Source organism: Halomonas huangheensis, from assembly GCF_001431725.1.
GTDB classification, from domain to species: Bacteria; Pseudomonadota; Gammaproteobacteria; order Pseudomonadales; family Halomonadaceae; genus Halomonas; species Halomonas huangheensis.
Map to the genome: position 1 here is coordinate 3972228 of NZ_CP013106.1, position 115343 is coordinate 4087570.

Sequence of the window (115343 nt, forward strand, 5' to 3'; positions counted from 1 at the left end):
ATTAGTGAGCACTTCCTTCATTCGACGATCACCAGGCATCACACCAACGCCAACAATGCCCCAGTCGAGCGCCTGTCCCGACTCCATCAGCGCATCGATGTACATCGCCTGGTGTGCACGGTGAAAACCACCGACACCGAAATGCACGATGCCTGCTGTCACCCGCTGACGGTCGTAAGTGGGGCACGAGACTCGTGGATCGAGCTGCGCCAGATTGCTGTCATTGAGTCGAGTCATGCTTATGGCCTCCCTCAGGATAAGGCGGCACCGCCAGCCAGTACGCTGACCACTCAGCGCACAGTCGACCAGAGGGTCCTGGGTGGAAAATGAATCTCGGTGGTATCCGCTACTGCCAGTGCAGATCCGCCGCAATGGAATCTCGTTTGATCAGCTCGGCATTGAGCATGTCCTTGTCGCAGGTACGCGAGATGGCCCCGGCCTGATCCTGCCCCATGGCAAGCCAGCGCTGGATCAGGCGCTGTTCGAGCACGTCGTCCTCCACTTCGAGGAACAGCGTGAAATCGAAATAGTCACGCAGGCTGGACCATGGCGCTTCGTCGAGCAGTAGATAATTGCCCTCGATGATCAGGATGCGGTGGGACGGGCGAATCACCTTGCCTCCGGCACGCGCCAGATCAAGAGGGCGATCGAATACCGGTATCGCGACATCCCTGTCGGCGGGGCGCAGACGCGCGAGGTCGTGCAATAGCCCATCGACATCGAAGGTCTCGGGCGCGCCCTTTATCGGCAGCAGGCCACGGGGTTCGAGTACCGCATTATCGAAGTGGTAGCCATCCATCGGCACAACCTCGGCGACACCCTCACAACAGCCATTGAGGGCACGGGCCAACCAGGCGGAACGGAACGACTTTCCCGCGCCTGGCGGCCCTGCCAGTGCGACCATATAGCGGCGACGTCCTGCGGACTGCTCCAGCAGCTGCTCGGCCATGGCTTCAATCGATGGGTTCATTGTTTCCTCCCGCTGACGAGGGGTAATACGGGGAGCCAACCCCAGCCACTCAACTCATCCAGTTGCCACCGTCCACGTTCAATGTCTGAGCCACCACGTATTCACTGTCGCTACTGGCGAGAAACACAGCGGCTCCGGCGTAGTCCTCCGGGCGCCCCATTCGTCCGATCGGCACCGCCTCTCCGACCAGGCGTTTCTTCTCGCCCAACGGGCGCTTTTCATAGCGGGCAAAGAGTGCATCGACTTCGGCCCACATCGGCGTATCCACCACGCCAGGCGCCATGCCATTGACGCGTATGCCCTGCTTGATCAGGTCCAGCGCACAGGACTGTGTCAGGCTGATCACTGCCGCCTTGGTGGCGCAATAGGTACTGACCAGAGGTTCGCCGCGGCGCCCGGCTTGAGACGCCATGTTGATGATGCGCCCTCCCCGCTGCTGCTCGATCATCGAGCTCGCCACCGCCTGCAGGGTAAAGAACAGCCCCTTTACGTTGACGGCGAACTGGCGATCGAAGCTGGCTTCACTCACCTCCAGCACCGGCGCCATATCGAATACCGCCGCGTTATTGACGAGGATGTCGATGCCACCGAAGTGCCCTTCCACCGCGGTGATCATTGCCGCGATGGACTCTCGGCTGCACACGTCGAGCCGCACCCCCATGACCGACTCACCATCTCCCAGTGCCGCCAGGCCTTCGTCGATGGCGGTGGTGTCAATATCAGCGATCACCACTCGCGCGCCTTCGCGAAGATAAGCTTCGGCAATGGCCAGCCCAATACCTCGGGCTCCACCAGTAATGACCGCGACCTGGTCCTGCAGCTTGCCTACCGTGCGTTGAGTGCTCACAGATCTGCTTCCTGCTGTTGTTCCATGACGGTTGATTTATAACGACTGCTTTATGACGCTTGTTTTATGATGACTGTTTTATGACGACTGTCGCTGCCAGGTCTTCACCAACTCCGGTAATTCACGCATATCAGCCATCACCTGCCAGACCCCCAGAGTCTGCAAGCGTGCCGACTGATCGGGAAGTACATGACTGGCGCCGGTAAAGCCGATTACCGTCATTCCCGCTGCCAGCGCCGCGGTCGCTCCTGAAATCGAATCCTCGACCACCAGGCAGTCCTCGGGCGCAACCCCCAGAGTTCGGGCTGCGAGCAGATAGATGGCCGGATCCGGCTTGGGCTGGGACACCTGCTCAGCACAGAATATCTGGATATCATCTCCCAGCACGCGCTTGAGCCCGGTGCGTTCCAGGGAACCTGCGACCCGTTGGCGGCGACTGTTCGAGACCACTGCCCGAGGCAGATCGATGGCCGCAATCGCCTCACTCACCTGAGGCACCGGCTGTAGCTCCCGGGCAAGACGCGCCTCGATCTCATCATCGAGCAGCACCAGGGCATTATCCGGCAACTCGTGCCGACTGCGGGCTGCAAGGCTGGCGAGGATTGCCTCGGTGGTACGCCCCAGGGCGTCGTTCAGCGCCCCTTCAACATCTACATCCGGCAGCCATTGGCCGAGGCGCTCAGCGAGGGTGTTTTCAGCAATAACCTCACTGTCGACCAACACGCCATCGCAATCGAAGATCAGCGTCTGCATGACAACTCCTTAGACATCAACCTCATGGGACGCACGGTTGTCCTGACGTGTCAGGGAAGCCAGCGGATGACGTTCCAGGCTCTCCAGCGCCGAGCCATCAGCAGTGAACAGGTGAGCGCGGCCTGGCTCGAAGCCGAAGCGCACCTCGTCACCCACACGGTGGGCAACATCGCCATCGACCATCAGCGTGATCAGCTCGTCACCCATCTCTACATACAGCGATGTCTGGCCACCGAGCCGCTCGATCACGGTTACGCATGCAGTCAATGGACCGGTGTCGGTCAGTTGCAGGTGTTCAGGGCGAACGCCGATCTCAAGACTCTGGGCCTCGACAACCTCCTCACCCCGCACCGGCACACGCACACTGCCGCCACCCGGCAGCTTCACCGAAACGCCTTCCGCACTGGTGGACTCAACGCTCACCGGCAGGAAGTTCATCTTCGGTGAGCCGATGAAACCGGCCACGAAACGATTACAAGGATGGTGATACAGCTCCATGGGCGAGCCGACCTGCTCGACGATGCCACCCTGCAGGACGACGATCTTGTCGGCCATGGTCATGGCCTCGATCTGATCGTGGGTGACGTAGATCATCGTCGCCTGTAACTCCTCGTGCAGACGCGCCAGCTCGATACGCATCTGCACCCGCAGCGCGGCATCGAGGTTGGACAGCGGCTCATCGAACAGGAAGATGCTCGGATTACGCACGATGGCTCGGCCGATAGCGACACGCTGGCGCTGGCCACCGGAAAGCGCCTTGGGCTTGCGCTTGAGCAACGGCTCGAGCTGCAGGATCGTCGCCGCCTCATCTACCTTGCGCTTGCGCTCGGACGCCGAGACGCCCGCCAGCTTGAGGCTGAAGCCCATGTTGTCTTCGACGGTCATGTGCGGATAGAGCGCATAGCTCTGAAAGACCATCGCCAGGCCACGCTCGGCGGGCCCCAGATCATTGATGCGAGCGCCGTCGATCAGCAGGTCACCGGAGCTGGTGCTCTCGAGACCGGCGATCATCCGCAACAGCGTGGACTTGCCACAGCCGGAAGGTCCGACGAAGACCACGAATTCGCGATCCTTGACCTCGAGGTCGACGCCCCTGATGACGTGAGTCTCACCGAAGCTCTTGGTGACCTGATTGAGTTGCAATGTAGCCATGTGAGAATCCTCTTATTTCACCGCGCCGAAGGTCAGGCCGCGGACCATCTGCTTCTGGGTCAACCAGCCAAAGATCAGGATCGGGGCGATCGCCATGGTCGACGCCGCCGACAGCTTGGCCCAGAACAGGCCTTCGGGGCTCGAGAACGAGGCGATGTAGGCGGTCAGCGGCGCCGCCTGGGAAGTGGTCAGGTTGAGACTCCAGAAGGCCTCGTTCCAGCTCAGGATCACCGACAGCAGACCCGTCGAAGCGATCCCCGGCAGGGTCAGCGGCAACAGCAGATACCAGATTTCCTGCAAGGTACCGGCACCATCCATGCGTCCCGCCTCGAGAATGTCTCTGGGCAGATCCTTGAAGAAGGTGTAGAGCATCCACACCACAATCGGTAGATTCATCAGCGTATAGACGATGGTCAGGCCGGTACGGGTATCGAGCAGACCGAAGTCGCGGAACAGCAGATAGATCGGCACCAGTACGCCAACCGAAGGCAGCATCTTGGTCGACAGCATCCACAGCAGCGTACCCCTGGTACGTTTGGTCGGCAGGAAGGCCATGGCATAGGCCGAGGGGATGGCGATCAACAGCGCCAGCAATGTCGAGCCGAAAGACACCACCACACTGTTCCAGGCGAACTTCGAGTAGTCCGCGCGGCTCTGCACCTCGACATAACTTTCCAGGGTCGGCGTGAAGATCAGGCTCGGATCGGCAATCGCCTCGGCCTCGGTCTTGAAGCCGGTCACGATCATCCACAGGATCGGGAAGAAGATGATTAGTGCCACGCCCCAGCCCAGAATTGCCATGCCAATCCGGCGGCGGCGTTGAGCCCGTGCGGCCGAGTGGTTTCCGCTGGGTGGCGGCGCGACAGTGGCGGTCGTTGCCGTCGTGGTAGAGATAGTCGTCATGAAAGTCTCCTTCACAACTCAGGTCCGGCGACGGACCTAGCTGTCGAGATTCTTCGCCACCATCCGTACCAGGAAGATGGCCACGATATTGGCGAGAATGATGGCAATCACGCCACCCGCGGAGGCAGTGCCAACATCAAAATCGAGCAATGCACGGATATAGATCAGGTAAGCCAGATTGGTCGTCGCCAGCCCCGGTCCGCCGGATGTGGTGACGAATATCTCGGCAAAGATCGTCAGCAGGAAGATCATCTCGATCATGATCACCACGCTGATCGCCCGCTTGAGGTGCGGCAACGTGATATAGAAGAAGACCGCGACGGGCCCGGCACCATCCATGCGCGCGGCTTCGACCTGATCCTCATCCAGCGACTGCATGGCGGTGAGCAGAATCAGCAGCGCAAAGGGAAGCCACTGCCAGGAAACGATGATGATGATCGAGGTCAGCGGCAGACTCGAGAACCAGTCAACTACCGGCAATCCAAGCGAGCTGGACAGCCAGGCCAATACGCCATTGGCCGGATGCATCATCATGTTCTTCCATACCAGCGCACTGACGGTTGGCATGACGAAGAACGGCGAGATGGCCAATACACGGGCAATGCCGCGGCCCATGAAATCCTGTTGGAAGAGCACGGCCAGCAGCGTGCCGCCAACGACGGTGATCACCAGCACCCAGCCGACCAGCAACAGGGTGGTGCCCATCGCCGACCATAGCGCCGGATCAGTCACCAGGTATTCATAGTTTTCCAGCCCGGCAAAACCGGTCATGCCGGGCATCAGCAGATTGTAGCGCTGGAACGAGAACCACACGGTCATCGCCAGCGGCACGATCATCCACAGCAACAGTAGCGTGACGGCCGGTGCCTGAAGCGAGAGGGTACGCAGCCCTCCGACAGTGCGGCCGGAAGCTCGAGTCCTGTTCATGACGGACCTCACTCGGAAGTGGCAGCGTCAGACCAGCGGGCTGACGCCTTGATGAGGTGCGGCCGGCAGTGCCGGCCGCAGGCAGGGGTTATTTTGGATAACCAGCACGTTTCATGGTGCGTTCGGTAGCATTCTGAGCAGCCGACAGCGCCTGCTCGACACTGGTATCACCGGACAGCGCCGAGGCCACCATCTGGCCCACCTGAGTGCCCACCGCCTGGAACTCCGGAATGCCGACAAACTGCACACCCACGTAGGGGTTCGGTTCCAGTGACGAATCCAGCGGATCGGCAGCGTTGATCGCGTCGACAACAAACCCAGCGAAGGGTGCAGCCTGCTGATAGTTTTCGTTGTCGTAGGTCGACTGACGAGTTCCCGGCGGCACACTGGTCCAGCCCTGCGTCTCACCTACCAGATTGACGTAGTCCTGCGATGTCGCCCAGGTGATGAAGGTACGTGCCGCGTCCGGAGAGTTGGATGATGCCGGAATCGCCAGCGACCAGGCCCACAGCCAATGCGACCCCTTGGGTGTTTCGGCGACCGGCGCCGGCGCAAAACCCAGGCGATCGGCTACCTTGGATTCATCCGGGTTGAACAGCTTTCCCGCCGCAGAAGTGGCATCGACCCACATTGCGCAGTTGCCGCGCGAGAACAGCGCCAGGTTCTCATTGAAGCCGTTGGACGTGGCGCCTGCCGGTCCATAGTTGTTGAGCAGGTCAACATAGAAGGAAATCGCGTTCTGCCATGCCTCGCTGTTGATCTCCGGGTTCCAGTCCATGTCGAACCAGCGGCCACCGAAGGTATTCACCAGCGTCGAGACAAATGCCATGTTCTCGCCCCACCCCGGCTTACCGCGCAGGCAGATGCCCGACACATTGTTCTCGGGGTCGTGAAGCGTCTCCGCCCAATCGTGGACCTGCTGCCAGGTTGGCTGCTCCGGCATCTCGATACCGGCCTGTTCGAACAGGTCGGTGCGGTAGTACAGCATCGAGCTCTCGGCGTAGAACGGCAGGGCATTCAGCACACCGTCATGGCTCAAGCCATCACGCACCGGCTTGAGCAGATCACTCTCCTGATAGTCCTCAGGCAAGTTATCCAGCGGTACCAGCCAGCCACGTTCAGCCCAGATCGGCACTTCGTAACTACCGATGGTCATGACATCGAACTGCCCGCCCTGGGTAGCAATGTCAGTGGTCATGCGCTGGCGCAGAACGTTTTCTTCCAGCACCACCCAGTCGAGGGTGATATCGGGGTGAGCCTTCTCGAATTCCTCGGTAAGGCTCTGCATGATGACCATGTCGTTATTGTTGACCGTCGCCACGGTAATGGTCTCGGCCTGAGCAGCACCGGCCGTCATCGCAACGGCGCCAATCAACAGCGCCAGTGGTTTACGAAGCTGTGGTTTACGAAGCTGTGGTCTACAAAACATGGGACCGAGCGTGTTGGTTGAGCTCAAGGGGGGAAGGTGATGCATGACGCACTCCTGTTATCGAACCCTGTCTCTGCGGGCTTGTTGTTGTCACTGGCGTAGGCAGGTATCGCGGCCATTCCGTCATTATGGTCGAGACCCAGCGAGAACCTGTCTCAGCATTTTGATCAATCACATCAACGTCTGATCAAATGATCGGACACAGACCCAAAAAAAGCAAAGACAATCCGTTTAGACTTTAGGGGAAGAGAATAGAAGGAAGAGAAAAGAGGGAAGAGAAAAGAAAGAACAGAAGCAGAATCTCCAGCAACGAGCAGCCCGGTGCTGCCCCCACAACTACCAACAAACATCCGGAGGGCGGGGATTCTTCCTTCTTCCTTCTTCCTTCTTATATCTTCCCAACCACATACCGCGCTGCATGTTCGTCGGTGATCAACGCATTCAGCCATCCGCCACGCAGTGCGGCCAGAATCGCGGGGCCCTTTTCCCGTCCTCCAGCCAATGCGATCACTGACTGGTCGCGGAACATGGTCAAGGGCAAGCTGGTCACGCGACGGGTAATCGAACAGTCAATCACCTCGCCGGACTCACTCAACGGCCAGCCCAGCAACTCGCCCACCGCGTCGAACGACAACAACTCGGTCAGTTCGTCGGCACTGATGAAATGGTCCTGGAACAACGTTGCCTGAGGGTCGATACGACCGACGCCGATAAAGGCGGCGCAGGCCTGGCAGGCCACCGCGCCGATGGCGCGGAACAGGGGTTGCCCGGCCAACGCTTCCTTTTCTTCGACACTGGCCGCCACTACCGGTGTGGGCAGCAGGAAACGCTCTCCACCGGTCTTGTCCGCGGCAACCATCACCCCATCGTAACGGTTGGCGGAACCATCGCGAGCGACATTGCCGACCAGTGAGACGAAACGATGTTGGGGGCGGTCGATACGACTCAGTGCCTCCACCGTCGCCCGCACCGAGCGACCGGTCCCCAGAGACAATGTCTGGGGATCACTGCGTTCAATCAGACGCGAGAGGCGTTCCGCTCCAGCCACGGCAAGATAAGGTGTGGTATCGCCAGCATCAGCGGCAGCGGGTACCACGTCACAGTAATCAAGGCCGAAGCGCTCGCGAATCGCTTGAGACAAGGCGCTGCAATAGCCGATCGGATGATCGATATGGACCTTGACCAGCCCTTCCTGACGCGCCAGCGCCAGCAAGCGCTGAACGCCCGGGCGCGAGACGCCAAGCTGCGCGGCGATATCATCCTGGGTACAACCGCCCACATAGGAGAGCCAGGCGGCCCGGGCCGCTTGATCCAGCTTGACCTCGAACTTGTCCACGCGACGCGTATCTCCCTTGGCACTGAAAACGACAGCCTGAAAACGACGGTCTGAAAACGTCATCATCGCAAGGCCAACCGGGATGCACAATGCTGCAATCGAGCGAACGTCAGCCATGCGACACATACAAGAGACATACAAGAGACATACCGCGAGACGCCAGCATAAGCCGAAAATTGCCGATTGCCCCGGTACAAGCATCCAGCGCTATATTGCGTATAACAAAGCCAATATCAAAAGGAATAAAACAGACGGTAAGCAGGGAATGAGAACGACAACAGAACTGTTTTTCTACTGCACCTTTTCTTCTTGCACTACACCCTTCAGTCCCTGAGTCAGGCACAAAGGAGAGCTATTCTCGGGGTCATGAATTCCCCCCGAGACCTCCGAACGAGTCACTCGCGTCCCTTTTCTCCCGAGCGATCAGCCTCCTCCAGGCAGCCATACCTCCACCGAGAGGCCGCCGAGGGATGACTCTCGCAGTTCCAGCCGACCGCCATACAGCGACACCAGGTCGCCGACAATCGCCAGGCCAAGTCCACTGCCTGGTCGTTGCTCATCGAGGCGCACACCTCGCTCCAGTACCGCGCCGCGCTGCTCCTCGCTCATGCCCGGACCATCATCCTCGAGGTGCATGCAGACACCGCCATCCGTCAGCCGAAAGCTCAGTACTACTCGGGAACGCGCCCAATCGAGAGCATTCTCGAGCAGGTTACCGGTCAGCTCCTGCAGATCCTGAGGATCGACACGCAACTTCAGATCGGCAGGAATCTCGCGTTCAAGGCTGACACCACGACGCCCCGCCAGCCGTTCCAGCCCGGAAACCACCGGTTCGATAACCTTGAGAATCTCGATACGTGCAGCCAAGGCAGCGCTCCCTGCGGCGCTGGCCCGAGCCAGGTGGTGGCGAACGGCAGCATCGATACGCGCCACCTCATCACGGACCTGACGGCGTTCGACTTCCGGCAGGCGCTCGGATTGCGCCTGCAGCACACTGACCGGAGTCTTGAGCGCATGTGCCAGATTGCCCGCCGCCGAGCGGCCACGCTCAATCAGACGCCGATCATGATCGAGTACCTCGTTCATGGTCTCCGCCAGCTCTGCCAACTCGCCGGGCAACTCGGTATCGAGACGCTCATGCTGCCCGGACTTGACCGAACGCAAGTCAGAATGCAGCGCACGCAGCGGCGCCAGGCCCCAGCGAATCTGCAAGGCCAGTCCTGCCAACAGCAGTACACTCAGCGCTACCAGTGACAGCCACAACAACCATTCGAAGCGTGCTACCTCGGCATTCAACTCCCGGCGACTCACGGCCAGAGTGACATGCACAGGATCAGAATGATTCGGCAGACGCAATGCCTGATCAACCACTCTCAGAGACTGGTCGCGCGGCCCTTCAATGGTTCCCCAGTTGGGGCCGGGCGTTGTCGGAAAGGGAAGACGCTGGTCCCATAGCGAACGAGATACATGGGTCAGCGTATTGCCATCACTGATCTGCCAATACCAGCCGGAGAAAACGCGCTCGAAGCGCGAGTCACCGAGACGATCCCGGATACGGAGTTCGCCGGACAACGGATCCTGCTCGAGGGAAGTCAACAGCACCTTGTGCATCGACATCAGACGTTCATCGAAGGAAGCTGACGTCGATTCGCGAAAGCTGTACGACAAGCCGAGACCGACAATCGGGACAATCACCAGCACCAGTATGATCGAAGCAACGATCAGTCGACGCGCTAGAGTTCCGCGTCGTGGATCAGCGACCGTCATGTGCCTCGCTCGATTCGTCCTCAGGGATCACTAGCCTATACCCCTGACCACGCAAGGTCACAATGCGCTCGCCACCGAGTTTGCGACGCAAACGACTGATCTGCACATCGATAACGTTGGAGTCTGGTTCATGGTCACGGTCATAGACATGCTCGGAGAGTTCGGTGCGGCTGACCACTCGCTCCTGTGCATGCATCAGATAGGCCAACAGCCGCGACTCCTGAGCCGTCAAGGTCACAGGTCTACCGGCAAGCGACACGCTACCGGTGTGGGTATCAAAACTGAGATCGCCAGCATTGAGCACTGGATGGGCATGGCCGTGACTGCGTCGCACCAACGCACGCAGACGAAACAGCACCTCCGCGGTTTCGAACGGCTTGGTCACGTAATCATCGGCACCGGCGGAAAACCCCGCAGCCTTGTCCGACCAGCGTTCACGCGCAGTCAACACCAGTACCGGTAAGGCAATGCCGTCATCACGCCACTGGGAAAGCCAGCGAGTTCCATCACCATCGGGTAAACCCAGGTCGAGAATTACCGCATCGTACTGCTCTGTGCGCAGCAGAAAATCTCCATCACCACCCGTGAATGCCGCCTCTACCAGCAATCCAGCATCGCGAAGCGATATTGCCAATGCTTCGCTGAGCGCCTGGTCATCTTCGATCAGCAGGATCTTCAATTCACCAACTCCGCGCCTGTTATTGTCAGTGTCCCGAGGCGACCAAATCCGATAACCCCTGCAGGACTCACAGCCCTTCGAGACCATCAGCCCTTACTGGTCATCAGCTCGAGGACGTTCCATGTCACTTATACCCACGCCATCGATACCGATCAGATCTCCGCTGACCGCATCGAATTCAAATTCAACCACCTGGCCCTGAGGACCAATCATCTCGATCTCGTAGATGACTTCGCCGTCATCACGCTCGAGCTCTACTTCCAGTACCTGGCCAATATAGCGTTCATCCAACCAATCGAGCAGGGTCGGCAGAGCCACCAGCTTGCCATCTTCAACTTCACGGTGAAGATCGCTCCAGTCGTCGTTATCCGCCTTGGCGGGCGCAATTCCCAGCGCTTGGGTGAACACGGTTTGCGCGAACACAAACGCATCGGAAGCAACCGGCGTCGTCAGCCGGGCCCCCGCCCAGAGAGTGGCCGCCACGCAGACAGCCAGAGTCGTTCGAGTCAAGTATCTCATCATGGGGCAAAGTCTGCTCAAGTCGACATGAATAAAAGATGAACACCGCTGTCAGCTTGCTGCAAGACAAACGTTGAGACCATGGCATCCATCAAGCGTGCCTCACGCCGAGACACGCCAGTTCACAGCAAGTCCAGTCAGCTTCTGCAACGCATCATCACTGACTGGCCCGTGTTCGGAAAGGAGTCTCACATGATCAAGCCGCTTTCCATCAGTCTTGCGACCTTCGCCCTCGCCGGCAGCCTCGCGACCTCCGCGATGGCCGATGAAGGGGCCAACCGTGAGGATATCGACAGCCTGCTGCGCAGTGCTGGCGAATATGGCTTCAGCCAGTTTGAAGAATTCAGTGTCGACGATGACGATCAGTTCGAAATTGAAGGATGGCGTGACGATGGCTGGCAATTGGATGTCGACATGGCCACCAGCGACGGCAGCATCCTGCGCGAGCAACAGCGCCGCAGCGAAACACCTGACTGGAGCCTGAGCGCCGACGACATTGACCGGGCCCTCGACAGTGCCCAGCAAGCCGGTATTGAACACATTGCCTCCCTTGATGTCGATCCCATGGGGCGCATCGAGGTTGAAGGCTATGACGATCGCTTCCGCGAACTGGAAGTGCGCCTGAACCGCGAGACCTTCGAAGTCCTGGGAGTAGAACATGATGACTGATCAATCACATTTCCGTCCTGGCGCTGAATACCGTGACAACGCCGCCTGGCGGATTGCCAGCCTCTGGCAGCAGAAAGCGCGCCAAGCACGCCCTGCTGGCCAACTGAGTGGTATCAAGCTGGTACTGGCATGGGTCATCGGCTGTACCATGCTGATCGTGGCGACCCTTCTGGGGCTGACCTTCAGCCTGATCGGACTGCTGATGCTGCCACTGGTACGCCGGCGCATGAAGAAGCGCATGGAGCAGGCCCGAGCGCAACACGCCGAAGATATCGGCCCTGTTCATCAGAAATACAGCCAGACCCAATCTGACGATATTCTGGAAGGTCAGTACGAAATCAAGCGCTGATATAACGAGCATTAGCCAGACACAGCGAAGCCGGGGAAACCCGGCTTCGCTGTGTCTGGGCTACGAACCACGGGCAACGAGCTATCCAGCACCACCTTGCGGTTCAAAGACAAGAGCCCGGGGTTCGGGGTGACTTACTTCTTATTTCTTACCTCTTGAAACTCGTAGCTCGTTGCTCGCCGCTGCGCGCTTTATGAATCAAAAATGAATACCTCTGTCAGCTTTCTGTCAGTTGAAGTCTGCCAAACTGATCCTACTCGCCAAACAGACCAGGGATTGGCGTGACTCTCAACTGAAGCAACGAAGGAAGGCTTACCATGAAAAAGACTCTGACTCTTGGCCTCGCGACTCTGACTTTGACCAGCGCCATGGCAGCTATGGCCGATGGCGGTGCCAGCCGCGCCGAAATCGACGAGATGCTGAAAAAGGCGCAGGAATATGGTTTCTCCAACTTCGACGAGTTCAGTGTCGATGATGGCAATGAATTTGAGGTAGAGGGCTGGAATGCTGATGGCTCACGCCTCGACGTTGACCTGTCCATGTCTGATGGCAGCGTACTGCGTGAGCAACAGCGCCAGAGCGAGATTCCCGACTGGAGCCTGAGCGGTGATGAAGTCACTCAGGCACTGGATGCCGCCCAGAAGGCTGGTGTAGAGCACCTCGCCGGACTCGATGTTGATCGTATGGGAAGCATCGAGATCGAAGGTTACGACGCTCAGTTCCAGGAGCTTGAGCTTCGCATGAACCGCGAGACCTTCGAAGTCCTCAACGTCCAGCACGACGACTGATCCAGTCTCCGCCATGCGAGTGGCTCCAACCACTAAGCCAAAGCAAGCAGACGCTAAGCCAAAGCAAACAGAAATGCCGCCTTCCGGGCGGCATTTCTGTTTCTGAATTCGGGCTCCAACCATGGGGCAGACAGTGGAGAAGTGCTGTCATTGCGCCCCACCCTCTCGACAATGTGAGTCCTTATTAACCCCACACCTCCCGTCACTCCACAATTGAAAACCAATCTTCACATCATGTTGCAAAAGTGTGACTAGATTAAGTCAAGGTTCCCTCCAGCCGGAGGGAGGTGATTCTGTTTGGCAAACGCCGGTTGTCATCAACCTCCCCCATCGAGGAAGGAGCTTGTCTTGATCAATCTGATTCGTAATGTGCGTCAGTTGCTGCAACCCGATGCAGCCGATATTTTCAGTTCAGTATCTGCGTTCAGCAGGGTCCAGGCGACGCCATTCTCTACTCCGGCACCGCTGCAGGTGGCTCCGACCTTTTTCCTTCCTCCGCCACCACCACCACCGCCACTCGAGTCTACGCCGGTGTTTCAGCCTCAAGCTCCTCTGGAGGGACAAGGGCTGGGCGTTTATTCACCGCAATACCTGAATCAAGCCAGCTACCCATTCCTCGATGCCGACACGGCGGACACTCCGTTGGTGATTCCCGTCGACAATGGCGTGGCGGATGAGGGCCTCAGCGCTGAAGAGGCCGAGTCGATTGCCTCGGATATTGCCGGCGGCAAGACCATTGATCAGGTCGCTGCCGAGTATGAAGTCAGCCGCCAGGACGTGATTGATCAATTGGAGACAGATGGTCTGGAGATCGAGACGTCGAGCACTGACGAGGGCCACCAGAACACCACGATCACTGATTCAGAGACCGACGACACCATTGCTGAATACAGCATCACCGAGCAGCAGGATGGCGTGGAGGTGGAAGAGTTCACCAATGCCGATGGTGAAACAACCACCACCGTCACTGATGAGGACGGCCAGCGCACCGAACTTGATGCAGACCAACAAACCACCCGCGAGGGCATCGACGATATCGTCAATGGCATTGCCGATGGCCAGAGTATCGACGAGATCGCCGAAGCCCAGGGCCTGTCTCCCGAGCAGGTGATTGCCCAGATCGAAGCCGCCGGTTACGAGTACTCCAGCGAAGTTGAAGGCCAAGGCCCCTCCTATACCCCAACAACACGCATTACCGCAGAAGACAGCGGTGATCTCGTCGTCAGCCACGAGGTCAATCCCTCCGGCTCTACCACCTCGGTGGTGAACGACACCGATGGCAATGAAACCCATCGTGTCGAGAACCCCGATGGTAGCTCCACTGAAACCGTCACTGAGCCGGATGGTCGTAAGACGATCACTTCCGAGGATGCCGATGGCAAGATCACTACCACGGTAACCTACGAGCAGAATGGAGTGACGGTCGAGGAAGTTACCGGCAACGATGGCGAAACCACGACCATCATCATTGATGACGATGGCACACGCACCGAATTGGATGATGGTCAGGGCACTGCCCGCGAGGACATCGACGATATCGTTGCAGCCGTGGCCAATGGCAAGAGCATCGAGGCGATTGCCGAGCAGAATGGTCTGACTCGAGCCCAGGTGGAGGCTCAGTTGCGGGCTGCCGGCTATGTTGTCGAATCCAGCAGCGGCCAGCAGACCAATGGGCTGGAGCGTTACACCACCGAGATAGTCAGCGTCGATGATCCCGACGAGGTTATCGCAAGTCACAGCTCCGCAGCCGGTATGACGCCGGAAACCTCACTGTCCATCGACAGCAATGGTACCGAAATCCGGACCACCGACTACAACGATGGTCGCAGCCATGAAACCGTTACCCGCAAGGATGGGCGCGAGACTTCGACCAGCGTGGATGCCGAGGGCAACACCACCACCTCCGTCACCGACAACGGCTACACGCTGACGACTCACCCCGATGGCAATCTGACCCTGCAGCGGAATGAAGACGGCACCGAAATCAAGATCGAGGAAGGGACTCCCGAGGCAGCGCTTGCCGACACCCTGATGGAGATCAACCCCGACAGCAGCGATCAGGAAGAAGCACGTGCTGCAGAAGTCGTCCAGGAAGTCATTGAAGGCATGATGGCAGGCGAGCGGATCGAGGACCTGCAGTCGTCCATCGATGACAAGACCGAAGAGTTGAATCAGGCGATAGAGGATTACCAGAAAGAGTACGGGGACGACAGTATTGGTGTGGCGCCCGAGAACAACGTCACTCTGGAAGACCCTTACGGTGATCCACCAGCGGAAGATCCGCCCTCGGGCGGCAGCTGGGTACCGATGAACGGCGTGTGGATGGATTCAGCCGTCGCCAGGGCCACCCTGGAGCTGAACGAGCTGGTCTCCGAGCAGCTCGAGGCGGGATCTGAATTCCGAGCCAGCCAGGCACAATTGGACGTTTATGCTCTGGACTCCAACTACGAAGGCGCCCTTGATCGTGCCCAACAGATTATCGATGAGGCTCTGGCGCCACACGGGCTGGTGTGGGTACGTCCAGAGAAACCGTCCGGGAGCCTCGCCGATGCGCAGCAGCGGCTGGACGATGCTGAAGCCATGGTGGAACAAGCCCGCGGCGCAAGCACAGAGTATGCCGACGCCCAGGACCTGCTTGACGATGCCATTTACGCCAGCAACAACGTGCCAGAAGCCACCAGCATGGGGATCTGTACCGCAGAAGATACCTCGGACGACCTGAAGCTCATGCAGGATCAGTACGAGCGCGAGCAGAGCGAGCGTGATGCAGCGCTGACCAATGTCGACTCGCTGTTCTATGACATGGGTCTACATAACGCCAGGGGCAATAATCTGATGGCCGACTACAGTGTCGGCTTTCATGAACAGCAGTTGGCCGCAGCGGAACCCGGTAGCAAACAGCACTCAGAGCTTACCGATGCTCTCGAGGAAGCTCGCAGTCAACAGCAGGGCAGCAGCAGCCAACTCGATGTCGCTCAAGCCTATTCCGAGTATCACCATACCCGTAGCGATCAGGCTCAGTTGCAATCCGATAGCTATGACATCCGCGATGATCTGCTCGAAGCCTTCAATGAAGACAAGGGATTGAATGAGGAAGGCAAGGAATTCAGCCGGGTAAGTGGTGACTACTTGGGTGAATTCACCGGTGAACAGATCATCGAGGAACGCGAGGATGGCCTTTGGGTCACTACCCACTTCGAGCACGGCACTACGGAAGAGCAACTCGCCCCCGAGGAAATGAGCGAGTTCTGGGAAAAGAACCGCGATCCTGAAGTCACCGCGAACTGGCTTGAACACCTGGACAACCGTCAAGGTGCCCACCAGGAAGTATCGAATGCCAACGCAGCACTGGCCGAAGCCGTCGCCGACGATCTTGGCATCCGTCAGCAGGCCCTTGGCGGAGAGATCAGCGACCTCGAAGCAGAGTTGGAGAACATGCTCGAGGAGGAGGATGACGTCACGACAGCTCCGCCGGAAGGTCTGTTTGCCGATGGCGAAGAGCCCCAGAATATCGGCGACAAGGAGCAACCGCTGCTGGTAACCCAGGAAATGGCCGACACCGTTGCCGAGGACGGGCTACTGGCCGCACTGAGCTCCAGCGATCAGCCGGTGGGGATCAAGATCGATGGCGAGACGCTCTGGGTACCTTCTGACATCGCGGTGACCAGCATTGCCCTGTCGACGGCCAACGCCAATCACCAGGCGCTCGGCGATGCTCGACAGGGCCTGACTGAGGCATCGGACAGACTCTCCCTGGTAGCAGAGCAACCTGCCCAGCGCATGGGCGAGTCCGACATGGACCACCAGGCCCGCCTCGACCTTGGTATGCTCGAGGACAACAGCGAGCAGGCACTGAATGACATCTATCAGCCCATGTTCCAGCAACTGGCTGCACAGGGGTATGACAACAAGTTCACCACTTACAAGAACGATGAACTGGAGCCGATGCTCGATGAGAGGTTCGGGCTGAATCGGAACACTGATGAACGCAGTGAGGCGTTGGACGAGGTACTCGAATCAATACATGACATCGGCGGGGATGACCCACAGATCAACATCGTGCCGATGTTTCATGTCGGCGCGGAAAATGGCATCAGCCAGGTCAACCTGATTGCCGTCCAGGGGGATGACGGCGAGGTGCGCTATGTCGACCTGTCCGGTAAGCACTATGACGACCTCGAGGACTTCCAGAACAACAACGAGTTGTTCCGCGGCGATGGCAAGCTCGTTGCGCCACGCGACCTCGAAATGTCCTCCACAGATGGCAATGTCGCGCTTGAAGTCGCCGATGCCTACAACACGTCGAACTGGGATACCGTGGTTGATCCGCTGGTAGGTATCGGCACCGGCATCGCCACCGTTCTGTCCTTTACTCCCGCTGCGCCGATCGCCGCCCCGTTGGCCTACGCCGGGGGCACCTACCTGGGGGTACGTGCACTCCAGCATCAGATCAACCATGTCAGCCATGGTGGCGACTGGAACGACCTGGAGTCGGGGCTCAATTATCTGTCGATCGCCACCACAATCTTCCCTGCTGTTTCCAGCAGCCTTCGTACCGTCGGTATGTCGGGGCGCACCTTCAATGCGGCGAACTCGAGTGTCCAGGTAACTCGGGGACAGGCCTTCCTGGCCAGTATTGGTGGCGTCAAGCCAGGTTCGAACGTGGCGGAGGCCACGACCACCTTTATGCGTAGCGGAGAGACTCTAAACCGAGTGGCACGAGGCTTCGACTGGGCCGCCATCGCCACCGGCATGCCACTCATGTACCACTCGGCGAAGAGCCTGATCCAGGATGGCAGTCAGATGTCAGGGCTTCAGTTGACGGATGCCATCGTTGGCCTGACCACCGGCTTTGCCGGCACCGGACTTGGGGCGCATGGGCTATGGACGACTCGTCCCGGTCGCAATACAGGCGGCGAAACGACCGGCAGCAACACTCTTCAGTTGCACGATGATAGCGGCAACGTTATCGACGCCAGGATTCTCGGCAATCCCCCCGAGAGTGCCGAGCATGTCTACCTGCAACCCGAGATTGGCCCTCGGCCACGCGGCGATGAAGCGAGCGTTGCCGACAAGACCCATATTCTCCAGCGCGATCCACAGACGGGTGAGACCTATATCACAGCGTGGATACGCGGCCCTTCCGAGGCACCAGGCACGCCACCGGTCCACACACAGACCCGCACACCTCCCGAGGGAATGGCCCAGCTCTATCGTCTTGATGATCTGGAGGCACTCAACCAGGCATCGCAGGAGGGTACTCTGACACCAGGGCTATTCGTGCATATCGTGCGCTCACCAGGCCCTGGACTGGAAAACGGCCAACAGGTCATTACCGGCGGCACCGTACCCAGAAGCGGACGGGTCAGCGATGAAGGCCACATCATATGGCCCTCGACGGGCCCGGGAGAGAGCGTGCGCTTGTCGCTGGAGCAGGGCCGCAACCAGCAACAGCAGCTGCATATCAGCAACGCCTCGGGTGAGTCCACGCCACGCTCGCTGAATATCGGCGAGAATACCCATTTCATTGTGCTTAGCGACCAGCGCGTGAGCGATTTCCGAGCGCAGGTACAGGATGGTGGCGGTCTGCCCTTCGCGCTCTACTCCGGCAATGGTCAATGGACGCTTGCCGCGGGTCAGTCTCCAGACTCGGTGACACCTCAGAACAGTGGCGAGAACACTCCGTCAGCAACAGAAACACAGCCGACCAATGAAGCGATACCTGCGGCTTCACAAGCTACCCCCGACCCAGACCTCTCCGTAACCAACGGCGAGATCACCCTTCACCAGGACGGCGATATTGTTCATCTGAGTGGCCTGGACACGAACCTATCCTCGGTCATCGGGCAATCGAACCGTCGTAGAGGCAGCTCCCTCTACGATCGCAATGCGGATGCCGGCGCGCGTCCTGACACGGTGACCCTACCTCGCGATGTACTGGAGCTGGCACTGTCTCCCGAAGCAGCAGCACGGCTTCCTGATGGAGAGTCCATCGAGGTGGCACTGGTGACGAACCCGGAAGTCCCTACGCAATCCTCGGCTCCTGTCGCGGCAGACAGCTCTCCCTCGGCCCGTCGTCGCAATATGGCAAGACTCCTTGCTGCACTGGGCGTGGGTGGCTCTTTGTATGGTGTCGGTAGCGCTCACGCCTGGACAGGCGATGTTCTGAATCGTGCAGCGTCTCCTGAGTCTCCCGCAATGCTGTTCAATGGCTCGGGGTTCATTGCCCGTGGTGTGCTCAATGCCTTGAAGGCAGGCTTCGATGGCAAGCTCAAGGCCAATGGTGAGTCGTTGGCCAACGGTGAATTGAGCGCCCAACTGCTTAACTGGGAGGCCAGTCGCATCCTTGCCTCGCGCAGAGCGCTGAACCTGAACAACGAGCAGGTTGGCCAGATATCCGGGCTGATCGAGGGGCTATGGGGACGCCATCAACTGCTCGACAGCCTACCGGTCACTCAGGCCAGTGAACAACGAGGCTGGACAGCGGAAGCCAAAAACACAGCGATCAAACAGCAGGTCGACGACTATTACCGCCAGTTGGCCAGCATAACCGGCAAAACGGTTGAAGAGGTCAAGGGCATCAGCCCACTGGACTCACAGAACCCAAAAGGGATTGCCTTCAACAGCTCGATCCTGGCGACACACCTGGTCAATGACATCGTCTCCTGGCAATACCTGCAGCACCAGGCGCACAATGGAGAACTATTCAGCCTTGCTCCTCTTGATCTAGTGGGCAATCTTGGCCTGGCTGGTTTCCTTGCTGCCAATGTTGCTCTTGCCGGTAGCGCCGCCGTCAAGGTCGGAACAGGCCTGGTTCGAGTCAACCTCAACTCGCTACGACTGACGGAAAAACTGACCACGACCAGCACCTTCCTCGGCTCCTACCTCTACGGCATCATGACGCCCCCCTGGGCTGCACTGACACTGCATAGCGCTGCAACAGCGTTTTCCGAAGGTAATTGGCTGACGGGCAGCATCAACATGGCCGCAGTGCCGTTCCAGGTCGGCCTGTCCTACTACGGCATCAAGGGCCTGCGCGATGACGCGATCTCCATGATGCAGACGTGGAAGAACGGCGCTGATCTCGCCGAGAGAAGCTGGCCAATGCGCAGCGCCTTCGCCGCTACCACCATTCCCATGGCGGCACTGACAGGGACCGCTGCCGGTATGCAGTTGGCCGAGGGGAACCTCTTCGCTGCCAGCGTGCTTGGTGGCGGTACCGCCTTGCAGGCCTACTTCATATCACTGGCCGCACGGCTCAACTGGCATGACCCCAAGACACGTCATAACCCACTGCTGATGCCCATGAGCGAACAGGCCAGACAAGTTGATGCACAACGGCTTTGGCAAGGTGTGGGGTGGACGCTGGCTGCTGGCATGTTCCTGCCGGGCCTGCTGGACTTGAAAGCCTGGTGGCAAAACACGGATGACAAGGATGAAAACGAGGATGTCTCTTCGATGGGGGGAAGCGTTGAAGATGCGGGCTCCGATCAGGATGCCACGACACCTCAGCCTGTTGCGTCACTCGACTATATCGCCGGTCACGGCCACCGCATCAACCCGAACCTCGAGAATCACCAGGGGTATTACAGTGTCGAGGTACAGAATGGCCAATCGCTTGGCAGCATTATCCTCAATCATGGTCATCGTAATGTGGCAGAAGTTGTCGCCATGAATATGGAGCATATTGCCGATCCCACTTCACTGCATGCCGGAGACCGTATTTACCTCCCCAGAGAAACCGCTTGAGTGTTGCATGAACCGTCATAAAAGGTAGTTGTCCACATCCCTCGTGACCCCTTCCCTCCGGAGCTTACTGCTTGAAATGCAGGCCATGGGCTCCGGGGCTTCCTGTGTCCATGAATTTTACTGCTCACTCCCGACATTCACGCTACATTCCTGGTATCGGAGCGGTGTATATCATTACATTCTCCGCGAGCCAATTATCTTGAAGATCAATAAAAGTGTCGCCAAAAGACATCAATTAAAGTGTGCTAAAGAATTGCCATGATACAATCATCTCTTTTTATATCAATCAATTAACATACCGTTTAAAACGCTCTCAAAAACTTACCCAAACTCGTCTAGCGCCATTCGTATTTCCTTCTACCTTGAATTGGTGCAGTAACAAGCATCTTCAGTTTTCGAGAATCACAGTGACTTCGAATCTGATGCCTGTTGGCGAGATCAAGGATCGTCTTCGGCCATGCGGATTCTTCCCGACCAGCAAACCCACTCAACAGGGGATTAGCAGAAATGGCGATGTTTTTCTTGAAGCACAGTAAACAGAATCAAGTTGATGGAGCCGGCGATTCAGGTGGTGGCATTGACGTCAACCAGTTGAAGCAGGTCTTTGAAGAAGCTGCGCAGAAGTCCATGGAAGTGAGCAAGGCCAAGACCGAAGGAAACACCGAAGTCGACACCGCCAGATCATCACGTCCCAATAACTGATGGTATCGACATCCAGTGGGTAGCCCAGGGTTATCAACTGGACTTGTCGGTCGCCGGCGTGGGTTGGCGACCTCCTGATCACAACTTCGGGATCCATTCCCCCTAACCGGCTGCCAGCCTTCAACGGCAGCAGCCGGTGGGGGGTCCGTTGGTTAGGTGCATGCCCATGGCTTCTGCATTCTTGACATCGATAAACTCATTGTTCTCCCCAGTGACGGATCTGTACTCGACACTGGAGGTAACTGAAGGTCTCCACCAGGGAGTGACCATCCCGGTGGAGCAGCCAATCTGCCACCTTGGCTCGTCATCTCACGTGGACGTCATGCTGAGTGATACAGGTGTTGCCGAGGAGCATGTCACCCTGCGCTTCCACGCGCGTATGGTCGCCATTGAGGCCACCGGTGGAGATGTTCGCGTAGGCGATAGGGTATTGGCTCAAGGTACCGGCTGGCGAACCACACTGCCGGTCACATTCGACATCGGTGATGCTCGGTTGCACCTGGCGCAGCCCGAGGTGTCTCTTCCACCCATCGTGCGCGGCGTGCAGGACAAGCTCCAGCCCGTATGGCACCAGTTGGGGGAACGAATTCCCGCTGCGCGGGACAAGGCTCGCAGCGCACTGCAGAGCGTCAACGCCCCATTACACAAGACGTTGGCCACCAGCACGGACGTAATCCACCGCGGGCTGGTCAAGCTGCCCCTTCCCGGTCGCTGGCAGGAACGCGTTCAGCGTCTGTCACTACCTCGTCAGACTGACACGCCACGTCTGAAACGAGGCTCTGTGATGACCACTCTGGGTGTCATCACTCTGGCGATCATCGGTATCTATCAGCTCGGCAGTAGCGGCAAGGCCGGAGCCAGCATTACCGCCAGCGCCCTTCACTCCACGGCCCTGTTGCACCCACAGGCCGCAGAAGCTGCGCTGATGCTGGCCGGATCAAGCGCTTCTCCGGCTGAAGCCTTGCGCGAACAATTGCGACAGTCAGGACTTGATGGCCTGGAAGTACAGGATGCAGGTAACCATCTAGTGGTATCCGGTCACTTTGCTGGACAACAACACAGTGACTGGCAATCAGTTCAACGCTGGTTCGATCAGCGCTATGGCAGCCGCCAGGTGTTGATCAGCAATGCCACACCCAGCCTTGAACCTGATCGACCAGCCTTTCGGTTTCAGGCCGTCTGGCTGGGTGAGAACCCTTATGTCATCAACGCCACAGGAGAGCGTCTGTACCCGGGCGCGGCCCTATCGGAAGGCTGGATCCTGGCAGAGATCGCCGACGATGGCCTGACCCTGCGGCGTGGCAATGACGAAATGTCGCTGACGCTGTAACGCATATATCGGACGTGCCCATGACCCGCATGCCAATGGACAACCAGTGCAGCCATGAAAGTCACATCTGACCGCAACATCGACAACTATCGCCTGCTGGATTCGGCAGAAGCGGTAACAGAGGCCAGGCATGGCGAAACGCCCAGCCCCGCCGATGCACCTCGAGCGAAAGCGTTTTCCGCGCCACCGTTCGTCGATGGTTCGTCACCGGAAGCAACGCTTTCGCTGAGAGCCAGGCTGGCGCGCGCCACCGCACCTGTTGCCGGAGACCTGGAGCTCTATTCGGGTGCGCGAGGTATAGAGCTCCTGCAACACGTAGTCGATAGCGTACTGCCCCAGTTGGAGACCGGCAGTGACATCGCTGAACTCGCGGCACAGCTGATCAAGGAGGAGATAGGAATGCGCACCGAATGGGAGGCACGGCGTGTCGAGGAGAGCGAGTCGTGACAGAAGACGACCGTCACGCTGCTTCACTGCTGCATGTCATGGGCCACCTCTACGTAAAAGGTGGCGAGCGCAAGCGTGGCCTGATTCTGCTGTTGCTGGCCGCCCACATGCTGCCGTCCCACTCCGGCATTCTGCACACTCTGGTTCAAGCATTCATTGCAACGGGTGATACCCAGCGAGCGCTGGATGCCATTGACCGGCTCGAGTATCTACAAGGCCCCACGCCAACCCAGGCACTCTTGCAGAGCCGAGCACTATGGCGCGCCGGTCGTGTTGATGATGCTCGCGCATCCTTCCAGAACTATCTGCAGCGGCGGGAGGAAGGATGAGCGGAGTTCTGACCCGGCTCAACGCCATTGCACTGCGCGCGGCACAGCGCAGCGATGTCGTGATTGCCATGTTCATCGTGCTGGCGGTGGTGATGATGGTCATCCCGCTGCCCACCGCCCTGGTCGATACGCTGATCGGCATCAACATCGCACTCAGCCTATTGATTCTGATCGTAGCCTTCTACATCTCACACCCGGTGGACTACTCCTCGCTACCGCCGATCATTCTGCTGGCGACGCTGTTCCGACTGGCGTTATCGATCACCACTACACGCCTGATTCTACTCGAAGGCGATGCCGGGCAGATTGTTTCGGCTTTCGGCAACTTTGTGATCGCTGGTGAAGTGGTGATCGGGCTGGTGGTATTCCTGATCATTACCGTGGCCCAGTTTCTGGTCATCACCAAAGGCGCGGAACGAGTGGCGGAGGTTGCTGCCCGTTTCATTCTCGATGGCATGCCAGGCAAGCAGATGAGCATCGACAACGATGTCCGCAACGGCGACATCGACCAGGCCCAGGCACGTGTCAAACGCCAACGCCTGGAACGTGAGAGCCAGCTCTACGGCTCCATGGATGGTGCGATGAAATTTGTCAAAGGTGACGCCATCGCCGGCCTGGTCATCCTGTGTGTCAATCTCGTCGGGGGGCTGTTGATTGGCATGATCAAGCGCGGCATGTCCTTCGGTGACGCGGTGCATACCTATTCTCTGCTGACCGTTGGCGACGGCCTGATCGCCCAGATTCCTGCGCTGCTTATCGCCGTGGCTGCCGGTACCGTTGTCACTCGTGTCAACTCCGATCAGGCCAGCGACCTGGGCAGCGAAATCGTCTCGCAGCTGGGCAGCAACTCACGCGCCCTGGGGCTGACTGCGACGATCCTGTTCTTTGCCGCGTTCATCCCCGGCTTCGCCACCATCGTGTTTCTGGTACTGGCGGCTGGGCTGGGCCTGGCAGCCTGGTGGGTAAACAAACGCCAACAATCCACTCAAGAGGAAGACGCAGCAGCGGATGGCACTGGCTCAGCAGCTGGTGACGTTGCCGACACCCCTTCCGCGGAGCACACCTCAGCATCCGGCTCAGCGCTGTCAGCTAGCGAGGCGGCTCAACAGCGTATCGTGCTGTCACTATCCCCCGCTTTAGCCGAAGTCCTGTCGTTGGAGTCGCTGCGCGGACTGGTGGATGCCACGCGGCAACGCATTGGTGACGAGTTGGGTATCCAGATACCCAATGTCGGTGTACGCATAAAGAATACCGATACCCAGCATAACCTTGCCGTCGAACTCGACGAGGTTCCGGTGCTGGAAGGTGAAGTTCCCGTGGGCCATGCACGACTCGATGATGACCCGGTGCACCTGGAGTTGATCGAGGTCGAATCGACAAGCTACCCCCCGCTGACCAGCCGTCACCCTGAACACTGGATCGCGGAACAGGATCTGGAGCGCCTCGACGAGGCCGGCATCGCTTACCAGGCGATTCCGCAGGTGCTGTGCGATTGCCTCGAGCGGGTACTGCTGCGCTACGCCGGAGAGTTCGTGGGTATTCAGGAAACTCGCGCCCTGCTCTCACATATGGAGCAGCAATACTCCGAGCTGGTGGGCGAAGCGGTGCGCATCGTTTCCCTACAGAAGATGGCCGATGTATTGCGCCGCCTGGTGGATGAAGGTGTGCCCCTGCGCACTCTGCGCACCATTCTCGAAGCGATGGTCAACTGGGGTGCTCAGGAACAGAGCGTGGTGCGCCTGGCCGAACGGATCCGTACGGCACTGGCCCGGCAGATCTGCCACCGATACGCCCGCGCCGACAGAGTGCTGCCAGCATGGGTAATCACCCGTCAGGTGGAAGAAGCCATTCGCTCGACACTACGCAATGACAGTGCCAATGCCAGAAACACTGGTCTACCGGTTGCTCTGTCCCGTTCGCTGCACAACTGGTTCAAGCAACGCCTGGCAGAACTCGATACGGATGTCATGCCGGTGATCCTTGTCTCGAGTGATGTGCGACCTGCATTGCAACAATGGGTCAATCGCCACCATCTGGACCTGCCGGTCATGTCCTGGCAGGAGGTGGCCAGCGAATTCAACCTGCAGGCTCTGGCACAGGTCAAGCTGACCCCGGAGTCAAGGGATACTGGCTCGACCGAGACCGCTAGCCGGCAATAGTTCATCCATAACAACAACCTCTGCATGGAGCAAATCTGTGACGCAAGCAACATCCATGATGCCACCCACGACGTGCCTGGCACTGTTGAGCAGCACAATGAACCGTCTGTTGACGCCACTGATGCTGCTGCTGGCCTTTGTCGGCCACGCCCACGCACAGTCCGCCCTCGAGCTTGAAACGGGCCAGGGCCGGGTCCTGCGCTTCGGCAATGACGTAGCATCGGTATTTGTGGCCAATCCCGACGTCGCAGATGTCCAGGTCGTGTCGCCGGGGGTGATCTATGTGTTCGGCAAACAACATGGCGACACCAACCTGATTGCGCTGGGCAGTGACGAAAGCACCCAGGCGTCCATGCGCCTGCATGTCAGCGATGGCGACCAGGGTGCCAACCGAGCCTTGCACGATGCCGATGCAGACAGCCCTATCCAACTGCGCATGGCAGGCAACCAACTGGTTGCCGACGGACAGAATCGCAGCATTGAGGGCGCCATCGCTACGCAATCCACACTGGAGCAACATGCTCCCGCCGAAGGTGGCATGCTGAACAATGCCACCTACGCCGATGCCACCCAGGTCAACCTGCGCGTACGTTTCGCCGAAGTGGCGCGTCAAGAGCTGCTGCAGTACGGCGTCAGTTGGAGTGCGCTGATCAACAACGGCTCCTTTTCACTGGGTATCTTTCCCGGCTCCATGGCCAACGCCTCGTTCGGCACCATTGCCAGTGGTGTCGACGGTGTTGATGGCCTACTCCAGGCGCTACAGGAAAATGGCCTGCTGCAGATCCTCGCCGAGCCAAACATCACGGCAATGACGGGAGAGACCGCCAGCTTCCTCGCCGGTGGCGAGATTCCGATCCCGGTTCCGGCAGGTAATGACCTGGTCGGTATCGAGTACAAGCAGTTCGGTGTCTCACTGATGTTCACTCCGGTCCTCTTGCCCAACGGACGCATCTCGTTGGAGGTTCGTCCCGAGGTCAGCAGCCTGACCAACGAGGGCGTCGAGATCGGTGGTACCAGTGTGCCGGGGTTGCAGGTACGGCGCGCCGACACCGTGGTCGAGGTGGGAAGTGGCCAGACCTTCGCCATTGCCGGTCTGTTCCAGCGCAGTGCCACCAACAATCTCGAACGGGTGCCGGTACTGGGCGACCTGCCAATCCTCGGCAATCTATTTCGCTCGCGCCGATTCCAGCGTGAAGAGACCGAGCTGGTCATCCTGATTACACCCTACATCGTGCAACCCACACCCGGACGTGCACTGCGTACACCACTGGATCAAGGCCACGTCAGTAATGGTGCTATCCGTGTCGATGGTCAGGGCGCGCCCGAAGTGGTGCGCAACGATCCCTTCGGCTTTTACCTGCAGTAAGGAGTCCTGATGATGGTCATGACCTATTCATCGCGGATGTTGTACACCCTTCTGCCATTGCTGGTGATGCTGGGAGGATGCAATTCAGCACTGGGGCCAATGTCCTGGCAGAGCGGCTACCGCGCCAGCGGTGTTGCTGCCACAGATACTCGGACCGCTCAGTTGCAGGCAATCGCCCCCAATACCTGTGATCTGCTCAGCGACCAGAGTGGCATCGTGACGTTACCACCCGGCTGCGCCAACGATATCAACCTGCAATACATGGTCGAGCGTCCCCAGGACCTGCTGTACGGACGAGAAATGGGCCCCGCACAGGCACAACCGGTCGCCACCGCTGCACGGGAGCGACTGACTGATCGCGAACAGAGCAGAACACGCTCGGACAGACTCCGTGAGGAAGCTCACGGCATGAGCAGCTATACCACCACAGGGGGCATGTGACCTATGTGCTATCTGTTCATTGCCAGGCCAATCGCCCGCGCCTGCTCGCTGGGTATGCCGATATCGCGGATCTGCTGTGCATGTTCGATCAACGACTGGCGTTGCTCGGAGGTCATGTCCGGAATCTCGGTGCTCTGCGCCAGCGGATCCTCACCGGCCATCACCAATACCAACAGCAGGCCACGGAAATGGCGCTGCTCCGCCAACGGCGAGGTGGTCACCTCTCGCATCAGGGCCACGGCTTTACCGCTCTGGCCCGCCAGCGCTTCCGCCACCGCCAGGTTGGTCTGGACATCAGGGTCGTGTGGCTTCAACTGTGCCGCATGCGAGAAGGCCGCGACCGCCTCGGTTTCCTTGCCCATCAAGGCCTGGGAAGCTCCCAGACGGCTCCAGGCCGCAGGAGTATTGATCTCGGGAGCGACACGCCGGAGGTTGCGTTCGGCGCTTTCCACCTGGCCAAGACGCAATTGGGCAGTGCCCATGCCAAGCAACGCCGACTCATTGTTGATGTCTGCTGCCAGCGCGGCCCGGTATGAATGCAAAGCACCTTCGAAGTCGCCGCCCGCAAGACGAGCATCACCCAGCCGGACCTGGATGTCGACATCACTTCCCGACGTCTCGGCGGCACGTTCGTACATGCTGGCCGCTGTGGCGTAGTCACCATGAGCGGCGATGTCGTCAGCAAGTTCCAGCAACCGGGATTGTTCAGCGCTCCGAGTAGAAGCGCAGGCGGTCAGCAGAATACAGGTCATGAGAATGGGAAGACGTATGACGTATGGCATCGACATCAGGAACTCCTGGCCATGGCTTATGGCATTTCGCTTCGTAATGGAAGTTGTTTTCGGGCAGAAGGCGACTCCGGAATCACGAAACATTGAGTCACTCAATCATGATTCCGTCAATCATATTTTCACAACGAGATGCACTTTTTACACCGCATCATCACAACAATGAAAGGTCAGGATATTTCCAAAACCATGCGATCGATATCCAGAAAAGAGATCAGGGAACCAGCCACGTTAATGCCACTGTTTATCGGTATGGCAGTCATGGTTTTTTCAGTAACAGGTATAGTTTTCTTGATGACAAGTAAAGCCGATGCACAACAGAACGACAGTAGATCGGAATGGATGCAACGTGACTACCACTACATCATTGTCAAGCAGGATGTTCGCGATGTTCTTAATGAATTCGGCAGAAACCTATCGCTCCCTGTCGAGATTTCTCGTGACGTAAGAGGAGAGGTAAGGGGCGAGATACAGGCCGGAAATGCTCGCGAATTTCTCGAGCAGGTATGTGCGGCCAATGACCTGGCGTGGTTCTTTGATGGTGGTGTACTGCACATCACTTCTCGCCGGGAACTGACACAGCGGACCTTCGACCTGTCACGGGTCGATGTTGATCGTCTGATGGAAGATATCGGACAGGCAGGTGCTGGTGAGCCGATGCAGGCAAGGCTGGTAGACGCTGATTCAGCACTACAGGTCTGGGGCGTCGATGCCTGGATCGAGAGTGTAGCGCGGCATGTCGAGCGCTTACGCAACCCGATGCCTGGAGGGCGCGGTGAAGTACAGGTGTTCCGTGGCAGTGTGGCGCCAACCACTGCCGAATGATGGCAATCCGAAGGAGAGCGATATGGCAACCACAGAACCGACCAATGCACCAGGCGTCGATCCGGCTGCATCGGCCAATAACCAACAGCAGCAGGCCTTCGATCAGGCCGCAGAAAATGCACGTGCCATGCAGATCGTGGGACAGGCCGTTGCCTCATTGGCCTCGACACAACTGATGGACTACGCCGGAGACATGCTCAAGGACGAAGGCTGATAACCAGCCTTCGTCAGGCGAGCGTCCTGCCCCCGACAAGCTGATACAGGAGCATTGATGATGATACCCGCGGCAGAAGTCAGCGCAGGTGCCATCCCCGCCTCTCCCAATGGAGGCGGGATGGATCCCCTGTCATCTCAGAATCTGTTCGAACACTTTGCCAGCCAGTCAAGTACGGCGGCACAGACGACTACGCCAGCAGAATTGGGGTCGGACATCTTGAACGCGTTGGAAAATCCCATCGAGCAGGCGCAGAGCTTTTCAGCCCGAATGCACGATCAGCAAACCGCCACGGCAAGCGAAGGAACCACCTCGAGTGACGAAGCAGGGCTAGGCGATATGCAGTTTGATCGTATGCTCGATTCGCTCTCGGCCATGTTCGACCATGCCACGCTGATGAAGCTGATGTCGTCCTGTGCGTCCCAGACGTCCGGTGCTGCCAGAACGCTATTGCGAGGACAGTGAATCTTGGCTTCCATTCCTGTCCTGCAAGGGCCGCTGTCGAAGACACTGAAGCTGCTGCTGGTAATGACCCTGGCACTGCTGCTGCAGGCCTGTGACACAGAGCTGTACACCGGTCTCAGCGAACGCGAGGCCAACCTCATGGTCGCCAGCCTGGCACGCCACGGCATTGCCGCGGAACGCGTGCTCAAGGAAGACGGCATGATGAGTGTCACGGTTGATGAAGACCACTTTGCCGAGGCTGTCGGTCTCCTCGACCAACTGGGGCTGCCGGAACAGAAATTTTCCAATCTCGGCGCCGTCTTCGAGAGCAACAACCTGGTCTCTTCGCCAGTGCAGGAGCGTGCGCAGATGATTCACGCGCTCAGCGAGGAGTTGTCGCACACCGTATCGCAGATCGATGGCGTGCTATCGGCACGCGTCCACGTGGTACTTCCCGACAACGATCTTCTCGAGCGGAACAGCACGCCTTCATCCGCATCCGTCTTCATCCGCTATTCACCGACCCTCGACGTCAACCCTCTGATCCCCAAGGTCAAGACATTGGTGGCCAACGGCATTGCAGGGTTGGCGTACGACAGTGTCTCGGTGGTGCCTGTTGCCGCGCAACCTCTCCAGATCGCAGATGGCTCGGCTCCAGCCACACTGAGCTCATTTCTCGGCATCGCCATGCCGGCGTCGAGTGTTTCGCGAGCGGCCTGGATCTTCGGCCTGTTGATGGTTCTGGTACTCGGCCTCGGCGCGCTGCTGGCCTGGCTGCTGTGGCATCAACGGCGGCGTAGCCCCTATGAGCTGGAGACGCCCCATGAGTCGTGAGGCCACAATGAGCCCTGACTACCGTTTGCAGAACGAGCATGTGCAGAATGATCGCTGGCAGGACTTCATCGCGGCACCGGTTCGCTGTGTCGCGATGAACTGGATTGTCGAGATACTGGACGGCGTCGCCGATGACGAAGCGACCCTCGCCGCAGTGGCATATCACCCACGTTTCCAACAACGTCTCACCGAACGCCTGATGCAGCGCCATGGGCTGACCGCGCCAGCCGCCCTCCCACCCCTGGCGGAGGAGGACCAGGTCATCCTGCAACTTGCGCCCGAGCATGCAGGCGAACTTGTGCATTACTGCGGGATGATCTGCCACGCCACTACCTTCGTCCGAGAGATACGGGCACCACGCGTCGTGGCTCTCAAGCAACACTTCGGTACAGCGGCATTTCTCACTGCACTGGCCCATCACCAGTTGGCGCTACCCTACCCACCGCAGACCGTCGACGATGCCCTCTCCGATACCTTCGCCAACACCCTGCACCAGGAGGGTCTGGCCTGTGTCGCCAGCTGGCTGGCCCAACAATCCGACGAGATGGGTGCCTGGTTGCGTCTCGGCATAGCGGCCGATCCCATGATCGACAGTCAGGAGATTTCTCCTCAGATACGCGAACAGGGCGTGGCCATCGTGCGCTGCGCAGCGACCGCTGTGCTCAACCATCACCGGGAGGCCATGCCATGAACGAGTTACCGACGCGTCCCGGCAAGGTCATTCTCAAGGCTCGCGAGGCTGACGCATGGGTCAGTGGCTACGCCTTTCTGGAGCGCGTAAAGCAGCGCGCCAGCGAGGCCGAACAGGAAGCACGCCATACCCGAGCTGCGGCCTACGCCGATGGCTTCGAGGCCGGGCGGCAGGCCGGTGAGACTCAGGCCACTGAGCTCCTGACCCGAACCACACAACAGGTCGACCGCTACCTGGCCGGAATGGAGCCGTCCATGGCCGAGCTGTGTCTGAAGATGGTACGGCGGATTCTCGGCCAATTCGACGACACCGAGTTGATCGTCCGTTGTGTGCGCCAGGCACTGATCGAATACCGCCATGACATGACGGTAACGGTACGCGTTGCGCCGGAGCGTGTTCCGGACGTCGAGGCTCGGCTGCGCGTGGCGGATCCGGTACCGGATCATCCGACCTATCGTATTGAAGGGGATGCACAGCTCGGCAGTGGTCAATGCCTGCTGGTGAGTCCGGTAGCAGTGGTCGATGTGGGCCTCGAGGCACAATTGCAAGCGCTGCGCGAGGCACTGATACCTCCCGCTGGAGGCAGCGAATGAGTTCCGGCCCCCGCTTCCCCGATCTCGACGCGCTACTGCCCCGTCTCGATCAGCGCACCAACCAGGCTGAGCTGCGACCAGTCCGCGGCCGGGTCAGACGTATTCTCGGCCAACTGGTACACGCCAGTGTCGAGGGTACCGGCATCGGAGAACTGTGTTATCTGCGCGACCCTCTCAGCGGTCGTCGTGTCGCCGCTGAAGTCATCGGTTTCGAGGATGAGGATGCGATCCTTTCGCCGATTGGTGACCTGCGTGGGATGTCGACACGTGCGGAGGTCATCGCCACTGGCGCACCACAGAATGTTGCCGTGGGCGAAGCACTGCTCGGTCGAGTCATTGACCCGATGGGCACCTTTATCGACAACAAGCCATCGCCGATGAAGGACAGCATGAACAGCTACCCGGTGCATGCCGATCCCCCTGCGCCCCTGGCTCGCCAGTTGATCCAGCATCCGCTGAGTCTCGGTATTCGCGCGATCGATGGTTTGCTCACCGTGGCACGCGGCCAGCGTCTGGGCATCTTCGGCGAACCCGGTGTCGGCAAGTCATCATTGCTGTCGGCGATTGTGCGAGGCAGCGAAGCGGACGTTATCGTGCTGGGGCTAGTTGGCGAGCGCGGTCGCGAAGTTCGCGAACTACTGGATGTTCAGCTAGGCGAAGAAGCACGACGGCGTACCGTCTGCGTGGTCGCGACCTCGGATCGGCCAGCCATCGAACGTACGCGTTCGGCGATGGTGGCCACCAGCATCGCCGAGTATTTCCGTGACCAGGGACGCGACGTACTGCTGCTGGTCGACAGCATCACCCGCTTCGCCCGAGCGCAACGCGAGATTGGCCTTGCAGCGGGCGAGCCACCAACACGCCGCGGGTTTCCTCCGTCACTGTTCGCCGCTCTGCCACGGCTGCTCGAGCGTGCAGGCCCGGGGGCGACCGGCAGCATCACTGCGCTGTACACCGTTCTCACCGAGGGCGATGGCACCCTTGATCCGGTCAGCGAAGAAACACGCGCCATTCTCGACGGCCACATCATGCTGAGTGCCGACCTGGCACGCCGCAACCACTTCCCTGCCATTGATGTGTTGGCCAGCCGCAGCCGCTTGATGGAAACCGTGGCCGATCAGGAGCACCGCAAACTGGCGGCGCGCATGCGCGACCACCTGGCCCGATACCAGGACGTAGAACTGCTGTTGCAGGTGGGTGAATACCAGCATGGCCAGGATGCCCGCACCGATGAAGCAGTGGACAAGCACGATGCGCTGGAAGCCTTCCTGCGCCAGACCAGCGGAGAAACCAGCAGCATGCCAGACACTCTGCAACGCATGAACGAGATCCTGTCATGAATGACCAGCAACGACTCGAGAAGCTGATGGAATTGCGCAAGCAGCGGCTACAACGAGCCGAACACGCCCTGCAGGAACAACGTCACCGCTGTCAGCAAAGTGCCGAACAACTCGACATGTTGAACGAGCAACGCAGTGCCCTCCGCCGTGCGTTCGATGACCAGGAGCAGCAGTGGTTCACTGCTGGCTCAGACGGCGGACTGTCGGGGCCAGAGCTCGAAGATATGCGTCAGGCCATGGCTCAGCATCAGCAGGAAGGCATGCGACTCGACGAACAGCAACGGGAACTCGATCAGCAATATCGTCAACAGCAGACTACCCGAGACGAGCGCGCCACGCAGTGGGCGAGTCGAGTCCGCGCTCATCGTGCCCTTGAGCTGCTTGAACAACGCCGCAATCGCAAGCACCAGAATCGACGCGAACTGCTTGCCGAGCTCGAAGCCGAGGATGTCCCGCCGCGAGGGGGGCGCTGATGGCCGTAAGCAAGTTGACTGTTGATCGAGCATCCTACACTGCCCCCAGCCACAGCATGGAACGCCTTGAGGCTCCCCACCTGACGGTGCTGTCGCCACATACGGTACCGGTATTGAACAGCATCAGCCGACCGCGTGCACCGCTGCTGCTGCGACTCGGCGACCATCCCTTGACCTGCCGGCTGCACGGCCCAAAGCGTTCCAGCCCGGAGGCACTGACATTGGGGGTGGTGCTGGGCGATGCTCCGGCATTGCTGCGCCTGGACGACACCACACTCAAGATGCTCACCGCCCCATTGGCGCTGCAACGCGCATTGACGACCGGTAGCACTGATGTCAGCGCGATATGGCTGGAATACGCCCTGCTGGAGTGGCTCGAGCTGCTGGAACGGATGCTGGATGTCCCCATCCACTTGACCGGTATCGCTGCCCCTCCTACCGACTTCCCTATCGCACTATCGATCATGCTCGACGATAGCCAACAGTCCGGTCACCTGTGCGTATCGCTATCACCGGCAGCCGCTGAACTGCTGGCACCATGCCTCGAGCTTCACTGTCCCGTCGCCCCCAGACCCTGCTCGTCGGTGCCATGGCCAGTGCAGTGGATCGGAGGCTACCAGCACCTGGCCCTCGCCGAGGTGCGCGATCTACAACCTGGCGATGTGGTCATGCTCAATCGCCCCGAACACGGCTCGGCAGTTCTGGTGGGAGATCACCTGGTGGCCGCCGTGACGGCGCAACACAACAGTCTGCAACTGCAATCCCGACTTCGTCCCTCTGAACGTTATCGCCCCATGCGAGGAGATTTTCATATGGCCGCGCCAGCCAATGACACCGAGACCCCCACCCAGCCGCCGAGCCCTTCTGGCTCGGATGATACTCGGCTGGATCAGCTACCGGTGCACCTCGTGTGCGAGTTCGGCCGTCTCGAGCTTTCGCTGAGGGAGTTGCAGGAACTCAACCAGGGCAGTGTTCTGCCACTATCACGCCCCCCCGAACAGGCTGTCGACCTGGTCATCAATGGCAAGCTCATGGGCAAGGGACGCCTGGTGGAAATCGGCGATGGACTCGGCGTCCAGATTGAAAGGCTGGCCACTGATGAGTGAGTTTGAACCCAATCTCATCGGGATCATTGTTGTTGTTGCCTCACTCGGCCTGCTACCGCTGGCCGTGGTGACCATGACCTCATTCCTGAAGATTGCTGTGGTGCTGTTCCTGATCCGCAATGCCCTTGGCGTGCAGCAGACACCGCCCAACCTGGTGCTGTATGGCATTGCGCTGGTGTTGACCGTGTACATCACCACACCGTTGATCGGTGACATGGTCTACCAGTTGGAAACCCACAACACCCAGGTAGGGACCATGGAGGACATCAAGGCCACCGGCGAGGTACTGCGTGAACCGCTCAAGGAGTACCTGTCGACCTACGCCAACGAGCGTGAACGCGCCTTCTTCCTCGACGCCACCCAGGATATCTGGTCCCAGCAAGCACGCGACAATGTACAGGATGACGACCTGGTCACGCTGATTCCGGCCTTCGTCACCTCGGAGCTGGCGCGCGCCTTCGAGATCGGCTTCCTGATCTATATCCCCTTTCTTGTCATTGACCTGATCGTTGCCAACGTTCTGATGGCGATGGGCATGGTCATGGTCGCACCGCCGTTGATCTCGGTCCCCTTGAAGATCTTCCTGTTCGTTGCTGTCGATGGCTGGTCACGACTGATGCACGGCCTGATTCTCAGCTATGGAGGATAGCCAGCGATGACCGAGGATATCTTCCAGTCGGTGATGACCGATGCACTATGGACCGTGCTGCTGCTGTCTGCACCGGCATTGTTGACCGCCATTCTGATTGGCTTCGGTATCGGTCTATTGCAGGCTCTGACCCAGATTCAGGACCAGTCGCTGCCGCAGTCAGTCAAGGTCATCACCATCATGCTGGTACTGATCTTTGCCGGTCCCCTGCTGGTCGGTCAGCTCACTGGACTGACCGATCAGATACTGGACAACTTCGCCACCTGGTCACGTTAGTCATGCCCTGGGAAGATCTGATCGACGTCCTCCTCGACCAGCTGTATCCGGTCATGGCCTCGCTGGCGATCTGCATGTCGCGTGCGGTGGGCATGATCCTGATCACTCCGGCCTTCAACCGCCTGGGGTTGACCGGCCTGATTCGCTCGGCAGTGGCGATGACATTGGCCATTCCCATGATGCCAGTGGTCCTCGGCATGCTGCCCGAGCTGGATATGAGCGCTTTCACGCTGGCGGCACTACTGCTCAAGGAGCTGTTGATCGGGGTCCTGATCGGCATGGTGTTCGGTATTCCCTTCTGGGCCGCCGAGGTTGCAGGCGAAGTCGTCGACCTGCAACGAGCCTCGACCATGGGCCAGTTGCTCGACCCCATAGGCAGCACTGAGTCCGGTGTGACCAGTACCCTGCTGGTGGTGATGCTGGTCGCACTGTTCTTTGCCAGCGGCGGCTTCAGCATGTTGCTCGAGGGCTTCTACCGCAGCTATTCGCTGTGGCCGGTGGAGTCGATGGTGCCAACGTTGGAAACCCACACCGCACTGGCAGTGCTCGGCTTTCTCGACCAGATCATGCGTATCGGTGTTCTGATGGTCGCGCCACTGATCATCGCCATGCTGGCCGCGGATCTGATGCTGGCATACCTCGCGCGCATGGCACCAAATCTCAACATGTTCATTCTGTCATTGCCGATCAAGAACCTGTTGTTCACTTTCCTGCTGGTGATCTACATCGTGTTCCTGGTGCCGCAGATGTTCAGTGAGCTGGACGCGCTACCGGGTTACTACCGGCATTTCGAGACACTGGTCGAGTCCACCAGAGAATAACGAGGTTCGCATGGCTCAACAGCCCAGCGAGGAAAAGACCCTACCACCATCAAAGAAGAAACTGCGGGACGCACGCCTCAAGGGTCAGGTCGACAAGAGTAACGACATGGTCTCAGCGGTCGTCATGCTGGGCTGTACGCTGTATCTGGTGGTCAGTGTCGATGGCATGGAAGTCCGTCTGCGAGGACTGATCACGCTTACCACCCAGATGTATACCCAGCCCTTCGACACCCTGTGGCCTCGATTGATGGCCGCAGGCCTGGAAGTGCTGGTGTGGTCGGTGTTGCCGCTGATTCTGATTACCGTGGTGGCCGCCGTACTCACCAATGTTCTCATCATGCGCGGCTTTCTGTTCTCGGTGGATCCGATCAAACCCAAGCTCGAGCACATCAATCCCGCCGAAGGGTTCAAGCGTATCTTCTCAGTGCGCGGCATCATCGAGTTCTTCAAGTCGCTGCTCAAGATCGTAACGCTCGGGGTCGCTTTCGTTGTGGTCTGCCGACTGGGGTTGCAGGCATTGATGGAATCATCTCGCTGCGGCTATGGCTGTCTTGAAGGCATATTTCTGACATTGATGAAGCCACTGGTCATCACGGCATTGGTGGTGTTCATGATCGTTGGCCTGCTGGATGTCCGCACCCAACGCTGGTTATTTCATCGCGACCAGCGCATGACCCGAACCGAACACAAGCGTGAACGCAAGGATATGGAAGGCGACCCGGATATTCGCAAGGAACGCCAGCGTCAGCGCCGAGACATTCAGGCCTATTCATCCCGTACAGGCCTGCAACAGGCATCGATCATGATCGGCGCCGCCGGTGACTGGTTGGTGGGTATTCGCTACGTCAAAGGGGAAACACCGGTACCTACGCTAGTGTGCAAGGCATCCCCGCAGGAATCTGCCGTCTTGATGCAGAATGTCGCTCGTCATGGGTTGCCGGTGATAGAGAACCGCACGCTGGCGCAGAACATCGGCAAGCGCACCGGCAATGGCGAACCTATCCCTGAAGATTGCTTCCAACCCGTGGCGGACCTCCTTGTCGCCCGGGGAATGCTGTAAATGCTGTAATCCGAGAACTGCCGTAATCCCGCGATTATTCACTTGTTCAAGCATATTGAAACCAGTTGCCGAATATTCGATAAACGAATACATTTATTCCACAATAAAAGCACCTTGAAAAATTCAAGGACCCGTTACCAGGAGCCTTTCAAGCGTTATTCTCTATTCCTCCCCCCGAGACATCCCTCTTATCCCCCACAGACATCCCACTCATCCCTTTCACCTTCATTACAAGACGCCGTTTAAAACAACACACTCTGTACAGAGAAACCTTTACAACAACAAAAAGACACTAAACATCAATCATATAACACTGTTCAGAAACCATTAATTCAACATGAATAAAACATTAACCACGATGTAAGGTTGCAGAAAGAAAACCTCTGCTACCGTGCAGGCTGTCGTCATCAATAGTCGAATCCACAAGATATCGGCTGGCGAAGATCATCAAGGTGGAGATCCCAATACGATGACAAGAGTTCTCGTCATTGCTGACGAGAAAATCATTCTCGACGTACTGTTCTCGACATACTGTTCTCGACGTACTGCCGTAAATCACCGCAACCAGATATTCAACCCACCAGGCCGTCGAGGAATGACCGCTTGTTCTCTGTCTGGTCGCCATACAGTGACCCGTACTGTCGACCACCATTTCAGCAAGGATGCATGTAATGAACACACCTGACGAAAATCAGCCCTTGAGCGCTGACGAAGCCCTGATGACTCTGATTCAGGGATTGCAGAGTTTTCGCCGTGATGTCTATCCGCAGCAGCGAGAGCTGTTCAAGCGCCTCGCCAACACCCAGCAGCCGCGCATCATGTTCATCACCTGCGCCGACTCGCGCATCGTGCTGGAGCTGATCACCCAAAGTGAGCCGGGATCGCTGTTCGTCACGCGCAATGTCGGCAACGTGGTGCCGCCCTATGGCCAGATGAACGGTGGCGTGTCCAGCGCCATCGAATACGCAGTACTCGGCCTGGGAGTGCAACACATCATCGTCTGCGGCCATTCCGATTGCGGTGCCATGAAGGCTGTGCTCAACCCCGCCAGCCAGGACAGCATGCCAACCGTAAAAGCCTGGCTACGTCATACGGATGCCGCGCGCAGTGTCGTGGAAAGCCACTGCAGCTGTGGTCCCCATAAAACCCAGGCCCCCCATAAAACCCAGGCCCCCCATGAAACCCAAGGCCCCCATGAAACCCTGAAAGTACTGACGGAAGAGAACGTCGTGGCACAGCTCAACCACCTGCGCACTCACCCTTCCGTCGCCGCACGCCTGGCCACCAGACAGCTCAGTATCCATGGCTGGGTCTATGACATCGAGAGCTGCACCATTCGCACCTATGACGCCAGCGCGCGCCAGTTCGTGCCATTGGATGGCAATAGCCTGCCGGCAGCGAGTCCTCAGTCGCGTCACGAATGCGCCTGATATCCCGTTTCTCCTTGTCTTCTGACCCAATCATTCTGGAGAGAGCCTCATGACTGCTTTCCGCACATTGCCGCGCGATGGACTCGCCTCCGTGGTGGTCTTTCTTGTCGCTCTGCCCCTGTGCATGGGTATTGCCATCGCCTCCGGCATGCCACCAGCAAAAGGGCTGATCACCGGCATCATCGGTGGACTCATCGTCGGTTTCCTGTCCGGCTCGCCGCTGCAGGTCAGCGGTCCAGCCGCCGGCCTGGCGGTGCTGGTGTTCGAGCTGGTCAATACCCACGGTATGGCCGCGCTTGGTCCGGTACTGCTGATGGCTGGTCTGATTCAGTTGCTGGCCGGCATGCTGCGTCTCGGTAGCTGGTTTCGTGTCACGGCACCGGCAGTGGTATCCGGCATGCTGGCAGGTATCGGCATCCTGATCGTGCTATCGCAGATACATGTGATGATCGACGCCAAACCACTGGCCTCCGGCCTCGACAACCTGCTGGCGTTCCCTGGCGCGCTGATGCAGGTGTTCCACTTCAATGATGGCGGCAGTGCATTCGCTGCGGGCCTGATCGGCATCGGTACCATCGCCTGCATGTGGTTGTGGGATCGCTATCGTCCCAAAGCGTTGAGATTCCTTCCCGGGGCACTGATCGGCGTATGCCTCGCGACTCTACTCAGCATGTGGCTGGCATTGCCGATCACTCGCGTCGAGCTGCCGGAGAATCTGGGCACTGCCATCGACTGGATCAGCCCTCAGGCGCTCAGCACTCTCGCAGACCCGCAGTTGCTGGTGGCCGCACTGGCCATGGCCTTCATCGCCAGCGCCGAAACACTGCTGTCTGCCGCTGCCGTGGACCGCATGCACTCGGGCCCTCGTTCGCAGTTCAATCGTGAACTCTCCGCGCAAGGTGTCGGTAACATACTGTGTGGCGCGCTGGGTGCATTACCAATGACCGGCGTCATCGTGCGCAGCTCGGCCAATGTGCAGGCGGGAGCCGTCAGCCGTACGTCAGCCATTCTCCACGGCCTGTGGTTACTGGCGCTGGTGTCTCTGCTGCCGAGCGTGCTGCAGAGCATCCCGATCGCCAGCCTCGGTGGCGTGCTGGTCTACACCGGCTTCAAGCTGGTCAATCCGGCGGCGCTGCGTAATCTGAGGCAGTTCGGGCGTATCCCGATGCTGATCTATATCGCCACTGCGCTGTGTATCGTGATGACCGACCTGCTTACCGGGGTGCTGACCGGCTTTGCGCTGACGCTATTGAAGCTGCTGTGGAGTGCTTCGAAGCTGCGCATCAAGGTAGTGCACACCGAACCCGGTCAGGCCGAGTTGCATCTGCGCGGTGCCGCCACCTTCCTCGGTGTACCACGACTGTCGCAGGAACTCGCCGCGATCGAGCCCAGCACTCAGGTATACATCTGCATGGACCGACTCAGCTACATCGACCATGCCTGCATCGAGTTGCTGGAGGACTGGGGACGTTCGGCCCGCCTCCATGGCGGCGGGCTGGAAATCCGCCGCACAGCGCTGAAGCAACGCGTGGAGGGACGGCGGCGCAGAGCACTGGCAGCCACCGGTTGATGCGTCGTCGCAGGCCACGGCCTGGACATGACAGGCCAGCGTAAAAAGGCAGCGGCCCGGGGACTGATCTCCCGGGCCGCTGTCGTTGGTATCTCTCGATCTGTTCAACCTGTTCGAGCAGCTGGTTAGCCTTTGTCGGCGCTACTGCCGGGCACTCTTCCCGACCCCTCCGGCCGCAAGGCTTGCTGCGTTTCGGCACCATCTTCCGAGCCCGCGCTGCCATGACGATGAGCCAACTCGCTGCGCAGAGCAGTCACTTCCTCACGCAGCGCGATCATTTCATGGTGAAGATCACGCAACATGCGGCGGTTGGCACGATGCAGACGCTCACTTTCATCTTCCTGGTCGACCACGAACAGAGAACCGACATAGGCGGCAAAGCTACCAAACAGGCCAACACCGGCCACCATCAAACAAACGGCCACCAAGCGCCCGAGAGTGGTCACCGGATAATAGTCGCCATAACCTACCGTGGTGACCGTGACAAAGGCCCACCACAGAGCTTCTTCCGCGGTATCGATGGCGCTCTCTGGATTCGGCCCTTCGACCAGCAGGATGACCACCGAGCCGAAAATCACCAACATGATCGTGGCCGACGCCATTGAGGCAAAAATGCCCTTGGCCTTGTTGCGAAACAGCATATCCCAGACGATATGCAGCGACTTGATCGCCCTCAGCATGCGAATGATCTGCACCACCCGAATCAGACGCCCCGCATAGAAATAGCTCACCGGGATGCTGGCCAGCAGATCAATCCACCCCCAGCGCATGAACTGCCACTTGTCCTCAGCAGCGCGGAAACGAATCACGAAGTCGGCAAAGAAGAAGCCACAGACGACGAAATCCAGCTTATGCAGCAGATCAACGACATCGGGCGGCAGCTCATACAGCTCCTGTACCGCCATAGCACCGAGTACATAGATGGACAGAATCAGGATCAGAATCTGGAAGGGAGTGAGACGCTCAGGCTGCATGGGATCCATCTACTGACAATAACTGGAACAAGGTTAATGACCATACGCCAGACTCGGTACAGTGCCTAGTTCCGCCTGCGAGGCATACAACCGGGTTCAAGGCTCCAGCGACTCATAGGGCAGACCAACATAATTCTCGGCAAAGGTCGTCAGCCCCGCTTCGGAGCTGGTCAGATAATCGAGCTCGGCGAGTTGCATCCGTGAGTCGAAGTCTTCGCGGTCATGGAAACGATGCAGCATAGACGTCATCCACCAGGAAAAGCGCTCGGCTTTCCAGACGCGTCGCAGACAAGTCTCCGAATAGCGTGGAATCAGATCGCAGCGCCCCTCGTGATAGACCTTGAGCAGTAGCCGATACAAGGTATTGACGTCACTCGCCGCCAGATTGAGGCCCTTGGCTCCCGTAGGTGGCACGATATGCGCCGCATCACCGACCAGAAACAGGCGGCCATATTGCATCGGCTCAACAACGAAACTGCGCAACGGCGCGATGCTTTTCTCCAATGATGGGCCAGTCAGCAGATTATCCGCGACATCCTGCGGTAAACGACGTTTGAGCTCATCCCAGAATCGCTCATCCGGCCAATCCTCGACGCGCTCTTCCAACCCAACCTGAAGGTAATAGCGACTGCGTGTCGGTGAACGCATGCTGCACAACGCGAAGCCTCGCTCACTGCGCGCGTAGATCAGCTCATCGGATACCGGCGGTGTATCGCTCAGAAGACCCAGCCAACCGAACGGATAGACGCGCTCGAAGACCTTGAGTCGCTCTTCGGGAATCGAGCGACGCGAGATGCCGTGATAGCCATCGCAACCAGCGATGTAATCACAGTCGAGGCGATAATCCTGGCCTTCATGGCGAAAGGTCACATAGGGAGCAGCGCTTTCCAGATCATGGGGCGTGACATCTTCGCTCTGGTAGTAACTCGGCGCTCCCAGCGCCTGGCGAGCTTCCATAAGATCCCGAGTGACTTCCGTCTGTCCATAGACCATGACCGAGCTTCCACCGGTATGGGCCGCCAAGTCGACACGCACACGCCGACCATTGAACGCCAACTCGACACCAGTATGGGCATGCCCCTGTTCGTCCATGCGCTCCGCCACTCCCGCTTCACGCAGCAGGTCCACCATTCCCTGCTCCAGCACTCCAGCGCGGATACGACTCAATACATACTCACCGCTGCGCCGTTCGAGCAGAACATTATCGATGCCGTGACGACTGAGTAGTTGTCCCAACAGCAACCCCGAAGGGCCTGCACCGATAATCGCGACGCCAGTCTTGAGCGTAGTAACGGGCTTGGGTGTGGACATAGTCATTACTTTCCTCGGCAGTGATCCGCTGAAACATTGTTGTGTTATTGTATTTTTCAGCATCACCGTTGCTTCAATAAGGCATTATTTCATCTACAAATTGGACTTTTGACGGATACGCCACCCACTTTGGTCGAATGCCGGAGCCAGGGATGACAACAGACGGGGCGCATTGATGAGCCAGTACAGATTGATGAACCAGCACAGCTTGAGCGCCATTCCAGTATTCTCCCTGTATGGCGAAACCGATCACTGGCCAACTCCCGACTTACTGCACTGCGAGTCGATCGCCGAACGCAGCCGCCTGCATGACTGGCATATTCGTGCCCATCGTCATGCGGATTTGGTGCATTTACTGGTGTTGTACGAAGGAGAGGTAGAGCTGGAGCTGGAAGGGGCAACTCACCATGCCTCGGCTCCGCTGGTCATCGTGGTGCCGCCGCTATGCATCCATGGGTTTCATTTTTCGCCCTGCATCCAGGGCCATATCCTGACGCTGGCCGCACCATTGGTAGAGCAGCTGGCCCAGACCCTGCCCGAGGCCTCACGTATATGGCGCCGCGCCAGCGTGCAGGTGCTACCGGAGGGCGGTGCCAGCCAACGGCTGGTGGAACTGGTAAGACATATCGATGGTGAGTACCGACGCCCGGCAGCCGGCCGCGATGCACTGCTCAGTGCGCTGATACAGGCCTTGACCATCGAGGCATCGCGGCTGGCCATCGGCGACCACGACACGACTTCCGTCACCAACGCCCACCAACGTTCACGCCAGCACTTGAGGCGTCTCGAAATGCTGATCGAAACCAGCTTCCGCCAACAACCAGGTGTAGAGGAACTGGCGACGCAACTCGAACTGAGCAGTGCCCACCTCAATAGCATCTGCCGGCAGCAGGCCGGGGCCAGCGCCCTGAACCTGCTGCATCAACGGCTGGTGCTCGAAGCGAGGCGCGAGCTGACCTATACCAACCTGACCATCGCTCAGATATCCGATGGCCTCGGCTTTTCCGAGCCGGCCTACTTCACTCGCTTCTTCAAGCGCCTGACCGGGTACTCGCCCAGAGACTTTCGCAAGCGGCAGCAGACGCCGGGCTAACCCTCCTGACACCCTCCTCACCCAACCTGGACCAGCAAGAAGGTCGTCAACACCGGGAAGGCCAGCAACAGGACCAGACGCACCAGGTCCGAGACGATAAACGGCGCCACGCCACGGAATATCTCGCCCAGCCCGACGTGGGGAGCCATCGCCTTGATCACGAAGACATTCATGCCGACCGGCGGTGTGATCAGCCCCAACTCCACGGTCAGCACAGTGATAATGCCAAACCACACCGGATCGATTCCCAGCGACTGGATGATCGGAAACACCACCGGTACCGTGATCACCAGCATGGCGATCGAGTCCATGAACATGCCGAGCAGGAAGTACATGGCAAGAATGCACAGTACGACCACGAACGGTGACAGTTCCAGCCCATAGAGCAGGTCACTGATCGAGAACGATATCCGCGATACCGAGATGAAGTAACCGAGCGTCTCAGCACCGACCAGCATGAAGAACACTACCGTCGACAACGCCAGCGTTTCCTGCACCGCTGCCCACAGCTCGCGCCCCCTCATGCCCTTGACCAGCGCATGAATCAGCGTGGCAAAGGCGCCGACACTGGCCCCTTCGGTCGGCGTGAAGACACCGAAGTAGATACCGAGGATCATGATCAGGAACACCGCCAGAAACGGCATCAGTCCACCCAGAGAGGCCAGCTTGTCACGCCATGCTGTCGCCTCCCCGGCCACTGCCAACTCCGGCTTGATGCGCATGACCACGCTGACTGTCAACGCGTAGAGCGCCAGCCCCAGCAATCCGGGAATCAAGCCAGCCATGAACATGTCACCCACCGATTGCTCGGTGAGGATGGCGTAGATCAGCAGTGCAATACTCGGTGGTATCATGATGCCGAGGGTGCCACCCGCAGCCAACGCGCCAGTTGCGAGGCCACGGTGATAGCCGTATCGCTCCATTTCCGGCAACGCCACGCGAGTCATGGTACTGGCGGTCGCCAGCGACGAACCGGAAACCGCCGAAAAGATACCGCAGGAGCCCACCGCCGCGATGGCGAGGCCTCCCTTCCAACCACCACAGATCACCCGTGCCGACTGGAACAGTTTGCCCGCCATGCCGGAATGCGCCGCCAGCACGCCCATCAGGATGAACATCGGCACTGCACTGAAGCTGTAGTTGGTCAGCACCTCGACCGGCACCGACTTGAGCATCGACACCGCCGCTCCCCAGCCGATCACCTGGGAAAAGCCCCCAATACCCACCAGCAGCATGGCCAGCGCCACCGGCACTCTGGCCACCATCAGCACCAGCAGCAAGGCCAGACCGATGGCACCGATCATTTCAGTTGCCATCCGCCGCCTCCTGCGTCTGGTCCTGAGACGTCGGCTGAGCCCAGATCATGCCCAGCAGTGCATGCAGCAGGCTACGCAGCCCCAGCAAGGCGCTGAGCAGCGCCGCAGAGATATAGATCGGGCTCAACGGCAGACGTAGATCCTGAGTGACTTCGCCATGCCCTGCGGCACTGCTGGCCGCACCAGACAGCCCGACACAGAGCACCGCTCCCAACAGGGCAAAACCCAGTAGATAGAAGCCATGCAAACGTGCAGTGAGCGATTCCGGCAGTGAGTGAGTAAAGGCTTCAACCACCACCTGACTTTTCTCGACATTGGCCGCCATCGCCGAGAGCAGTGCAAACAGCATCAAATAACTGACCAGTTCCACACTGCCCACCACACGAATGGATACCACACCGTCCGTGAGCCGGTGCAGGTAGCGTGTGGCAACATCACCAATGGTCACCAACAGCATCGCCAACAGCGCTACACCAGCCACCAGTCGACAGATCAAGGCCAGCCACCGGCTGACCTTCTCGATCACTTCTCGCATGAGGGTTACTCGGTTGCTGCGCAACTATCACGCGCGGCGAGCGCCGCATTGTAGACATCGCGCGCCTGATCGAGACCACGCTCCTCGAGCCCTGCCAGGTACTCGTCGATCCCCTGCTGCAACGGCGCTGACCACTCGGGGTCATTGAGCGGGTCATCGACGACGCGAATGGTATGCCCGGCATCCTCGGCTTCCTGACGCCCCTGTTGATCAATGGAATGGAAGACCTCTCCGGACTGCCCTGCCCAGCGCATACCTGAATTGGCATCGATGGCGGCCTGCTGCTCGGGACTCAGGCTCTCCCAGATACGCTGATTCATGGTGGCGACAAAGATCAGGGAGTAGAACGGCACCTGGGTGTGATATTCGACCAGCTCATTGATGCGGAAACCCTTCATGCCTTCCCAGGGGAAGCTCAGGCCGTCGATCACCCCACGCTGCATCGAGGTATAGATATCCGGCGCCGGCATGCCCACCGGGCTGGCTCCCATGTTCTCGAGAATATCTCCAGCGACGGCGGTCGGGCGGCGAATGCGCAGGCCTTCGAGGTCCGCCGGTGTCTGCACATCGGTATCCACGGTATGGATATAGCCGGGGCCAGTGGTGAACATGAACAACACATGGGTGTCGTCATATTCGCTGTTCAACTGGCCGTCGTCATAGAGCGTCTGCAGGACGCAGGCGCCCTGACGCGCATCATCGGCAACACCGGGTAACTCGACGATCTGCGACAGCGGAAAGCGCCCCGCCGTATAGCCCTGCGCAGTGACGCCGATATCGGCAATGCCATTGACGGTGGCGTCATAGATATCATCGGCCTTGGCCAGGGTACCGGAGGGGAACATCTGAACTCGCAACTCACCACCGGAGTCTTCTTCCACAGCCCTGGCCCATTCCTCGAAGATCTCGGTGTTGATGCCGGAGGCACCCGGCCAGAAGTGTGCCATGCGCAGGGTAGTGGCAGCTTCGGCAGACGTCGCTGCCAGTCCGGCAATAGCTGCCGCCAGCAGGCAACTTGTAAATTGCGTTTTCATCGGGGGAATCCTCCAGCCCTTATCTTTATATGTTGGCGTTATAGCCTGGCGAACCTGTGCAGTGCGCAACACACCATGGGCATCTGAGCGCACCACGCAAACGTTCGCATAGTGAACAGCCGTTCGCATTATCCATCAAAAGGTAACTCACCCCCTGGCGCGGCAAAAAGCGACTTTGGTCCAGGGTGCCACTCCAGGCCCGCAACCTTGCTCCGGATCAGACCGCTGCGAAGACACACGACCAAAGTAGTATCCAATACATGATTTATCTAAAATACCACGACGGCACCCACCTGACGGGTAGAGGTGCTCTCTCGGATACCGACCTCCAACCAGGGAAAGTCATGCCTCGCCCCGCCCTTCTCCTCAGCGCACCGTTGCTGGTGTCCATCGCCCAGCCAGGGTTTGCTCAATCAGAACTTGCCCAATCAGAGTTCGCCCAGTCCACCGAACCAACGTCGACCAGTCAGACCATTGAACTCGAACCGATCACCGTCGAGGCCACCCGCCTGACACGCGAGCTCTACACCACCCCTGCCGCCGTATCGGTCATTGATCAGTCACGTATCGCTCCGGGTCAGCAGCGCGTGCGGATCGACGAGGCCCTGACGACAGTTCCCGGCATGTTCATCAGCAACCGTGACAACTTTGCCCAGGGGGCACGGGTATCGATCCGCGGTTTCGGTTCACGGGCGCCCTTTGGCGTGCGAGGCATCACGCTGGTGGTCGATGGCATTCCCTACACCCTTCCGGATGGCCAGGCACAGTTGGATGCTGTCGATCTCGAGAGTGCTGAACGTATCGAAGTGATTCGCGGCCCAGCCGCGGTGCAATACGGCAATGCCGCAGGTGGTGTGATTGCCGTCACTACCGCCGACGGCCGCGGAGAAGGTGACAGCACCACGCGCCTGCATGCTGGCGTGGGCAGTGATGGCTATCGCAAGCTTTCCGTGCAGAACGGTGGTGAGCATGGCGACTGGTCGCATCACATCAGTGCCGCCAGTTGGGAAATCGACGGCTATCGTGACCACAGTGAAGCGCGCAAGACACAGCTCAATGGCCAGCTTCGCCATCAACTCGATAATGATCGCGCGCTGAGCGCCACGCTCAACCTACTGGATAATCCCAAGGCCGAAGATCCCGGCGGACTGACCCTGGAGCAGGTCAAGGAAGACCGTCGCCAGGGCGCCGACTTCACCGAAGAGTACGATACCGGCCAGAGTGTCGATCAGCAGGTATTTGGGCTGCAATACGAGGATCTCGGCTTCGGCCCCGGCGAACTGTATCTCCGAGGTTTCGTCAGTTGGCGTGACTTCGAGCAGCAGTTGCCTTATCCAGGCGACAGCCTGATCGACTACAAGCGCAACTACTATGGCGGCAGCGCCGAGTATCACCAGCAGACCTCACTCGGCAACATGCCCCTCGACCTCATGTTGGGCGTGGATGCCGCCCGTCAGGAAGATGACCGCCATCGCCATGAAATTGCCTTCAGCGGCGAGAATCTCGGCGAGGTTGCCGATGAAACCCAGACTGGCGAGTCCATTGGTGTCTTCGCTCAGGGGGATCTCGATATGACGGATGCATGGACGCTGTCACTCGGTGCCCGCTACGATCATGTCAGCCTCGAGGTCGAGGATGACTATCTCGATGACGGAAACCAGAGCGGGCAACGCAACTTCGACGAGTTCAATGGCAGCCTGGGGGTCAGCTATCGCTACCTGCCCCGACATCAGCTGTATGCCAATACCGGTACTGCCTTCGAGACACCGACCTTCTCCGAGTTTGCCAACCCTGATGGTACAGGCGGCTTCAACCCGAATATCGAACCACAGAAGGCCTGGAGCCGAGAGCTGGGCGCACGAGGCACCCTCGATTGGGGACTCGACTACGACATTGCACTGTTCTCGATCGATGTCGAAGACGAACTGGTGCCCTACGAAGGCGACAGTGGTCGTACCTTCTATACCAATGCCGGCGATACCTCACGCGATGGCGTGGAGCTTGCACTGGGCTGGCAGCCACTGGATAGCCTACGTTTGGACACCGCGCTGACCCTGGCACGCTACCGCTTCGACCATGTCAGTGGCGACCAGGACCTCGACGATAATCGCCTCCCCGGACTGCCGGAAACCACCTGGGTCAATGAACTCACCTGGTTCGGCGACGGCGAGGGCCTGGCACGTCCCTTCGCCAGCCTCGAAACCCAGTACATCGGTGATATGGTCGGCGACAACGCCAACCAGGTGGACGTCGACAGCTACTGGCTGGTCAACCTGCGCGCCGGCAACGGCTGGCGGATGGGCGGCGATACCGTATTGGCAGGCTACGTGGGAATCCGCAACCTGTTCGACGAAGAGTACTACTCAAACGTACGCATCAACGCCAACAACGACCGCTACTTCGAACCTGCTCCGGACCGCGCGGTCTATGCTGGCGTGGAGCTTGAGTTTTAAGCAAGTATCGAGATATATCTCAACAGACACGAGAACGGCGCCCACCTGGGGCGCCGTTCTCGTACTGCGGTACTGTCTTGCGGAAAGACGATCAGAAGCGGTAGGTCACCTGGGCACCGAAGCCATTGGCGGAGTTGTCGTAGTCCGCCTCATAGGTACCGCGAGTTGGATCTTGTTCAGACAGCTCAGCGCTGGACTCATCCAGGTAGGTGTATGCCACATCTACGGTCAGGTTCTCGACTGGCGTCCAGCCGGCACCCACGGAGTAGATCATGCGATCGCCGGAGGGGACGCGTACGGTACGATCCTCATCACGAATCGGTGATTGGTCGTAGGCAACACCACCGCGGAACACCCACTGCTCATTCATCTGATAGCTGGCACCAAGCGCATACTGCCAGCTGTCCTTGTAGTTCTGGACTTCGTTGATTTCACGAACATCATTCTCGACGTTCAGTTCCTCGAAGCTGCCCCACTTGACCAGCGTGACACCACCCATCAGAGTCCACTGGTCATTGAGTTCATGGGTCACACCCAGATCCCAGCTGGCTGGCAGGCTGATGCCCAGGCTGGCATCCGACTTGGCTGAAGCAGCCCCCACAGGAACGATCGGGCCCAGTACAGGATGGTTGACGGGGTCGCCCTGGCCGCGAACATTCTCGAAACTGGCATCACCCTCAAGGTCATAATCCACCTCGGAGTGATAGGCCAGACCGATGGTGGTGTGCTGCCATGGCTTGTACATCATGCCCCAGGTAAAGCCCCAGGCTTCATCATCGCCCTCGACAACAACTCGACCATCACCTTCTGACCCCGTCGGAGTGAAGGCGCCGGTGGAGTCGTAATATCCCACCGGACCACCGGGCGTACGCGAGCCCAACTTGCCATCGATTCGGTTGTAAGTCACACCGAAACCGGCAGAGAACTGTTCACTGAATTTTACCGAGATGGTCGGCTGTACAGTGGCGACCTTGACCTCACTATAGTCACCGAAATAACGGCCCTGGAAATCGCTCTCGTAGTCAGTGATCAGACCAAAGGGAGCATAGACTCCCAGGCCAAAATGGAGATTGGGATTGATCGGCTGAACAAAGTAGGCAAAGGGAATCGCCTTGTTCGGCACCATGTCACCATCATTGCTTCCGGTCGCGCTACCGGACACATTGTCGATGTCGGTTTCGGGCATAAGATAGGTGACACCACCTGTCACCTGGGCTCGATCAAGGAACGACATGCCCGCCGGGTTGCCATAGACAATAGAAGCATCATTGACAGTAGAGGCACGGCCTGCAAAGGAGGTACCCTGGGCACTGACACTCTGCTCATTCAGCTGAAAAGCACCTGCCATGGCGTGACCTGAAACGGTTGCAGTGGCAACAGCAACTGCGAGTGTCAACGGTTTTAAGTTGTTATGCATCATGTCGGCATCCTGTGTCGGCAAGCTAGTCAGTATTTATGTTCAGGCAACCCTTCTGCATCGAAAACACACCAGCATCTATGCGGACCAGTACATGGTTTTCATGCTCCAAGGCTTGACCGCAGTGTTTGCGATAGCCTTGAAAAGTTCAAGGCCAAACGTTTGTTTGAATAAGAAATATACTCATACTTTGGTCATATAAAATTTTAACGCCTATTATTTCAACAAGTTAAAAACCCTCTTTAGAGCATGCCCGAGTTCATATAACGCCCTTGACCCTTGGGTAACACAAAGGTTTTACACTAACTCCTGTCCAGACTTCCTGAAATCCTGATACGTACTGTTCTGACACATGGCTTTGCCACCGTTTGCCTCTGGGCAGCGGGGCATACCAGGAGCGAATATGAAAGTCAGCGAGCTGGCCCGAGCGGCCCGGGTTACCGCGGAAACGGTGCGCCACTACACCCGTGAGGGACTGCTGTTACCGACCCGCGACCCCGAAAACGGTTACCACATCTATGCCACAGGAGATCTCGAACGCCTGTGCTTCATTCAGCGCGCCCGTCACCTCGGCTTCAGCCTCAACGAAATCGGCGAGATCCTTGAGCACGCCGACCACGGTGACTCGCCTTGCCCACTGGTCCGCGACCTGATTGCTGCTCGTCTACCACAGATTCGCCAGCGGATTCGCGAGCTCGAAGCCCTGGCCTCACGGATGGAACAAGCCATGGAGACCTGGCAGGAAATGCCCGATGGCGTTCCCAACGGTCATAGCCTGTGCCGCCTGATCGAGAGTGTTCCGTTACCATCGAACGAGACAAGGGAGGAAGCGTGAACGCACCTCAGTCCCTGACTAGATACATCCCGTCAATGAGCTGCCAGGGTTGTGTCAAACGCATGCGTGAAGCGATCCAGAGTCATGACAGCGATGCTCGGGTCGAGGGCGAGCCACAGACCCATCATCTGTACGTGGAGTCGCGTCTGGCCGGCGAGAAACTGGATGAGATCCTCTCCTCAGCCGGATACCCCAGCGAGGCCGAGCCTTCCGCCACGTCTGACTGCCCGCTACCCGATCAGGGCGACGATGGAACTGAACCGTCAGCCGATGGGCTTGAGCGTACAGATGCTGCAGACGAGACTCCTCGGAGCGAAGCATCGCCGGCAGAAGCGGAACCGAGCCAGCGCCTGGCCATCCAGGGTATGACCTGCGCCAGTTGCGTTGCCAGTGTCGAGAAGGCCTTGAATCAGGTACCCGGCGTCACCCGCGCCGAGGTCAACTTCGCCTCAAATACTGCACGAGTGCACGGCAAGGCAGATGGCGCTGCGCTGGTCGCTGCGGTAGATGCCATCGGTTACGGTGCGGAGCCGATTGTCGATCTGCGTGAAGCCGAACGGCGTCGCGCCGAGTCCAGTCGCCACGAATATCAGCGCAAGCTGAAAGGCAGCCTGACAGCGCTGGCACTGGCGATCCCGTTGATGGTCATGATGTTCATTCACCATCCTGAGCCGGTGGGTGTCGCGCGCCTCGGTTGGGGGCTGGTGGGACTCGCGACTCTTGCGGTTCTGGCCTTCCCGGGGCGTCACTTCTTCGTCAATGCATGGAAGGCCGGGCGCCATCGTCAGGCCAACATGGATACCCTGATCGCCATCGGTACCGGTAGTGCCTGGCTGTACTCCATGGTGGTGGTGCTTGCCGCCCCCTGGTTACCCGAGGCGGCCCGCGGCTTGTACTTCGAAGCGGCGGCAATGATTGTCGGTCTCGTGTTGCTGGGTAATGCACTGGAACTACGTGCCCGGGGCCGTACCTCGGATGCACTGCACCGCCTGCTCGACCTGCAGAGCAGCACTGCCCGCGTAGTGCGCGATGACCGCGAGCAGGATATACCGATCGACGAGGTCCAGACTGACGAGCTGATCCGTGTTCGGCCTGGTGAGCGCCTGCCGGTCGATGGGGAGGTCGTCGAGGGCAAGAGTTATATCGACGAGTCGATGCTGACCGGCGAGCCACTCGCCGTATCACGCGGACCGGGTGATGATGTCAGCGCCGGCACCGTCAACGGACGTGGCTCACTGCTGTACCGTGCCACACGGGTTGGCGCCGATACCCGGCTGGGCCGGATTACCGAGCAGGTCGCCAATGCCCAGGGCTCGAAGCCGCCGATCGGCAATATGGCCGACCGCATCTCTGCGGTGTTTGTCCCCAGCGTGATGATCATTGCCGTGCTGACTGCTCTGGCATGGTTCCACTTCGGGCCAGAGCCTCGCGTGATCCATATGCTGGTCACGGCGACGACCGTGCTGATCATCGCCTGTCCCTGTGCGCTCGGTCTGGCGACACCGCTATCGACCATGATTGGTGTCGGCAAGGCCGCCGAGCATGGGGTCTTGATTCGCTCCGGAGATGCACTGCAGACCGCCAGCCGTCTGACCACGTTGGTGGTCGACAAGACCGGCACGGTGACCGAAGGCAAGCCGCGTGTCACTGATCAGCGGCTGTTTGGTGACGACTCGGCGTCCCTGCTGAGTCTGGTACATGCTCTTGAGGGCCGTTCCGAGCACCCCCTGGCGATCGCACTGACCCAGCATATCGAAGAACAGTTGGGCGATGCGCTGGCTCAAGCCACCATCGCGGACTTCACCAGTGTCACCGGGCGTGGCGTACGTGCTCAGGATGACCAGGGCCGAGAGTTGGCACTGGGCAATGCTCAGTTGGTGAATGATGTAGGTGCCAGTCTGGACGCTCTGGGTGATGAACGAGATAGCTGGATCAATCAGGCACGTACCGTGGTCTACTTCACCATCGACAGCCAGCTGACAGCGAGCTTTGCCATCGAGGACCCGCTGCGACATGACAGCATCGATGCGATTGCCAGGCTGCGCCGGGATGGACTCAAGGTGGTGATGTTGACCGGTGACAATACGACCACAGCCAATGCCATCGCCAGCCAGGTAGGCATCGATGAGGTGCGTGCCGAATTGACTCCGGATGACAAGCACGCCGAGATCGAACGTCTGCAGCGCCAGGGCGAAGTGGTCGGCATGGTCGGCGATGGCATAAATGATGCTCCCGCCCTCGCCCAGGCCGATGTCGGCTTCGCCATCGGGCAAGGAACCGATGTTGCCATCGAAAGCGCTGGGATCACGCTGATGCGCTCATCGCTTCACGGCATCGTCGACGCTATCGAGATCAGCCGTGCGACCCTCGGCAATATCAAGCAGAATCTGTGGGGCGCGCTGGGTTACAACACGCTGTGTATTCCCATCGCTGCCGGCGTACTTTACCCACTGACTGGCACGCTGCTGTCGCCGATGATCGCCGGTGCCGCCATGTCACTGTCGTCGATCACGGTGGTCAGTAATGCCAACCGCCTGCGCCTGTTCAAGGTTTCGCAGCCATCGACACAGGAAGCCTCGACACCAGCATCAGAGACACAGACCTCAACGACGCGGACCTCAACGACACGGACCTCAACAACACAGGAGGAACGGACATGAGTATTCTGGTGACAGTGGTCGGTCTCGGTCTGATCGGTTTGATCATCTGGTGGTTCTGGCTGGGCTGACCTCAAGTTCTGCCGGTGACGCTCCCGGGTCTATGCTCCCAGGTCTATGCTCTCGGGTCTACGCTACAGGTATGCTGAAGCTATGCTTAAGGAAAGTCATTGCCGGGAGCCTCAGATGCCGCATCTCAACGCCGTCCTCGAAACCGCACTTTATGTGCGCGACATGACCAGAGCCCGGGCCTTTTTCGAGGAAGTACTGGAGCTGAGGCCCTCTACTGCGGACCATCGGATGACCGCCTACGCGGTAGGCCCGAGCGTCCTGCTGCTGTTCATGGAGGGGGGAACCACGGAAACCGTGCAGCTTCCTGATAATCGCGGCAGCATTCCACCGCATGATGGAAATGGCCCTGTGCATATGGCGTTTGCCATCGCTCCGGAAGACCTCGAGCCATGGGAGCGCCGCCTGAATGCCCACGGCGTGAAGATCGAGGGTCGCACTCATTGGCCAAGAGGCGGAGAAAGCCTTTATCTGCGGGACCCGGATGACCATCTACTGGAGTTGGCGACGCCTGGAATCTGGCCCAATTACTGACGGCGCAACTCACCCGGAAGCGACAGCGACATCAGAAACAACAATGGGCAGCGTTATGCTGCCCATTGTGCGTCGATCCATCGCGGTCAGGAGACTTCGATCAACCCTTGACCTTGCGGTAGATGAACAACAGTACCAGAGCACCCACCACCGCAGTCACAATACTGCCGATGCTGATCTCGGAGACCGGTCCACCGATTCCCACGAGACTCCCCAGGAAACCGCCGACAAAAGCACCGGCGATACCAATCAGGGTAGTGATGATAAAACCACCCGGATCTCTACCCGGCATGATCCACTTGGCCAGGATACCCGCGATAAGACCCAGAATAATCCACGAAAAAATGCCCATAACTCCTCCTTGTTCAGGTACTGAATATCAGCTCACAACCTTTCCCGTACCACATTAGCACATCATACTGACGTTGCTCTGTCAGTAAACGGTGGCCCAGTAGGTAGGAAAGGACACTTGTAACTTGTGACCATGGTCCATCAGTGCATTCACAGGGGGTGCGCATGCTCGATCATCAACTGCAGGGATTCACGGCCGCGGAAGCGATTGCGATTGAGCTTGTAGGCGCAGTGCACCATGTCACCTTCACTGAACGGTGGCACATCGCCGGGCTTGATGGCACGAAACCAGATCGCTTTCCAGCTCTGACGCTGCAATGAAAGCTCCATCATCAGGTGGCTGCCATCGCCAACCGGGCGGACACGCTCGATCAGGAACTGACCGGCAAACAACGGGGCATCGAATTCACGCCCGTAGGGGCCCAGGGCGTCGATTTCATCGAGGGTAGCCAGTTGCAGCTGATGGCCCTGGAGCTCGCCATCGGTGAACAATCGGGGCACCAGCTCCATGCCCCGTAGCTGCTCGCTGACCGCCTGGATCAGTGCCGTTCGGAACTCATCCAGACGCTCGTGGGGCACACCAACACCCGCGGCACCGCGGTGGCCGCCAAAACGCGGCAATGACTCAGGAGCCAACTCATAAGCGCGCTGCAATGCTTCGCGCAGATGGAGCGCTTCGATGGAACGCCCGGACCCCGTCAGCATCCCCGCCTCGGCGGCGGGGGTGAGCACTACCGTCGGGCGACCATAGGACTGCACCAACCGCGATGCGACGATTCCCTGAACGCCGGGGTGGCCATCTTCGAGATAAACGATGATGATCGGCTCATCTGCCGCCAGGGCAGTACTGGCCAGTGCACGCGCCTGTTCTGCCATGTCCGCTTCGATGGCCTTGCGCGACTGATTATCGTCATCCAACACCTGAAGGTGGCGCTGGGCAACGCCATCGTCGGTGGCCAGCATGAAATGCAGTGCCGCATAGGGATCATCCAGACGTGAACGAGCGTTGATACGTGGCCCCATCTGAAAGCCGAGCGTCTCCGCGTTGAAAGGCACGCTATCTTCGCCGAGGCGTTCAGCCATGGCCCGCCAGCAGGGCTCATTCATGCGATTGATCAGGTTCAAGCCATGACGCACTACCGCGCGGTTGATGGCGCTGGCCCCCAGCGATACACAATCAGCGACGGTGCCCAACGCAACATAGGACAGCCAGGCCGACAGTTTGGGTACCGAGCTCGGCAGTATGCCCATCTCCACCAGTGTGCTGCGTGTCAACGACATCAGCAGCCATGCCACCATACAGCCAGCGATGGTAGCGTCAGGATAGTCACAGTCACTGCGAGTCGGGTTTACCGTGGCATACGCCGATGGCGGTGGTCCTTCTATCGGCAAGGCATGGTGGTCACTGACCACGACATCGATGCCCGCCTCACGCAAGCGGGCAATTCGCAGCTCATCAGACGAGCCACAGTCAGCCGTAATCACCAGGCTGGGTCGTGGTGACAACTTCAAGGTACGCTCAACCAGCGGCAGACTGATGCCGTAACCATCGTGAATACGATGGCCGATCAGACTATGCAGCCGTTGCTCCGGAACACCGAACAATTCATTCAGGGTGCGACGGATCACGACGTGGGAGGTGATGCCATCCACATCGTAGTCGGTGAGAATGCCGATATGCTCACCTTCGGCCACCGCCTGGGCGATACGCTCGGCAGCTCGTGGCCCATCGGCCAGCAGGCCAGGATGCGCCAGATGCTTGAGCGCTGGATCAATCAGTGGCTCGACTTCACCCTCGTACTGCGCCAGACGACCCGCCAGAATCCGCGCCTGCAACTCCGACAGCCCTGCTGCTACGCCACGTTGGTAGAGCAGCTCGTTAACTTCACGAGCAAGGATCAGCGGGGATAACGCCTGGGACATGGGGTTCACACTAGAGGAAAGAAGGAAGACATAAGAATCAAGGTGCAAGAAGGAAGAAGGAAGAAGGAAGACATGAGAATCAAGGTGCAGGAAAGAAACGGTCAGCATTTCTTACCTCTTCCCTCTTTCTTTCCCCCTCCTCTCCTTCGTGCGGCCTGGCCGCGCGCGGGTCAGGTTACCGGCAGCATCACATGGGCCTGATAGCCTTCGCGTTGGGTCAGGCGCTCATACCATGCGTGAAGGTGGGGTAGCTCCGGGCGTTCGATATCCATGTTGAACCAGGCGTAGGCATAGCAGCCCACGGGAATATCGCCTATACCGAACTCGTCTCCGGACAGCCACGGTTGTTGCGACAGCACTCGGTCGACCACCGCCAGTTTCTCGCCGGTAATCTTCAAGCCTCGAGCCATGGCCGCGTGATCGCGAGTTTCCTCGGTCATGCGCACCTTGTTCCAGAACAGTTCTCGGAACGGGAACGACAGGGTCGAGAGCGCCCAGTCCATCCACATATCACAACGCGCGATGCTCGCAGGGTTCTGGGTAGCCAAGCTGCCGGGAGCCTTGCTGGCGACCAGATAACGCACGATGGCATTGGATTCCCATACCATCAGTTCGCCATCTTCCAACACCGGGATCAGCGCATTGGGGTTGCGAGCACGAAACTCGTCGTTGTCGAGACCACCGAAGGGACCGCCCATGTCCACGCGCTCGAGAGCAATGCCAAGCTCCTGGGCACACCACATGACCTTCTTGACGTTGACCGAGTTGCTACGACCCAATAGACGCATCGAATATTCCCCTCAGAACAGGTTGTCACCAAACAGAAAGTCAGCGGTCCGACGGCTACCGCCGTTCAACAGACAAGCAACGCCGCCGTGACCAGTGCCACGGCGGCGCCAGGGCCTCAGCCGCGACGATGACTGGCAACGAAGTCCTGAACCGCTTCCAGCTCCGCTGGCAGGACGCTATAGCGTTCTTCACGCTCCAGCAGATCGTCCATGTGCGGTGGCAATGGCACGCCAGGGAAGCCCGCTTTAACCACCGCCTCGGCGAACTTGGCCGGGTGCGCAGTCGCCAGCGTAATCACTGGTGTGCTCGCATCGATACGCTCACGCTCCGCGGCACGATAACCGGTCGCGGTATGCGGATCGAGGATCTCATGGGTGCGATGGTGCGCCTCGCGGATCACCTCGAGGATGGTGGCATCGTCGACGCTGTGGCTGGCAAACCTGGCGCGCAGACGTTCCAGCGGTGCATCCGCCAGTGCAGCGGGCTGCTGTTGGAAGCGCGTCAGCAGATCAGACACCGCCTGACCGTCACGTTCATAGGCTTCGAACAGCAGGCGCTCGAAGTTGGACGACACCACGATATCCATCGACGGTGCCAGAGTTGCCAGCAGCTCGCGCTTCGAGAAGTCGTTGTCCGCCAGGGTACGATGCAGGATGTCGTTGGCGTTGGTGGCAATGATGAACTGCTTGACCGGCAACCCCATGCGATAAGCCACATAGCCGGCAAAGACATTGCCGAAGTTGGCCGACGGCACGCAGAAGCTGACCTCACGCTGGGGAGCGCCCACCGCCACGGCAGAAGCCACGTAGTAGACCACCTGAGCCATGATCCGCGCCCAGTTGATCGAGTTGACCGCGACCAGACGTGTACCGTTGAGGAAGTCCTGGTTGGCGAAGCTGGCCTTGACCATCGCCTGGGCGTCATCGAAGTTGCCCTCGATGGCGATATTGAACACGTTGTCGGCCAGCACCGTGGTCATCTGACGACGCTGTACTTCCGACACCCGGTTGTGCGGGTGCAGGATAAAGATATCGAGGTTATCGCAATGACGGCAGCCTTCGATGGCGGCAGACCCGGTGTCGCCGGAGGTCGCGCCCATGATCACCGCACGCTCGCCACGCTTCTTGAGGAAGTGATCGAGAATGCGTCCCAGCAGCTGCAGTGCGACATCCTTGAAGGCCAGGGTCGGGCCATGGAACAGCTCGAGCAGGAAATGGTTGGCATCGAGCTGGTTGAGCGGCACCACGGCGTCATGGCTGAAAGTCGCGTAGGCATCGCGTACCAGGCCACGGAAGGTGTCGTCGTCGATCTCGCCGCCGACGAAGGGCTTCATGACCCGAAAGGCGATTTCCGCATAGGAGAGCCCGGCCATATCGGCCAGCTCCTGCGTCGACAGCTCGGGAAAGGATTCCGGCACATACAGGCCACCATCGGCGGCCATACCGGTCAGAACCACATCCTCGAAGGACAGTGCGGGCGCCTGCCCGCGAGTGCTGATATAGCGCATCGGTTTATTCCTCATCGAGGCTTTCGACGCGGATACGGGTCACCGAACCTGCAATATCCGCCAGCGATTCGATACGACGGATCGCCTCGTTCATGTTGCGTTCCAAGGTGCGATGCGTCATCAGGATGATCGGCACCAGCTCACCTTCGGTGGCTTCCTTCTGGATCAGCGCCTCGATGGAGATGCCTTCCTCGGAAAGGATGGTCGCCACGCGTGCCAGCACACCGGGACGATCCACGGCCAGCAGACGCAGATAGTATGCGGTGGTGATATCTTCCATCGGCATGATCGGCAGCGAGACGCCGTTTTCCTTGATGCCGCCAAAGGCCAGATAAGGCGTGCGATAACGGTGCTCGGTGGAGATATCGCGTGCCACGTCGAGCAGATCAGCCACCACCGCCGAAGCGGTCGGCTCGGCACCGGCACCGGCGCCGTAGTAAAGCGTCGGGCCGACGGCATCGCCGAGCACGGCAATGGCGTTCTTGACGCCATGGACGCTGGCCAGCAGACGCTCCTTGGGAATCAGCGTCGGGTGTACACGCAGCTCCAGGCCGCTGTCGGTGCGCTTGGAGATGCCGAGGTGCTTGATGATGTAGCCGAGGTTGTCGGCCTGCTCAACGTCTTCAGCCGTGACCCGCGAGATGCCTTCGGTATAGGCTTTTTCGAACTGCAGCGGCACGCCATAGGCGATCGAGGCGAGGATCGTCAGCTTATGCGCGGCATCGATGCCTTCGACGTCGAAGGTCGGATCGGCTTCGGCATAACCCAGCGCCTGGGCTTCAGCCAGCACATCCTCGAACGCACGGCCTTCATCACGCATATGCGTCAGGATGTAGTTGCCAGTGCCGTTGATGATACCGGCGACCCAACTGATACGATTGGCGCCAAGGCCCTCACGCAACGACTTGATGACCGGAATGCCTCCAGCGACAGCCGCTTCGAAGGCCACGATCACGCCCTTGCTGTGCGCCGCCCTGAAAATCTCGTTACCGTGCACGGCAATCAGCGCCTTGTTGGCCGTCACGACATGCTTGCCGTTCTCGATCGCCGTCATCACCAGGTCACGCGCCAGGTCGTAACCGCCGATCAATTCCACCACCACGTCGACATCAGGATTGGACGCCACCTCGAAGACATCGGTAGTAGTGCGAATACCGGTGAGATCACAGGCTGGATTGAGGCTGCGATGAGCAACCTGCTCAATCACGATAGGACGACCAGCACGCCGCGTAATATCGTCGGCGTTGCGCGTTAGAACGTTGAAGGTTCCACCGCCCACGGTGCCCAGGCCACAGATTCCCACTCTCACCGGTTTCAATGTCTTTCTCCCTCACAAAGCATGTGTGTCTCAGCGATTGTTGCAGGGCCTCTCCGTGGAGGCCCTGATCTTTAATGGCTACGCCCTCTGGGGACGCAGCTGGGTTGGGCGTCTGCCCCAGCTCAGTTATCTAGACCAGGCTCAGCTATCGAGGTCGAGCATGGCGGCCAGTCGATCCGCGGTCACATACCCAGGTACCATGGTACCGTCAGGCAATACGATCGCCGGTGTTCCCTGCACGCCCAATGCCCGACCCAATTGATACTGTTCAGCTACCGGATTGTCGCAGCTTGCGGCGCTCTCTGGTAGCTCATCGTGCTTGGCATCGGTCAGCGCCTCGGTGCGATTGGCGGCGCACCAGACCTGCTCGAGACGACGAGCGCCTTCACTCGACATGCCGCCACGCGGGAAGGCCAGGTAATTCACCTGGATGCCCATCTCATTGAGCTCGGGAACTTCTTCGTGGAGCTTGCGGCAATAGCCACAGGTAGTGTCGGTGAATACCGTAATCACCGCCTTAGGCTCATCGGTCCCACGGTACACGATCTGCTCATCGGCGGGTATCGCCGCAATGCGTTCAGCACGTTGTGCACTGCGGTTTTGCTCACTCAGGTTGACCAGACCGTCGGCGCTGTTCTCGAACATGTCACCAATCACGAAATACTTGCCCTCGGCATTGGTGTAGAACGTTTCGCCGGTATCGAGATGGACTTCATAGATACCTTGCATGGGCGTTTCCAACACCTGCTGCACCGGCATCTTCTGGCCGTTGACTTCGATCTCGTTGAGCGCTTCAGGCGTATCCGCCATCACCATGCTGGAAGCCAGCAAGCCAGTGGTCAGAATCAGTGCCGCCATGACAGATAGAGTACGGGTCATTTTCAACCTCGAGGATGATGGTCAGCATGCAGGGCTTCCAGACGCGCCTGCGCTACATGGGTATAAATCTGGGTTGTCGACAGGTCCGAGTGTCCCAGCAACAGCTGTACGACCCTCAAGTTGGCACCATGATTCAATAAGTGGGTGGCAAAAGCGTGGCGTAGAGTATGCGGCGACAACGGCCGCTCGATACCGGCGACCCTGGCATGAAGCTTGATCCGATGCCAGAAGGTCTGGCGTGTCATGCTGGCATCGGCACGCCCGGGAAACAATGCCGGACGCGTGATATCGGACATCAAGGCACCGCGTCCTTCGCGCATATAGCGCTGCAGCCACCAGTTGGCCTCTTCTCCCAGAGGTATCAGGCGCTCCTTGCCGCCCTTGCCACGGACCCGCACCACGCCTTGACGAAGATTGACCGCATCGCTGGTCAGCCCCACCAGCTCGCTGACACGCAAACCGGCACCATAGAGCACTTCAAGCATCGCGCGATCACGCAAACCCAGCGGAGTATCCAGATCAGGGGCCGCCAGCAGTCGCTCTACCTCTTCTTCCTCAAGAGTATTCGGCAACGAGGGGCGAACTCTCGGCAGACGAACACCTGCCAGAGGGTCATGCTCGATTTGCCCCTCGGCCAGTGCCCAGCGATAGAAACGCCGCAGGCTGGCCAATAGACGTGCGTTGCTGCGTAATTGATAGCCCGCAGTTCGACGCTCATCCAGCCACACCGGCAACAGCGACTCTCCTGGACTCAACAGTTTGCCGCCATCCTCTGACAAGCGCGCGGCCCAGGCCTGGAGATCATGTCGGTAGGCGGACAACGTATGATCACTGGCCCCCTGCTCGAGCCATAGTACGTCGAGGAAGGTGTTGATCAGCTCACTGGCCGCAGTGTTCTCGCTGCTGTGCTGCTCACTCATTCAAGCCCTTCCGTGACACATTCATGCCTTTCGACAGTCCCTGATACCACAACACCCCGTCCCGCGGATGCGGTGACGGGGTGTCGGACCGGCAAGGCCTGATTCGATCGCGAACCAGGCTCTCGCCCATACTGGCAGGCTTGCGCCTTAGGCCAGCTTTTCCTTGATGCGCGCAGACTTACCGCTACGCTCACGGAGGTAGTACAGTTTGGCCTGACGCACGTCACCGCGACGCTTGACGCTGAGGGAGTCAACCAGCGGGCTGTAGGTCTGGAAAGTACGCTCAACACCAACACCGTGAGAAATCTTGCGCACGGTGAAAGCGGAGTTCAGGCCGCGATTACGCTTACCGATGACAACGCCTTCGAAGGCCTGCAGACGCTCACGGCTACCTTCCTTGACCTTGACCTGGACGACGATGGTGTCGCCCGGTGCAAAATCAGGTATCTGCTTGCTCATCTGCTCGGCTTCGAGTGCCTGGATCACCTTGTTCTTGCTACTCATGTCATCAAACTCCTGAAAATGTTGTGATTCGCCAATCAGTCGTGGGCGTCGGCGAATCGTGATCCCGGCACTCGCAGCACGAGCACGCGGGCCTGTTGATGACGCAGGTCCGGTCCCGGGTCGAACGATCTATTGATCGTCGGAAGCCACCGGTACGTCCTGCACCTCCGCCTTGTCGGCGTATTCGTCGATGAACTCGTCCAACAGCGTCTGCTGATCAGGCGTCAGTGACCGCCCGTCCAGCAGGTCCGGCCGCCGCAACCAGGTACGTCCCAGCGATTGTTTCATCCGCCAGCGGCGAATCTCGCCGTGGTGGCCGCTGAGCAGGACATCCGGAACACGACGTCCGTTGATTTCCTCGGGACGTGTGTAATGCGGACAATCCAGCAAACCGTCGTTGAAGGAGTCCTCGACGGCGGAATCCTGGTGGCCCAATACTCCGGGAACCAACCGTGCCGCCGTGTCGATCAGCACCATGGCCGGCAGCTCACCACCGCTCAGCACATAGTCACCAATGGACCATTCTTCATCGATATCCGCTTCAACTACGCGTTCATCGATGCCTTCGTAGCGCCCAGCCACCACAATCAGCGGTGGGCCTGACGCCAATTCCTGAGCCCCTTGCTGATCCAACCTCCGCCCCTGAGGCGAAAGATAGATCACACGCGGTCGCTGGCCTGTGGCCTCGGCGGCACGCTCACGGGCGTCATGGATCGCGCTGCGTAGAGTGTCGACCTTCATCAACATTCCGGGGCCACCGCCATAGGGGCGATCATCCACGGTGCGATGACGATCAGTGGCGTAATCCCGAGGGTTCCAGAACTCCAGACTCAACTGGCCACGGTCAACGGCTCTCCCGGTAACGCCCTGGCGAGTAATCGCCTCGAACATCTCGGGGAACAGTGACACGACTCCTATCCACACGGCATTAGCCCTATTTGTACAGCTCTATTCACACAGCTCTATTCACACAGCTCTGGTTCAAACAGTCCTGATTCAAACAGCTTTGATTCAAACAGCACTGGTCTTCTGAACAGCTATGGTCTTCTGTGGCTTGAATCCTTTACGCAATGCACAGGTGTACAGTGCTCAGAACTCAGGATCCCAGTCGACCACAACTTCCCCTGCTTCGAGGTCAACGCTTTTGACGACGTCACCTGGTAGCCAGGGAAGTAGACGCTCTCGATCATCAGGAGCACCCTCGCCCTTGACGACCATCACATCATTGGCACCTGTCTCGAACAGATAGGCAACCATACCCAGAGATACCGAATCCAGCGTGGTGACCTTGAGGCCCTCAAGCTGATACCAGTAATAATCGCCACTCTCCAGGTCAGGCAGCTCTTGCTTGGGCAACAGGATTTCCGCACCGGCCAGAGCTTCGGCCTGATCGCGGTAATCGACACCCTCGAGCTGGGCAACCAATCCACGCCCCTGGGGGCGTCCCTGCTTGAGACGATAGCGAGAAAGCTGTCCATTCTGACGGACCACCCATTCGGCATAGTCGAGAATGCCCTTCATGGGTGAGGTGTAGGAATACACCCTCATCCAGCCCTTGATACCGTAGGGACTGGTCAGCTTGCCCAACACGACGAAATCGTCGTTCTGGCGATCGTCGGCCGGTTGGCGCTGTGCGCTGTGGCTCATTGGCGACCCCATGCTACTCCGAAAAACATCCTTCACTGTCGACCGATATGGAGCACAGTGACTCGATGATGTTTGGCAAACCGGCTTTTCGCCGTTGCTGGCCGTAGCCAGCAGCTCTAGTCACACGCGAGCCTGAATCAGGCCTGCTTGCGAGCTTCCTTGACCAGTTCAGCAACGCGGCCAGACAACTGGGCGCCTTGAGACTGCCAATGAGCAATGCGATCCAGGTCGACGCGCAGGCGCTCTTCCTGACCACGGGCAACAGGATTGAAGAAACCCAGACGCTCGATAAAACGGCCGTCACGGGATTTGCGAGAGTCGGTCACGGTCAGGTGGTAGAAGGGACGCTTCTTGGCGCCACCACGTGCCAGACGAATGGTAACCATACGTTGACTGTCCTTCGGTTGATTACAATATTGAAACGGCTGGAGAAACGAATCTTCAAACCGAATTTTTACTCACAACGAGCTTTTACTCACGAAAAGAGCCGCGCTGAACACGGACCCAATAGTGAAGAGGCGGTATTCTACGGAAAAGCGCTCCACATGGGAACCTTTTTCGGCCCTGCCGAACAGGGCCGAACAGCGCGCATCCAGAGTCCGGACTAGCGCCGCGGCATTCCACCCGGACCACCCATGCCGCCTGGGCCACCCATACCACCGGGGCCCATCATGCCCGACATGCCACGCATCATCTTCTGCATGCCGCCCTTCTTGCCGGCTTTCTTCATCATTTTCTGCATCTGCTTGTGCTGCTTTAGCAGACGATTGAGGTCCGGCACCTGCAGGCCGGCACCTGCAGCGATGCGACGCTTGCGCGAACCATTGATGATGTCCGGTTGATGGCGCTCACGTGGTGTCATCGAGTTGATCAATGCTTCGAGCTTGCCAAGTTCCTTCTCCGGCCCCGGTCCCTGGGCCATCTCAGCCATCTGCCCCATACCGGGCAGTTTGCCGAGCAAGCCACCCATGCCGCCCATGTTCTTGAGCTGCTGCAACTGCTCACGAAAGTCTTCCAGGTCGAAGCCCTGGCCCTTCTTGACCTTGCGAGCAAGCTGTTCGGCCTTGCCACGGTCGACGGTGCGCTCGGCTTCCTCGATCAATGACAATACGTCGCCCATACCCAGAATCCGTGAAGCAACACGGTCGGGGTGGAAGGGTTCCAACGCATCGACTTTCTCGCCGACACCCATGAACTTGATTGGACGACCGGTGACATGGCGCACCGAGAGCGCAGCACCACCCCGGGCATCACCATCGGCCTTGGTCAGCACCACACCCGTGAGCGGCAGGGCATCAGCAAAGGCGCGTGCGGTATTGGCAGCATCCTGACCGGTCATCGAGTCGACCACGAACAACGTCTCGGACGGCTCGATCGACTTATGCAGCGCCTTGATCTCGTCCATCATCGCTTCATCGACGGCCAGGCGGCCGGCGGTATCGACGATCAAAACGTCATGGAACTGGATGCGAGCATGCTTGATCGCCGCTTCGGCGATATCCACTGGTTTCTCGTCCGAGCGCGACGGGAAGAAGTCGACCTCGACTTCCTTTGCCAACGTCTCGAGCTGGTCGATGGCTGCCGGACGATAGACGTCGGCAGATACCACCAGTACCTTCTTCTTCTCGCGTTCGCGCAGATAACGCGCCAGCTTGGCTACAGAAGTGGTCTTACCCGCCCCCTGCAGACCTGCCATCAGCACCACCGCCGGCGACCCCTTGAGGTTCAGGCCTTCATTGGCCTCGCCCATGGTCGCTTCCAGCTCCTGCTGAACGATCTTGACGAACTGCTGGCCCGGCGACAGGCTGCGCGATACTTCCTGGCCGACGGCACGCTCGCGGACACGTTCGATGAAGGACTTGACCACTGGCAGCGCGACATCCGCCTCCAGCAGCGCCTTGCGCACCTCGCGCAGCGTGTCCTTGATGTTGTCCTCGGTCAGGCGCGCCTGGCCCTTGATCGACTTCAGCGTCTGCGACAGACGCTCACTGAGATTCTGGAACATGAAAGGCCCCTTGAAAGCAATGGCCTGGAGACGAGCTGTCGCCGCCTCTCATAGCGTTGGGCGAAAATTATACGCCTTGTCGGCCTGACTCTCCATGCAGCTGTCGCCATGCAGCTGTCAGGCAAGGCTACGATTCGGTATAGTGAGGGCCGGTAGATGCCCGGACCCGTTCCGCGGCAATGATGCAGACAGGGTGCCAGCGGCAGTCCGGAACCTTCCGAGTCGCCTGCCTTCGCCCCCTGTTCACTCACCACAGGCGTACGGACAGCATGCAGGCCTTACCCCTGGCCTTGATGGCCTTCGTTTTCTATCTCGCAGCCGCCTCCTGGCAGGGCCTCGCCCTGGTACGTCGCGTGCCGCCCAGAGATTTACTGGTACGCGGACTCGGTGCACTTGCTGCAGTGTTTCACGGCCTCATTGCCATTGGCCTGCTTGTGCATGAAGGCTCGCTACTGCCGGGTTTTTCCACCAGCGCAGTACTGGCCACGGTCCTCGCCGTCATCATCCTGCTCTGCACCAGTCTATTCAAACCAGTCCTGAATATCGCCACGGCTCTATTCCCCTTTGCTGGCATCGTGTTGCTGCTGGGCACCGAGATGCCAACGCCGACCAACACAAATGGCATGACCGCAGGTATCGCCCTGCATGCAGTCAGCTCCGCACTGGCGTTTGCTGTGCTGGCGATTGCGGCACTACAGGCCATTCTGGTCGGCATTCAAAACAAGGCTCTCAAGCACCATCGCATTCGTGGCGTAGTCCAGTCACTGCCCCCATTGACGACCATGGAACGTGTTCTGTTCGAGATGCTCTGGGTCGGTCTTATCCTGCTGAGCGTGTCGATTGCCAGTGGTTTTGTGTTCCTGCACGACATGTTTGCTCAGCACCTGGTTCACAAGACAGTCCTGTCGCTGCTCGCATGGCTGGTCTTTGCCACGCTACTGTTATGCCACTACCGTCTCGGCTGGCGCGGCATGCGTGCCGTTCGCTGGACCCTGGGCGGATATATTGTGTTGCTGCTCGCCTATTTCGGCAGCAAGTTCGTACTCGAAATTCTGTTGGCGAACCCTTGATCCAGATCGCCCACAACTGGTGCGTATTGATGCACAAAATGCTGCCGATTCGGAACCCACTCGGTACTTTTCTTGACACACCCTGGTCGAGCCCCTAAAACTCGACCCTTACCCGTGACCCAGGACCCAAAGACTTGAGCGACGAATTTCCCGTAGGAACACTGTTTGGCCTGCTGTTCCTGCTCATCGCCCTCTCGGCTTTCTTTTCCAGTTCCGAAACCGGCATGATGTCGATCAATCGTTATCGACTCAGCCACCAAGCCAACAGTGGCCAACGTAACGCCAAACGCGTTCTGCGCCTGCTGACGCGACCCGATCGCCTGATCGGCGTGATTCTCATCGGCAACAACTTCGTCAACAATCTCGCGGCCTCGATTGCCACCATCATCGCCATCCACTTTTTCGGCGAAGTCAGCGGCCCGGCCATTGCCACTGCGATCCTCACCATCGTGGTACTGATCTTTGCCGAGGTAACCCCCAAGACCTTCGCAGCCATCATGCCGGAGCGCATTGCCTACCCGGCATCCATGGTGCTGGAACCACTGCTGAAGCTACTATATCCGCTGGTGTGGGTGGTCAATTTCGTCTCCAATGGCCTGCTGAGGCTGCTGGGGGTACGCAACACCGATGGCGGTGGAGACAACCTGACACGAGACGAACTGCGCACCGTGGTCCATGAAGCCGGCACTCTGATACCACGTCGTCACCAGGCGATGCTGCTGTCGATCCTTGACCTCGAGAACGTCACCGTCAACGACATCATGGTCCCACGGCACGAAGTGGTGGGCATCGATCTGGATGACGATCTGGAGGACATCCTTGCTCAGATCCGCACCAGCCAGCACACACGCCTCCCCGTCTACAAAGGCGATATCAACAGCATCATCGGCATGCTGCACCTACGCAACGCAGCCCGCTTCCTTTCCCATGACGAGGTCACCAAGGCCGCCATCGTTCAGGAAGCCCGTGAACCCTATTTCATACCCGAATCGACGCCACTGCATACCCAACTGCTCAATTTCCAGAAACAGAAGCGGCGCATCAGCATCGTGGTCGACGAATACGGTGATGTGGAAGGGCTGGTGACACTCGAGGATATCCTTGAGGAGATTGTCGGTGAGTTCACTACCGATGTAACAGACCTTGAGCAGGATATGCTGCCCCAGGCCGACGGCAGCCATGTCATAGATGGCACAGCCAACATTCGCGAGATCAATAAGTCGCTCGGCTGGCACCTACCCACCGATGGCCCCAAGACGCTCAATGGCTTGATTCTGGAATATCTGGAAGCCTTCCCGGATGGTCAGGCCTGTCTACAGATCGGCAGCATTCGCATGGAAATTCTTGAGGTGCGCGACAACTTGATCACCTCGGTGTGTTGCTGGCCCGCAGCCCGCCGCATGACCAACGAGATCGGTCAGGCCTAGGCAAGATACTCGCTCTCGGCAATCGCCGAGAGCGTCTCACTGGGGTAGCCGGCCCGGGCCAGTACACGCAAGCCCATGTAGGTCGTCAACGCGCGGTTGGCCTCGGCCATAATCAGTGCTTCATCCCGGTCGGCCTGCTCGCTGGCGATCATCGTCGCAATGGCTCGCACCAGTCGCTCGCAGGAGCGCCGCACGCGCTCAGCCACATCCTCATCGTGGGGTGCCTTCTCGATCGCGGCATCACACAAGAGACATCCACCACGCCAGCTACTCTCTGACGACGCCTCTACCACGAACTGGAACAGCGCACGTATCCCGAGGCGAGACGTGTCGGAGCCCTTGATCCGCTGTATGGCTTCACCCATGTATACATCAGCATAGTGATCCAGCACGCAGAGATAGAGCCCACGCTTGTCGCCGAAGGCATTGTACAAGCTGCCACGTCCCAGCCCCGTCGCTTGCTCCAGTGTGCTGGTGGAGGTTCCTTCATAGCCATGGCGCCAGAAGACCTCCATTGCGCTGGTAAGCACTATTTGCTTATCAAACTTGCGTGGCCGAGCCATCACTCCTCCCGAGACCTGGCAGACAATATCCATGGCATTGGCGCTCCAGGCGTCTTCATGGCATCGCCCACCAATCAATGAAATTCTGTTGTAAATAATTATTGAACGATCGTACCAGAATAAGTAGCCTTACTTCCAGATGTTCTCATCGTCGGACCAGCCAGCCGCTACACCGATGATCGCCTGCATCTGAACTACCAATAATCGTGCACGGTCGCGAACACAACGCTCCGCGACCATGCACACAGGGAACCATCATGCGCAATTTTGGTACGATCGTTAAAAAAAGGAGTCATCTCATGCCCCTCGTCAGCGCCCACCACCACTCCAGTGCAACACGCCTTGAGAGAACATTATCGATTCTGGCCAGCTATGGCCTCTTTGCCGCACTGGTCCTGATCTACCTGTGGTTCGGCGGAATGAAGTTTACTGCCTACGAGGCACAAGGCCTGGTCCCGCTGGTCTCGAACAGTCCCCTGCTGGCCTGGCTATACGAGATCTTCTCGGTCACCGGATTCTCGACATTCCTGGGCATCGTTGAGCTGAGCATTGCTCTGCTGATCGCCGGACGAATTCTGTCACCGTGGTTATCGGCCATTGGCGGCCTGCTGTCATCAGGTCTGTTCATCACCACCCTGAGCTTCATGCTCAGCACTCCCGGCGTGATCGAGGGCAGCCTGGGCTTCCCGGCCATCAGTGTGGCGCCGGGACAGTTCCTGCTCAAGGATGTCGGCCTGCTGGCAGCATCATTCTTCGTCCTGGTCCAATCATTCGCCGATATTATCGAACGCCAGGCAAATTGCGTACAAACGGCACCCGCCAAGTCAGGAGCATGACATGCAAACGGGGCAGCCGATCGGCCGCCCCGTTTCCTTGAAAGCTATCGTCTTGAAAACTGCTGTTGTGAAAACTGCTGTTGTGAGAACTGCTGTTTTGCAAGCCAGGGTCTTGAGCACCGTTGGCCAAACAGCCTCACACTCTCACACTCATCGCTTCGAATGCACCCAGGCATCCGCTTCCACCTTGAGCTCCCGCACCTGCTGTTCAAGTAACTGGCGAGTCGCCCGGCCCGGCTGCACAGGCTCGCCGAAGAACAATGCGACTCTGGCACGGAAGCGCCTCGGCCCACGCGACAGGGCGCGGCCATGAGCATGAGATGTCCATGAGCCCCACAACCCTGACAATGCTGCGGGAATCACTGGTACGGGGTCACGCTGAAGAATCAGGTCCAGACCACGACGAAAGGCATGAGTATTGCCGTCCGGCGTCAATCGCCCTTCGGGGAACAGCATCACGATATCGCCGTTGCGCAGAGCTCGACTGACTTCATCCAACGCTCGCCGCACGTTCCCCGGATCACTTCGATCCGACTCAACCGGGATCGCCCCCACCATACGAAAAAGCCAATTGAGCCACTTCGAATCGTAGATTGGCTTGTCCATCAGGAACCGCAAGGGGCGTGGACTCCCTCCCCCCATCACCAGCGCGTCGACAAAACTGACGTGGTTACATACCACCAACGCCGCGCCACGCGCCGGAATATGGATACGCCCTCTGAATCGCAGACGATACATGATATGAATCAAGATATAGACGAGGCCACGAAGGTGCCAGGCGGGCTGTCTAACGAAGTGCCAGGCATAAGCTGCTACCAATAGCGCGATAATGCCCCAGATAAGAAGTGCGTTCACGGGTCCAACGGCACCCTCTCAAGCCCAGCCAGGGTGGTGCTCATCAGTTGCGCAAGCAACTCATCCACCCCAAATGCACCGCCCTGCCAGTAACCCAGGCGATCATTCAAACCCAACTGCACCAGACCATGCACACTGCCCCATAGGGTGCGAGCAAGGCGCCGTGCTTCCTGGTCATCCAACAAGGGTTGATATTCCTTGAGCGTCGCCTCAACACGAGCGAAGAGTGCTTCAATCATATCCGACTGACGACGATCGAGCTCTCCTTCCTGCGCCAGCGGGTAGTCGAACAGTAACTCCCAGCGGTGAGCATCGTCACGGGCAAAGGTCCAATAGCCCATGGCCAAAGCACGCAAGCGCCTTTCGGGAGGGGTAGTATCCGCCAACAGCGGTTCGATCACAGCACGCAGTCGAGACAGACTCTCGATATTGACGTGCTGCAGCAGGTTGTTGAAGCTGCCATAAAGTTTGAGAAGCGTACTGGGCGCGCAACCGACCTCTCGCGCCAGCGAGCGCAGCGAGAGCGCATGGACAGGCTGTTCACTCAGCCAGGCGTCACAGGCCGCCATCACCTGAGCGTGTAGCTCTTCGGGGGCATGCTGTCTGGGACGAGCCATCGCTTTCCTCTCACAGTAACGCCGGATCAGCGGCAAAGGGTGGGACTCGAAGTCTTGACCTCGCGCAGAGTGACAGCAACGAAAAGTGCCATATCATCTGTACAATAGGTCAGTCCTTCCTTACGTTCACAGGTTAGGATACATTAATCGAACAGTGTTTTCGACAGAATACCCCACACTGTCGCAAGCGCAAGGGAAATGCTGTCCCGCAACGAGCTTTCAACGCCGGACAGCTCCTGGCTGGAGACTTCATGACAGGTCGACTGTACATTACCGCTGCCAGCGTTGAGCAGGCAGTGCCCGACCTCTATGTACCTACTGATGTCATCAGTGGTGTCAACATGGCCCCGCGCCAGCCACTATCGGTAATACGCCTCGAGGCGGCGCGCCCTACCCTGGGTAACGCCTTCTGGGGCCTGACCCCGCCCTGGTTGACGGTGCTTGATCAGGCACCACACTGCGCTCGCGCCGAAGGGCTTGCCCAGCGCCCGATGTTCCGCGACGCCATCTGTTCGCGCCGCTGCCTGGTGCCTGCGGCAGGGGTCTACGCCTGGCAACCCCGACCAGGTTACAAACAACCACACCTGATCACGCACGCCGATCGACGCCCGATGCTGCTGGCCGGTATCTGGTGTCGCTTTCATACCACCTTGACGGACTACAACGATTCCTTTGCACTCATCACGGTGCCCAGTCCTGCTTTTCTGGAACCTCTCTCAGACCGTCTTCCGGCTCTGATTACCCGCGAGGATGCCCATCGTTGGCTCGACCCACAGACACCACAGGAAGCCGTCAGTGACATGCTCATGCCGGCGTCGAGGGAACTGTTGGGAGCTTTTCCGGTATCTAGACGTGTGAACAATCCACGCGAACAGGATCCATCATGCGCCCACCCCATTGGCATAATGCGGCGCGACAAGCCCGAACAGGAGATATGATGGCAACCACCCCACGTCGACGCGGCCGTGTGCTGCTCGTGACTTTATGCGCCCTCACCCTGCCCTGGCAGGCTGCCGGCATCCTCGCCGCCGAAACGTCCGACCAGGCCATTCCGGCCGAGGTAGCCGACGTCACCACGCCGATCGTCAGCCCTCATGATCAACGCGACTACCGAGTCTTGACCCTCGACAACGGTCTCGAAGTGCTATTGGTCAGTGATCCCGAGGCCGACAAGGCCGCTGCCTCGATGAACGTGGCTGTAGGTAGTTCACAGGACCCTGATGACCTGCAGGGGCTGGCACATCTGCTGGAGCACATGCTGTTCCTGGGTACCGATGCCTGGCCTGAGCCCGATGCCTACCAGGGCTATATCAGCCGGCATGGCGGCAACCACAACGCCTTTACCGCGTCCAGGGACACCAACTATTTCTTTGATATCGAGCCCAATGCACTGGAAGGCGCTCTGGATCGCTTCAGCCACTTCTTCATCGACCCACTGTTCAATGCCGACCAACTCGGCAGTGAGCGCACTGTAGTCAATTCCGAATACCAGGCGCGTCTACGTGATGATTCGCGTCGCGAGAACGAGGTACTTGATGCCCTCCTCAACCCCGAGAACCCGACGGTTGGCTTCTCGGTAGGTAGTACCGAGACACTGGCGGATCGCCCAGAGGGCGAACCGAGCCTGCGTGATCGCGTCATGCAGTTCTACGAGCAGCATTATGGTGCAGGCGTCATGCATCTCTCCGTGGTCGCGCCATTACCGCTGGACCAACTGACCAGGATGGTCAGCGAAGACTTCTCTGCGATCCCCAACCGCGACCTCGAACGCGCCAGCATCACTACACCACTGGTGGAAACTGATCGTCTGCCGATGGCTGCAGAGGTCCAGTCACTGCGTGACGAACGTCACGTCACCTTCATGTTCCCGATCGAGGACCCCATCCTCAGCTATCGCACCAAGCCGGACAGCTACATTGCCAACCTGCTTGGCCACGAAGGCCCCGGAAGCCTGCTTAGTGAGCTACGCAAGGAAGGCTGGGCTGACGGTCTATCCGCAGGAACTGCCCGCAGCGATGGCCAACACGCGTTGTTCTCTGTCGACATCAGCCTCACGCCGGAAGGCGCAAAGCACATCGACCGTATTCAAGCCAGCCTGTTTGCCGCCATCAAGCAGATTCGCGAGGACGGAGTCAGTGAGTCGCGCTACGACGAGCAGGCCAGCCTCGCCGACCAGTCCTTCCAATTCCAGCAACACGGCAGTCCCATCGACGAGGTTACACGCCTGTCGATGAACCTCGCTTACTATCCTCTGAAAGACGTCAACCGCGCTGCCTACCGCATGGATGGTCTGGACCGCGATGAGGCAGAGCAATGGCTCGATGCATTGCGTCCGGAGCGTCTGTTGCGCCTGTACAGCGGCCCGGACGTGGATAGCGAGCAGCGTACTCGGTATTACGACACTGCCTGGCGCAAAGTGCCGCTCAAGGCCAACGAAGCCCAGCCGGTCTCCGGGCTTGCACTGCCCGCCCCCAACCCTTTTATCGCCGAAGACCTGGCGCTACTCGATCAACACCAGGATATTCCCACCGTGCTGCTCGACAGCCCGCAAGCAGATATCTGGTACAAGGCCGACAGCGAGTTCGATACGCCCAGGGTTTCCTGGCGCATCAGCCTTCAGCACCCTGAATCAAGCCAGTCGGCACGCCAGGCTGCGATGGCACGACTGCTTGCCGGCTGGCTCAATGACAGCCTCAACGACCAGCTCTATGCCGCGCGCCTGGCTGGCCAGAGCTATACCGCTTATGCCCATTCACGTGGCATGACGCTGTCCTTCACCGGCTGGCGTGACCGCCAATCGCTGGTCATGCAGCAGGTCATCGACCAGTTGCTCAATGGCGAGATCGAGGCCAGCAACCTCGAACGCGTGCGCTACGGGCTGAAACGTCAGTGGAGTAATACACCCAGGGACCCGCTCTACTACCAGGCACAACGTACTCTGTCAGAGGCGCTGATTCGCCCTCAGTGGTCGACTCCTGTATTGCTGGAGGCTCTCGATGACATCAGCCTGGATGACCTACGCAACTACCGTGACGATTTCCTGAGCCAACTGCACGTTCAAGCACTGGCAGTGGGCAACCTCGACAAGGACCTCGCCAACGACGAGGCTCAACAGGTCATCGACAAGCTGCAGCCGCAACTGAGCGCAGATGACATCCCTGACCTGGTGGTGCTCGACGCCAACGATCTGCCGGCACTGACACCAGAATCCACCCGCGAGGAGTCGATTCTGCTGCGATACCTGCAGGGCTCCGACCAATCGGTGACGACACAGGCTAGACTGGCAGTGCTCGGCAAGCTGCTGGAGACGCCGTTCTATCAGCGTCTGCGCACCGAGCAACAACTCGGCTATGTGGTCAACGCCGGCTATTCACCACTGCTCTATGCCCCCGGCATCAGCATGTTGGTGCAATCGCCAGCCACTCCAAGCGCCGAACTGCGGCAACACGTTGATGCATTTCTCAATGGTGTCCCGCAGATGCTATCCAACCTCGACGATGAGGACCTGACCACCTACCGTCAGGCCGTCCACGACGAGCTACTGGTACGCGACACCAGCCTTCCGGAGCGCACCTCTCGACTTTGGGGAGCTCTCTCCTGGGGTGACCTGCAGTTTGACCATCACCAGCGCCTTGCCGCAGCCGTCCTCGAGGTGAACGCCAGTGACTTGAGCAATGCCTGGGGTGATCTACTGGGTCATGATGTGGTCGATGTTACCTTCGACCCTGGCGCCTCGCCCAGTGACGTCGCCGGCCTCAAGGCAGGCCTGGAAGTCTTGCCAGGCGACAGCAATGCCAATTCCACCAGCGATGCACCACACTCGGAAATTCCGGCCGCCAACCTCAAGGATGCGACAGGCTCCGACACACACTAGGTTCTTGTATGGGTCTCTGGTATTGACCTTCCACCATCAACAATCAACCCGGCCATTGGCCGGGTTGATTGTTTGAGTGCCTGTTATCGAGTGCTCGTTTACAGCAGCTCAGCGCCTGTCCAGAGCGAAGGCTGGCAGCTATTGCTTAACCGAATGCCTGGGGCGGCATGATCGATTCGACAAACATCACCATCTCCTCGAGTATCTGGCGCTCGCGGTCGGATAGCGATGTCTGATTGAGACGTTCGATCTCGCGGGCAAAATCCTTGAGCGTCAGGCTCGAGACCGTCGAATCGTTCATACGCTCCCAACGTTGCGCTTCCCAGCGCGCCTGCTCTTCACCGGTCAGGGTATCGGGATAGCTGCGTGCGCGATAACGGAACAACATCTCTTCGAGACGTGGATCCTGAAAGGCGAAACGAGCATCGACCAGATCCCATGGGTCGGTATCTCGGACACGCTGCATCTGTTGACGGTCCGCCGGGGAGAAGAAGCCGCCGGAGTACAACATCAGGTCCGGGTCATGAGGCGGTTCAGGATGTGCATCGGCAAAGACTTCACGCACCTTGTCAGCGACGGAAGGATCGGCGGCTATACGCTTGTAGTGCTCGCGACACTGGTTCATGTCGAGTTCAAGGCGTTCGACAATATCACCGTACTCGCCCTGACGTGGCCCGGAGACATCCTTGAGTACACTGGGCGGAAAGATCACCGGGCTCTTGTTGATATGGATGACCTTCAATGGGATACGGCCAACCCCTTCAGCAAGATCATCGTTACTGACGAAAACCCGCTGACGCACTTGTTCCGCAGACAGTTGCAGCAGCTCCCCAGGGTCCACCGACAGATCGAAGACAATGACACCATTGGGGTTGGAAGGATGCTCCGCCAGCGGAATCACCAGCGCACTACATCCTCGGCTGGCTGGATAACGGCGCGAGATATGCAATACCGGGCGTCGTTGCGAGAGGTCCAAACGCGAGGCCACCTGACGCTTGTTGCGCAGTGACAGTAGATAGTCGAACAGGTTTGCGTTCTTCTCGTGCAACAGCCTGGCAAGCGCGATGGTGGCGCGCACATCAGCCAGCGCATCATGCGCTCCTGCATGCTCGATAGCATTGGCTGCGGTCAAATCCTCGAGACGAAAGCTCGTCGCTCCGTCTTCGCGCTTCGGCCACTCAATGCCTTCCGGTCGCAAGGCATGAAAGGCGCGTACCACATCGATCAAATCCCAGCGCGAATTGCCGTTCTGCCACTCGCGTGCATAGGGGTCAATGAGATTGCGATAGAACAGATGACGACTGACCTCATCATCGAAACGCAGACTGTTGTAGCCCAGCGCACAGGTTCCCGGCACACTCATCTCGTTGAAGATGGCACCGGCGAACTCGGCTTCAGGTTGACCCTTGCGGCGAGCCTGTTGCGGTGTAATGCCCGTGATCAAGCATGCCATGGGATGTGGCAGCGCATCATCGGCTGGCTTGCAGAACAGCTCCACAGGCTCACCGATTTCGTTGAAATCCGCATCAGTGCGAATCGCCGCGAACTGCGATGGCCTGTCACGGCGCGGGTCGGCACCAAAGGTTTCGTAATCGTGCCAGAGGTAAGTCAGCGGAGCGGCAGTGGACTGCGCCATGGAGGAAAACTCTTCAGGGGAAATCAGCGAGGCCAAAGCCTAACACAGGCTACCTCGATGCTCAGCTTGGCGGTCAGTCTTCGCCACTTCAATAGTGCACCGCTCAGGTAGTGCCCTGTCCAAACAATGCCCAGTTCAAACAATGCCCAGTTTAAACAATGCACAACAAGGCCGATCACCGACGAGCGCGGTAACCGGCAAGGCTTTCGCAGCCATCACAGTCAGCCGCCGCGCGGCAACGTGACGTTCAACTCGAGCACGGAACAGTTGTCTTCACTGTCCAGCGTCATGTTGATGGCATCGTCATCCACCTGTACATAGCGCCGAATCACCTCAAGCAGCTCCTTCTCCAGGATCGGCAGAAAATCGGGCTGCTCACGCTGGCTACGCTGATGGGCTACGATAATCTGCAACCGCTCCTTGGCGACAGACGCAGACTTCTTGCGCTCGCGCTTCAGGAAATCGAGTAGTTTCACCGGCGACCTCCTCCGAACATGCGGCTTAGCAGGCTTTTCTTCTGGAACTCATGGAAGCGTAGCGGCACGTCCTCACCCAGCAGGCGACCCACGGTATCCTGGTAGGCCTGGCCAGCGTCGCTGTCACCATCATGAGTGACCGGGACACCCTGGTTGGAAGCACGCAACACCGCTTCGGACTCAGGAATCAAGCCAACCAGATCGATGGCCAGAATCTCTCGAATATCTTCAAGGTTGAGCATGTCTCCGCGGTCGACCCGATTGGGGTTGTAACGCGTGATCAGCAGGTGCTCACGAATCGGGTCCTTACCCAACTCGGCACGGCGCGTCTTGGACGACAGCAAGCCGAGGATACGATCGGAGTCACGCACCGACGACACTTCGGGGTTGGTAACGACAATCGCCTCATCGGCGAAATACATTGCCAATTGAGCGCCACGCTCGATACCGGCAGGCGAATCGCAGATGACGAAATCGAAATCCTTGGCAAGGGTGTCGAGAACCTTCTCCACCCCTTCCTGGGTCAAGGCATCCTTGTCCCGCGTCTGGGACGCCGGAAGGATATGCAGATTATCAACCCGCTTGTCACGAATCAGCGCTTGATTGAGCCCTGCCTCGCCCTGAATCACATTGACCAGGTCGTAAACCACACGACGCTCGCAGCCCATGATCAGGTCCAGGTTCCGCAGGCCGACGTCAAAGTCGATCACCACGGTCTTGTTGCCTCGCAGCGCCAGCCCTGTGGCAATGGCCGCTGCACTGGTAGTCTTGCCGACCCCACCTTTACCGGAGGTCACAACGATGATCTTGGCCAAGTGTCACATCCTGTCTTGGTAATGATATTTCCCGCATGGCCGCTGATGGCAGCCACCCACGTGTCCTTGAAACGTCGCTCTCGCATTCTCGCCGCTCGACGCCATGCATGACCAGTATGGTGATCGACCACTCAACAGCATGAGATTTTTCATACTTCTTGCCATTTTCTTGACGTAGCGCCAGCTTTTCATGCCACTCGCCGAACTCATACACACCTGAGCCGGACCAAAGTCCATGGGAACTGTTCGGTACAGGCCGTCCTGTAAGATGCGACGCAAAGTATGGCCGGCCTAGGCCAGCGACTGGATGCTGAGCTGGTCGTCCTCCAGCGCGACCTGCACAGAGCCTCCCAACAGCTGAGGGTCGATGTCTTCGAGACGCTTGTAGCTACCCGCAACCGACAGCAGTTCGGCGTGCAGCTCACGACAGAAAATACCGGCCTTGTGATCACCATGGATTCCTGCCAGCGCTCGTCCGCGCAGTGCGCCATAGACATGCACATTGCCAGCCGCCAGCAGTTCGGCGCCCGCATTGACAGAACCAACCACGACCAGATCACCGTCCGGTGCTGTCACCTGCTGTCCTGAACGCACGGTGCCGCGGTAGATGCGTCCACCTTGCGCCGGAAGGGCTTCAAGAGTGCCAACCTCGACCTCGGTGTCGGCATCCTCGTTCTCCGGAGCGGCTTCCACCGGCGGGACGCTTTCCAGCGTCCTTGCTCGACCTTCTTCCTGGGGGGGGAACCAACCCAGCCCCAGTGCCCAGGCGGACTGTTTGACAGGGTCAGCTCCGCCACGCACCGCTACCGGCAGCAGCTTGTGCGCACGGCACACCGCACAGATTCGCTCGAGAGCGAGGTGAGGTTCATCGACCTTCTCGACACTGAGCACCACTGGCGTGTGCTGGAAGAAGGCAGGTGACTGAGACAGCTTTCCGGCCAGTTGTTCGCGAATGCGCTCTGGGTCCGCAGAGGAAAGTTCCATCACTGTCATCGGCAGCATGCCGCCCTTGAACGTAAACGCCATGCTGTCCCTGTCCACTTTAAGGCTCATTGCCTAACTCCACGTCAGGTATTGGTCGGGTAGGCTTCAAGCTATGCGAGAGCTCGCCACCCTGCAAGGGATCATAAGCTGCTATAGGACCAATGTCAGTGTCTCCAAACAGCCACAACCCTCAGTACAGGTCTTTTCTGCCGGCAACGTGCATGCTTAGATAAGCATGGTAGTGCGGAACATGACCGTGCCGGCCACAACATTTTCGATTCCCGGAACGACAGGATGGTGTAACCCGGTCGCACCTGTCGCCCTGTCTCCGTTGAGGAGAGTCTGGGGCCAGGATTCAACACCAATACTCAGAATGCTGAGCTATGGTGGGTCAGGGCTGCCCCCAGTGGGCGTCAATAATATCGTTACCCTACTCTTGTCAGGATGCCCCATGCCAGGACTCTTCAGTCGCCTCTTTTCGCCACGTTGGCGCCATCCAGACTCCAGCGTACGACGTGATGCCATCACCAGGCTAGACCCTACCAGCCAGCGTGATGCGCTGGAACAGCTTGCCCGGGACACGGACCCGGATGTCAGGATGGCAGCAGTGCAGCGTCTCAGCGATCCACAGCAGCTACTCAGGCTGCGTGAAGAAGGCGCGACATCCCGCGAGCTGGATCGTCAATTGGTGGAACTACTGACAGGACGTACCGGAGGCATTGAGCTTGGCAAGCGCCTGCAACTGGTAGAAGAACTCACGGACTCGGCTCTGCTCACCGAGGTCGCCATGCGGGGCGACAATCAGCAATTACGCCTGACGGCGCTGGCGAAGATCGATGATGAAGCCCTGCTCGTCAGGCAGGCCTGCGACAACAGTATCGCCGCCGTGCGCCACGCCGCAGCCGAGCGTGTTTCATCGGAGCCGGGCCTGAAACAACTGGTCCAGAATGTACGCCGTGACCGGCATGTCCAGCGCGCCGCCCGTGATCGACTCAACCGCCTACGTGCCGATGCTGATGCGCTCAACGAATCCATAGCCCAGCGCGAAGCGCTGCTCGCAAGCCTCGAACAACACAGCCGCGCGCAGTGGGAGCCACTCTATGCTGGCCGCTTCCGACATCTTGAGCGCGAGTGGTTGAACCTCGCCGACCAGTCAGATGTTGAGCAGGAGCGACGCTTCCAGGAAGCCTGTCTTCGCTGCCGCAAGACCATCAACGACCATGAAACTCACGAACATGCTCTGATGGCTGATCAACAGCGGCGGGAACAGGCGGACCTTGACCGCGAAGCGCTGGTCATGGCCTTTGAGGAAAGCCTCGAAGCCTTGCGCCAGGGAGACCACATCGGCCAACAGGACCTCGATTCGCTCCGCTCGCAAAAACAACTACTGGCCGCACGCTGGCAAACGCTGTCGGAGACACACCTCGCCAACCATGCGTTGCGCCAACGCTACGACGACGCACTGAAGGCTTACGACGGCATCAATCAGGCCTGGCTCCGGCTGGAGGAGCACAGTAGTGCGCTCGAGGAAGCCTTCAAGAGCAATGACGAACACCGCCTCAAGTCAATCATCAAGGCCTGCGCCTGGCCGGGTGACCTGCCGCTGGACCCACGCCTGGCCCGTATTCAGCATTACCTGAAGCTCGAACACGAACTGACTGACAACGACAACACCGCAGAGCGAGTGTCACGTTTCGACGAGGAGCTTGCCAGGCTCGAACAGTTACTCGAGGATGGTGCTTTCAAGGCTGCGAGCCGCTTGCACCAGCGCCTCAAGCATCTCTCGGAGAACCTGCCATCCAGTGCCGATGCACAACTCTCCAACCTCAGGCGTCATGGCGCTCGACTGGCGGAACTACGCGACTGGCGAGGCTTCGTCGCAGGTCCCAAGCGTGAGCACCTGTGCCAGGCCATCGAAGCGCTCGAGCAGGATGATCAGTTGACCGATCAAGAGCGTGATCGTCGTCACCGCCAATTGGTCAAGCAATGGAAGGCGCTAGGAGACGCAGCGGCCAACCGTGAGCAATCCGACCGCTTCCGCACTGCCTCCGAGCGCATCCGTACCACGCTCGAAAAATGGCATGAGCAACAGCGCCAGTTACGCCACAACAACCTGGCCGAACGTCAGGCCCTGTGTGAGCAGATCGAGGCACTTCTGGAACAACCCGCAGCCCAGGCTGATCCTGATGTCCTGCGTGACATTCGCGACAAGGCCAGAGAGCAGTGGCGTCGTACATCACCGGTTCCACGTGACGACGCCGAAGCCATCGGTCGGCGCTTCGGGCGCATACGCCATCGACTGCAGGCCCTGATCGACCGACGCGCCAGTGAAATCGCCGCAGCTAAACACGCGCTGATCGACAGCACACGTCAATTGCTGGAGCAGGACATGCCCTCCAGCCAGCGAGCCGAACGCGCCAAGGCGCTGCAACAACGCTGGCGAGAGCTCGGCAGGGCACCCAAGGGTGAAGAACAGACCCTGTGGCGGGAATTCCGCCAGCTATGTGACGAGGTATTTGCGCAGCGGGATGCTGAACGAGATGACCGTACCCAGCGCCTCCGTCAACGCCTCGATGAGATGCAGGCCCTGATCGATCGTATCGACGCCTGGCAACCCACCAGCAGTAGTGACGCGGCCCTCCTCGAGCAGGCGCTCAACGAAGCCAGTGCTCTTGAGCCTCTGCCTTCAGGGCGACGTACCGAAGGCATGCGGCGCCGCTGGACAGGCATCATCCGGGCCCGCCGAGAGCGCATCGAGCGTATCGCCATCGCCGAAAAGGTTGGCCAGTGGCGAGAAGTGATGCCGTTGATCCAGGCCCATCTCGATGCCGATGCAGAGTGTCTTGCGGGTCAACCGTGTCGAGAAGTGTCACTGGAAGAAAACCTCTCGCTGCCCAACGGGTTGAACAGGGCCCATCAGCAGCGCAACGCGGCACGTCGCAACCCGCCACCAGAGCAGCAGGTTGCCGAACAGCTGGCGCGCCTGCGCGTGCACCTGGCATTGATGGCGGGTCACGCCATTGCGCGTCACGACGAACCACTACGCCTCGCCATTCAGGTTGAACGACTCAATGACAACCTCGGCCAGCCGCTTGAACGCGAGGCCGAGTTAGCGGCAGTACTGCGCGATCTGCTGGCAACCGGCCCGGTGTCACCTTCAACCTGGCAGCGAGAGGTCAGTGACCTGGATGCCATGCTCGACTCTCTGACCCAGCTTCCGCCTCCCTGACCCCTCTGCAACGATCACAACCGGCATACGCGGCGATCTGTAGATGCGACAATCTGTAAACATAACAACCTGTAAACATAACAACGCGAGGCACAGGCCTCGCGTTGTTGTTGATCGCCCTCAATATGAGAACAGCAGGAATACCAGGGGCAATCAGCCCATGAACTGACCGCCATTGATATCGATATTGGCGCCGGTAATGAAACCATTCTCCCGGTCAGCGAGGAAGGCAACCAGACGCGCGATTTCTTCTGGAGTCCCATAACGCTTCATGGGGATCGTCTCACGAATCGCGTCACGCACCTTCTCTGGAATCTTCATGATCATGTCGGTGGCAATATAGCCTGGCGATATTGTATTGACCGTGATCCCCTTGGTTGCCGTCTCCTGAGCCAACGCCATGGTCAGGCCATGCATCCCGGCCTTGGCCGCCGAGTAGTTGACCTGGCCAAACTGCCCCTTGCGACCGTTGATGGACGATATGTTGATGATGCGACCATAGCTGCCCTCGAGCATGCTCTCGATGACACTCCGGCAGGTGTTGAAGACACTATTCAGGTTGGTATCGATAACCTCGTTCCACTGGTCCGAAGTCATCTTCTTCAAGGTACCGTCACGCGTGATCCCTGCACAATTGACCAGTACCGAGATGGAACCGTACTTCTCCTGCGCTTCCTTCACTCCATTCTGACAAGCCTCAAAACTGGTGAGATCCACTCCCAGGACATCGATGTTGTCATAACCATCCGCACGCTGGGTTTCCAACCACGCCCTGGCCTTATCTGGGTTGTTGTAACCAGCAAGCACCTGATACCCCGCATCTGCCAATCCACGGCAGATGGCAGTTCCGATGCCCCCGGTTCCACCGGTTACCCAAGCAACAGCCTTCTGTTGAGTCATTAACGACCTCCCTGATTGTCATTCTGGCGCCACTACAGATGTCGTACTGAAGACGGCACTGATTATTACTGACCTGTACACCACCTGACCGCCTGGCAGTCATTGGCACAATCCATGCTGCCGCATACTTCCCATGATGCCGCATGCTTCTGAAAGCCCTGTGACAACCTACCCAACGCCCCACAACGGGATGAGTACCTGCCCACACATTCAGTATGGACCACAGAGCAAAGAAGCTACGAATGTTCGCATCGTTTGCGCACAGGGTTGACATCCTCGCCAAAAGTCGTAGAATACGCCCCACGTTGATGCGGGGTGGAGCAGTCTGGTAGCTCGTCGGGCTCATAACCCGAAGGTCATCGGTTCAAATCCGGTCCCCGCTACCATCTTTTTAAATGGGGCATCCTTTCGAGGGTGCCCCATTTTTTTGGCTGCTGTTCCAGCCTACCCTCATCGAGCCGCACTTTGAACCGCTCCATCAGCCTCCACGTATGCATAGAGGTGTTGAAGTAGGTCCCCCTCTGGCTGCACTATCCTGCAGCATTGATTGCTGAACAACCTTCAACTGAAGACAGCGTGGCTGCATCTCCGGGATATCGCGCTCCAGACTTGAAGTCACCGCCCAGCGCCCACATCCTTGCCTCATACACTTCGCAGAAGGCTTCACCCATGTCCATTGTCGACCCTCGCACCGGTCAGCCCATCAGTACCACTTCGGAAGCCGAGGCACCGCCCCAGTCACAGCAATCGCAACAGGCACCCGCCGACAGTGACCTGATCTTTGATGTGGATCGCAGCAATATCCAGCAGGTGCTGGAATTATCGATGCGAATTCCTGTGGTTCTGGACTGCTGGGCGCCGTGGTGCGAACCCTGCAAGAACCTGATGCCGATACTGGAAAAGCTGACACGCGAATATCGCGGCACCTTCCTGCTGGCAAAGCTCAATATCGACGACAATCAGGATATCGCTGCTCAGCTTGGTGTACGTTCTGTGCCCGATGTAAAACTGATCAGCCAGGGCGGCCTCGTCGACCAGTTCCAGGGCGTGCTGCCCGAAAAGGAAATCCGTGAGTGGCTGGGACGTTACTTCCCGGCGCCCGAAGACGCTCCGGCCACCCCCGAGGAACTCGCCGAACAGGCATTGGCCAACGGCGATGCCGATGCCGCCATTGAGATCTACCAGCAACTGGTACAGCAGTATCCTGATCACTACGCCTACCAGATTCAGCTGGCTCAAACTCTGGTCGCGGCCCAGCGCAATGACGAAGCCAAAGGACTGCTCGATGCCCTGCCGCCGGAAGAGCGCGATGCGCCAGCAGCCCGTGGTGTGCGCGCCAGTATCGAGTTCAGTGAGGAAGCGCCTGACCAGCAGGCACTGACCGCATTGGAAGGCCGTGACGACAGCGAAGCCAACTACCTACGCGCACTGCGCCAGGTCGCCGACGGCAATTATGAAGATGGTCTGCAGATGCTACTGGCGGTGATGAAGAGCGATCGCACCTACGGTGACGACCTCGCACGCAAGACATTGCTGCGAGTATTCGATGCACTTGGCGCCGATCACCCACTGACCGTGGATTATCGACGCAAGCTGTTTGCATTGTTGTACTGATTCTCCGCAGCGGCGTGCCCCGAGATACCTCCCTTCTCGGGGCACACCACCTCTCTCTTACCTCTCACTTCTCACTTCTTATTTCTTACCTCTTCAACACCCTATCCATCCGCTGGAGCGCCTGCTCCAGCTGCTGCGCAGTGGTGCCAAAGTTGAGCCGGGCGAAGCCCGGCCAGCCGAAATCAGCACCATCCGACAACGCCACTCCAGTCTGCTCCAACAGCGCTGCGGCCGGAGACTTCGCGTCCCCCAGTCTCGATTGACGCAGATCCAGCCACGCCAGATAGGTCGACTGTGGTGCTGCAAGCGTCACCCCCGACCAACCGGCAACCCGCTCCACCAGCCTGCCGCGGTGCTCACGCAGTACCTCGAGCAACGCCTGGCGCCAAGGCTCACCTGTGCGAAATGCAGCTTCAGCCGCCACCAGTCCCAACACATTGCCATCCGGCATCAGTCCCTTTGCGGTCTCGGCGAAGCGACGCCGAAGTGACGAATCGGAAATGATCGCGCAGGCCGCGGTCAAACCCGCGAGATTGAAGGTCTTGGAGGGCGCCCAGAGCATTACCGTACGCGCCGCAAGTTGCGGAAAGGCCATAGCCAGCGGCACATGACGCGCGCCTTCATCGAGCAGCAGATCACAGTGCAGCTCATCCGAGACCACGATCAGGTCGTGACGCTCTACAAAAGCAGCAAGTTGCTCCAGCTCTGCATGGCTCCACTGGCGACCGGTGGGGTTATGTGGGTGACACCACAGCAACAGGCGGGTACGCTCGGTCACTGCCGCTTCGAGTGCGGCTATATCCAACGTCCATTGCCCGTTTTCATCCTTGGGGGAGGTCAACGCGGCCTGCTGCATCTCGCGCCCGGTACGACGGGCGACTTGCAGAAAGGGTGGATAGATGGGTGTTACGGTCATGACGCCGTCACCGGGCTGAGTGAAGGCCAGGCTGGCTAGATGCAGAGCGGGAACGACACCAGGCAACCAGTGCTGCCACTCTGCCTGCATTGCCCAGCCATAGCGACTGACGCTCCAGTCACACAGCGCCTCTCGCAGTGAATCCGGCACCAGCCCATAGCCATAGACACCATGTTCGACTCTGGCCTGAAGCGCCGCGATCACCTCCGGTGGCGAACGAAAGTCCATATCTGCCACCCACAGCGGCAGCACCTCTTCGTCATAGCGATGCCACTTCTGTGATGGCCAGCTGGAACAGGCGGCGGTCATTTCGGAAGGCAAACGGGGCTGCCGACGATCGATCGGCGTGGCAAAATCGAAGTTCATGGACGTCTCCCTGACAAATTCACTGCAACACCATACTCGCGCCGGACACCAAGCCGTATCACAATGCAGGACGAAGCCATGCGAGAAGCCGAGCAACGTAAAGCACGTGAAGAACCCAATCCTATGAAAAACGAAGCAATGTGCAGAACCAGATCATGACAAGCACCATGCCGCAAGATGGCTTCTACGCCAAGGTCTGCCGAGGAATGCCGGCACTGATCCAACAGTGGCTGACCCTCGGAAGAGGCGATGCTGATCAACTGGCACTGATTCTTGCCGAGACCGCACGAGTCGCTGGACTTGGTGATCCCGGTGAGACTCCCAGCGGCCAGCAGTTGCAATGCTGGGCGGAGGGCGACGATCTACCGCCACATTGGGCCATGCGTACCGCACTGTTCCTGCTGGTCCAGATGCCGGCCCGCCCCACACCAGAGTCCGACAACGAAGCCAGTGCCTGGGCCTACTGCTGGTTGCGCAATCGCGACTTCAGCAATCGCGAGGAGGCACTGAACGCTCTGCCGGACCATCTGCGCGTAAAATTGAGCCATGCGATTACCGCAGCCTGGGCAGATAGGCAGGGGTTACGTCTGGTCTGAAGGCAGCCCCTGGCCCACTCGCAGCCAACACCGACAACTCGGATAGTAGCGCTTCGTCAGTAACAACGACTCTGGAACACAAGGAAACCTGAGCATGGAAGTCCCTCTGTCATGGCAACTGGCGAAGTTACTGGTTTCCATCGGAATGGTGCTTGGCCTCTCGGTGATCGCCGAACGCGTCAGCACCCGTGTTGCTGGCTTGCTGGCGGGTTATCCGCTGGGTACTGCAATCGCCTTGTTCTTTATCGGTCTCGAACTCTCGCCACAGTTCGCCGCCGATAGTGCGGTACATACACTGGCCGGCTTCACCGCCACCCTGGCGTTCGGTGGTGGTTATCTGGTCGGTGGGCGTCGTGATGGGCTGGCCGGCATTGTTCGCGGCACGGCATTGGGATTGCTGGCCTGGCTGGCGACCAGTCTGATACTGACAACATTCGACTTTACCCGTATCAGCGGAACCTTGACGACACTGGCGGCCATCGTCCTGTTCAGTTGGCTGTATCGTCGTGTCCCGGAGACCAGGGCCACGCCGCGCGGCGGTTTTTCCTGGTCGGCACTGGCGCTACGTGCCGGGCTGGCAGCAGGGATCATCTTCCTGATCACCGGCCTCGCGCACGTTGTACCCTCGGCATGGGCTGGCGTCATGGCCGCCTTCCCGGTCACCATGTATCCGTTTCTGGTGATCCTTCATCTCGTCCAGGGCGCGGCACCGGTAGCCACTGTCATCAAACACTACCCTCTCGGACTCGGCTCACTGCTGTGCTATGCGTTGGTCGTATCGTTGACCTACGCCAGCCTCGGCCTGTGGCTCGGCACTCTGCTGGGATTTGCTGCCGCCACCCTGTGGTTGCTGCTGTGGACGCGCTTTCAGCAATGGTGGCACCAACGCCGAGTATCGGCTCCCGAGACACCATGAAACATCACGGGTAGCGGACTTGACCAAGCGCTTGCTAGAGGCAATGCTGTGATCCTGATCCGTCACCCTTCTGTGTCAGAGAGGTCCTGTCAGATGCTGACGCGCACTATCGAGCCCGCGTTCTACGATACCGATGCCCTGGGCCACATCAATAATACTCGCCTGCCCGCCTGGTTTGAGCTGGCACGTAATGACCTGTTTCGACTGTTCACCCCGGACCTCGATCCGCGTAAATGGCAGTTGATCATGGCGCGCCTTGAAGTCGACTTTCATGCCGAACTCCACTACGGCGCAGATGTCGAGATCCGCACCTGGCTATCGCGCCTTGGCAACAGTTCTTTCACCGTGACCCAGCAGGCTTGGCAAAAGGGCCGCCTGACCAATACCGGGCATACGGTACTGGTCAACTTCGATCACGAACGCAAGGCCGCCAGACCCATCCAGGGCGCCCTGCGCGAGGTTCTCGAAACGCACCTTCACGAGACAGAGAACGCATGACCCCCGCGATCAAAGCGCTGGAGAAGGCCCGAATCAGCTTCCATGTCACCAGTTACGAGCATGACCCACGCTCCCCGGCCTATGGCGAGGAGGCTGCGCAAGCTCTTGGCCTATCAAGCGATGAAGTCTTCAAGACCCTCATGGCTCAGCTGGATGGTGAGCAGTTGGTAGTGGCGATTGTCCCGGTTTCCCGGCAACTTGATCTCAAGGCATTGGCGCGCGCCGCCGGGGCTCGCAAGGCAGCCATGGCCACCACTGAGGAAGCCGAACGCGCCACGGGCTATATCGTTGGCGGCATCAGTCCGTTGGGCCAGAAGAAGCGTCTGGCGACCTTCATCGATACCCGTTGTGAGTCGCTGGAAACGATCCATGTCAGTGGCGGCCGACGTGGTCTCGAATTGAGTCTGGCACCCGGCGATCTGGTCGAGCAGACGCAGGCAATCGTCGCCCCCATAGCGCGCTGACACACTGTACCGCTGCGCAACCATCAACATGATGGCTATACCCTGCGGGCTTCGATATCCGCCCTTCGAGACCTTGCAGTTGCGACCTGTGGGTCGGCGAATTACTGTATGGCGGACTCATGTCTCGAATCGGGAACAGTTCAAGGCGCTTCGCATAAGGTGCCTGCTGTCGGAGGCCTCCACTGCTGCCGATCAAACACAGCTGAAGATCCATTTGTCAGCGGATGTCGCAATGAAACATGACGCAAGGAAAGACCCGCCCTCGGCTGACCAGACGGCGGTGCCAGGCAATTACCATCAACAAGGACGATGACCATGCAATTTCGCGCAACGATGATCGCCGCTGCCCTGTGCAGCACTACCTTCCTCGCCGGCTGTGAAGGAATGTCAACCGACGCCATGATGCAAAGTGGCATGACCGCCTATACTGCCGCCACTCTGAGCGATGAGGATGTCAAAAGCCTGTCGGAACAATCCTGCGCCCAGATGGACTCCGAAGCTCAAATTGCCGGCCCGGACTCCGTCTATAGTCAGCGCCTGGCGACCATTGCCGGTCACCTTGGCAGTGAGATCGATGGCACCCCAGTCAACTACAAGGTCTACCTTGCCGATGAACCCAACGCCTGGGCCATGGCCAATGGTTGCGTGCGCGTCTACAGCGGCCTGATGGACATGATGAACGACAACGAGGTCGAAGGCGTACTGGGTCATGAGTTGGGCCACGTTGCCTTGGGTCACAGCAAGAAGGCCATGCAAACAGCCTATATGACCTCTGCGGCACGTGAAGCCGCAGCGGCCAGCGGCAACGCCATTGCCTCAGGGATCAGCACCTCTCAACTGGGCGATCTGGGTGAAAAATTCATCAACGCACAGTTCTCCCAGAGTCAGGAAACAGCCGCGGACAACTTCTCCTTCGATCTACTCGGTCAGCGGGGCCTTCCTCGTGAAGGGCTGATAACGGCGTTCGAGAAGCTGGCCAGTCTCGATGGCGGTGAAAGCAGCATGCTTTCCTCGCACCCGGGCTCATCAGAGCGTGCCGAGAACATCCGTACTCGCCTCAACGAAGCACAGTAATCGTCCAAGTCCCTCAGTCCCGGGTATGACGCCCGGGACTGGCGTGCCCATTATCCATTACCACTGCTACCCCCAATTTCAACTCCCCCCACGTCGCTCTCACTGCGGTGGATAAAACAGCTCCCTTCTTGCCTTGCGCTGCTCTGCACCGCTGTGTTGTGCACTAACCATGTCCTGCACCCATAAGGTGCCGTACAATTTACCTACTGAAGAGCTCCGGATGCCGGGGAGCAACAGAGATTTGAGCACAGAGTGCCTTCCGTGTTTTCCTGAGTCGCTGCCGTCAGGAGGACTGCTGCCATGGCCATACGCTATACCCAATGGCTCGACCCCGATGCCGAAACACTGCACCGCAGCGCCGAGGCAGCATTGGAGGCGTGGTTTTTCGAGCGCTTCGCCGACTATCCCCATATCCGCTTGTTCGGTGCTGACCCCTACGATTATGATGCCCCGTTCAATCGACTCTATGACGTCCTGATCGCACGTGCCGCGGAATATATCGAGCGCGAACAGGCCTACGTCGCCACCCCCGAGCAGTTGAGTCGCGCCTTCTACCGCGCCGTGGCACGCTCGACCAAATTTGTAAGAGACAACCCCGATGGTGATCCGCCCAGAAACGACTCCTGATGCCCAGCAGTTGGAGATCATTGCCCAGCAACTCGGGCGCGCGCCGCGTGGTATCGAGGCGTTGGCGGCAACCGATGGCAATGGCACGCCACTGGTGCTGCGTATGGCGCCGATTGTCGATGACAAGCCATTTCCCACCCTGTACTGGCTCAGCTCCGAACTGCTGAAGGTCGAGCTGTCGCGTATCGAGGCCGCTGGCGTAATCAAGTCACTGGAGGCGCGAGTTCAGGAGGATGACGACTTCCGCAGCGCCTATCACGCCAGCCACCAGGACTACATCAATACCCGCTGGAGGCTGATGAGCGAAGCCCAACGCAGTGAAGTCGAGCGCCTTGGCTACGAGGGCATTATGCGCGAGCGTGGCATCGGCGGCATCGCCAATCATGACCAGATCCGTTGCCTGCACACCCAATACGCCCACCACCTGTGTGGCAACAATGTAATCGGCCAGTGGCTGGACGAGCATTACGGCATCATCGACCTGTTGCCCTGACCCCAGCGGCATCACGGTCGAGAACCACAGGAACAGGAATTTCCGACATTCTGCACAGGAGAACCTCATGGCCAATATCTGCGTCTATCTCGGTTCACGCCGGGGCGAGAACCCCGACTTCATGGCCGCAGCACGACATTTCGGCCAATGCCTCGCCGAGCGTGGCCATGGTCTGGTCTATGGTGGTGCCAGCGTCGGCCTGATGGGCGCGCTGGCGGATGCCACCATGGCCGCGGGAGGCGAGGTGATCGGCGTCATGCCGCACCACCTGATCGAGCGCGAGCAGGCGCACCATGGCCTGACGCAGTTGATCCGCGTCGCCAATATGCACGAGCGCAAGTCGCAGATGGCCAGCCATGCCGATGCTTTTGTGATGCTTCCCGGCGGCATCGGTACTTTCGAGGAATTCTTCGAGAGCTGGACCTGGCGTTATCTGGGTCTGCATGACAAACCCATCGGCGTGCTGGATACCGCTGGCTTCTATCGCCCACTGCTGGATTTTCTGGATTCCACCGTCGCTCAGGGGTTTCTCAACGCCGATACCCGAGCCGCAGTGGTCAGCGCCACAACACCGGAAACCCTTCTCGACCAACTCGAAGCGGCACTGCTTCCTGCATAAACCCCATTCCCCCTCAGGAGTTGTCCATGTACGCAACCGTCGTCGCTGAAGACTCGCTCCACTGGCAGAGTATCGAGGATCTGCCAGCCCCTGAAGGTCGCGAAGTACACATCGCGGTGGCCTGGGCCGGAGTCAACCGTGCTGACCTGATGCAACGGGCCGGGCAATACCCACCGCCACCCGGAGCGTCATCGACTCTCGGATTGGAAGTCAGCGGCACCGTCGTAGACTGCGGCCCCGAAGTGAGCAGCGTCAAGCCGGGAGACCAGGTCTGCGCGCTGCTTGCCGGTGGCGGCTATGCCGAACGTGTCTGTGTCGATGAGCGCCAGTTGATGCCGCTACCAAACGGCCTGTCGCTGCAGGATGCCGCCGCGCTACCCGAAGTCTATGCCACCGCATGGCTCAACCTGTTCATGGAAGGCGCCCTGCAACCGGGAGAGCGCGTGCTTCTGCATGCTGCTGCCAGTGGCGTAGGCACAGCGGCTATTCAGCTCTGCCGCCATTTCGGCTATCCCTGCTTCGTTACCGTGGGCAGTGATGACAAGGTAGAGCGTTGCCTGGCGTTAGGGGCTGATGCTGGCTGGAACCGCCATCAGGGCAGCTTCAGCGAAGCCGTGAAACACTGGGGAGAAGCCAATCTGATTCTCGATCCCGTCGGGGCCAGCTACCTGGCCGACAACCAACGAGTGCTGGCAGCCGACGGGCGCATGGTGGTGATCGGTCTTATGGGCGGGCGTTCAGCTGAACTGGATTTTGGCCGTTTGCTGATGAAGCGACAGCGCATTATCGGTTCGACACTGCGGGCGCGTTCTCCTCAGGCCAAAGGTGAGATTCTCGCTCAGCTCGTCGAGCACGTATGGCCAGCGCTGGAAAGCGGCAAGGTCAAACCGCTGATCGACGCCGAATGGCCCATTGAACAGGCCAGTCGGGCACATGAACACGTCCAGGCGAATGCCAATATCGGCAAGGTACTGCTGAAGGTTGCTGCCACAGATAGCGGAGCTTGAGAGCTGAGATCAATCGTTGGAGGCGGTCAGTTCAAGGGTTCTAGCATAGGTCAGTTGCAATAACCGCGCGTCGTCACCGGCACGGTGGCGACGAATATTGCCTCGATCAATAGTGCTTTCCTTGACGTCGCTCCACATCGCCATCTGCTCTTCATTGAGCAGACGGCGCAGGGCTTCAAGGCGGAATGCCGGCAGCATGCCGGCATGGTGGAACAGCAGCGATAGCCAGGTATTGTCGTATCCCCAGCTGTCGCTGTAGGCGATGCCGATCTCGTGAAGTTCGTCGTTCAACCAGCGCGCCACATGTCGCAGCGGGTAGCCTTCGCGCTCGAGCCGGGCGCGCGAGATACCATGCAGCAACTCCGCCTTGGCATCCCAGTGGGTCCACTCTTCCAGAGGCTGGATGAGAAACGCACAGCAGCTTCCGTCAGCACGTGCAATGCCGATTTCGATAGGGTAACTACCGCGTCCAAATCCGGACGCTTCGATATCCAGCAGTGTCGGTAGCGCCACGAGCGGAGCAGTCCTCAAGATAGCGGCCAGACGGTGAATCGAGGCCGACGCAAAATCTCACCGAGAGGGCTACCACAGACGGCGACCCTACCCCTATTGCGGGGTTGCTGTACGAGAACTCAGCGAGTACTGAGCTCTAGTGTCGCCGCTGGCCACCAGCGTTGTCCAGCGAGGTATCATGCTGCGCCCCAGCAAGATGTGCCCAGTAATCGGCGCGCTCGACATCTACCGGCAGTGACAACTCGCCATGTCGATAGGCACGCTCCAGGCGCGCAGCAGCCAACGCATGGCCGGCTTCTCCCGCACGCGCATACCAGGTCACGGCATGATCGAAGCGGCATGGATACAGGGCACAGCCAAACTCATGAATCTGGCCAGCCTGATACTGGGCACGCACATCGCCACCATGCGCTGCCTGAAGAACGTAACGCGCCCCACGTGCCTTGTCCTGAGGAGCACGCGCGCGGTGATAGAGCATATGACCGTAGAGCGATAACGCTGCGGGGTGCCCCGCATCAGCGCAACGCTGGAACAGACGCATGGTCAGCTTCTGGGTACGTGGCGAACGCGGAAGCCAGCGAGTGTGAAACAGCTGCTGGGCCAGATGATATTCGAGCCGCGTCTTGAGTGACGATGCCTGCTGCATGGCAACCAACCTTGAATTCTCGGAAAAAAAGCCAGCTATAGATCTCATTGCTTCGCAAGCGCGTCTGCGCACATTTTGTAGTACATCAGACTCATCTCCGCGCTAACGGGGTCGCAAGCATACGCTTGGGTTTACAAGGACTCAACCCCCGTAATGACGCGCTTCAACCCAGGGCAACAGCATCGTCGCAAGGCATTTTCGCTGCAATGCAGTGTAGAACAGGTCTAGAGGCATCTGATACACATATTCAGCTGATATACTTAGCCTTGTCATTTAACGTGATGACCGCTCTGGTCTTCATGTACGAAACCACCATCAAGAGCCAGGAAGCCATTATGCAGACTCGTCCGTTAGGTCAGACCGGCATGGAAGTCAGCCGCCTGTGCCTCGGCACCATGACCTTTGGTGAGCAGAACACCGAAAGCGAAGCCCATGAGCAACTCGACCGGGCCGTCGCCTTTGGCATCAACTTCATCGACACGGCTGAAATGTACCCGGTGCCGCCGACCGCTGACACCCAGGGGCGCACCGAACAATACATCGGCAGTTGGCTGAAGCAACGTGGTGTACGTGACGATGTGATCCTGGCCACCAAGATCGCCGGACCGGGAATGGCCCATATACGTGATGGCTCGCGACTGACGCGTGAGCACATCCATGCAGCCATCGATACCAGTCTGAAACGCCTGCAGACCGATTATGTCGACCTCTACCAGTTGCATTGGCCGGACCGCCAAACCAATTTCTTTGGTCGTCTTGGCTACACCTGGAGCCAGGATGAGGATGCCACCTTGCTGGAGGAATCCCTGTCGGCACTCAAGGAGTTGGTAGATGCCGGCAAGGTCCGCGCTATAGGTCTATCCAACGAGACACCCTGGGGAGTGATGCACAGCCTGCAGCTCGCGGAACGCCTCGGCATTCCGCGGGTGGCTTCTGTGCAGAACCCCTACAGTCTTCTCAACCGCAGCTACGAGATCGGTCTGGCCGAAATCGCACAACGGGAAGGCGTTGGCCTGTTGGCCTACTCACCACTGGCGTTCGGGGTGCTCTCCGGCAAGTACCTTGATGGTGCGCGTCCCCCCAAGGCACGCCTGACGCTCTATGAGCGCTTTCAGCGCTACAACACGCCCCTTGCCGAACGCGCCACTCGTGCCTATGTCGAGTTGGCCCGGGATCATGGTCTTGATCCCGCGCAGATGGCGCTGGCGTGGGTCAACTCACGTCCATTTCTGACCAGCAATATCATCGGCGCAACCACCATGGAACAGCTGGAAAGCAACCTCGCCAGTGAGGCTCTGACGCTATCGGACGAGGTGCTGGAGGCCATCGACGCCATTCACACCGAGATCCCCAACCCCAGCCCCTGACAGTCCTCACTCAACAAGGACTATCGCCTCTATGGCCCCGGCCTTTGCCGGGGCTTGTTGCATTCATCTACAACACCTATCACATCCATAGCCCCGGCCTCAGCCAGGGCTTGTTACAATGGCGGCACAGCACTTTTTCACCACCTGTTATCTACCGTCGATGACATACAGCCGCTTATCAGGGGAGCCTGTTGATGCTCAGCGTTATTTCGCCAGCCAAGACGCTGGACTTCGAGACACCTGCAACTACCGAGACCTACACGCAACCCGATTATCTCGATAACAGCCAACAGCTGATCGATATCCTGCGTGATTACAGCCCGGCTCGAATATCCGAGCTGATGGGGGTCAGTGACAAGATCGCCGGACTCAATGCCGCGCGCTTCGCTGAATGGCAGACGCCGTTCACCCGCGATAATGCCAAGCAGGCCGCCCAGGCTTTTCAGGGGGATGTCTATGTGGGACTGGAGGCCGATACCTTCAGCGACGACGATAACGCCTTCGCCCAGCAGCACCTGCGCATCCTTTCGGGGCTCTATGGTCTGCTGCGCCCGCTGGATCTGATTCAGCCCTACCGCCTGGAAATGGGTACTCGTCTGCAGAACGCCGCCGGCAAGGACCTCTACGCGTTCTGGCAGGAGACTCTGACCGAGGACCTGGACAAGGCCGTGGCCAACAGCGGTTCATCCGTGCTGGTCAACCTGGCCTCCAATGAATACTTCAAGGCCATCGCCCCACGCAAGCTCAAGGCCGACGTGGTGACGCCGGTATTCAAGGACCTCAAGAACGGTCAGTACAAGATCATCAGCTTCTATGCCAAGAAGGCCCGTGGCCTGATGGCGGCCTGGATGATCCGTGAACGACTCGACGACCGCGAAGGGCTCAAGGACTTCGATGTCGCCGGCTATCGCTTCAACGCCGCACAGTCCGAGGGCAATACGCTGGTGTTTACCCGCGATACCCCGGCGTAAGACATATCCTCGCTCAGGGCATCAACCGCAGTGGACGCCTTGAGCGGGGTTTGAGTAACCGATGGTGGACCTCACGGAAGATGGCGTCGTCGCAACGCTCAAGCCATTCGTAGGCCACCATGTCGGCACTTACCGCGACACCTCCCGCCTGCACCAGTCGATCACGAGCCAACCGCGCCTCATCCATGCGCCGACTGACACAACCTTCGACCAACCACAACACCTCGAAGCCTTGCTCACGCAGCCCCAGTGCGGTCTGCAATACGCAGATATGTGCCTCGGCACCAGCGATCACGATCTGAGTGCGTCCAGACTCACGCAGGGTGTCGATGACGCCTGGCTCACGACAGGCATTGAAATGGCACTTGATGAGGCGATGCGCCGATGCCGGTAGCGCCGCTGCCAGACGTGCCTCCGTGGCCCCGAGACCTTTGGGATACTGTTCGGTGTACCACACCGGTACTTCCAGATGCTCGGCCACCGCCACCAGCCAGCTGATCTCCGTTACCGCCTGATCCGCCCGCTCTATTACCGGCATCAGTCCGCTCTGAACATCGACGATCAACAATAGGCTGCGCTCGCGTTCGATCAACATGCCATCCTTCCTCATATTTTTGTGTCCAGTGCCTTTCTATAAATCAAGTAAGGGATAGAATGGAGTGGTCTTCCTGTTCTCCTCGCTCCGGTACCCAGTCAGACAGACTCCGGGGCAGCCACTTCCACTCTTGACTCCCATTCCTACTCTGGAGATCCATTCAATGCGAAACTTTTTCGCCATGCGCCATTTTATCGTGATGTTGCTGGTTGGCATGCTCGGTGCGGGCCTGGCCCTCGATACAGCGGAAGCCCGTCGCATGGGCGGCGGCAAGAGTGTCGGTAGCTTCTCCCGCCAGGCCGACCAGCCTTCGGCAACCCAATCCGCCGCCGCACGCCCCAATCAAGCGACACCGGGCACCGCACCACGCAAGGGCGGCTTCATGGGCGGTATGTTCGGTGGCCTACTTGCCGGAGGCCTGCTCGGCGCCCTGTTCTTCGGTGGCGCTTTCGATGAACTGCGCTTGATGGACATTCTGCTGATCGCTGGCGTAGCGTTCCTGCTCTTCAAGCTCTTTGCTCGACGCCGCACAGCGGCAGCGGCAGCGGCAGCGGCAGCTTCAGGACCACAACACAGCGAGTCACCTGACGCCATGTCCCGCCAACAGCATGACAGCAATGCGTTTGGTATGCCGGGTAGCAGTGGAACGCCTACAGGCCCTGTCGCCGATCCCGAGTGGTTCGACCGCGAGCGCTTCCTCGGTGGTGCCAAGGAGCACTTCATGACGCTGCAGCGTGCCTGGGACAACAACGATCTGTCCGGGATTCAGGAATACGTAACCCCCGAGCTCTACAACCTGCTGCGCGAAGAACGTGCCAACCAGCCCGCCAACAACCGCACTGAGGTCATACATCTACTCGCGGAATTGGGTGGTGTCCGTGAATACGGTAACCAAGCCGAAGCGCGCGTACTGTTCCACGGTGTACTGGAAGAAAACGGCGAGAAGAACGAATTCAATGAAACCTGGCACCTGATCCGCGACCTGCGTGATGGCGCCCCCTGGTATGTACAAGGCATAGAGCAGAACGACTGAAACGGCAGCAACATGCCACAAGGACAAACAGCCGGGCTTGATGCCCGGCTGTTTGCGTCAAGCACGCATCAAGGGCGTTTATTGAGCAGTCTCATTGCTACACGCTGGGCGTCCTCGTCCATGTCTTCGCCGACTTCGGCTGCACTTCCCATGGTGACAGACGCCTTGTCGCCTACATTTTGATGACCTCAGACAAGAACCTGGGCGGTAACCACTCTCTGGATACAATACGGCCGGGCAAAAGCCCGGCCGTATTGGGTTCCCTCGGACCCAGCGCTGAACGCTGGTTGGCGTACTCAGTTGGTAGTTTCTTCTTCTGCAGATTCCTGCATGGAGTTGCCAGCATCTTCCATTGCCTGACCGGCATCATCCATGGCATCGCCAGCGGCATCGTCCATCGCCTGACCAGCATCCTCAGCAGTCTGCTGAGCGTCGTCAGCAGCTTCGTCCATGGCCTGTCCGGCATCATCAGCCATCTGGTCAGCTTCATTCATGGCATCATCAGCCGCCGCGCCCATCTCATCGCCAGCCTCATCAGCAGCTGCGGCAGCGTCATCGGCACTCTCGTCTACCGCTGCACCAGCGTCGTCCATGGCTTCTTCGGCAGCATCACCCGCTTCTTCCATGGACTGTTCAGCTTCATTCGCAGACTCTTCCATGGACTGCTCAGCTTCATCTGCCGGGGCTTCATCCTTATCACAAGCAGCCAGGCCGCCAGCCATGAAGGCCATCAACATGGCCATACCTACCGTGCGCTTCATGTTCCCGTTCATGACTATCTCCTCCTGAGACATTAGTCGAATGGATAGCCTAACCCTAGCTGCCACCAGCCGCTATGACCATCCTTTAACGTAACTTCGTGTAACGCGCCAAGCACACCTAAGTTTACTTGGCCCTTGCCAGCATCAAGTTTTCGATTCGGCACAACAACCTGCGTCGAAATGCGCAAACATGATAACTGTTGCAGCATAGCTCTCAGCCGACAATCCGGCAGCCCTCAAGGCGCGTTTTTTCGTTATTCAACAAACAGCAACTATTGGTCGCCCTCCCTTTGCTATCAGCAAGTTCCGACATTCCAGCGGAACTTTTCCCTTTGCCCCCATTACCTCGGCCTGGCTATACACCTGCGACATCCATGTGCGCTGGTTATCCGGGGGACCAACCCATACCCGCACTTGCTGCTTCACATCGGCTTTCGGGCTTTCAGCACCTCTCCAAAACGCATTCTGCCCTTGCTGAGACCGTCAATCGCTAACTTGAACCTTAGTCTTAGTGCCGTTGACCAAGCATTTCTGCTGGACTAGCTTGCATGAATGTTGACGTTAACATTTCATCATCTGACGTCGCATGACTACGCGTGGATTGCCAAAGCTTTTCAGGTGAGGCAGGCCAACAACCGCATTACGGCCTCCGCCGACGATAGAACAACAACCCAGGAGCCCAGAGATGAAATTTCATCAGCTGACATGCGCCACCACCCTTGCCTCCATCGCACTAAGCGGCACTCTGGCAGCCAGTACTGCCGTTGCTGCGGATGAGCCGCTGAAGATCGGTATGTCCTTCCAGGAGCTGAACAACCAGTACTTCGTCACCATGCAGGAAGCGTTGGAGGAAGCGGCAGACAGCATCGGCGCCGAGCTGATCATCACCGATGCACGCCATGATGTGGCCAAGCAGGTCAATGATGTCGAGGACATGATCCAGCGCGATATCGATATCCTGCTGCTCAATCCCACGGATTCTGTAGGCGTCGAGACCGCGGTGCTGTCCGCCGAGCAGGCTGGCGTGACTACCATCGCCATCGATGCCCAGGCCAATGGCCCCATCGACGGCTTTGTCGGTTCGAAGAACTACGATGCCGGCTACAAGGCCTGTGAGTACCTTGCCGATGCCCTTGGTGGCGAGGGTCAGGTCGCTCTGCTCGACGGCATTCCGGTGGTACCGATCCTGCAACGCATCGAGGGCTGTGAAGCCGCGCTGGGTGAGCATGAGGGTATCGAGATCGTCACCAAGCAGAACGGTCGTCAGGAACGTACCCACGCCATGACCGTCACCGAGAACATGATCCAGGCCAACCCGGAGCTGGACGGTATCTTCAGCGTCAACGACATCGGTTCGCTGGGCGCACTCATTGCCATCGATTCCAGTGGCAAGGACATCAAACTGGCCAGTGTCGACGGCCATCCGGAAGCCATTGCCGCCATCCAGCAGCCGGATTCGGCCTTTATCGCCACCTCGGCGCAGTATCCCCGCGACATGGTGCGCCTTGGCCTCGGCCTTGGGCTGGCCAAGCACTGGGGAGCCTCCACCGCTCCGGCGACAATTCCGATTGATGTCGAACTGATTGACCAGCAAAAGGCTGCCGACTTCAGCTGGTAATCGCGCCCACCAGGCGCAACGGCTCTTCCACTCCAGTTCAACCAGCACGCCACCCGACTCGGTGGCGTTCGAGGGTAGCCCCATGTCCCCTCTTCTTTCATTGCGACATATTTCCAAGGCCTTTCCCGGCGTCAAGGCGCTGAGTGATGTGTCTCTGGACCTACACCAGGGCGAAGTGATGGCCCTGCTCGGTGAGAACGGTGCCGGCAAGTCGACACTGATGAAAATCCTCTGCGGCATCCATCGCCCGGATGACGGCGAAATCCTCATCGACGGCAAGATTCATCATTTCCATGGCTACCAGGATGCGCTCAAGGCCGGTGTCGGCATCATCTTCCAGGAATTCAGCCTGATCCCGTGGCTGGACGCCGCTGACAATATCTTCCTCGGCCGCGAGTTGAAGAATGCGCTGGGACTGCGTGACCGTCGGCGCATGCTGCGCGAAACCGAGGCGCTGCTGGCACGGCTCAAGGTGTCGATCCCGCTGGATTGCCCGATCGCCGAGCTGAGCGTGGCCGACCAGCAGTTCATCGAGATTGCCAAGGCGCTATCGCTCAATGCGCGCATTCTGGTACTCGATGAGCCCACCGCCACTCTGACGCCCAGCGAGGCCGATCATCTGTTCGACATCATGCGCGAGCTGCGCTCCCAGGGCGTGGGCATGGTGTTCATCTCGCATCATATGGAGGAGATCTTCACCATCTGTGACCGGGTCACGGTGATGCGCGACGGCGAGAAGGTCGATGAGCTCAGGGTCGCCGAGACCAATGCCGATGATCTGATCGAGAAGATGGTCGGTCGCCGGGTCGAGAACATCTTCCCGATACGCCGCTGTGATGCTGACTTCAATGATGTGGTGCTGGATGTCGTCGCACTGAAGCTGACCGCCAACAGCCCCGAGCACTCGATCAAGCTGCATCGTGGCGAGATTCTCGGCCTCGCCGGTCTGGTCGGCTCCGGGCGCTCCGAGTTTGCCATGGGCCTGATCGGCGCCACCCGCCCTGCCAGTGCCGACGTCACCCTCGAGGGAAAGCACGTCAAGCTCAGCCACCCGGCAATTGCGCTGGAACACGGTATCGGCCTGTTGCCGGAGAGCCGCAAGACCCAAGGGCTGGTTCTGCCCTTCTCGTGCCGCGACAACATCAGCCTCAACAACCTTGACCAATACCGTAACGGTGCGCACCTGCTGCGCCGTCGCAGCGAACTCGCCAATGCCGAGCGCCTGATGCAGTCGGTCAGGGTCAAGGCGCCGGATGCCGAGACTCCGGTCGGCAACCTCAGCGGCGGCAACCAGCAGAAGGTGGTGATTGCCCGCTGGCTGGGCCATCAGTGCAAGGTGCTGATCTTCGACGAGCCGACTCGCGGTATCGATGTCGGCGCCAAGTCGGAAATCTACGCACTGATGAAGGAGCTCACCACCCAGGGCGTCTCGATCATCATGATCTCCTCGGAACTGCCGGAAGTGCTCGGCCTGTGTGACCGCGCCGCGGTGTTCTATCAAGGCTCCATCGCCGCCGTTCTCGAAGGCGACGAGCTCGATTCCCAATCCATCATGCATCACGCCACCGGAGGACTCAGCGCATGAGTCAAACCGCCTCCACTGCCAGCACCTCACGGCACAACTCTCGCTCATGGCTGGCACGATTCCGCCGCACCCCGGTGTTCTACCCGTTGATCGGCTTTATCGTGGTATTTGTCGCCATGGCCGTGATCAACGACAACTTCCTGACCTCCAGCAATCTGTTCAACCTGGCTCGCCAAGCCTCGATCATCGCCATTCTCGCCGCCGGGATGAGCCTGGCGATCCTGACCGGGGGTATCGACCTCTCGGTGGGTCCGGTCATGGCCCTGTCGGGGACGGTGATGGCCGGTCTGATGGTGGCCGGAATGCCGCCCAGTGTGGCGATCATCGCCGGACTGCTGGTGGGTGCCGCCTTCGGCACCATCAACGGCATGTTCGTCGCCTTTGCCGGTATGCCACCGATCATCGTCACCCTCGCCACCATGGGCATCGCTCGCGGCCTGGCGCTGATCTATACCGGCGGCTATCCGATCTCCGGCCTGCCCCCGGAATTCGCCTTCTTCGGTCGCGGCACCCTCGGCGGTATCGAGATGCCGATCATCATCATGATCGCGGTGTTCGCCATCGGCTATGTGCTGCTCAGCCATACCGCCACCGGTCGTTACCTGTACGCCATCGGCGGCAACGAGGAAGCCACGCGCCTATCCGGTATCCGAGTCTCGCGCTACAAGATGCTGGTTTACATGCTCAGCGGCACCACCGCTGCCATTGCCGGGCTGATCCTGACCTCACGCTTGATGAGCGGTCAGCCCAATGCCGGGATTGGCTTCGAGCTGGATGCCATCGCTGCCGTGGTGCTGGGCGGTGCCGCCATTACCGGTGGTCGCGGCATGATCCTCGGTACCCTGGTCGGCGCCATGCTGCTCGGCGTGCTCAACAACGGCCTGAATCTGATGGGCGTGTCGCCCTATCTACAGAACGTGATCAAGGGCTGCATCATCCTGCTGGCCATCTACATCAGCCGTAAACGTGCGCTCTGACAGGGCTCGTCCCGAGCTACGAGCTACGAGCTACGAGCTACAAACCATCATTCATCAACCACGCTCGAATGTTGAAGGAATACCCATGCCTGACATCAACGAAAAAATGAACGCCGTGGTCTGCCACGCGCCCTATGACTATCGACTCGAGAATCGCGACACGCCGCGCCCCGGCCCCAACGAGATGCTGCTCAAGATTGTCGCCTGCGGTATCTGCGCCAGCGACTGCAAGTGTCGCTCCGGTGCGGCGATGTTCTGGGAGGGCGACGATCCCTGGGTCAAGGCGCCGGTCGCCGCCGGACACGAGTTCTTTGGCGAAGTGGTCGAGCTGGGGGAAGGCGCAGCGGAGCACTTCGGCGTATCGCTGGGCGACCGCGCCATCGCCGAGCAGATCGTACCCTGTGACAAGTGCCGCTACTGCAAGTCCGGCCAGTATTGGATGTGCGAAGTCCACAACATCCATGGCTTTCAGCGCGTGGTCGCCGAGGGCGGCATGGCCGAGTATCTCAAGGTCGGTCCGACCGGACGTGTACACCGCATTCCCGAGGAGGTCAGCGAGGACGATGCGGCCTTTATCGAACCGATGTCCTGCGCGGTGCATGCCGTCAATCGCGGTGATATCCAGCTCGACGACGTAGTGGTGATCGCCGGTGCCGGTGCCATCGGCCTGGGCATGGTGCAGATCGCCCATCTCAAGACACCGCGCAAGTTGATCGTCATCGATATGGTCGACGAGCGCCTCGAACTGGCGAAGAAGTTTGGTGCCGATATCGTGCTCAACCCGGCACGCGATGATGTCGAGGCCGAAGTTCGCGCGGTCACCGATGGCTATGGCTGTGATGTCTATATCGAAGCCACCGGCGTACCCGCTGGCGTGGTTCAGGGCCTGAACCTGATCCGCAAGCTGGGCCGTTTCGTCGAATTCAGCGTATTCGGCAAGGAAACCAGCGTCGACTGGTCGATCATCGGCGACCGCAAGGAACTCGACGTGCGTGGCGCACACCTCGCCCCCTACACCTATCCTGTGACCATCGACCTGTTCGCCCGCGGCCTGATCACCTCGCAAGGCATCGTCACCCACCGCCTGGCGCTGGCCGACTTCCAGCAGGGCTTTGAACTGGCAGACTCGACGGATTCGATCAAGGTGTTGTTGAAGCCGTAAACAAGAGAGAAGAAGGAAGAAGAAAGAGCGAAGAAAAGGACCTCTCACCTCTGACCTCTTCCCTCTCGCCCCTTCCCTCTGTTCAAGGAGACTCCCATGCCCCCCACCGTGATCGGTATCGATATCGGCACCCAGAGCACCAAGGCATTGGTGCTCGATGCTCAGGGTCGGATCATTGCCAGTCATCAGCAGGGCTATCGCGTCGATACCCCGCAGCCGCGCTGGGCCGAGCAGTGGCCGGAGGTCTGGTGGCGGGCGATGGTGGATTGCATCGAGGGCTGCCTGGCAGATCCCGAGGTCGATGCTTCGTCGGTGCAGGCGCTGTGCATCAGTAGCCTGTACGGTGGATCGGGCATTGCCGTGGATGCAGACATGCAACCGCTGCATCCCTGCCTGATCTGGATGGACCGGCGTGCCGAGTCTCAGGTTCGCTGGGTTCAGCAGCATGTTGATCTGGCGTGGTTGGAAGCCATCACCGGCAACGGTGTCGACAGCTACTACGGCTTTACCAAGATGATGTGGCTAAAGCAGGAACGGCCTGATCTCTGGGCAGACACCCGCTACCTGCTGCCACCCAACAGCTACCTGGCCTGGCGACTGACCGGCGAGGTGGCCGTGGATCACAGCTCGGCGGGCAATATCGGCGGGGTCTATGATCTGCGCCAGCGCTGCTGGTCCAGCGAGACTGCTGCAGCTCTCGGGCTGGACTTCGACAAGCTGCCGCCGCGGCTGGTGGATTCTGGAGATGCGGTGGGAGGATTGAGTGAGGCCATGGCCCGTCAGCTTGGGCTAGCGGCCAACATTCCGATCATCGCCGGAGGCGTGGATGCAGCCATGGCTACCCTCGCCGGTGGCGCCACGGCACCCGGCCACCATGTGGCAATGATCGGCACCAGCATGTGCTGGGGCATGATCAACCAGCAGCCGACAGCAGGCAGCGGCCTGATCAGCTTTCCTCACGTGCTCAACGGTCAGCGCGATATCTACACTTTCGGCGGCGCGCTGACCGCTGGCGCTTCGGTGTCCTGGTATCTGGATACCTTCTTCGCCGATCATGAGCACGGCGACGCCTATGCCGAGCTTGAGCCACTGGCCTCGGCGCTGCCGCCAGGGGCGGACCGGCTGCTGTTTCTGCCCTATCTGATGGGCGAGCGCAGCCCGGTATGGGATGCCAGAGCCAGCGCGGCCTTTATCGGCCTCAACTTCACCCATCGTCGCGAGCATATGTATCGCGCGGTACTCGAAGGCGTGGCCTACGCCCTGCGCCACAACATGCAGGCCGGCGAGGCGATGCAGGTCGAGCTCGACCCACGCCTGATCGTGGTCGGTGGCGTCACCCAATCCGATCTGTGGATGCAGATCATCGCCGATGTTACCGGGCGTCCGGTCTACACCTACCGCGAGAACGTCGAAGCCGCGCTGGGCGCTGGCCTGCTGGCCGCTCGCCATCAAGGGCTGTTGTCTCTCGACGGCGATGCGCTGCACGGCACCTTGATCGAGCGTGCCACTCCCGATGCCGAGGCCCAGCGCACCTATGATGCGCTGTTCCAGTGCTACTGCGATCTGTATCCCGCACTGCAACCGCTGATGCATCGTCTGGATGCCATCGACTCTCCCCTTCTGCCTGGCAAGGACAACCACTGATATGAACTCGGATGATATGAGCCTGGAAAACCGGATTCTCGATCTGCATGGCAAACGCATTCTCGTCACGGGCGCCAGCAGCGGCATCGGCGAGGATATCGCCCGCCTGCTGCACGAACTGGGGGCCGAGCCAATCCTGGTTGGCCGCAACCCGGAGCGTCTGGGAGCGCTGGCCTCGGAACTTGGCGGCTGCCAGAGCCTGGCGCTGGACATCACCGACGAGGCCCAGGTCAGCCAGGCGCTTGGCGAGCTGCCGGCGCTGGATGGGCTGGTCAACTGCGCGGGCATCTCGATCCTCGATGCGGCACTGGACATCAAAGCCGACGACTTCAAGCGCATTCTGCAGACCAATGTAGTCGCCAGCGCCATGATCGCCCGCGAAGTGGGGCGCAACATGGTGGCCAACCAGCGGCGCGGTGCGATCGTCAATGTCTCCAGTCAGGCCGCTAGCGCCGCCCTGCAGGATCACCTCGGTTACTGCGCCAGCAAGGGCGCCATGGACGCCATGACCCGGGTTCTGTGTCTGGAACTGGGCCAGCATGGCATTCGCGTCAACAGCGTCAACCCTACGGTCACACTGACGCCGATGGCGGAAATGGCCTGGTCGGACCCGCAAAAGAGCGAGCCGATGCTGGCGCGAATCCCGCTGCAACGCTTTGCCACACCTCGTGATATCGCACTGCCGGTGGCCTTCCTGCTCAGCGAGGCCGCGGCGATGATCAGTGGAGCCTGCCTGCCCATCGATGGCGGCTATACCGCAGCATGATCGCCACCTTGTGATAGTCTGCGGGGTGCCTCCTACTGCCGATGATCAGCCGCCGGGATATCCATGAAACGCAAGGGAACCGTCACCATCAACGATGTCGCTCGCCATGTCGGGCTGACCAATATCACGGTGTCGCGTGCCTTCAAGCAGCCCGACAAGGTCAAACCGGCGACGCGTGAGCGCATCATGGAGGCAGCCCGCGAGTTGGGCTATGTGCCCAACGCCTTCGCCAGCCAACTGCGCAGCAGCAAGAGCCGCCTGATCGGCGCGGTCATCGCCAGTATCGATAACCCCTTCTACAGCGAGGCGATCAAGGCCATCTCCCGGGAGGCCAAGGCAAGGGGTTATGACATCCTGCTGATGGATACCGACGGCGACAGCGATATCGAAGCCGCCGCCATCCAGACGCTGCTGAGCTACCAGGTGGCCGGGATCATCCTGTCACCGGTCTCCGATGCGCTGGACTACCACCCGGCCTATATCGAGACCCTTCGCGATGCGCAGCTCCCGCTGGTGATGCTGGATCGTACCCTGCCGGTCGAGGATTTCTCACGAGTGGTGCTCGACAACCGCAAGGCGGGATGGTTGATCGGCAACGCCATGCTCAAGCGCAAGCTCGATCAGGCACTGGTGCTCACCGGCCCGGCCAACTCCTACATCACCCAGCAGCGCCTTCAGGGCCTGCGGGACGCCTACCAACAGGCGGATACCGCTGTCACCCTCGACCCACGCGAAGGCCTCTACAACTTCGAACCGGCCTATGACGCGGTGATGCATTATCTCAGTGAGTCCGGCCACCCCAGCGCCATCGTCGGCCTCAACCAGTTGATGACCCTCGGCGCCCTCAGCGCGCTGCACGATATCGGCATTTCCTACCGCGACGCCACGGTACTCGGCGTCGACCAACTGCCCTACTGCAGCATCTTCGATATCCGCATACCCACCACCCGCTTCGACGCCTCCCACGCAGGCCACCAGGCCATCCACCTGCTGCTGAGCCGCATCGCCAACCCCGACGCCCCACCACAGCGCGTGGTTATCGATTGCACGATGGAGTAGGCACCATATGCCCGTCAGTTGCACTGATACGCAGCAACCATGCCCCCGGCACCCCTGGCGATGTCAACATTGAGCAGCAAGGGGGGCGAATGCAGGCTGCACATCCCTCCCTTTATCGAACGAACACATTGTCCCCTTGCCCTGAGGGCTCGACACGCATACGGTGAGCCCACAAGTGAAACGTGTAACGTTACATGCTACAGTGTAAGGGACGACTGGCATGATCATCAGCATCAAGCACAAGAGCCTCAGAGCCCTGTATGAAAAAGGCACGACGCGAGGAGTGCGTGCAGACCACGTTAAACGGCTGCGCAACATACTCGCTGACCTTGACGTTGCGATAGATGCTGAAGACATGAACAAACCCAGCTACAAGCTGCATGAGCTCAAAGGCAGTCGCAAGGGCGTCTGGTCGGTCACTGTGAACGGCAATTGGCGTGTGACCTGGCGATTCGTCGGCGGCAACGTTGAGCTGGTTGATTACGAAGATTACCACTGAGGACCCTGAGCATGACGATGTGTAAGCCTCCACATCCGGGCGGTTCATTGCGTGACGAGATTATCGAGCATGCGGGATTCACCGTGAGCGAAGCTGCGCGACGTCTGGGTATGACGCGAATGCAGTTGTCTCGTGTACTCAATGAGCGATCTGGCATCAGTCCTGAGCTGGCTATCCGGTTGGAAAAAGCTGGAGTAGGTACAGCCCGTCACTGGATGGCGAGGCAAGCAGCCTACGAACTGTGGCACGCTGAGCAAGATGAGAGACCGGAGATCTTGAGTCTGGCGTGCTGAACAAGCGCCCGACATGCTCACCACCTGAATATATTCATCTCCAACCTCGACAGGCTCTCCCTCACTCTTCGGCAAACAATGACTTTATCCAGCGGATAAAACTCTGCACCTTGTGCTGGCGTAGGTGAGAGTGTGGGCAGGCGATCCACAGCGATGCCTGCCAGACCTCCGGGGGATCGGCCAGCGGGCAGACTAGCCTGCCACTGCGGATTTCCTGTGCGGCAATCACATGGCTTTCCAGGGCGATTCCTGCGCCTTGTGCGGCCATTTCAATCGACATATAGGCACGATCAAACAGCACTCTATCCAGCCTTCGGCGCGGTTGATGGCCTACCTTGTCGAACCAGTGTGGCCACTGCACCAGGTTCTTCACCGAGTGGATCAGACGGTGCTGCTCCAGCTCTTCCACGCTCATGGACCCCACCGCCGCGTAGTCGGGCGAACACAACGGCAACATGCGCTCATCAATGATCTTCTCGGTATAGAGACCGCTGAGCGTACCTTCCCCATGCCTCACCTCCAGATCGATATGTTCGCGAGAGTAATCCGGCGGCTCATTGGTCGCATCCAGACGCAGTTCAATATCGGGATTGGCATCCAGAAATTCACGCAGTCTCGGCACGATGCACTTGGTGGCGAAAGTCGGTGAGATACGCACGTTGAGCACGGTAATCGCATGGTGCCCGCGCAGGTATTCCGTCGCCGATTCAATACGCTCGATCTCGTCATGAATCATATCGAAATAACGCTCACCGGCCTCGGTCAGCACTACCTTGCGGCCCGCCCGACTGAACAGCCGGGTACCGACATGATTCTCGAGAATCTGGATCTGCTGACTGACCGCCGAGGGTGTCACGCCGATTGCCTGGGAGGCGCTCAGCATGCTGCCGGTTCTGGCCGTGGCATGGAAGGCAACGATGGCGCGTAGTGGAAGTGCCATTGATTAGATTTCCTGATCTTTATCGCCTGAAAAGTAAATTGTTCTTCACATTAAGCTACACCAGGCTGATCAGGTGTGACACTGCGAGGCTGCAAAGCCTGCTACCCGGAATGTGCTACCCGGAATGTTTCACCTGATGGAAAGGACTGACACGGCAGAGAATTTCATGGACGGAAATTCATGTCGCCAGCGGGCAAGCCGCCTCCGTCACACAAGCGCACGCAGGCACGCTCAACGACACAAGACCAGTCATACAAGACCAACAACACAAGATCGGCTGCGAGGCTGAATTCACTACCCACAATGCCTCGAACCCGACAGGAGTCCACGCCATGAAGCCTTCTCTACTTATGCTTTCCATCCTGACCACCGCTGTCCTGACCAGCGCCACGCTGGCAGCCAATGCGGAAGCCCGCGAACTGCGCCTGGGGCACGCCTCCACCGAAACCAACCCTCGCCACGATGCGGCTCTATTCTTTGCCGAGCGCGTCGAGGATCTCTCGGGGGGCGATCTGACCGTCTCGGTCAGCAGCAATGCCCAGCTGGGTGACGATGTGGAAATGATGACCGGCCTGCGTCTCGGCAGCCTCGATCTGTCGATCAGCAGTCAGGGCGCCCTGGCGAGTATCGTCGAGGAAGCCACCCTGATCGGCCTGCCCTTCCTGTTCGATGATTCACGTGCCGCCTGGCAGGTACTGGATGGTGAAGTGGGTCAATCGCTGGCTGACATGGCCGCCGACAACGGCATCGAGGTACTGGGCTGGTGGGACAACGGCATTCGCCTGATCACCAACAACGTGCATCCCGTGGTCGAGCCGGACGACCTGCGTGGTCTGAAGATCCGTATTCCTCAGGACCCGATGGCCACCGATATCTTCTCCACCCTGGGCGCCAACCCGGTGCCGATCCCCTTTGCCGAGACCTATGTGGCTCTGCAGCAGGGCGTGGCCGATGGCCAGGAGAATCCGGCGGTCAATATCTACTCGCAGAAGTTTCATGAGGTACAGAAGTACCTGTCACTGTCCCATCACAAGTATGAGTTCCTGCCCTTCCTCGCCAGCCAGTTGACCTGGCAGACCCTGAGCCCGGAGCAGCAGGATATCCTGCGTCAGGCGGGGCGCGAGGCGACCGAGTTCCAGCGCAACAATGCCTATGAGGAAAATGCCCAGCGCCTGGCGGAAATCGAGGCCTCCGGCACCGAGGTCAGCGAGGTCGATACCGCCGCCTTCCAGCAGGCTGTGCAGCCGGTGTACGAGAAGTGGCAGCAGAAGTATCCCGACTTCGTCGCCCAACTGACCGCTGCCGCTGAAGAGGCCAGTGAGTGATGTCGAGCCTCGATATCGACACCAGCCGGGAGGCCGCTCCCGTGCTGGTGGTGGCCCAACGCATCGATCGCGGCATCCTGTTGACGGCCCAGATCGTCGGTCTGCTGGTGATGGTGGCGCTGTTCGTCGCGGTCTTTGCCGGGGTGCTGCTGCGCTACCTCAGCGACCACGGGGCCGCCTGGGTCAATGAGCTGCCCTATCTGCTGTTTCCCTGGTTGTGTGCCAGCGGCATCGTGATCGCCGCTCAGGTCGGCGCGCATATTGTGGTGGAGTTTCTGCGTCACGGCCTGCCCAGTGCCAAGGCACGCTGGCTGATCATTGGTACCGAGGCGCTGGCCGTGGGCCTGTTCGGCTATCTTGCCTGGCACGGCACCACCCTGATCCGAATCACGTCCAGCGAACACTACCCGACCCTGGGGCTGACCACCGCCTGGGCCTACAGCGCCCTGGTCATCACCTGTGCGCTGCTGGCCGTCACCGCCTTGACCAGCATCGTACTGGCACTGCTGTCACAGCGGGCACCGACGGCACTGCGTCAATCGCCCTGGAGTGAATCATCCACCGCCGAGGAGGCACTGCCATGACCATCACCATGCTGGTGGGCTTTGCGCTGTTGATGATACTGGGGTTGCCGGTGGGCTATGCCCTGATCTTCAGTGCCAGCGTGGCACTGGTGGTCATCGGCGACCTGCCGAGCACCGTGGTGCTGCTCAAGGTATTCCAGCCCTTGCAGAACTTCGTGCTGATCGCGATTCCGTTCTTCATCCTCTCCGGAGCACTGATGATGACCGGCTCGCTGGGACAGAACCTGATCGCCTTCGCTACCCGTCTGGTGGGTCGCTTTCATGGCGGCCTGGGGCAGGTCAACGTAGCGGGATCAGCGCTGTTCGGGGGTGTCTCCGGCTCGGCAGTGGCGGATGCCTCGGCCATCGGCGGCATGCTGATTCCATGGATGACTCGTGAAGGCTATCCAGCATCCCTGTCGGCGGCCATCACCGCCTCGTCGTCGATCATCTCGGTGCTGATTCCGCCGTCGATACCGCTGATCCTCTACGCCACGGTCTCCAATGAATCCGTCGCCGGGCTCTTCCTCGCCGGAGTGATTCCCGGTCTGCTGCTGGTGGTGGGCATGGCGCTGGTGTGCTGGGTGATGGGCTATACCCGCAAGCTGCCGCTGTTCCATGGCGAGGACGGAGCACCATCCCTGGCCAGAGCCCTGTTCACGGCACTCCCCGCCATCTCGTTGCCGTTGTTGATCGTGGTATTGCTGCGCTTCGGTATCGCGACTCCCACCGAAGTCAGCGTGATGGCCGTGGCCTACGCCCTGCTGCTGCGGCTGGTGGTCTACCGCGATCTGACCCGGCAGGCGCTGGTCACCAGCCTGATCGCCACACTGATCACCACCGGTGTGGTCATGATCGTGATCGCTGCCTCCAACCTGGTGGGCTTCGTGCTGGCCTTCGAACATGTGCCACAGCGTGTCTCCGAGTGGGCACTGGCGGCGTTCAGCGATCCCTGGCAGATCATCCTGATGATGAATCTGGCAATGCTGGTGGTAGGCATGTTCATCGATCTGTCGGCGGCCATTCTGCTGCTCGCGCCCTTGTTCGTGACCATCGCCAACGCCATCGGCCTCAACCTGACCCAGCTCGGCGTGATGATGACGATCAACCTCGCCATCGGCCTGTTCACGCCGCCGGTGGGCACCACGCTGTTCATCTCCTCGGCCATCGCCCGGGTCAATGTCGGCTCCGTGGCCCGCGAACTCTGGCCCTTCTATCTGGTTGCCATGGCGGTATTGCTGCTGGTGGCTTTCGTTCCCTTCATTACCCTGCAATAAGAGACACGACACTATGAACCTGTACCCCAAACTCCAGGCACTGGCCGCCTCCGGCAACCCTATCCGTGTGGGCCTGATCGGCTCAGGCAAGTTCGGCTCGATGTTCCTGTCCCAGGTACGCCATATTCCCGGCATGCATCTGCTGGGTATCGCCGACCTGGCGCGCGAGCGTGCCGTCGCCGCCCTGCACAACACCGGTTGGGATACCGACAGCGCCGTCACCAACTCCTTCGATGATGCCCTGCGCAGTGGCCGTACCTGCCTGACCGAAGATGCCGAAGAGCTGATTCGCTGCGAACAGCTCGATGTGCTGATCGATGCCACAGGCAACCCGGCGGCGGGGATTCGCCATGCCCTGCTGGCACAGGATCACGGCAAGCATATGGTGATGGTCAACGTCGAAGCCGATGTGCTCGCCGGCGGCTATCTGGTCGAGCAGTTCAACAAGGCCGGACTGGTGTACTCCATGGCCTACGGCGACCAACCGGCGCTGGTCTGCGAGATGATCGACTGGGCGCGCACCTGCGGCTTCCGCGTGGTCGCTGCGGGCAAGGGCACCAAGTACCTGCCCAGCTACACCGCCTCGACGCCGGATACCGTCTGGGATCACTATGGCCTGAGCCCGGAAGAGGCCGCGAAGGGCGGCATGAACCCGCAGATGTTCAATTCCTTCCTCGATGGCACCAAGTCGGCCATCGAAATGGCCGCCATCTCCAACGCCTCCGGGCTGCTGGCGCCTCGCGATGGCCTGAGCTTCCCGCCGGTGGGAGTGCATGATCTGCCGCAGATCCTCAAGCCTCGTGCCCATGGCGGCATCCTCGAAGAGGCCGGAATGGTCGAGGTCATTTCCAGCGAGGAACGCGATGGCCGCCATGTGTTCGGCGACCTGCGCTGGGGGGTCTACATCACCTTCGAAGCCAGTGACAGCGAAGGTCTGGGCGCGGAATACGTGCGCCGCTGCTTCCGCGAATATCAGGTCATGACCGACCGCTCCGGGCGCTATGCCACCCTGTTCCGCCCCTCACATCTGATTGGTCTGGAACTCGGGGTCAGTGTCGCCAATGCGGCGATCCGCAATGAGCCCACCGGCACCCCGCTAGCCTTCAAGTCCGACGTAGTGGCGGTGGCCAAGCGAGCGCTCAAGGCCGGAGAGATGCTGGATGGCGAAGGCGGCTATACCGTCTGGGGCCGTATCGCCCGCGCCGAGGACTCACTGGCGATGGGCGGCCTGCCGATTGGCCTTGCCCACAACATGCCGCTCAAGCGTGATGTACCGGAAGGCCAGGTGGTCACCTGGCAGGATGTCGAGGCCAATGACAGCCAGGCGGTCAATATTCGCCGCGCCATGGAAGATATGTTCCGCAGCCGTTGAGCCAGCAGCGAAGGATTGCACCAACAGCAGAGATGGAATAATCAGCGGAGATGGGTTCGCCCTTCTCCGCCATCATGCCTTTCAACCCGAGACCGGCATGACCATAGCCCCTTTTCAGGGATACTCCTGCCGTGCGTGAAGCACATCCACGATGGCGATATGATCGGACGCTACGCGGTAGATCACCAGGTAATCAGGGTGTAAACAACTTCCCGCGTTCCGAGGACACGCCCGGGACGATAGAGATAGGGATGTTCGGGCAGTGTCTCGGCAGCCGCCTCAATGGCACTGGCGAGCATATCGGCAGCATCAGGATTGTGTTCACTCAGGTACGCGGCGATTCTTCCAAGGCATCCAATGCACGCGTACGCCATTCACCCGGCAGCATGGCGACGTTTTTTTGCCTCGATCAGTGCCCTGACCCTTGCCATCGCCTCGTCATGTGGAATATTAGGGCGCGGGTCGTCCAGGCTGCGCTGTATACGCTCCCGAAACCAGCGATCATAGCTGTCCGCCTGCTCCTGGGTTTCAAACTCGCTGATACGTGGATCCAGTGGGGTACTCATACACTGTCCTCCTTTTACTCCCTACCAGTGTAACCGCCATCGCGCCATGTATCGTGGCTCAGTCCGAGCCGCCGTCAAGCGGGCCAGGTATTCTCGAACGCAAAGCTTCGGCGACATGATCGAGGAATACTCGAATACGGGTGACGCGGCGCAGGTCCTCGTGCGCCAACAGCCACAGATCGATGGCCAATTCATCCAGCGGCTCCCCGATCCGCTGCAACTGCGTGTCCGGCTCTGCGAGATAACAGGGCAGTATCGCTGCACCGAGCCCCTGACGCACGGCATCCCGACGCCCCAGCAGACTGTCACAGCGATAACGGACCTGCCCCTCGGGGATATGCTTCATCCAGGCCGCCAACTGAGCGTCGTCCGGGCGCAGGCCCTGATCCACCCAGACCCTGTCCTGCGGTGACACTCCTCCATCAGCAACATCGTCGTGCGCTATATAGATGGCCTGCTGCAAGCTGCCGACACGGCGTCCGATCAGAGCCTCGGGAGGAGTGTTGGAGGGGCGGATGGCGACATCGGCATCGCGAGCCGCCA

The 115343-nt window shown here is 59.2% G+C and carries 110 protein-coding genes, 1 tRNA gene and 1 pseudogene (2 of these 112 cut by a window edge); 64 read left to right on the forward strand and 48 right to left on the reverse strand.

The window, feature by feature from the left end:
• The 12 genes from AR456_RS17115 to AR456_RS17170 all read right to left on the reverse strand — a co-directional run.
• Positions 1-237: the start of a mannitol dehydrogenase family protein gene (locus tag AR456_RS17115; RefSeq protein WP_021818101.1), read on the reverse strand. Its footprint begins 1260 nt before the window's first position; only the first 237 of its 1497 coding nucleotides appear in the window; it begins with the start codon at positions 235-237; the stop codon falls past the left edge of the window.
• 109 nt (positions 238-346) lie between these two features.
• Positions 347-970 carry a nucleoside triphosphate hydrolase gene (locus tag AR456_RS17120; RefSeq protein ID WP_021818100.1) on the reverse strand — a complete coding sequence of 208 codons (624 nt, stop codon included), beginning with the start codon at positions 968-970 and terminating at the stop codon, positions 347-349.
• Positions 971-1019: 49 nt separating this feature from the next.
• Entirely contained in the window at positions 1020-1817 is a 798-nt protein-coding gene (locus AR456_RS17125) for an L-iditol 2-dehydrogenase (protein WP_021818099.1), read from the reverse strand.
• A gap of 78 nt (positions 1818-1895) precedes the next feature.
• Entirely contained in the window at positions 1896-2570 is a 675-nt protein-coding gene (locus tag AR456_RS17130) for an HAD family hydrolase (protein WP_021818098.1), read from the reverse strand.
• Positions 2571-2579: 9 nt separating this feature from the next.
• Entirely contained in the window at positions 2580-3722 is a 1143-nt protein-coding gene (locus tag AR456_RS17135; protein WP_021818097.1) for an ABC transporter ATP-binding protein, read from the reverse strand.
• 12 nt (positions 3723-3734) lie between these two features.
• Entirely contained in the window at positions 3735-4523 is a 789-nt protein-coding gene (locus tag AR456_RS17140) for a carbohydrate ABC transporter permease (protein ID WP_236995582.1), read from the reverse strand.
• A 138-nt stretch (positions 4524-4661) separates the two neighbouring features.
• The gene (locus tag AR456_RS17145) at positions 4662-5552 is read right to left on the reverse strand and encodes a carbohydrate ABC transporter permease (RefSeq protein ID WP_021818095.1); all 891 of its coding nucleotides are present in this window, start codon (positions 5550-5552) and stop codon (positions 4662-4664) included.
• Positions 5553-5640: 88 nt separating this feature from the next.
• Positions 5641-6909, reverse strand: coding sequence for an ABC transporter substrate-binding protein (locus AR456_RS17150; protein WP_155829218.1), 1269 nt, complete (start codon positions 6907-6909; stop codon positions 5641-5643).
• Between the two features lie 460 nt (positions 6910-7369).
• Positions 7370-8317, reverse strand: a complete 948-nt coding sequence (locus AR456_RS17155; RefSeq protein WP_031207336.1) for a sugar-binding transcriptional regulator — start codon at positions 8315-8317, stop codon at positions 7370-7372.
• A 423-nt stretch (positions 8318-8740) separates the two neighbouring features.
• The gene (locus AR456_RS17160; protein WP_021818092.1) at positions 8741-10084 is read right to left on the reverse strand and encodes a sensor histidine kinase; all 1344 of its coding nucleotides are present in this window, start codon (positions 10082-10084) and stop codon (positions 8741-8743) included.
• Positions 10071-10763 (reverse strand): winged helix-turn-helix domain-containing protein, encoded by a 693-nt coding sequence (locus tag AR456_RS17165; RefSeq protein ID WP_021818091.1) that lies wholly within the window; start codon positions 10761-10763, stop codon positions 10071-10073. The genes AR456_RS17160 and AR456_RS17165 overlap by 14 nt, the downstream gene beginning before the upstream one ends.
• A 93-nt stretch (positions 10764-10856) precedes the next feature.
• Positions 10857-11285, reverse strand: coding sequence for a PepSY domain-containing protein (locus AR456_RS17170; protein WP_021818090.1), 429 nt, complete (start codon positions 11283-11285; stop codon positions 10857-10859).
• A 189-nt stretch (positions 11286-11474) separates the two neighbouring features.
• Here AR456_RS17170 and AR456_RS17175 point away from each other — a divergent pair, with 189 nt between their 5' ends.
• The 11 genes from AR456_RS17175 (at position 11475) to AR456_RS17225 (ending at position 27611) form a co-directional block, all read left to right on the forward strand.
• Complete coding sequence (locus tag AR456_RS17175) at positions 11475-11951, forward strand: PepSY domain-containing protein (protein ID WP_162148476.1); 477 nt, start codon at positions 11475-11477, stop codon at positions 11949-11951.
• The gene (locus AR456_RS17180; protein ID WP_021818088.1) at positions 11941-12300 is read left to right on the forward strand and encodes a hypothetical protein; all 360 of its coding nucleotides are present in this window, start codon (positions 11941-11943) and stop codon (positions 12298-12300) included. The genes AR456_RS17175 and AR456_RS17180 overlap by 11 nt, the downstream gene beginning before the upstream one ends.
• A gap of 317 nt (positions 12301-12617) precedes the next feature.
• On the forward strand, positions 12618-13088 hold the full coding sequence (locus AR456_RS17185; protein WP_021818087.1) for a PepSY domain-containing protein: 471 nt from the start codon (positions 12618-12620) through the stop codon (positions 13086-13088).
• A 348-nt stretch (positions 13089-13436) separates the two neighbouring features.
• Positions 13437-20837, forward strand: a complete 7401-nt coding sequence (locus AR456_RS17190; RefSeq protein ID WP_021818086.1) for a DUF4781 domain-containing protein — start codon at positions 13437-13439, stop codon at positions 20835-20837.
• 507 nt (positions 20838-21344) lie between these two features.
• On the forward strand, positions 21345-21539 hold the full coding sequence (locus AR456_RS17195; RefSeq protein WP_021818085.1) for a hypothetical protein: 195 nt from the start codon (positions 21345-21347) through the stop codon (positions 21537-21539).
• A 166-nt stretch (positions 21540-21705) separates the two neighbouring features.
• A complete protein-coding gene (locus AR456_RS17200; protein ID WP_162148475.1) occupies positions 21706-22869 on the forward strand; it encodes a SctD/MshK family protein in 1164 nt (387 codons plus the stop codon).
• Between the two features lie 54 nt (positions 22870-22923).
• Entirely contained in the window at positions 22924-23316 is a 393-nt protein-coding gene (locus tag AR456_RS17205) for a hypothetical protein (RefSeq protein WP_021818083.1), read from the forward strand.
• Positions 23313-23645 carry a tetratricopeptide repeat protein gene (locus AR456_RS17210; protein WP_021818082.1) on the forward strand — a complete coding sequence of 111 codons (333 nt, stop codon included), beginning with the start codon at positions 23313-23315 and terminating at the stop codon, positions 23643-23645. Before AR456_RS17205 ends, AR456_RS17210 begins: the two co-directional genes overlap by 4 nt.
• Entirely contained in the window at positions 23642-25804 is a 2163-nt protein-coding gene (gene sctV / locus AR456_RS17215) for a type III secretion system export apparatus subunit SctV (RefSeq protein ID WP_021818081.1), read from the forward strand. The genes AR456_RS17210 and sctV overlap by 4 nt, the downstream gene beginning before the upstream one ends.
• 97 nt (positions 25805-25901) lie before the next feature.
• Entirely contained in the window at positions 25902-27170 is a 1269-nt protein-coding gene (locus AR456_RS17220; RefSeq protein WP_021818080.1) for a type II and III secretion system protein family protein, read from the forward strand.
• Positions 27171-27179: 9 nt separating this feature from the next.
• Positions 27180-27611, forward strand: coding sequence for a hypothetical protein (locus AR456_RS17225; protein ID WP_021818079.1), 432 nt, complete (start codon positions 27180-27182; stop codon positions 27609-27611).
• 8 nt (positions 27612-27619) lie between these two features.
• Here AR456_RS17225 and AR456_RS17230 read toward each other — a convergent pair whose 3' ends face one another.
• Positions 27620-28399 carry a tetratricopeptide repeat protein gene (locus tag AR456_RS17230; protein ID WP_021818078.1) on the reverse strand — a complete coding sequence of 260 codons (780 nt, stop codon included), beginning with the start codon at positions 28397-28399 and terminating at the stop codon, positions 27620-27622.
• Between the two features lie 294 nt (positions 28400-28693).
• On the opposite strand from AR456_RS17230, the gene AR456_RS17235 reads away from it, so the two are divergent.
• The 15 genes from AR456_RS17235 to AR456_RS17305 all read left to right on the forward strand — a co-directional run bounded on the left by AR456_RS17235 (position 28694) and on the right by AR456_RS17305 (position 40725).
• Complete coding sequence (locus tag AR456_RS17235; RefSeq protein WP_155829191.1) at positions 28694-29224, forward strand: type III secretion protein; 531 nt, start codon at positions 28694-28696, stop codon at positions 29222-29224.
• A 22-nt stretch (positions 29225-29246) separates the two neighbouring features.
• Positions 29247-29438, forward strand: coding sequence for a hypothetical protein (locus AR456_RS17240; protein ID WP_021818076.1), 192 nt, complete (start codon positions 29247-29249; stop codon positions 29436-29438).
• Positions 29439-29495: 57 nt separating this feature from the next.
• The gene (locus AR456_RS17245; RefSeq protein WP_021818075.1) at positions 29496-29903 is read left to right on the forward strand and encodes a hypothetical protein; all 408 of its coding nucleotides are present in this window, start codon (positions 29496-29498) and stop codon (positions 29901-29903) included.
• Between the two features lie 3 nt (positions 29904-29906).
• Complete coding sequence (sctJ, locus tag AR456_RS17250; protein ID WP_021818074.1) at positions 29907-30716, forward strand: type III secretion system inner membrane ring lipoprotein SctJ; 810 nt, start codon at positions 29907-29909, stop codon at positions 30714-30716.
• Positions 30706-31407 (forward strand): hypothetical protein, encoded by a 702-nt coding sequence (locus AR456_RS17255; RefSeq protein WP_021818073.1) that lies wholly within the window; start codon positions 30706-30708, stop codon positions 31405-31407. The genes sctJ and AR456_RS17255 overlap by 11 nt, the downstream gene beginning before the upstream one ends.
• On the forward strand, positions 31404-32000 hold the full coding sequence (gene sctL, locus AR456_RS17260; RefSeq protein WP_021818072.1) for a type III secretion system stator protein SctL: 597 nt from the start codon (positions 31404-31406) through the stop codon (positions 31998-32000). Before AR456_RS17255 ends, sctL begins: the two co-directional genes overlap by 4 nt.
• A complete protein-coding gene (locus tag AR456_RS17265) occupies positions 31997-33340 on the forward strand; it encodes a FliI/YscN family ATPase (protein ID WP_021818071.1) in 1344 nt (447 codons plus the stop codon). The genes sctL and AR456_RS17265 overlap by 4 nt, the downstream gene beginning before the upstream one ends.
• A complete protein-coding gene (locus tag AR456_RS17270; RefSeq protein WP_021818070.1) occupies positions 33337-33813 on the forward strand; it encodes a hypothetical protein in 477 nt (158 codons plus the stop codon). Before AR456_RS17265 ends, AR456_RS17270 begins: the two co-directional genes overlap by 4 nt.
• Positions 33813-34919: a type III secretion system cytoplasmic ring protein SctQ gene (sctQ, locus tag AR456_RS17275; RefSeq protein WP_021818069.1), complete on the forward strand. Its 1107-nt coding sequence runs from the start codon at positions 33813-33815 to the stop codon at positions 34917-34919. The genes AR456_RS17270 and sctQ overlap by 1 nt, the downstream gene beginning before the upstream one ends.
• Positions 34912-35568: a type III secretion system export apparatus subunit SctR gene (gene sctR / locus AR456_RS17280; protein WP_021818068.1), complete on the forward strand. Its 657-nt coding sequence runs from the start codon at positions 34912-34914 to the stop codon at positions 35566-35568. Before sctQ ends, sctR begins: the two co-directional genes overlap by 8 nt.
• Before the next feature lie 6 nt (positions 35569-35574).
• Positions 35575-35844 carry an EscS/YscS/HrcS family type III secretion system export apparatus protein gene (locus AR456_RS17285; protein WP_021818067.1) on the forward strand — a complete coding sequence of 90 codons (270 nt, stop codon included), beginning with the start codon at positions 35575-35577 and terminating at the stop codon, positions 35842-35844.
• 2 nt (positions 35845-35846) lie between these two features.
• On the forward strand, positions 35847-36665 hold the full coding sequence (gene sctT / locus AR456_RS17290) for a type III secretion system export apparatus subunit SctT (protein ID WP_021818066.1): 819 nt from the start codon (positions 35847-35849) through the stop codon (positions 36663-36665).
• Between the two features lie 10 nt (positions 36666-36675).
• Positions 36676-37725 (forward strand): EscU/YscU/HrcU family type III secretion system export apparatus switch protein, encoded by a 1050-nt coding sequence (locus AR456_RS17295; RefSeq protein WP_021818065.1) that lies wholly within the window; start codon positions 36676-36678, stop codon positions 37723-37725.
• 671 nt (positions 37726-38396) lie between these two features.
• Complete coding sequence (locus AR456_RS17300) at positions 38397-39155, forward strand: carbonic anhydrase (RefSeq protein ID WP_021818064.1); 759 nt, start codon at positions 38397-38399, stop codon at positions 39153-39155.
• Between the two features lie 49 nt (positions 39156-39204).
• A complete protein-coding gene (locus AR456_RS17305; protein WP_021818063.1) occupies positions 39205-40725 on the forward strand; it encodes a SulP family inorganic anion transporter in 1521 nt (506 codons plus the stop codon).
• Positions 40726-40850: 125 nt separating this feature from the next.
• On the opposite strand, the gene AR456_RS17310 is transcribed toward AR456_RS17305, so the two are convergent.
• Both AR456_RS17310 and pobA read right to left on the reverse strand, forming a co-directional pair.
• Complete coding sequence (locus AR456_RS17310) at positions 40851-41699, reverse strand: ion transporter (RefSeq protein WP_021818062.1); 849 nt, start codon at positions 41697-41699, stop codon at positions 40851-40853.
• 96 nt (positions 41700-41795) lie between these two features.
• Positions 41796-43010 (reverse strand): 4-hydroxybenzoate 3-monooxygenase, encoded by a 1215-nt coding sequence (gene pobA, locus AR456_RS17315; protein ID WP_021818061.1) that lies wholly within the window; start codon positions 43008-43010, stop codon positions 41796-41798.
• Between the two features lie 175 nt (positions 43011-43185).
• On the opposite strand from pobA, the gene AR456_RS17320 reads away from it, so the two are divergent.
• Positions 43186-44103, forward strand: coding sequence for a helix-turn-helix domain-containing protein (locus tag AR456_RS17320; protein WP_236995518.1), 918 nt, complete (start codon positions 43186-43188; stop codon positions 44101-44103).
• Positions 44104-44120: 17 nt separating this feature from the next.
• On the opposite strand, the gene AR456_RS17325 is transcribed toward AR456_RS17320, so the two are convergent.
• Genes AR456_RS17325 through AR456_RS17335 form a run of 3 tightly spaced genes read right to left on the reverse strand, consistent with a single transcriptional unit; the run spans position 44121 to position 46988 of the window.
• Entirely contained in the window at positions 44121-45419 is a 1299-nt protein-coding gene (locus AR456_RS17325) for a TRAP transporter large permease (protein WP_021818058.1), read from the reverse strand.
• The gene (locus AR456_RS17330; protein WP_021818057.1) at positions 45409-45954 is read right to left on the reverse strand and encodes a TRAP transporter small permease; all 546 of its coding nucleotides are present in this window, start codon (positions 45952-45954) and stop codon (positions 45409-45411) included. Before AR456_RS17330 ends, AR456_RS17325 begins: the two co-directional genes overlap by 11 nt.
• A gap of 5 nt (positions 45955-45959) precedes the next feature.
• Positions 45960-46988, reverse strand: coding sequence for a TRAP transporter substrate-binding protein (locus AR456_RS17335; protein WP_021818056.1), 1029 nt, complete (start codon positions 46986-46988; stop codon positions 45960-45962).
• A 344-nt stretch (positions 46989-47332) separates the two neighbouring features.
• Between AR456_RS17335 and AR456_RS17340 the strand changes: the two genes are divergently transcribed.
• Positions 47333-49441, forward strand: coding sequence for a TonB-dependent receptor family protein (locus AR456_RS17340; protein ID WP_021818055.1), 2109 nt, complete (start codon positions 47333-47335; stop codon positions 49439-49441).
• A gap of 91 nt (positions 49442-49532) precedes the next feature.
• Here AR456_RS17340 and AR456_RS17345 read toward each other — a convergent pair whose 3' ends face one another.
• Positions 49533-50861 (reverse strand): OmpP1/FadL family transporter, encoded by a 1329-nt coding sequence (locus AR456_RS17345; RefSeq protein ID WP_021818054.1) that lies wholly within the window; start codon positions 50859-50861, stop codon positions 49533-49535.
• A 400-nt stretch (positions 50862-51261) separates the two neighbouring features.
• On the opposite strand from AR456_RS17345, the gene AR456_RS17350 reads away from it, so the two are divergent.
• The 3 genes from AR456_RS17350 (at position 51262) to AR456_RS17360 (ending at position 54953) form a co-directional block, all read left to right on the forward strand.
• Positions 51262-51693, forward strand: coding sequence for a MerR family transcriptional regulator (locus tag AR456_RS17350; RefSeq protein ID WP_021818053.1), 432 nt, complete (start codon positions 51262-51264; stop codon positions 51691-51693).
• Positions 51694-51728: 35 nt separating this feature from the next.
• Entirely contained in the window at positions 51729-54353 is a 2625-nt protein-coding gene (locus tag AR456_RS17355; RefSeq protein WP_051995702.1) for a heavy metal translocating P-type ATPase, read from the forward strand.
• Positions 54354-54536: 183 nt separating this feature from the next.
• On the forward strand, positions 54537-54953 hold the full coding sequence (locus AR456_RS17360) for a VOC family protein (protein ID WP_021818051.1): 417 nt from the start codon (positions 54537-54539) through the stop codon (positions 54951-54953).
• Between the two features lie 100 nt (positions 54954-55053).
• Here the strand turns inward: AR456_RS17360 and AR456_RS17365 are convergent, their stop codons facing one another.
• From AR456_RS17365 to ffh, 12 genes are all read right to left on the reverse strand, one after another.
• A complete protein-coding gene (locus tag AR456_RS17365) occupies positions 55054-55305 on the reverse strand; it encodes a GlsB/YeaQ/YmgE family stress response membrane protein (protein WP_021818050.1) in 252 nt (83 codons plus the stop codon).
• A 149-nt stretch (positions 55306-55454) separates the two neighbouring features.
• Positions 55455-57227: a single-stranded-DNA-specific exonuclease RecJ gene (gene recJ, locus AR456_RS17370; RefSeq protein ID WP_021818049.1), complete on the reverse strand. Its 1773-nt coding sequence runs from the start codon at positions 57225-57227 to the stop codon at positions 55455-55457.
• Positions 57228-57397: 170 nt separating this feature from the next.
• A complete protein-coding gene (locus AR456_RS17375; protein WP_021818048.1) occupies positions 57398-58015 on the reverse strand; it encodes a glutathione S-transferase family protein in 618 nt (205 codons plus the stop codon).
• A gap of 116 nt (positions 58016-58131) precedes the next feature.
• Complete coding sequence (gene thrC, locus AR456_RS17380) at positions 58132-59523, reverse strand: threonine synthase (protein WP_021818047.1); 1392 nt, start codon at positions 59521-59523, stop codon at positions 58132-58134.
• 4 nt (positions 59524-59527) lie between these two features.
• Complete coding sequence (locus AR456_RS17385) at positions 59528-60841, reverse strand: homoserine dehydrogenase (RefSeq protein ID WP_031207310.1); 1314 nt, start codon at positions 60839-60841, stop codon at positions 59528-59530.
• A 141-nt stretch (positions 60842-60982) separates the two neighbouring features.
• A complete protein-coding gene (locus tag AR456_RS17390; RefSeq protein WP_021818045.1) occupies positions 60983-61720 on the reverse strand; it encodes a DsbC family protein in 738 nt (245 codons plus the stop codon).
• A 2-nt stretch (positions 61721-61722) separates the two neighbouring features.
• Positions 61723-62640, reverse strand: coding sequence for a site-specific tyrosine recombinase XerD (xerD, locus tag AR456_RS17395; protein WP_021818044.1), 918 nt, complete (start codon positions 62638-62640; stop codon positions 61723-61725).
• Between the two features lie 147 nt (positions 62641-62787).
• On the reverse strand, positions 62788-63144 hold the full coding sequence (gene rplS / locus AR456_RS17400; protein WP_021818043.1) for a 50S ribosomal protein L19: 357 nt from the start codon (positions 63142-63144) through the stop codon (positions 62788-62790).
• Positions 63145-63273: 129 nt separating this feature from the next.
• Complete coding sequence (trmD, locus tag AR456_RS17405; RefSeq protein ID WP_031207306.1) at positions 63274-64068, reverse strand: tRNA (guanosine(37)-N1)-methyltransferase TrmD; 795 nt, start codon at positions 64066-64068, stop codon at positions 63274-63276.
• A gap of 165 nt (positions 64069-64233) precedes the next feature.
• On the reverse strand, positions 64234-64791 hold the full coding sequence (gene rimM, locus AR456_RS17410) for a ribosome maturation factor RimM (protein WP_021818041.1): 558 nt from the start codon (positions 64789-64791) through the stop codon (positions 64234-64236).
• A 137-nt stretch (positions 64792-64928) separates the two neighbouring features.
• Positions 64929-65177 (reverse strand): 30S ribosomal protein S16, encoded by a 249-nt coding sequence (gene rpsP, locus AR456_RS17415; protein ID WP_021818040.1) that lies wholly within the window; start codon positions 65175-65177, stop codon positions 64929-64931.
• Positions 65178-65395: 218 nt separating this feature from the next.
• Complete coding sequence (gene ffh, locus AR456_RS17420) at positions 65396-66796, reverse strand: signal recognition particle protein (protein WP_021818039.1); 1401 nt, start codon at positions 66794-66796, stop codon at positions 65396-65398.
• A gap of 269 nt (positions 66797-67065) precedes the next feature.
• Here ffh and AR456_RS17425 point away from each other — a divergent pair, with 269 nt between their 5' ends.
• Both AR456_RS17425 and AR456_RS17430 read left to right on the forward strand, forming a co-directional pair.
• Entirely contained in the window at positions 67066-67866 is an 801-nt protein-coding gene (locus AR456_RS17425; RefSeq protein ID WP_021818038.1) for a cytochrome C assembly family protein, read from the forward strand.
• A gap of 134 nt (positions 67867-68000) precedes the next feature.
• The gene (locus AR456_RS17430) at positions 68001-69293 is read left to right on the forward strand and encodes an HlyC/CorC family transporter (protein ID WP_021818037.1); all 1293 of its coding nucleotides are present in this window, start codon (positions 68001-68003) and stop codon (positions 69291-69293) included.
• Here AR456_RS17430 and AR456_RS17435 read toward each other — a convergent pair.
• Positions 69290-69889, reverse strand: coding sequence for a TetR/AcrR family transcriptional regulator (locus AR456_RS17435; protein ID WP_021818036.1), 600 nt, complete (start codon positions 69887-69889; stop codon positions 69290-69292). The two genes, AR456_RS17430 and AR456_RS17435, sit on opposite strands and share 4 nt — an antisense overlap.
• 266 nt (positions 69890-70155) lie before the next feature.
• Here AR456_RS17435 and AR456_RS17440 point away from each other — a divergent pair, with 266 nt between their 5' ends.
• A complete protein-coding gene (locus AR456_RS17440; protein ID WP_021818034.1) occupies positions 70156-70692 on the forward strand; it encodes a YkgB family protein in 537 nt (178 codons plus the stop codon).
• A gap of 150 nt (positions 70693-70842) precedes the next feature.
• Here the strand turns inward: AR456_RS17440 and AR456_RS17445 are convergent, their stop codons facing one another.
• A complete protein-coding gene (locus AR456_RS17445; RefSeq protein WP_021818033.1) occupies positions 70843-71547 on the reverse strand; it encodes a 1-acyl-sn-glycerol-3-phosphate acyltransferase in 705 nt (234 codons plus the stop codon).
• On the reverse strand, positions 71544-72164 hold the full coding sequence (locus AR456_RS17450) for a TetR/AcrR family transcriptional regulator (protein WP_021818032.1): 621 nt from the start codon (positions 72162-72164) through the stop codon (positions 71544-71546). Before AR456_RS17450 ends, AR456_RS17445 begins: the two co-directional genes overlap by 4 nt.
• A gap of 251 nt (positions 72165-72415) precedes the next feature.
• Here AR456_RS17450 and AR456_RS17455 point away from each other — a divergent pair, with 251 nt between their 5' ends.
• Positions 72416-73102 (forward strand): SOS response-associated peptidase, encoded by a 687-nt coding sequence (locus AR456_RS17455; RefSeq protein ID WP_021818031.1) that lies wholly within the window; start codon positions 72416-72418, stop codon positions 73100-73102.
• On the forward strand, positions 73099-76038 hold the full coding sequence (locus tag AR456_RS17460; protein WP_236995519.1) for an insulinase family protein: 2940 nt from the start codon (positions 73099-73101) through the stop codon (positions 76036-76038). The genes AR456_RS17455 and AR456_RS17460 overlap by 4 nt, the downstream gene beginning before the upstream one ends.
• Positions 76039-76183: 145 nt before the next feature.
• Here AR456_RS17460 and sbcB read toward each other — a convergent pair whose 3' ends face one another.
• The 4 genes from sbcB to minC form a co-directional block, all read right to left on the reverse strand.
• Positions 76184-77674, reverse strand: coding sequence for an exodeoxyribonuclease I (sbcB, locus tag AR456_RS17465; RefSeq protein ID WP_021818029.1), 1491 nt, complete (start codon positions 77672-77674; stop codon positions 76184-76186).
• Positions 77675-77895: 221 nt separating this feature from the next.
• Positions 77896-78150, reverse strand: coding sequence for a cell division topological specificity factor MinE (gene minE, locus AR456_RS17470; protein WP_021818028.1), 255 nt, complete (start codon positions 78148-78150; stop codon positions 77896-77898).
• Positions 78147-78965: a septum site-determining protein MinD gene (gene minD / locus AR456_RS17475; RefSeq protein ID WP_021818027.1), complete on the reverse strand. Its 819-nt coding sequence runs from the start codon at positions 78963-78965 to the stop codon at positions 78147-78149. The genes minE and minD overlap by 4 nt, the downstream gene beginning before the upstream one ends.
• 291 nt (positions 78966-79256) lie before the next feature.
• Positions 79257-80018: a septum site-determining protein MinC gene (minC, locus tag AR456_RS17480; RefSeq protein ID WP_031207300.1), complete on the reverse strand. Its 762-nt coding sequence runs from the start codon at positions 80016-80018 to the stop codon at positions 79257-79259.
• Between the two features lie 382 nt (positions 80019-80400).
• Between minC and AR456_RS17485 the strand changes: the two genes are divergently transcribed.
• Positions 80401-83178: a DUF349 domain-containing protein gene (locus tag AR456_RS17485; RefSeq protein WP_021818025.1), complete on the forward strand. Its 2778-nt coding sequence runs from the start codon at positions 80401-80403 to the stop codon at positions 83176-83178.
• A gap of 153 nt (positions 83179-83331) precedes the next feature.
• Here the strand turns inward: AR456_RS17485 and phbB are convergent, their stop codons facing one another.
• Complete coding sequence (gene phbB, locus AR456_RS17490) at positions 83332-84078, reverse strand: acetoacetyl-CoA reductase (protein WP_021818024.1); 747 nt, start codon at positions 84076-84078, stop codon at positions 83332-83334.
• Positions 84079-84387: 309 nt separating this feature from the next.
• Between phbB and AR456_RS17495 the strand changes: the two genes are divergently transcribed.
• Together AR456_RS17495 and AR456_RS17500 are read left to right on the forward strand one after the other, a co-directional pair.
• Positions 84388-84464: transfer RNA gene (locus AR456_RS17495), tRNA-Met, on the forward strand.
• Between the two features lie 283 nt (positions 84465-84747).
• A complete protein-coding gene (locus AR456_RS17500) occupies positions 84748-85692 on the forward strand; it encodes a tetratricopeptide repeat protein (protein ID WP_021818023.1) in 945 nt (314 codons plus the stop codon).
• 85 nt (positions 85693-85777) lie between these two features.
• Here AR456_RS17500 and AR456_RS17505 read toward each other — a convergent pair whose 3' ends face one another.
• Entirely contained in the window at positions 85778-86974 is a 1197-nt protein-coding gene (locus AR456_RS17505; protein WP_021818022.1) for a MalY/PatB family protein, read from the reverse strand.
• A gap of 167 nt (positions 86975-87141) precedes the next feature.
• Here AR456_RS17505 and AR456_RS17510 point away from each other — a divergent pair, with 167 nt between their 5' ends.
• The 9 genes from AR456_RS17510 to AR456_RS17550 all read left to right on the forward strand — a co-directional run bounded on the left by AR456_RS17510 (position 87142) and on the right by AR456_RS17550 (position 93268).
• The gene (locus AR456_RS17510; RefSeq protein ID WP_031207299.1) at positions 87142-87570 is read left to right on the forward strand and encodes a hypothetical protein; all 429 of its coding nucleotides are present in this window, start codon (positions 87142-87144) and stop codon (positions 87568-87570) included.
• Between the two features lie 94 nt (positions 87571-87664).
• A complete protein-coding gene (locus AR456_RS17515; RefSeq protein ID WP_021818020.1) occupies positions 87665-88486 on the forward strand; it encodes a hypothetical protein in 822 nt (273 codons plus the stop codon).
• 93 nt (positions 88487-88579) lie between these two features.
• Complete coding sequence (locus AR456_RS17520; RefSeq protein WP_021818019.1) at positions 88580-88984, forward strand: acyl-CoA thioesterase; 405 nt, start codon at positions 88580-88582, stop codon at positions 88982-88984.
• The gene (gene ybaK / locus AR456_RS17525) at positions 88981-89448 is read left to right on the forward strand and encodes a Cys-tRNA(Pro) deacylase (protein WP_021818018.1); all 468 of its coding nucleotides are present in this window, start codon (positions 88981-88983) and stop codon (positions 89446-89448) included. The genes AR456_RS17520 and ybaK overlap by 4 nt, the downstream gene beginning before the upstream one ends.
• A 315-nt stretch (positions 89449-89763) precedes the next feature.
• On the forward strand, positions 89764-90522 hold the full coding sequence (gene loiP / locus AR456_RS17530; RefSeq protein WP_021818017.1) for a metalloprotease LoiP: 759 nt from the start codon (positions 89764-89766) through the stop codon (positions 90520-90522).
• A gap of 300 nt (positions 90523-90822) precedes the next feature.
• Positions 90823-91149, forward strand: a complete 327-nt coding sequence (locus tag AR456_RS17535) for a hypothetical protein (protein ID WP_021818016.1) — start codon at positions 90823-90825, stop codon at positions 91147-91149.
• Positions 91121-91642, forward strand: coding sequence for a DUF501 domain-containing protein (locus AR456_RS17540; protein WP_021818015.1), 522 nt, complete (start codon positions 91121-91123; stop codon positions 91640-91642). The genes AR456_RS17535 and AR456_RS17540 overlap by 29 nt, the downstream gene beginning before the upstream one ends.
• A 67-nt stretch (positions 91643-91709) precedes the next feature.
• On the forward strand, positions 91710-92261 hold the full coding sequence (locus AR456_RS17545; RefSeq protein WP_021818014.1) for an LOG family protein: 552 nt from the start codon (positions 91710-91712) through the stop codon (positions 92259-92261).
• Positions 92262-92287: 26 nt separating this feature from the next.
• Positions 92288-93268: an NAD(P)H-quinone oxidoreductase gene (locus AR456_RS17550; protein ID WP_021818013.1), complete on the forward strand. Its 981-nt coding sequence runs from the start codon at positions 92288-92290 to the stop codon at positions 93266-93268.
• Positions 93269-93277: 9 nt separating this feature from the next.
• On the opposite strand, the gene AR456_RS17555 is transcribed toward AR456_RS17550, so the two are convergent.
• Positions 93278-93781 carry a hypothetical protein gene (locus tag AR456_RS17555; protein WP_021818012.1) on the reverse strand — a complete coding sequence of 168 codons (504 nt, stop codon included), beginning with the start codon at positions 93779-93781 and terminating at the stop codon, positions 93278-93280.
• A 136-nt stretch (positions 93782-93917) separates the two neighbouring features.
• Positions 93918-94427: a tetratricopeptide repeat protein gene (locus tag AR456_RS17560; protein WP_021818011.1), complete on the reverse strand. Its 510-nt coding sequence runs from the start codon at positions 94425-94427 to the stop codon at positions 93918-93920.
• A gap of 335 nt (positions 94428-94762) precedes the next feature.
• Here AR456_RS17560 and AR456_RS17565 point away from each other — a divergent pair, with 335 nt between their 5' ends.
• Both AR456_RS17565 and yaaA read left to right on the forward strand, forming a co-directional pair.
• The gene (locus AR456_RS17565) at positions 94763-95794 is read left to right on the forward strand and encodes an NADP(H)-dependent aldo-keto reductase (protein ID WP_031207295.1); all 1032 of its coding nucleotides are present in this window, start codon (positions 94763-94765) and stop codon (positions 95792-95794) included.
• A 194-nt stretch (positions 95795-95988) separates the two neighbouring features.
• Positions 95989-96765: a peroxide stress protein YaaA gene (gene yaaA / locus AR456_RS17570; protein WP_021818009.1), complete on the forward strand. Its 777-nt coding sequence runs from the start codon at positions 95989-95991 to the stop codon at positions 96763-96765.
• Between the two features lie 13 nt (positions 96766-96778).
• Here the strand turns inward: yaaA and AR456_RS17575 are convergent, their stop codons facing one another.
• The gene (locus AR456_RS17575) at positions 96779-97360 is read right to left on the reverse strand and encodes an isochorismatase family protein (protein ID WP_021818008.1); all 582 of its coding nucleotides are present in this window, start codon (positions 97358-97360) and stop codon (positions 96779-96781) included.
• A 181-nt stretch (positions 97361-97541) separates the two neighbouring features.
• Between AR456_RS17575 and AR456_RS17580 the strand changes: the two genes are divergently transcribed.
• On the forward strand, positions 97542-98393 hold the full coding sequence (locus AR456_RS17580; protein WP_031207294.1) for a Tim44 domain-containing protein: 852 nt from the start codon (positions 97542-97544) through the stop codon (positions 98391-98393).
• Positions 98394-98689: 296 nt separating this feature from the next.
• Here AR456_RS17580 and AR456_RS17585 read toward each other — a convergent pair whose 3' ends face one another.
• On the reverse strand, positions 98690-99166 hold the full coding sequence (locus AR456_RS17585; RefSeq protein WP_021818006.1) for a hypothetical protein: 477 nt from the start codon (positions 99164-99166) through the stop codon (positions 98690-98692).
• A gap of 673 nt (positions 99167-99839) precedes the next feature.
• Here AR456_RS17585 and AR456_RS17590 point away from each other — a divergent pair.
• The 9 genes from AR456_RS17590 to AR456_RS17630 all read left to right on the forward strand — a co-directional run bounded on the left by AR456_RS17590 (position 99840) and on the right by AR456_RS17630 (position 108757).
• A complete protein-coding gene (locus AR456_RS17590; RefSeq protein WP_021818005.1) occupies positions 99840-100772 on the forward strand; it encodes an ABC transporter substrate-binding protein in 933 nt (310 codons plus the stop codon).
• 82 nt (positions 100773-100854) lie between these two features.
• A complete protein-coding gene (locus AR456_RS17595) occupies positions 100855-102357 on the forward strand; it encodes a sugar ABC transporter ATP-binding protein (protein ID WP_021818004.1) in 1503 nt (500 codons plus the stop codon).
• Entirely contained in the window at positions 102354-103334 is a 981-nt protein-coding gene (locus tag AR456_RS17600) for an ABC transporter permease (protein WP_021818003.1), read from the forward strand. Before AR456_RS17595 ends, AR456_RS17600 begins: the two co-directional genes overlap by 4 nt.
• 85 nt (positions 103335-103419) lie before the next feature.
• Positions 103420-104496, forward strand: coding sequence for a zinc-binding dehydrogenase (locus tag AR456_RS17605; protein ID WP_021818002.1), 1077 nt, complete (start codon positions 103420-103422; stop codon positions 104494-104496).
• 96 nt (positions 104497-104592) lie between these two features.
• Positions 104593-106140 (forward strand): FGGY-family carbohydrate kinase, encoded by a 1548-nt coding sequence (locus tag AR456_RS17610; RefSeq protein ID WP_021818001.1) that lies wholly within the window; start codon positions 104593-104595, stop codon positions 106138-106140.
• 1 nt (position 106141) lies between these two features.
• Complete coding sequence (locus AR456_RS17615) at positions 106142-106906, forward strand: SDR family oxidoreductase (RefSeq protein ID WP_021818000.1); 765 nt, start codon at positions 106142-106144, stop codon at positions 106904-106906.
• A gap of 63 nt (positions 106907-106969) precedes the next feature.
• The gene (locus AR456_RS17620; RefSeq protein WP_021817999.1) at positions 106970-107965 is read left to right on the forward strand and encodes a LacI family DNA-binding transcriptional regulator; all 996 of its coding nucleotides are present in this window, start codon (positions 106970-106972) and stop codon (positions 107963-107965) included.
• Positions 107966-108185: 220 nt separating this feature from the next.
• Positions 108186-108464 (forward strand): type II toxin-antitoxin system RelE/ParE family toxin, encoded by a 279-nt coding sequence (locus AR456_RS17625; protein ID WP_021817998.1) that lies wholly within the window; start codon positions 108186-108188, stop codon positions 108462-108464.
• Positions 108465-108481: 17 nt separating this feature from the next.
• Complete coding sequence (locus AR456_RS17630; RefSeq protein WP_236995583.1) at positions 108482-108757, forward strand: HigA family addiction module antitoxin; 276 nt, start codon at positions 108482-108484, stop codon at positions 108755-108757.
• A 61-nt stretch (positions 108758-108818) separates the two neighbouring features.
• Here AR456_RS17630 and AR456_RS17635 read toward each other — a convergent pair whose 3' ends face one another.
• Entirely contained in the window at positions 108819-109697 is an 879-nt protein-coding gene (locus AR456_RS17635) for a LysR substrate-binding domain-containing protein (RefSeq protein WP_021817996.1), read from the reverse strand.
• Between the two features lie 332 nt (positions 109698-110029).
• Here AR456_RS17635 and AR456_RS17640 point away from each other — a divergent pair, with 332 nt between their 5' ends.
• Genes AR456_RS17640 through AR456_RS17655 form a run of 4 tightly spaced genes read left to right on the forward strand, consistent with a single transcriptional unit; the run spans position 110030 to position 114234 of the window.
• A complete protein-coding gene (locus AR456_RS17640; protein ID WP_021817995.1) occupies positions 110030-111022 on the forward strand; it encodes a TRAP transporter substrate-binding protein in 993 nt (330 codons plus the stop codon).
• Entirely contained in the window at positions 111022-111606 is a 585-nt protein-coding gene (locus tag AR456_RS17645) for a TRAP transporter small permease (protein WP_021817994.1), read from the forward strand. Before AR456_RS17640 ends, AR456_RS17645 begins: the two co-directional genes overlap by 1 nt.
• Positions 111603-112862 (forward strand): TRAP transporter large permease, encoded by a 1260-nt coding sequence (locus tag AR456_RS17650; RefSeq protein WP_021817993.1) that lies wholly within the window; start codon positions 111603-111605, stop codon positions 112860-112862. Before AR456_RS17645 ends, AR456_RS17650 begins: the two co-directional genes overlap by 4 nt.
• Before the next feature lie 13 nt (positions 112863-112875).
• Positions 112876-114234: an NAD(P)H-dependent oxidoreductase gene (locus AR456_RS17655; protein WP_021817992.1), complete on the forward strand. Its 1359-nt coding sequence runs from the start codon at positions 112876-112878 to the stop codon at positions 114232-114234.
• A 114-nt stretch (positions 114235-114348) separates the two neighbouring features.
• On the opposite strand, the pseudogene AR456_RS21840 reads toward AR456_RS17655, so the two are convergent.
• The 3 genes and pseudogenes from AR456_RS21840 to AR456_RS17670 form a co-directional block, all read right to left on the reverse strand.
• Positions 114349-114608 (reverse strand): annotated as a pseudogene (locus AR456_RS21840) (type II toxin-antitoxin system RelE/ParE family toxin).
• On the reverse strand, positions 114609-114800 hold the full coding sequence (gene relB, locus AR456_RS17665) for a type II toxin-antitoxin system RelB family antitoxin (protein WP_021817990.1): 192 nt from the start codon (positions 114798-114800) through the stop codon (positions 114609-114611).
• Between the two features lie 58 nt (positions 114801-114858).
• Positions 114859-115343 carry the 3' portion of a LysR family transcriptional regulator gene (locus tag AR456_RS17670; protein WP_021817989.1) on the reverse strand. It continues 412 nt past the right edge of the window, so the window shows 485 of its 897 coding nt (coding positions 413-897); its start codon lies beyond the right edge, outside the window — the gene reads right to left on this strand; its stop codon occupies positions 114859-114861.

What these genes read in the sequence shown, in the direction of transcription:
- AR456_RS17320 (WP_236995518.1), top strand. Translation starts at nt 43,186, where the DNA reads ATGAGCCAGTACAGATTGATGAACCAGCACAGCTTGAGCGCCATTCCA.
- AR456_RS17520 (WP_021818019.1), top strand. Translation starts at nt 88,580, where the DNA reads ATGCTGACGCGCACTATCGAGCCCGCGTTCTACGATACCGATGCCCTG.
- xerD (WP_021818044.1), bottom strand. Translation starts at nt 62,640, where the DNA reads ATGAGTGAGCAGCACAGCAGCGAGAACACTGCGGCCAGTGAGCTGATC.
- AR456_RS17350 (WP_021818053.1), top strand. Translation starts at nt 51,262, where the DNA reads ATGAAAGTCAGCGAGCTGGCCCGAGCGGCCCGGGTTACCGCGGAAACG.
- thrC (WP_021818047.1), bottom strand. Translation starts at nt 59,523, where the DNA reads ATGCGCTATATCAGCACTCGCGGGCAGGCGCCCGCACTGTCCTTCGAG.
- recJ (WP_021818049.1), bottom strand. Translation starts at nt 57,227, where the DNA reads ATGTCCCAGGCGTTATCCCCGCTGATCCTTGCTCGTGAAGTTAACGAG.
- AR456_RS17550 (WP_021818013.1), top strand. Translation starts at nt 92,288, where the DNA reads ATGTACGCAACCGTCGTCGCTGAAGACTCGCTCCACTGGCAGAGTATC.
- sctV (WP_021818081.1), top strand. Translation starts at nt 23,642, where the DNA reads ATGAGCGGAGTTCTGACCCGGCTCAACGCCATTGCACTGCGCGCGGCA.
- AR456_RS17540 (WP_021818015.1), top strand. Translation starts at nt 91,121, where the DNA reads ATGGTGATCCGCCCAGAAACGACTCCTGATGCCCAGCAGTTGGAGATC.
- AR456_RS17655 (WP_021817992.1), top strand. Translation starts at nt 112,876, where the DNA reads ATGAACCTGTACCCCAAACTCCAGGCACTGGCCGCCTCCGGCAACCCT.
- AR456_RS17505 (WP_021818022.1), bottom strand. Translation starts at nt 86,974, where the DNA reads ATGAACTTCGATTTTGCCACGCCGATCGATCGTCGGCAGCCCCGTTTG.
- sctL (WP_021818072.1), top strand. Translation starts at nt 31,404, where the DNA reads ATGAACGAGTTACCGACGCGTCCCGGCAAGGTCATTCTCAAGGCTCGC.
- AR456_RS17225 (WP_021818079.1), top strand. Translation starts at nt 27,180, where the DNA reads ATGATGGTCATGACCTATTCATCGCGGATGTTGTACACCCTTCTGCCA.
- AR456_RS17200 (WP_162148475.1), top strand. Translation starts at nt 21,706, where the DNA reads ATGGCTTCTGCATTCTTGACATCGATAAACTCATTGTTCTCCCCAGTG.
- AR456_RS17515 (WP_021818020.1), top strand. Translation starts at nt 87,665, where the DNA reads ATGGAAGTCCCTCTGTCATGGCAACTGGCGAAGTTACTGGTTTCCATC.
- AR456_RS17615 (WP_021818000.1), top strand. Translation starts at nt 106,142, where the DNA reads ATGAACTCGGATGATATGAGCCTGGAAAACCGGATTCTCGATCTGCAT.
- minC (WP_031207300.1), bottom strand. Translation starts at nt 80,018, where the DNA reads ATGAGCCTTAAAGTGGACAGGGACAGCATGGCGTTTACGTTCAAGGGC.
- loiP (WP_021818017.1), top strand. Translation starts at nt 89,764, where the DNA reads ATGCAATTTCGCGCAACGATGATCGCCGCTGCCCTGTGCAGCACTACC.
- AR456_RS17150 (WP_155829218.1), bottom strand. Translation starts at nt 6,909, where the DNA reads ATGACGGCCGGTGCTGCTCAGGCCGAGACCATTACCGTGGCGACGGTC.
- AR456_RS17240 (WP_021818076.1), top strand. Translation starts at nt 29,247, where the DNA reads ATGGCAACCACAGAACCGACCAATGCACCAGGCGTCGATCCGGCTGCA.
- AR456_RS17605 (WP_021818002.1), top strand. Translation starts at nt 103,420, where the DNA reads ATGCCTGACATCAACGAAAAAATGAACGCCGTGGTCTGCCACGCGCCC.
- sctT (WP_021818066.1), top strand. Translation starts at nt 35,847, where the DNA reads ATGCCCTGGGAAGATCTGATCGACGTCCTCCTCGACCAGCTGTATCCG.
- AR456_RS17235 (WP_155829191.1), top strand. Translation starts at nt 28,694, where the DNA reads ATGACAAGTAAAGCCGATGCACAACAGAACGACAGTAGATCGGAATGG.
- AR456_RS17265 (WP_021818071.1), top strand. Translation starts at nt 31,997, where the DNA reads ATGAGTTCCGGCCCCCGCTTCCCCGATCTCGACGCGCTACTGCCCCGT.
- sctQ (WP_021818069.1), top strand. Translation starts at nt 33,813, where the DNA reads ATGGCCGTAAGCAAGTTGACTGTTGATCGAGCATCCTACACTGCCCCC.
- AR456_RS17220 (WP_021818080.1), top strand. Translation starts at nt 25,902, where the DNA reads ATGAACCGTCTGTTGACGCCACTGATGCTGCTGCTGGCCTTTGTCGGC.
- AR456_RS17270 (WP_021818070.1), top strand. Translation starts at nt 33,337, where the DNA reads ATGAATGACCAGCAACGACTCGAGAAGCTGATGGAATTGCGCAAGCAG.
- AR456_RS17330 (WP_021818057.1), bottom strand. Translation starts at nt 45,954, where the DNA reads ATGCGAGAAGTGATCGAGAAGGTCAGCCGGTGGCTGGCCTTGATCTGT.
- phbB (WP_021818024.1), bottom strand. Translation starts at nt 84,078, where the DNA reads ATGACTCAACAGAAGGCTGTTGCTTGGGTAACCGGTGGAACCGGGGGC.
- AR456_RS17285 (WP_021818067.1), top strand. Translation starts at nt 35,575, where the DNA reads ATGACCGAGGATATCTTCCAGTCGGTGATGACCGATGCACTATGGACC.
- AR456_RS17365 (WP_021818050.1), bottom strand. Translation starts at nt 55,305, where the DNA reads ATGGGCATTTTTTCGTGGATTATTCTGGGTCTTATCGCGGGTATCCTG.
- AR456_RS17535 (WP_021818016.1), top strand. Translation starts at nt 90,823, where the DNA reads ATGGCCATACGCTATACCCAATGGCTCGACCCCGATGCCGAAACACTG.
- yaaA (WP_021818009.1), top strand. Translation starts at nt 95,989, where the DNA reads ATGCTCAGCGTTATTTCGCCAGCCAAGACGCTGGACTTCGAGACACCT.
- AR456_RS17375 (WP_021818048.1), bottom strand. Translation starts at nt 58,015, where the DNA reads ATGCGTCTATTGGGTCGTAGCAACTCGGTCAACGTCAAGAAGGTCATG.
- relB (WP_021817990.1), bottom strand. Translation starts at nt 114,800, where the DNA reads ATGAGTACCCCACTGGATCCACGTATCAGCGAGTTTGAAACCCAGGAG.
- AR456_RS17565 (WP_031207295.1), top strand. Translation starts at nt 94,763, where the DNA reads ATGCAGACTCGTCCGTTAGGTCAGACCGGCATGGAAGTCAGCCGCCTG.
- AR456_RS17145 (WP_021818095.1), bottom strand. Translation starts at nt 5,552, where the DNA reads ATGAACAGGACTCGAGCTTCCGGCCGCACTGTCGGAGGGCTGCGTACC.
- AR456_RS17135 (WP_021818097.1), bottom strand. Translation starts at nt 3,722, where the DNA reads ATGGCTACATTGCAACTCAATCAGGTCACCAAGAGCTTCGGTGAGACT.
- AR456_RS17630 (WP_236995583.1), top strand. Translation starts at nt 108,482, where the DNA reads ATGTGTAAGCCTCCACATCCGGGCGGTTCATTGCGTGACGAGATTATC.
- AR456_RS17510 (WP_031207299.1), top strand. Translation starts at nt 87,142, where the DNA reads ATGCCGCAAGATGGCTTCTACGCCAAGGTCTGCCGAGGAATGCCGGCA.
- AR456_RS17580 (WP_031207294.1), top strand. Translation starts at nt 97,542, where the DNA reads ATGCGCCATTTTATCGTGATGTTGCTGGTTGGCATGCTCGGTGCGGGC.
- AR456_RS17230 (WP_021818078.1), bottom strand. Translation starts at nt 28,399, where the DNA reads ATGTCGATGCCATACGTCATACGTCTTCCCATTCTCATGACCTGTATT.
- AR456_RS17195 (WP_021818085.1), top strand. Translation starts at nt 21,345, where the DNA reads ATGGCGATGTTTTTCTTGAAGCACAGTAAACAGAATCAAGTTGATGGA.
- AR456_RS17620 (WP_021817999.1), top strand. Translation starts at nt 106,970, where the DNA reads ATGAAACGCAAGGGAACCGTCACCATCAACGATGTCGCTCGCCATGTC.
- AR456_RS17340 (WP_021818055.1), top strand. Translation starts at nt 47,333, where the DNA reads ATGCCTCGCCCCGCCCTTCTCCTCAGCGCACCGTTGCTGGTGTCCATC.
- AR456_RS17120 (WP_021818100.1), bottom strand. Translation starts at nt 970, where the DNA reads ATGAACCCATCGATTGAAGCCATGGCCGAGCAGCTGCTGGAGCAGTCC.
- pobA (WP_021818061.1), bottom strand. Translation starts at nt 43,010, where the DNA reads ATGTCCACACCCAAGCCCGTTACTACGCTCAAGACTGGCGTCGCGATT.
- AR456_RS17455 (WP_021818031.1), top strand. Translation starts at nt 72,416, where the DNA reads ATGACAGGTCGACTGTACATTACCGCTGCCAGCGTTGAGCAGGCAGTG.
- AR456_RS17600 (WP_021818003.1), top strand. Translation starts at nt 102,354, where the DNA reads ATGAGTCAAACCGCCTCCACTGCCAGCACCTCACGGCACAACTCTCGC.
- AR456_RS17300 (WP_021818064.1), top strand. Translation starts at nt 38,397, where the DNA reads ATGAACACACCTGACGAAAATCAGCCCTTGAGCGCTGACGAAGCCCTG.
- AR456_RS17560 (WP_021818011.1), bottom strand. Translation starts at nt 94,427, where the DNA reads ATGCAGCAGGCATCGTCACTCAAGACGCGGCTCGAATATCATCTGGCC.
- rpsP (WP_021818040.1), bottom strand. Translation starts at nt 65,177, where the DNA reads ATGGTTACCATTCGTCTGGCACGTGGTGGCGCCAAGAAGCGTCCCTTC.
- AR456_RS17180 (WP_021818088.1), top strand. Translation starts at nt 11,941, where the DNA reads ATGATGACTGATCAATCACATTTCCGTCCTGGCGCTGAATACCGTGAC.
- AR456_RS17425 (WP_021818038.1), top strand. Translation starts at nt 67,066, where the DNA reads ATGCAGGCCTTACCCCTGGCCTTGATGGCCTTCGTTTTCTATCTCGCA.
- AR456_RS17435 (WP_021818036.1), bottom strand. Translation starts at nt 69,889, where the DNA reads ATGGATATTGTCTGCCAGGTCTCGGGAGGAGTGATGGCTCGGCCACGC.
- AR456_RS17255 (WP_021818073.1), top strand. Translation starts at nt 30,706, where the DNA reads ATGAGTCGTGAGGCCACAATGAGCCCTGACTACCGTTTGCAGAACGAG.
- AR456_RS17305 (WP_021818063.1), top strand. Translation starts at nt 39,205, where the DNA reads ATGACTGCTTTCCGCACATTGCCGCGCGATGGACTCGCCTCCGTGGTG.
- rplS (WP_021818043.1), bottom strand. Translation starts at nt 63,144, where the DNA reads ATGAGTAGCAAGAACAAGGTGATCCAGGCACTCGAAGCCGAGCAGATG.
- AR456_RS17360 (WP_021818051.1), top strand. Translation starts at nt 54,537, where the DNA reads ATGCCGCATCTCAACGCCGTCCTCGAAACCGCACTTTATGTGCGCGAC.
- AR456_RS17175 (WP_162148476.1), top strand. Translation starts at nt 11,475, where the DNA reads ATGATCAAGCCGCTTTCCATCAGTCTTGCGACCTTCGCCCTCGCCGGC.
- AR456_RS17595 (WP_021818004.1), top strand. Translation starts at nt 100,855, where the DNA reads ATGTCCCCTCTTCTTTCATTGCGACATATTTCCAAGGCCTTTCCCGGC.
- AR456_RS17245 (WP_021818075.1), top strand. Translation starts at nt 29,496, where the DNA reads ATGATGATACCCGCGGCAGAAGTCAGCGCAGGTGCCATCCCCGCCTCT.
- AR456_RS17485 (WP_021818025.1), top strand. Translation starts at nt 80,401, where the DNA reads ATGCCAGGACTCTTCAGTCGCCTCTTTTCGCCACGTTGGCGCCATCCA.
- AR456_RS17140 (WP_236995582.1), bottom strand. Translation starts at nt 4,523, where the DNA reads ATGGCAATTCTGGGCTGGGGCGTGGCACTAATCATCTTCTTCCCGATC.
- ffh (WP_021818039.1), bottom strand. Translation starts at nt 66,796, where the DNA reads ATGTTCCAGAATCTCAGTGAGCGTCTGTCGCAGACGCTGAAGTCGATC.
- AR456_RS17585 (WP_021818006.1), bottom strand. Translation starts at nt 99,166, where the DNA reads ATGAACGGGAACATGAAGCGCACGGTAGGTATGGCCATGTTGATGGCC.
- AR456_RS17130 (WP_021818098.1), bottom strand. Translation starts at nt 2,570, where the DNA reads ATGCAGACGCTGATCTTCGATTGCGATGGCGTGTTGGTCGACAGTGAG.
- AR456_RS17610 (WP_021818001.1), top strand. Translation starts at nt 104,593, where the DNA reads ATGCCCCCCACCGTGATCGGTATCGATATCGGCACCCAGAGCACCAAG.
- AR456_RS17310 (WP_021818062.1), bottom strand. Translation starts at nt 41,699, where the DNA reads ATGCAGCCTGAGCGTCTCACTCCCTTCCAGATTCTGATCCTGATTCTG.
- AR456_RS17325 (WP_021818058.1), bottom strand. Translation starts at nt 45,419, where the DNA reads ATGGCAACTGAAATGATCGGTGCCATCGGTCTGGCCTTGCTGCTGGTG.
- AR456_RS17355 (WP_051995702.1), top strand. Translation starts at nt 51,729, where the DNA reads ATGAGCTGCCAGGGTTGTGTCAAACGCATGCGTGAAGCGATCCAGAGT.
- AR456_RS17390 (WP_021818045.1), bottom strand. Translation starts at nt 61,720, where the DNA reads ATGACCCGTACTCTATCTGTCATGGCGGCACTGATTCTGACCACTGGC.
- AR456_RS17205 (WP_021818083.1), top strand. Translation starts at nt 22,924, where the DNA reads ATGAAAGTCACATCTGACCGCAACATCGACAACTATCGCCTGCTGGAT.
- rimM (WP_021818041.1), bottom strand. Translation starts at nt 64,791, where the DNA reads ATGAGCCACAGCGCACAGCGCCAACCGGCCGACGATCGCCAGAACGAC.
- AR456_RS17545 (WP_021818014.1), top strand. Translation starts at nt 91,710, where the DNA reads ATGGCCAATATCTGCGTCTATCTCGGTTCACGCCGGGGCGAGAACCCC.
- AR456_RS17160 (WP_021818092.1), bottom strand. Translation starts at nt 10,084, where the DNA reads ATGACGGTCGCTGATCCACGACGCGGAACTCTAGCGCGTCGACTGATC.
- ybaK (WP_021818018.1), top strand. Translation starts at nt 88,981, where the DNA reads ATGACCCCCGCGATCAAAGCGCTGGAGAAGGCCCGAATCAGCTTCCAT.
- AR456_RS17185 (WP_021818087.1), top strand. Translation starts at nt 12,618, where the DNA reads ATGAAAAAGACTCTGACTCTTGGCCTCGCGACTCTGACTTTGACCAGC.
- sbcB (WP_021818029.1), bottom strand. Translation starts at nt 77,674, where the DNA reads ATGGCGCAGTCCACTGCCGCTCCGCTGACTTACCTCTGGCACGATTAC.
- AR456_RS17460 (WP_236995519.1), top strand. Translation starts at nt 73,099, where the DNA reads ATGATGGCAACCACCCCACGTCGACGCGGCCGTGTGCTGCTCGTGACT.
- AR456_RS17450 (WP_021818032.1), bottom strand. Translation starts at nt 72,164, where the DNA reads ATGGCTCGTCCCAGACAGCATGCCCCCGAAGAGCTACACGCTCAGGTG.
- AR456_RS17575 (WP_021818008.1), bottom strand. Translation starts at nt 97,360, where the DNA reads ATGTTGATCGAACGCGAGCGCAGCCTATTGTTGATCGTCGATGTTCAG.
- AR456_RS17500 (WP_021818023.1), top strand. Translation starts at nt 84,748, where the DNA reads ATGTCCATTGTCGACCCTCGCACCGGTCAGCCCATCAGTACCACTTCG.
- AR456_RS17650 (WP_021817993.1), top strand. Translation starts at nt 111,603, where the DNA reads ATGACCATCACCATGCTGGTGGGCTTTGCGCTGTTGATGATACTGGGG.
- AR456_RS17335 (WP_021818056.1), bottom strand. Translation starts at nt 46,988, where the DNA reads ATGAAAACGCAATTTACAAGTTGCCTGCTGGCGGCAGCTATTGCCGGA.
- AR456_RS17590 (WP_021818005.1), top strand. Translation starts at nt 99,840, where the DNA reads ATGAAATTTCATCAGCTGACATGCGCCACCACCCTTGCCTCCATCGCA.
- AR456_RS17440 (WP_021818034.1), top strand. Translation starts at nt 70,156, where the DNA reads ATGCCCCTCGTCAGCGCCCACCACCACTCCAGTGCAACACGCCTTGAG.
- AR456_RS17170 (WP_021818090.1), bottom strand. Translation starts at nt 11,285, where the DNA reads ATGATGAGATACTTGACTCGAACGACTCTGGCTGTCTGCGTGGCGGCC.
- AR456_RS17625 (WP_021817998.1), top strand. Translation starts at nt 108,186, where the DNA reads ATGATCATCAGCATCAAGCACAAGAGCCTCAGAGCCCTGTATGAAAAA.
- AR456_RS17635 (WP_021817996.1), bottom strand. Translation starts at nt 109,697, where the DNA reads ATGGCACTTCCACTACGCGCCATCGTTGCCTTCCATGCCACGGCCAGA.
- AR456_RS17345 (WP_021818054.1), bottom strand. Translation starts at nt 50,861, where the DNA reads ATGATGCATAACAACTTAAAACCGTTGACACTCGCAGTTGCTGTTGCC.
- AR456_RS17295 (WP_021818065.1), top strand. Translation starts at nt 36,676, where the DNA reads ATGGCTCAACAGCCCAGCGAGGAAAAGACCCTACCACCATCAAAGAAG.
- AR456_RS17640 (WP_021817995.1), top strand. Translation starts at nt 110,030, where the DNA reads ATGAAGCCTTCTCTACTTATGCTTTCCATCCTGACCACCGCTGTCCTG.
- sctR (WP_021818068.1), top strand. Translation starts at nt 34,912, where the DNA reads ATGAGTGAGTTTGAACCCAATCTCATCGGGATCATTGTTGTTGTTGCC.
- AR456_RS17645 (WP_021817994.1), top strand. Translation starts at nt 111,022, where the DNA reads ATGTCGAGCCTCGATATCGACACCAGCCGGGAGGCCGCTCCCGTGCTG.